92 protein-coding genes and 2 pseudogenes (2 of these 94 running past the window's edge) are annotated in these 115,343 nt (G+C 72.8%); 52 read left to right on the top strand and 42 right to left on the bottom strand.

The window, feature by feature from the left end; all coding sequences use genetic code 11:
- From QF034_RS31505 to QF034_RS31480, 6 genes are all read left to right on the top strand, one after another.
- Window positions 1-315: the final stretch of a nitrate reductase subunit alpha gene (locus tag QF034_RS31505; protein WP_307180017.1), read on the top strand. It extends 3,309 nt beyond the left edge of the window; only the last 315 of its 3,624 coding nucleotides appear in the window; its start codon lies beyond the left edge, outside the window; it ends in the stop codon at window positions 313-315.
- On the top strand, window positions 315-1,913 hold the full coding sequence (gene narH / locus QF034_RS31500; protein WP_307178087.1) for a nitrate reductase subunit beta: 1,599 nt from the start codon (window positions 315-317) through the stop codon (window positions 1,911-1,913). The genes QF034_RS31505 and narH overlap by 1 nt, the downstream gene beginning before the upstream one ends.
- Window positions 1,910-2,533: a nitrate reductase molybdenum cofactor assembly chaperone gene (gene narJ / locus QF034_RS31495; RefSeq protein ID WP_307178086.1), complete on the top strand. Its 624-nt coding sequence runs from the start codon at window positions 1,910-1,912 to the stop codon at window positions 2,531-2,533. Before narH ends, narJ begins: the two co-directional genes overlap by 4 nt.
- Window positions 2,530-3,273 carry a respiratory nitrate reductase subunit gamma gene (narI, locus tag QF034_RS31490; protein WP_307178085.1) on the top strand — a complete coding sequence of 248 codons (744 nt, stop codon included), beginning with the start codon at window positions 2,530-2,532 and terminating at the stop codon, window positions 3,271-3,273. Before narJ ends, narI begins: the two co-directional genes overlap by 4 nt.
- Entirely contained in the window at window positions 3,270-4,283 is a 1,014-nt protein-coding gene (locus tag QF034_RS31485; protein ID WP_307178084.1) for a tellurite resistance/C4-dicarboxylate transporter family protein, read from the top strand. Before narI ends, QF034_RS31485 begins: the two co-directional genes overlap by 4 nt.
- Window positions 4,284-4,391: 108 nt before the next feature.
- The gene (locus QF034_RS31480; protein WP_307178083.1) at window positions 4,392-4,922 is read left to right on the top strand and encodes a DUF488 domain-containing protein; all 531 of its coding nucleotides are present in this window, start codon (window positions 4,392-4,394) and stop codon (window positions 4,920-4,922) included.
- A gap of 14 nt (window positions 4,923-4,936) precedes the next feature.
- Here the strand turns inward: QF034_RS31480 and QF034_RS31475 are convergent, their stop codons facing one another.
- Window positions 4,937-5,566 carry a hypothetical protein gene (locus QF034_RS31475; RefSeq protein WP_307178082.1) on the bottom strand — a complete coding sequence of 210 codons (630 nt, stop codon included), beginning with the start codon at window positions 5,564-5,566 and terminating at the stop codon, window positions 4,937-4,939.
- 288 nt (window positions 5,567-5,854) lie between these two features.
- Between QF034_RS31475 and QF034_RS31470 the strand changes: the two genes are divergently transcribed.
- The 3 genes from QF034_RS31470 to QF034_RS31460 all read left to right on the top strand — a co-directional run bounded on the left by QF034_RS31470 (window position 5,855) and on the right by QF034_RS31460 (window position 9,377).
- Window positions 5,855-7,840, top strand: a complete 1,986-nt coding sequence (locus QF034_RS31470) for a serine/threonine-protein kinase (RefSeq protein ID WP_307178080.1) — start codon at window positions 5,855-5,857, stop codon at window positions 7,838-7,840.
- A gap of 160 nt (window positions 7,841-8,000) precedes the next feature.
- Complete coding sequence (locus tag QF034_RS31465; protein ID WP_307178079.1) at window positions 8,001-8,819, top strand: FHA domain-containing protein; 819 nt, start codon at window positions 8,001-8,003, stop codon at window positions 8,817-8,819.
- 162 nt (window positions 8,820-8,981) lie between these two features.
- Complete coding sequence (locus QF034_RS31460) at window positions 8,982-9,377, top strand: hypothetical protein (RefSeq protein WP_307178078.1); 396 nt, start codon at window positions 8,982-8,984, stop codon at window positions 9,375-9,377.
- On the opposite strand, the gene QF034_RS31455 is transcribed toward QF034_RS31460, so the two are convergent.
- The 5 genes from QF034_RS31455 to QF034_RS31435 are packed head-to-tail and all read right to left on the bottom strand — an operon-like array spanning window position 9,374 to window position 15,691.
- Window positions 9,374-10,276 (bottom strand): tetratricopeptide repeat protein, encoded by a 903-nt coding sequence (locus QF034_RS31455; RefSeq protein ID WP_307180016.1) that lies wholly within the window; start codon window positions 10,274-10,276, stop codon window positions 9,374-9,376. The genes QF034_RS31460 and QF034_RS31455 overlap by 4 nt on opposite strands.
- A 5-nt stretch (window positions 10,277-10,281) precedes the next feature.
- Window positions 10,282-12,786: an Hsp70 family protein gene (locus QF034_RS31450; protein WP_307178077.1), complete on the bottom strand. Its 2,505-nt coding sequence runs from the start codon at window positions 12,784-12,786 to the stop codon at window positions 10,282-10,284.
- A gap of 21 nt (window positions 12,787-12,807) precedes the next feature.
- Window positions 12,808-13,338 (bottom strand): hypothetical protein, encoded by a 531-nt coding sequence (locus QF034_RS31445; RefSeq protein ID WP_307178076.1) that lies wholly within the window; start codon window positions 13,336-13,338, stop codon window positions 12,808-12,810.
- Window positions 13,335-14,606: a hypothetical protein gene (locus tag QF034_RS31440; protein ID WP_307178075.1), complete on the bottom strand. Its 1,272-nt coding sequence runs from the start codon at window positions 14,604-14,606 to the stop codon at window positions 13,335-13,337. The genes QF034_RS31445 and QF034_RS31440 overlap by 4 nt, the downstream gene beginning before the upstream one ends.
- Window positions 14,603-15,691 (bottom strand): serine/threonine-protein kinase, encoded by a 1,089-nt coding sequence (locus QF034_RS31435; RefSeq protein WP_307178074.1) that lies wholly within the window; start codon window positions 15,689-15,691, stop codon window positions 14,603-14,605. The genes QF034_RS31440 and QF034_RS31435 overlap by 4 nt, the downstream gene beginning before the upstream one ends.
- A 488-nt stretch (window positions 15,692-16,179) precedes the next feature.
- Here QF034_RS31435 and QF034_RS31430 point away from each other — a divergent pair, with 488 nt between their 5' ends.
- From QF034_RS31430 to QF034_RS31405, 6 genes are all read left to right on the top strand, one after another.
- Window positions 16,180-17,646: a Y4yA family PLP-dependent enzyme gene (locus QF034_RS31430; RefSeq protein ID WP_307178073.1), complete on the top strand. Its 1,467-nt coding sequence runs from the start codon at window positions 16,180-16,182 to the stop codon at window positions 17,644-17,646.
- Window positions 17,643-18,962, top strand: a complete 1,320-nt coding sequence (locus QF034_RS31425; RefSeq protein ID WP_307178072.1) for a pyridoxal-phosphate dependent enzyme — start codon at window positions 17,643-17,645, stop codon at window positions 18,960-18,962. Before QF034_RS31430 ends, QF034_RS31425 begins: the two co-directional genes overlap by 4 nt.
- Window positions 18,963-18,967: 5 nt before the next feature.
- Window positions 18,968-20,164 carry an aminotransferase class V-fold PLP-dependent enzyme gene (locus tag QF034_RS31420; protein ID WP_307178071.1) on the top strand — a complete coding sequence of 399 codons (1,197 nt, stop codon included), beginning with the start codon at window positions 18,968-18,970 and terminating at the stop codon, window positions 20,162-20,164.
- Between the two features lie 181 nt (window positions 20,165-20,345).
- Window positions 20,346-21,110 carry a class I SAM-dependent methyltransferase gene (locus QF034_RS31415; protein WP_307178070.1) on the top strand — a complete coding sequence of 255 codons (765 nt, stop codon included), beginning with the start codon at window positions 20,346-20,348 and terminating at the stop codon, window positions 21,108-21,110.
- Between the two features lie 147 nt (window positions 21,111-21,257).
- Window positions 21,258-21,557, top strand: a complete 300-nt coding sequence (locus QF034_RS31410) for a hypothetical protein (RefSeq protein WP_307178069.1) — start codon at window positions 21,258-21,260, stop codon at window positions 21,555-21,557.
- Window positions 21,558-21,607: 50 nt separating this feature from the next.
- Window positions 21,608-21,919, top strand: a complete 312-nt coding sequence (locus QF034_RS31405) for an ArsR/SmtB family transcription factor (protein WP_307178068.1) — start codon at window positions 21,608-21,610, stop codon at window positions 21,917-21,919.
- Window positions 21,920-22,006: 87 nt separating this feature from the next.
- Here QF034_RS31405 and QF034_RS31400 read toward each other — a convergent pair whose 3' ends face one another.
- The 3 genes from QF034_RS31400 to QF034_RS31390 form a co-directional block, all read right to left on the bottom strand.
- A complete protein-coding gene (locus QF034_RS31400; RefSeq protein WP_307178066.1) occupies window positions 22,007-22,444 on the bottom strand; it encodes a DUF6299 family protein in 438 nt (145 codons plus the stop codon).
- Window positions 22,445-22,723: 279 nt separating this feature from the next.
- A complete protein-coding gene (locus QF034_RS31395) occupies window positions 22,724-23,122 on the bottom strand; it encodes a RidA family protein (RefSeq protein ID WP_307178065.1) in 399 nt (132 codons plus the stop codon).
- Window positions 23,119-24,249 (bottom strand): acyl-CoA dehydrogenase family protein, encoded by a 1,131-nt coding sequence (locus QF034_RS31390; protein ID WP_307178064.1) that lies wholly within the window; start codon window positions 24,247-24,249, stop codon window positions 23,119-23,121. The genes QF034_RS31395 and QF034_RS31390 overlap by 4 nt, the downstream gene beginning before the upstream one ends.
- Before the next feature lie 128 nt (window positions 24,250-24,377).
- Between QF034_RS31390 and QF034_RS31385 the strand changes: the two genes are divergently transcribed.
- Complete coding sequence (locus QF034_RS31385) at window positions 24,378-26,003, top strand: AMP-binding protein (RefSeq protein WP_307178063.1); 1,626 nt, start codon at window positions 24,378-24,380, stop codon at window positions 26,001-26,003.
- A 15-nt stretch (window positions 26,004-26,018) separates the two neighbouring features.
- The gene (locus QF034_RS31380; protein ID WP_307178062.1) at window positions 26,019-26,846 is read left to right on the top strand and encodes a PaaX family transcriptional regulator; all 828 of its coding nucleotides are present in this window, start codon (window positions 26,019-26,021) and stop codon (window positions 26,844-26,846) included.
- Here QF034_RS31380 and QF034_RS31375 read toward each other — a convergent pair.
- Both QF034_RS31375 and QF034_RS31370 read right to left on the bottom strand, forming a co-directional pair.
- A complete protein-coding gene (locus tag QF034_RS31375; RefSeq protein ID WP_307178061.1) occupies window positions 26,830-29,265 on the bottom strand; it encodes a bifunctional salicylyl-CoA 5-hydroxylase/oxidoreductase in 2,436 nt (811 codons plus the stop codon). The two genes, QF034_RS31380 and QF034_RS31375, sit on opposite strands and share 17 nt — an antisense overlap.
- Entirely contained in the window at window positions 29,250-30,077 is an 828-nt protein-coding gene (locus QF034_RS31370; RefSeq protein WP_307178060.1) for an enoyl-CoA hydratase family protein, read from the bottom strand. The genes QF034_RS31375 and QF034_RS31370 overlap by 16 nt, the downstream gene beginning before the upstream one ends.
- A gap of 320 nt (window positions 30,078-30,397) precedes the next feature.
- Between QF034_RS31370 and QF034_RS31365 the strand changes: the two genes are divergently transcribed.
- On the top strand, window positions 30,398-30,853 hold the full coding sequence (locus QF034_RS31365; protein ID WP_307178059.1) for an ATP-binding protein: 456 nt from the start codon (window positions 30,398-30,400) through the stop codon (window positions 30,851-30,853).
- 6 nt (window positions 30,854-30,859) lie between these two features.
- Here the strand turns inward: QF034_RS31365 and argF are convergent, their stop codons facing one another.
- From argF to QF034_RS31340, 5 genes are all read right to left on the bottom strand, one after another.
- Window positions 30,860-31,867 carry an ornithine carbamoyltransferase gene (argF, locus tag QF034_RS31360; RefSeq protein WP_307178058.1) on the bottom strand — a complete coding sequence of 336 codons (1,008 nt, stop codon included), beginning with the start codon at window positions 31,865-31,867 and terminating at the stop codon, window positions 30,860-30,862.
- A gap of 92 nt (window positions 31,868-31,959) precedes the next feature.
- Window positions 31,960-33,183, bottom strand: coding sequence for an arginine deiminase (locus QF034_RS31355; protein ID WP_307178057.1), 1,224 nt, complete (start codon window positions 33,181-33,183; stop codon window positions 31,960-31,962).
- 127 nt (window positions 33,184-33,310) lie between these two features.
- The gene (locus QF034_RS31350) at window positions 33,311-35,017 is read right to left on the bottom strand and encodes an HEXXH motif domain-containing protein (protein WP_307178056.1); all 1,707 of its coding nucleotides are present in this window, start codon (window positions 35,015-35,017) and stop codon (window positions 33,311-33,313) included.
- A gap of 420 nt (window positions 35,018-35,437) precedes the next feature.
- Window positions 35,438-36,544, bottom strand: a complete 1,107-nt coding sequence (locus tag QF034_RS31345) for an effector-associated domain 2-containing protein (RefSeq protein ID WP_307178055.1) — start codon at window positions 36,542-36,544, stop codon at window positions 35,438-35,440.
- Window positions 36,541-37,674, bottom strand: coding sequence for a hypothetical protein (locus tag QF034_RS31340; RefSeq protein WP_307178054.1), 1,134 nt, complete (start codon window positions 37,672-37,674; stop codon window positions 36,541-36,543). The genes QF034_RS31345 and QF034_RS31340 overlap by 4 nt, the downstream gene beginning before the upstream one ends.
- 185 nt (window positions 37,675-37,859) lie before the next feature.
- Between QF034_RS31340 and QF034_RS31335 the strand changes: the two genes are divergently transcribed.
- Window positions 37,860-39,221: a cation:proton antiporter gene (locus QF034_RS31335; protein WP_307178053.1), complete on the top strand. Its 1,362-nt coding sequence runs from the start codon at window positions 37,860-37,862 to the stop codon at window positions 39,219-39,221.
- A gap of 50 nt (window positions 39,222-39,271) precedes the next feature.
- Here QF034_RS31335 and fxsT read toward each other — a convergent pair whose 3' ends face one another.
- From fxsT to QF034_RS31310, 5 genes are all read right to left on the bottom strand, one after another.
- Window positions 39,272-43,834 (bottom strand): FxSxx-COOH system tetratricopeptide repeat protein, encoded by a 4,563-nt coding sequence (gene fxsT, locus QF034_RS31330; RefSeq protein ID WP_307178052.1) that lies wholly within the window; start codon window positions 43,832-43,834, stop codon window positions 39,272-39,274.
- Window positions 43,835-44,950 carry a MoxR family ATPase gene (locus QF034_RS31325; protein WP_307178051.1) on the bottom strand — a complete coding sequence of 372 codons (1,116 nt, stop codon included), beginning with the start codon at window positions 44,948-44,950 and terminating at the stop codon, window positions 43,835-43,837.
- Window positions 44,947-46,425, bottom strand: coding sequence for a VMAP-C domain-containing protein (locus QF034_RS31320; RefSeq protein WP_307178050.1), 1,479 nt, complete (start codon window positions 46,423-46,425; stop codon window positions 44,947-44,949). The genes QF034_RS31325 and QF034_RS31320 overlap by 4 nt, the downstream gene beginning before the upstream one ends.
- Before the next feature lie 231 nt (window positions 46,426-46,656).
- Window positions 46,657-49,233, bottom strand: a complete 2,577-nt coding sequence (locus QF034_RS31315; protein WP_307178049.1) for a polynucleotide kinase-phosphatase — start codon at window positions 49,231-49,233, stop codon at window positions 46,657-46,659.
- Window positions 49,230-50,693: a 3' terminal RNA ribose 2'-O-methyltransferase Hen1 gene (locus QF034_RS31310; RefSeq protein ID WP_307178048.1), complete on the bottom strand. Its 1,464-nt coding sequence runs from the start codon at window positions 50,691-50,693 to the stop codon at window positions 49,230-49,232. Before QF034_RS31310 ends, QF034_RS31315 begins: the two co-directional genes overlap by 4 nt.
- A gap of 158 nt (window positions 50,694-50,851) precedes the next feature.
- On the opposite strand from QF034_RS31310, the gene QF034_RS31305 reads away from it, so the two are divergent.
- Window positions 50,852-51,664 carry an SAM-dependent methyltransferase gene (locus QF034_RS31305; RefSeq protein WP_307178047.1) on the top strand — a complete coding sequence of 271 codons (813 nt, stop codon included), beginning with the start codon at window positions 50,852-50,854 and terminating at the stop codon, window positions 51,662-51,664.
- A gap of 94 nt (window positions 51,665-51,758) precedes the next feature.
- Here the strand turns inward: QF034_RS31305 and QF034_RS31300 are convergent, their stop codons facing one another.
- Window positions 51,759-52,682: an LLM class F420-dependent oxidoreductase gene (locus tag QF034_RS31300; protein WP_307178046.1), complete on the bottom strand. Its 924-nt coding sequence runs from the start codon at window positions 52,680-52,682 to the stop codon at window positions 51,759-51,761.
- Between the two features lie 238 nt (window positions 52,683-52,920).
- Here QF034_RS31300 and QF034_RS31295 point away from each other — a divergent pair, with 238 nt between their 5' ends.
- Window positions 52,921-53,094, top strand: a complete 174-nt coding sequence (locus tag QF034_RS31295) for a hypothetical protein (protein WP_010033808.1) — start codon at window positions 52,921-52,923, stop codon at window positions 53,092-53,094.
- A 43-nt stretch (window positions 53,095-53,137) separates the two neighbouring features.
- Here QF034_RS31295 and QF034_RS31290 read toward each other — a convergent pair whose 3' ends face one another.
- From QF034_RS31290 to QF034_RS31275, 4 genes are all read right to left on the bottom strand, one after another.
- The gene (locus QF034_RS31290; protein WP_307178045.1) at window positions 53,138-53,608 is read right to left on the bottom strand and encodes a DUF6099 family protein; all 471 of its coding nucleotides are present in this window, start codon (window positions 53,606-53,608) and stop codon (window positions 53,138-53,140) included.
- Between the two features lie 177 nt (window positions 53,609-53,785).
- Window positions 53,786-54,109, bottom strand: coding sequence for a nucleotide pyrophosphohydrolase (locus tag QF034_RS31285; RefSeq protein WP_307178044.1), 324 nt, complete (start codon window positions 54,107-54,109; stop codon window positions 53,786-53,788).
- The gene (locus QF034_RS31280) at window positions 54,106-55,263 is read right to left on the bottom strand and encodes an AAA family ATPase (RefSeq protein ID WP_307178043.1); all 1,158 of its coding nucleotides are present in this window, start codon (window positions 55,261-55,263) and stop codon (window positions 54,106-54,108) included. The genes QF034_RS31285 and QF034_RS31280 overlap by 4 nt, the downstream gene beginning before the upstream one ends.
- Window positions 55,264-55,350: 87 nt before the next feature.
- Window positions 55,351-55,746: a cell division protein SepF gene (locus QF034_RS31275; RefSeq protein WP_307178042.1), complete on the bottom strand. Its 396-nt coding sequence runs from the start codon at window positions 55,744-55,746 to the stop codon at window positions 55,351-55,353.
- Window positions 55,747-55,940: 194 nt separating this feature from the next.
- Here QF034_RS31275 and QF034_RS31270 point away from each other — a divergent pair.
- Together QF034_RS31270 and QF034_RS31265 are read left to right on the top strand one after the other, a co-directional pair.
- A pseudogene (locus tag QF034_RS31270) lies at window positions 55,941-60,060 on the top strand (bifunctional nitrate reductase/sulfite reductase flavoprotein subunit alpha).
- 170 nt (window positions 60,061-60,230) lie between these two features.
- Window positions 60,231-61,907 (top strand): hypothetical protein, encoded by a 1,677-nt coding sequence (locus tag QF034_RS31265; RefSeq protein WP_370880973.1) that lies wholly within the window; start codon window positions 60,231-60,233, stop codon window positions 61,905-61,907.
- An 18-nt stretch (window positions 61,908-61,925) separates the two neighbouring features.
- Here QF034_RS31265 and QF034_RS31260 read toward each other — a convergent pair whose 3' ends face one another.
- Complete coding sequence (locus QF034_RS31260) at window positions 61,926-62,441, bottom strand: YceI family protein (protein ID WP_307178040.1); 516 nt, start codon at window positions 62,439-62,441, stop codon at window positions 61,926-61,928.
- 108 nt (window positions 62,442-62,549) lie between these two features.
- Here QF034_RS31260 and QF034_RS31255 point away from each other — a divergent pair, with 108 nt between their 5' ends.
- The 5 genes from QF034_RS31255 (at window position 62,550) to QF034_RS31235 (ending at window position 66,594) form a co-directional block, all read left to right on the top strand.
- The gene (locus tag QF034_RS31255) at window positions 62,550-63,065 is read left to right on the top strand and encodes a MarR family winged helix-turn-helix transcriptional regulator (protein WP_307178038.1); all 516 of its coding nucleotides are present in this window, start codon (window positions 62,550-62,552) and stop codon (window positions 63,063-63,065) included.
- 181 nt (window positions 63,066-63,246) lie between these two features.
- Window positions 63,247-64,590, top strand: a complete 1,344-nt coding sequence (locus tag QF034_RS31250) for a hemolysin family protein (protein ID WP_307178037.1) — start codon at window positions 63,247-63,249, stop codon at window positions 64,588-64,590.
- Window positions 64,587-65,609 (top strand): hemolysin family protein, encoded by a 1,023-nt coding sequence (locus QF034_RS31245; RefSeq protein ID WP_307178036.1) that lies wholly within the window; start codon window positions 64,587-64,589, stop codon window positions 65,607-65,609. The genes QF034_RS31250 and QF034_RS31245 overlap by 4 nt, the downstream gene beginning before the upstream one ends.
- A gap of 385 nt (window positions 65,610-65,994) precedes the next feature.
- Window positions 65,995-66,219 carry a hypothetical protein gene (locus QF034_RS31240; protein ID WP_307178035.1) on the top strand — a complete coding sequence of 75 codons (225 nt, stop codon included), beginning with the start codon at window positions 65,995-65,997 and terminating at the stop codon, window positions 66,217-66,219.
- A gap of 204 nt (window positions 66,220-66,423) precedes the next feature.
- Window positions 66,424-66,594 carry a hypothetical protein gene (locus tag QF034_RS31235; protein WP_307178034.1) on the top strand — a complete coding sequence of 57 codons (171 nt, stop codon included), beginning with the start codon at window positions 66,424-66,426 and terminating at the stop codon, window positions 66,592-66,594.
- Between the two features lie 12 nt (window positions 66,595-66,606).
- Here QF034_RS31235 and QF034_RS31230 read toward each other — a convergent pair whose 3' ends face one another.
- The 12 genes from QF034_RS31230 to QF034_RS31175 all read right to left on the bottom strand — a co-directional run bounded on the left by QF034_RS31230 (window position 66,607) and on the right by QF034_RS31175 (window position 79,449).
- Window positions 66,607-66,882, bottom strand: a complete 276-nt coding sequence (locus tag QF034_RS31230) for a DUF3140 domain-containing protein (RefSeq protein WP_307178033.1) — start codon at window positions 66,880-66,882, stop codon at window positions 66,607-66,609.
- Window positions 66,883-66,888: 6 nt separating this feature from the next.
- Complete coding sequence (locus tag QF034_RS31225; protein ID WP_370880881.1) at window positions 66,889-68,175, bottom strand: HVA1 family protein; 1,287 nt, start codon at window positions 68,173-68,175, stop codon at window positions 66,889-66,891.
- A gap of 141 nt (window positions 68,176-68,316) precedes the next feature.
- Window positions 68,317-69,879, bottom strand: coding sequence for an ABC transporter ATP-binding protein (locus QF034_RS31220; RefSeq protein ID WP_307178032.1), 1,563 nt, complete (start codon window positions 69,877-69,879; stop codon window positions 68,317-68,319).
- Window positions 69,876-70,682, bottom strand: a complete 807-nt coding sequence (locus tag QF034_RS31215) for an ABC transporter permease subunit (RefSeq protein ID WP_307178031.1) — start codon at window positions 70,680-70,682, stop codon at window positions 69,876-69,878. Before QF034_RS31215 ends, QF034_RS31220 begins: the two co-directional genes overlap by 4 nt.
- Complete coding sequence (locus QF034_RS31210; protein WP_307178030.1) at window positions 70,679-71,638, bottom strand: ABC transporter permease; 960 nt, start codon at window positions 71,636-71,638, stop codon at window positions 70,679-70,681. The genes QF034_RS31215 and QF034_RS31210 overlap by 4 nt, the downstream gene beginning before the upstream one ends.
- On the bottom strand, window positions 71,635-73,209 hold the full coding sequence (locus QF034_RS31205) for an ABC transporter substrate-binding protein (RefSeq protein WP_307178029.1): 1,575 nt from the start codon (window positions 73,207-73,209) through the stop codon (window positions 71,635-71,637). Before QF034_RS31205 ends, QF034_RS31210 begins: the two co-directional genes overlap by 4 nt.
- A gap of 15 nt (window positions 73,210-73,224) precedes the next feature.
- Window positions 73,225-74,007, bottom strand: a complete 783-nt coding sequence (locus QF034_RS31200; protein WP_307178028.1) for a class I SAM-dependent DNA methyltransferase — start codon at window positions 74,005-74,007, stop codon at window positions 73,225-73,227.
- Entirely contained in the window at window positions 74,004-75,242 is a 1,239-nt protein-coding gene (locus QF034_RS31195) for an MFS transporter (RefSeq protein ID WP_307178027.1), read from the bottom strand. The genes QF034_RS31200 and QF034_RS31195 overlap by 4 nt, the downstream gene beginning before the upstream one ends.
- Entirely contained in the window at window positions 75,226-76,278 is a 1,053-nt protein-coding gene (locus tag QF034_RS31190) for a mandelate racemase/muconate lactonizing enzyme family protein (RefSeq protein ID WP_307178026.1), read from the bottom strand. Before QF034_RS31190 ends, QF034_RS31195 begins: the two co-directional genes overlap by 17 nt.
- Entirely contained in the window at window positions 76,275-77,363 is a 1,089-nt protein-coding gene (locus QF034_RS31185) for a PLP-dependent cysteine synthase family protein (RefSeq protein ID WP_307178025.1), read from the bottom strand. The genes QF034_RS31190 and QF034_RS31185 overlap by 4 nt, the downstream gene beginning before the upstream one ends.
- Entirely contained in the window at window positions 77,360-78,196 is an 837-nt protein-coding gene (locus QF034_RS31180; protein WP_307178024.1) for a Rossmann-like domain-containing protein, read from the bottom strand. Before QF034_RS31180 ends, QF034_RS31185 begins: the two co-directional genes overlap by 4 nt.
- Complete coding sequence (locus tag QF034_RS31175) at window positions 78,193-79,449, bottom strand: ATP-grasp domain-containing protein (RefSeq protein ID WP_307178023.1); 1,257 nt, start codon at window positions 79,447-79,449, stop codon at window positions 78,193-78,195. The genes QF034_RS31180 and QF034_RS31175 overlap by 4 nt, the downstream gene beginning before the upstream one ends.
- Window positions 79,450-79,596: 147 nt before the next feature.
- Between QF034_RS31175 and QF034_RS31170 the strand changes: the two genes are divergently transcribed.
- Window positions 79,597-81,087, top strand: a complete 1,491-nt coding sequence (locus tag QF034_RS31170) for an alpha/beta hydrolase (RefSeq protein WP_307178022.1) — start codon at window positions 79,597-79,599, stop codon at window positions 81,085-81,087.
- A gap of 39 nt (window positions 81,088-81,126) precedes the next feature.
- Here the strand turns inward: QF034_RS31170 and QF034_RS31165 are convergent, their stop codons facing one another.
- Entirely contained in the window at window positions 81,127-82,188 is a 1,062-nt protein-coding gene (locus tag QF034_RS31165; protein WP_307178021.1) for a peptidoglycan recognition protein family protein, read from the bottom strand.
- Window positions 82,189-82,459: 271 nt separating this feature from the next.
- Here QF034_RS31165 and QF034_RS31160 point away from each other — a divergent pair, with 271 nt between their 5' ends.
- The gene (locus QF034_RS31160; protein ID WP_307178020.1) at window positions 82,460-84,184 is read left to right on the top strand and encodes a hypothetical protein; all 1,725 of its coding nucleotides are present in this window, start codon (window positions 82,460-82,462) and stop codon (window positions 84,182-84,184) included.
- Window positions 84,185-84,198: 14 nt separating this feature from the next.
- Here the strand turns inward: QF034_RS31160 and QF034_RS31155 are convergent, their stop codons facing one another.
- Window positions 84,199-84,768, bottom strand: a complete 570-nt coding sequence (locus tag QF034_RS31155; protein ID WP_307178019.1) for a GNAT family N-acetyltransferase — start codon at window positions 84,766-84,768, stop codon at window positions 84,199-84,201.
- Window positions 84,769-84,906: 138 nt separating this feature from the next.
- Between QF034_RS31155 and QF034_RS31150 the strand changes: the two genes are divergently transcribed.
- The 3 genes from QF034_RS31150 to QF034_RS31140 all read left to right on the top strand — a co-directional run bounded on the left by QF034_RS31150 (window position 84,907) and on the right by QF034_RS31140 (window position 87,692).
- Window positions 84,907-85,401, top strand: coding sequence for an NUDIX hydrolase (locus QF034_RS31150; protein WP_307178018.1), 495 nt, complete (start codon window positions 84,907-84,909; stop codon window positions 85,399-85,401).
- A gap of 207 nt (window positions 85,402-85,608) precedes the next feature.
- Window positions 85,609-87,321 (top strand): aa3-type cytochrome oxidase subunit I, encoded by a 1,713-nt coding sequence (ctaD, locus tag QF034_RS31145; RefSeq protein ID WP_307178017.1) that lies wholly within the window; start codon window positions 85,609-85,611, stop codon window positions 87,319-87,321.
- Window positions 87,318-87,692 carry a hypothetical protein gene (locus tag QF034_RS31140; protein ID WP_307178016.1) on the top strand — a complete coding sequence of 125 codons (375 nt, stop codon included), beginning with the start codon at window positions 87,318-87,320 and terminating at the stop codon, window positions 87,690-87,692. The genes ctaD and QF034_RS31140 overlap by 4 nt, the downstream gene beginning before the upstream one ends.
- On the opposite strand, the gene QF034_RS31135 is transcribed toward QF034_RS31140, so the two are convergent.
- Window positions 87,682-88,989 (bottom strand): phosphatase PAP2 family protein, encoded by a 1,308-nt coding sequence (locus QF034_RS31135; protein ID WP_307178015.1) that lies wholly within the window; start codon window positions 88,987-88,989, stop codon window positions 87,682-87,684. The two genes, QF034_RS31140 and QF034_RS31135, sit on opposite strands and share 11 nt — an antisense overlap.
- A 747-nt stretch (window positions 88,990-89,736) precedes the next feature.
- Between QF034_RS31135 and QF034_RS31130 the strand changes: the two genes are divergently transcribed.
- The 19 genes and pseudogenes from QF034_RS31130 to QF034_RS31040 form a co-directional block, all read left to right on the top strand.
- Window positions 89,737-91,215 (top strand): sugar transferase, encoded by a 1,479-nt coding sequence (locus tag QF034_RS31130; RefSeq protein ID WP_307178014.1) that lies wholly within the window; start codon window positions 89,737-89,739, stop codon window positions 91,213-91,215.
- Window positions 91,216-91,327: 112 nt separating this feature from the next.
- Window positions 91,328-92,644: a nucleotide sugar dehydrogenase gene (locus QF034_RS31125; RefSeq protein ID WP_307178013.1), complete on the top strand. Its 1,317-nt coding sequence runs from the start codon at window positions 91,328-91,330 to the stop codon at window positions 92,642-92,644.
- A complete protein-coding gene (locus tag QF034_RS31120; protein ID WP_307178012.1) occupies window positions 92,634-93,914 on the top strand; it encodes a glycosyltransferase family 4 protein in 1,281 nt (426 codons plus the stop codon). Before QF034_RS31125 ends, QF034_RS31120 begins: the two co-directional genes overlap by 11 nt.
- Complete coding sequence (locus tag QF034_RS31115; RefSeq protein ID WP_307178011.1) at window positions 93,911-95,311, top strand: Wzz/FepE/Etk N-terminal domain-containing protein; 1,401 nt, start codon at window positions 93,911-93,913, stop codon at window positions 95,309-95,311. Before QF034_RS31120 ends, QF034_RS31115 begins: the two co-directional genes overlap by 4 nt.
- Window positions 95,308-96,867: a Wzz/FepE/Etk N-terminal domain-containing protein gene (locus QF034_RS31110; RefSeq protein WP_307178010.1), complete on the top strand. Its 1,560-nt coding sequence runs from the start codon at window positions 95,308-95,310 to the stop codon at window positions 96,865-96,867. The genes QF034_RS31115 and QF034_RS31110 overlap by 4 nt, the downstream gene beginning before the upstream one ends.
- Window positions 96,868-96,870: 3 nt before the next feature.
- Window positions 96,871-98,772 carry an asparagine synthase (glutamine-hydrolyzing) gene (gene asnB / locus QF034_RS31105; RefSeq protein WP_307178009.1) on the top strand — a complete coding sequence of 634 codons (1,902 nt, stop codon included), beginning with the start codon at window positions 96,871-96,873 and terminating at the stop codon, window positions 98,770-98,772.
- Between the two features lie 49 nt (window positions 98,773-98,821).
- A complete protein-coding gene (locus tag QF034_RS31100; RefSeq protein ID WP_307178008.1) occupies window positions 98,822-101,005 on the top strand; it encodes a bi-domain-containing oxidoreductase in 2,184 nt (727 codons plus the stop codon).
- Entirely contained in the window at window positions 101,005-102,948 is a 1,944-nt protein-coding gene (locus QF034_RS31095) for an alginate lyase family protein (RefSeq protein WP_307180014.1), read from the top strand. Before QF034_RS31100 ends, QF034_RS31095 begins: the two co-directional genes overlap by 1 nt.
- Before the next feature lie 181 nt (window positions 102,949-103,129).
- Window positions 103,130-104,635, top strand: coding sequence for a right-handed parallel beta-helix repeat-containing protein (locus QF034_RS31090; protein WP_307180013.1), 1,506 nt, complete (start codon window positions 103,130-103,132; stop codon window positions 104,633-104,635).
- Between the two features lies 1 nt (window position 104,636).
- Window positions 104,637-105,869, top strand: coding sequence for an O-antigen ligase domain-containing protein (locus QF034_RS31085; protein ID WP_307178007.1), 1,233 nt, complete (start codon window positions 104,637-104,639; stop codon window positions 105,867-105,869).
- A gap of 2 nt (window positions 105,870-105,871) precedes the next feature.
- Window positions 105,872-107,092 (top strand): glycosyltransferase, encoded by a 1,221-nt coding sequence (locus QF034_RS31080; protein ID WP_307178006.1) that lies wholly within the window; start codon window positions 105,872-105,874, stop codon window positions 107,090-107,092.
- Complete coding sequence (locus QF034_RS31075; protein ID WP_307178005.1) at window positions 107,093-108,328, top strand: class I SAM-dependent methyltransferase; 1,236 nt, start codon at window positions 107,093-107,095, stop codon at window positions 108,326-108,328.
- Window positions 108,325-109,119, top strand: a complete 795-nt coding sequence (locus QF034_RS31070) for a glycosyltransferase family protein (protein WP_307178004.1) — start codon at window positions 108,325-108,327, stop codon at window positions 109,117-109,119. Before QF034_RS31075 ends, QF034_RS31070 begins: the two co-directional genes overlap by 4 nt.
- Window positions 109,116-109,764, top strand: a pseudogene (locus QF034_RS31065) (PIG-L deacetylase family protein). Before QF034_RS31070 ends, QF034_RS31065 begins: the two are co-directional and overlap by 4 nt.
- Window positions 109,765-109,767: 3 nt before the next feature.
- Complete coding sequence (locus QF034_RS31060) at window positions 109,768-110,793, top strand: NAD-dependent epimerase/dehydratase family protein (RefSeq protein WP_307178003.1); 1,026 nt, start codon at window positions 109,768-109,770, stop codon at window positions 110,791-110,793.
- Window positions 110,781-112,064, top strand: coding sequence for a DUF4910 domain-containing protein (locus tag QF034_RS31055; RefSeq protein ID WP_307178002.1), 1,284 nt, complete (start codon window positions 110,781-110,783; stop codon window positions 112,062-112,064). The genes QF034_RS31060 and QF034_RS31055 overlap by 13 nt, the downstream gene beginning before the upstream one ends.
- A 5-nt stretch (window positions 112,065-112,069) precedes the next feature.
- The gene (locus QF034_RS31050; RefSeq protein ID WP_307178001.1) at window positions 112,070-113,356 is read left to right on the top strand and encodes an MATE family efflux transporter; all 1,287 of its coding nucleotides are present in this window, start codon (window positions 112,070-112,072) and stop codon (window positions 113,354-113,356) included.
- A complete protein-coding gene (locus QF034_RS31045) occupies window positions 113,353-114,300 on the top strand; it encodes a glycosyltransferase family 2 protein (protein WP_307178000.1) in 948 nt (315 codons plus the stop codon). Before QF034_RS31050 ends, QF034_RS31045 begins: the two co-directional genes overlap by 4 nt.
- Window positions 114,297-115,343, top strand: partial view of a polysaccharide pyruvyl transferase family protein gene (locus tag QF034_RS31040; protein ID WP_307177999.1) — the 5' portion only. The gene runs 171 nt beyond the window's last position; only the first 1,047 of its 1,218 coding nucleotides appear in the window; it begins with the start codon at window positions 114,297-114,299; its stop codon lies beyond the right edge, outside the window. The genes QF034_RS31045 and QF034_RS31040 overlap by 4 nt, the downstream gene beginning before the upstream one ends.

Genomic DNA, 115,343 nt, shown 5'->3' with positions numbered 1-115,343 from the left:
GCCGACAACGACTGGATCGAGGCGGTCAACCGCAACGGCGTCGTCGTGGCCCGCGCGGTCGTCTCCCACCGCATGCCGCCCGGCACCGTGTTCATGTACCACGTCCAGGAACGCCTCGTGAACGTCCCCAAGTCCGAGGCCACCGGCCGGCGCGGCGGCGTCCACAACGCCCTCACCCGGCTCCTGATCAAGCCGACCCATCTCATCGGCGGCCACGCGCAGTTGTCCTTCGCCCCCAACTACTACGGCCCCACCGGCAACCAGCGCGACGCCGTCACCGTCATCCGCCGCCGCTCCCAGGAGGTCGACTACTGATGAGGATCATGGCCCAAGTGGCGATGGTGATGAACCTCGACAAGTGCATCGGCTGCCACACCTGCTCGGTCACCTGCAAGCAGACCTGGACCAACCGGTCGGGCACCGAGTACGTGTGGTTCAACAACGTCGAGACGCGCCCCGGCCAGGGCTATCCCCGAGGCTACGAGGACCAGGAGAGGTGGCAGGGCGGCTGGCGGCTCACACGCGGCCGCCTGGTGCCGCGCAGCGGCGGCCGGGCCCGGCGCCTGGCCCGTCTGTTCGCCAACCCCGACCTGCCCTCGCTCGACGACTACTACGAGCCGTGGACCTACGACTACGACAACCTGATCAGCGCGCCGCTCGGCGACGACGTCCCCACCGCCCCGCCCCGCTCCCTGATCGACGGCACGCCCACCCGCGTGACCTGGGGCCCCAACTGGGACGACGACCTGGGCGGCGGACCCGAGCACATCGCGGGCGACCCGGTCCTGAAACAGATGAACGAGCGGGTGCGGCTGGAGTACGAGCAGGCGTTCATGTTCTACCTCCCGCGCATCTGCGAGCACTGCCTCAACCCCTCGTGCGTCGCGGTGTGTCCCTCCGGGGCGCTCTACAAGCGGATCGAGGACGGCATCGTCCTCGTCGACCAGGACCGCTGCCGCGGCTGGCGCATGTGCGTGACCGGATGCCCGTACAAGAAGGTGTACTTCAACCACGCCACCGGCAAGGCCGAGAAGTGCACGCTGTGCTACCCGCGCATCGAGGCCGGGCAGCCCACCGTCTGCTCCGAGACCTGCGTGGGCCGCCTGCGCTACCTAGGCGTCATCCTCTACGACGCCGACAAGGTGGGCGAGGCCGCCGCCACCGCCGATGAACAGGACCTTTACGAGGCGCAGTTGCGGTGCTTCCTCGACCCCGGCGACCCCGCGGTGCGGCAGGCCGCCGAGGACGCCGGCATCCCGCACGACTGGGTCACCGCGGCCCGGCGCTCACCCGTCCACGCCCTCATCAGCCGTTACAAGGTCGCGCTGCCCCTGCATCCCGAGTACCGCACGATGCCCATGGTCTGGTACGTCCCGCCCCTGTCGCCGGTCGTGGAGTCCCTCACCGCCACCGGTCACGACGGGGAGGATCCCGCGAAACTGTTCGCGGCGATCGACTCCCTGCGCATCCCCCTGGAATACCTCGCCGGGCTCTTCACCGCGGGCGACGTGGCCCCCGTGGAGGCGGCGCTGTGCCGGCTCGCCGCGATGCGCTCCCACATGCGACGCGTCAACCTCGGCGAGGGGCAGGACCCGGCCATCGCCGGCGCCGTCGGCATGGACACCGAGGACATCGAGGCCATGTACCGGCTGCTCGCCCTCGCCAAGTACGACGAGCGCTACGTGATCCCCACCAGCTACACCGCCGGCACTCCCCAGGACGAGCTGGGCGGCTGCGGTCTCGACGGCCCCGGCGGCCCGGGCATGTACGCCCCGGACACCTTTCACGCCACGCCGGCCCCCGAGCCGGAGCGCGCGCAGGCGTCGCTGCGCGGCCGCGTCAACCTTCTGAACTGGAACGGGCGCGGGCGTCCCGACGGCCTCTTCCCGCGCGGCGAGGGGAGGCGGGCGTGAGCACGGCACTGATCCACCAGGCGGCCTCGCTGCTCCTGCTCCACCCCGACCGGGACTGGACCCGCCGTCTGCAGCTGGTCACCGATGCCCTGGGCGGCGTGCCCCGCGCGCAGGCCGAGCCGCTGGCCCGGTTCTGCGCGGCCGTCACGGGCGTATCCGCCCTGGAGCTGTCGGCCCGCTACGTGACGACGTTCGACCGCAGCCGGCGGCGCACCCTGCACCTGACCTACTACACGGACGGTGACACCCGCCGCCGCGGTCAGTCCCTGCTGAACTGGCGCGAGCTGTACCGCGCGCACGGCTGGCAGCCGCCCGCCGACGAACTGCCCGACTTCCTGCCGCTCGCCCTGGAGTTCGCCGCCCGCTGCCCCGAACCCGGCCGCAGGGCCCTGCGGGATCACCGCGCGGCTCTGGAACTCCTTCGCCTCGCGCTGCAGGAGCACCGCAGCCCCTACGCCGACGTCCTGGAAGCGGTCTGTGGCACCCTGCCCGGCCCTTCCCCCGCCGATCGCGCCGCCGCCCTGCGCCTGGCCCGTTCCGGGCCGCCCACCGAGTCCGTCGGCCTGCCGCCCTTCCCCGGGCGCCCGACGATCCCGCACGTGGAGGAGATCTCCCGGTGACCCGTCTGCACATCGCCCTGTGGGGCGTACTGCCCTATCTCGTTCTCACCGTCCTGGTCGCCGGCACCGCCTGGCGCTACCGCTACGACCGGTTCGGCTTCACCACCCGCTCCAGTCAGCTGCACGAACACCGCCTGCTGAGCATCGGCGGCCCGCTGTTCCACTACGGGCTGCTGTTCGTGGCGGCCGGGCACGTCATCGGCCTGCTCGTACCCGAGTCGTTCACCGAACGCGTCCACGTGCACGAGTGGCTGTACCACGCCAACGCCCTGATCGTCGGCGGCACCGCGGGCCTCGCCACCCTCGCCGGCCTGGCGATCCTGCTCCACCGGCGGCTGCGCGTGCCCGCCGTCCGGGCCGCGACCAGCCGCAGCGACCGCGCCGTCTACCCGGTCCTGGTCTGCGTCCTGCTGGCGGGGCTCACCGCCACGGCCACCACCCTCCAACCGCACCCCTACGACTACCGGCTCGGCGTCTCGCTGTGGTTCCGCTCCCTGTTCACCCTCGACCCGAACGTGCCCGCAATGGCCCACGCACCGCTCGCTTACCAGGTCCACGCCCTGCTCGCCATGACCCTGTTCGCGCTGTGGCCCTTCAGCCGCCTCGTCCACGCCTTCACCGCACCCCTCGGCTACCTGGCCCGCCCCTATGTCGTCTACCGCTCCCGCGGCACGCGACGCGCCCCGACCGCGCATCGGCCGGGTCAGCAGCCGGCACCGCCCGCCGCCGCACGCCGGTGACGCGGCCGGCGCTCCTCGACCGGTGCCGACGGCTTCCCCCGGCCTGCTTCGCGCCCGTGATGGCCACGGGCGCCGTCTCCCGTGCCCTGGCGCAGTCCGGCGCCCGTACGCCGTCCGCCCTGCTGCTCGGCCTCGCGGTGGCCGCCTACGTGACCCTCCTGGCCGCCATCGTCCTCAAGGCCCTCCGCCACCGGGACGCCCTCAGGGCGGAACTGCGCGACCCCGCCCGTCTCTTCGGCCATTTCACGTTCGTCGCCGCCAGCGGGGTCCTCGCCACCCGCCTCGCCCACGGCCTCACACGAGGCGCCGCCTACGCCCTGCTCTCCGTCGCGGCCGTCGTGTGGACGGCCTTGGCCACCGCGGCCGTCGCCCTCGCGCGCTCGGCCGGACGCACCATGCTGCGGTACGCCGACGGCACCTGGTTCCTGGCCACCGTCGGCCTGCAGGCCCTCGTCCTCACCGTCGTCGGCCTCCACCCCGGTCGTGCCGTCATCACGGCCACACTCGCGCTCTGGGCGACCGCGGTCCTCATGTACGCGGTCACCCTCGCCTCGGTCGTCCTTCGGCTGCTGCGCGATCCGCCCGAGGCGACGCACCTGGCGCCCCCCTACTGGATCACCATGGGTGCCGCCGCCATCAGCACCCTCGCGGGCGCCCAACTGGCCACATCTGAAGGGCTCTTACCTCGCCCGGTCCGAGTCCCCCTCGACACCGCGGTCACCGTCCTGTGGGCCTGGGCCACGGTGCTGATCGTCCCGCTGCTGGCCGCAGGCGTGTGGCGCCACCTGTACCACCGCGTTCCCCTCCCCCACGACCTCACCCTCTGGTGCATCGTCTTCCCTCTGGGCATGTACACCACAGCCACCGCCCAACTCGCCACCGACCGAGGAACGACCGCCCTGACGGCCATGGAGCGCCCGCTCGTGTGCATCGCCGCGGTGGCGTGGCTGGCCGTCGGCGCGCGTGTCCTCACAGCTCCTGACGGGCGGGCTCGGCCTCGGTCTTCTTGACGTAACCGTCGCTGCGGGAGTGGCGTTTTTCGCGCCGCGCGACCATACCGTCACGGGATGCCCGCCGGGGGCACGTGTGGATCCGTGAGAACCGGGAAGTCCGGCGCTGTGGACGTGCCTCTGCTGACCTTCGGGCACAGCACCGCCGACCGGGACCGGATCGCCGATCTGCTGCGTCACGCCGGCGTGACGGCCGTCGTGGACGTGCGGACCGCTCCCGGCAGCCGCCGCGACCCCGATCTGTCGCGGCGGCGGCTCGCCGAGTGGATGCCGGGCCGCGGCATCGCCTACCGGTGGGAACCCGCCCTCGGCGGGTTCCGCACCCCTCCCGTGGACAGCCCGGACATCGTCTGGCGCAACGCCTCCTTCCGCGGCTACGCCGCCCACACCCGCGCCCCCGAGTTCGTCACCGCGATGGACCGGGTGCTGCGGGAAGCCGCGGACGTCCGCACCGCCGTGATGTGCAGCGAGGCGGTCTGGTGGCGCTGCCACCGCCGGCTGATCGCCGACTTCGCGGTACTCGCCCGCGGCGTCCCGGTCCACCACCTCATGCACGACGGGCGCCTCAGCGCCCATGCGCCGACGCCCGGCGCACGACTGCGCGACGACGGGCTTCTCGTGTACGACGGTCGCGACTGAGCCCGTCAGTACCGTCAGTACAGCTTGTTGACCGCCGTGACGGTGGTGGCCTTGAAGTCGGACACCTGGGCGTGCTGGAAGGTGCCCATCTGGCCCCACCGGACGACCGTCACGGTCGTGCCGTCGCGGCCGACCGAGAACAGGTTGATGTCGGAGGAACCCCACGCCGATGCGGTGTGGAGGCCGTAGACATGGGCGCCCTCCTCGACGTCCAGCCGGCCGTAGTTCTTCTGCGTCGCCGTGATGTCGGGGTCCTGCTGCATCAGCTTCTTCGCGCAGCCGGCGAGGTCCTTGCGCAGCAGCGCCGCGAAGTCCTTGGCCCGCTGTTCACTGCGCTCCACGACCGTGATCTGCTGCGCGTTGGTGTCGTACTCGGTCCAGTACGAGCGGTGGGAGGCGATGGACGGCAGGGCATCGCCCACGCAGGCCGGCAGCGGGTCCGGCTGACCGGCGGTGACCGGACCGGCGTACCAGGGCGAGGTCGGGTGCGGCGGCAGTTCGGCCGGCTCCAGGAACCGGGGTGTGCCGGAAGCCGGTGCGGTGGCGGCAGCGGCCGGGAGGGCTGCCGCGGTGACACCGGCCACGGCCGACAGCGCGGCCAGCGCCGCCACGGTGGTACGGATGCCTCGGTTACGGACCTGCATGTTTCCCCCATGGGTCTTCGTGTGAATGCGCGGGCTTCAGCCCTTGCACCCACTACGACCCGTCACCCCCCTCATACGTTGCCCTGCCCACCTGCTACAGGATCGTTCCGAATGTCACCGGCCCGCCACAGGCAGTCGGGGACGTGGCCCGGGAGGGAGTCGCGCGTGCGTGCGGCTGATGGAGGCTCTGGGGATACTGTGAGTAACGTCCCCTGTACGCAGTAGATTCGCTCTACGCGCGCATGGGTGGCGGCGCGCGGTCTGGGCCGATGCGAGGGGGAGAACGACGTGCGTCCCGGAGACGAGTTCGCCGGCCGCTATGTCCTCAAGGAGGTCATCGGCGCAGGGCGCGGCGGCGACGTGTGGCTGGCCCACGACACGGTGGTGGGCCAGGACGTCGCGCTGAAGCCGGAGCGGGTCGAGGGCGACCGCGACACCGCGGTGCGGCGGCTGCTGGGCGAGCCGCGCGCCCTGGCCAAGTTCCGCGATCACCCCCATGTCGTGACGCTGTTCGACGTCGTCACGGTGCTGTCGGAGGGAGACACGGGCGGGGACACCGGCGGGGGCGGCGAGACGTACTGGTTCGTCATGGAGTACGTGCCCGGCGGCGGCCTCGACCGGCAGCCGCCCATGAGCCCCGGGCGCGTGGCGCGGATCGGTGCCCAGCTCGCCGACGCGCTCGCCGCGTTGCACGAGGCGGGCATCGTCCACTGCGACGTCAAGCCCGCCAACGTCGGCCTCACCCGGCGCGGGGCCGCGAAGCTGATGGACTTCGGTGCCGCCTATCGGGCCGGCGGCAGCGAGACCATCACGGCCAACGGGCCGTACAGCTTCACCCCGGACTACGCCGCCCCCGAGCTGGCCCGGGGAAACGTCCCCCGGCCGGCCTCCGACGTGTTCTGCCTGGCCGCCACCCTCCACGCCCTGGTCACCGGTTCCCCGCCGCGCGGCGGCGAGCCCTCGGCGGACGGTGACGGGGCGGGGGCCGCCGGGGAGGACCAGGACCGTCTGACGTACTGGAAGGCCGAGCAGGGCGTCGTCGAGATGGACGCCGATGCGCTGGGCCCCCTCCACCCCGTGCTCGGCGCCATGCTGCGGCGCGACCCGCGGCAGCGCCCGGATGCGGCCGAGGCCGGGCGGCTGCTGGCGGCCGTGGCGGAACACCGGGCGCCGGACCCGGACGGCGCGCCCGCCCCGCCCGGCGGCGGGCGCCCGCGGCGGCGGCGCCGGGCCCTCATCGCGGCGGCCCTCGGCGTCGGCGCCGCGATCGTCCTGAGTCTCGTCGCCCTTCCCGGGGACGGCGACAAGGCGGGCGACGGCGGGAACGGCACCCGTGGGTCCGCCGGGAGACAGCTGCCGAAGGACCCCTCGAACGGCGGGACGCGGGCCCTGATCGGTGATCCGCGCACCGCCGACGTGTGCGCCCTGGCCGACGCCGACGCGCTCGACCGGTTCGGGGAGAGCGAAGTCGACGTCGACTACGGCAACTTCGACCGCTGCGACGTGCTCGTCCACCCGGACGACAAATCCCGTATCGACGTGTCGGTCCAGTTGCGCCGGGGCTCGCCGCCCGAGGCGTCGGACCCCGTCAGGACCATCGGGGGCATCGCCGTACGGGAGGCGCCGCCGAAGGAGGGCGAGTGCGGGCTGCTGCTGTCCCGGGACGACGCGGCCGGCGGCAGCGACAGCCCCCGCAGCACCGGCGGTGACATGTTCGTAGGGGTCCGTGTCGACGTGGGGCACGGCACGGTGGCGGGCGCTGCCGCGGCGCTGTGCGCGGTCGCCGACACCGCCGCCCGCAGCGCGGCCGAGGTCCTGAACCGCGGCCCGCTCCCCCGCCGTTCCTCGCCCTACCCGGCCGCCTCGCTGGCCTGGAGGAGCGCCTGCGCTCTGCTCGACGCCGAGGCGCTGTCCGTCGTCCCCGGCATCAGGTCAGACGTGCCGGAGGCCGGTGTCGCGGACTGGGACTGCGAGTGGTTCAGCGACGTCGACGACCTGGAGGCGGAGATCGCCTTCTTCCGCGACGAACCCAAGTCCGCGCGGGACGGCCGCATCGTCCGGCTCAGCGGCTACGACGCCGTCGTCGAACCGGAGGGCAACGGCGAGGGCACCTGCACGGTGTTCGTCCCGTACCGCGAGTACGGGGGCCGGGACGCCGAGACGGCCGTCGAGATGCTGCGGCTGCACGTCGGCGGGCAGCGGCCCAGCGGCGAACTGTGCCATCTGGCCACGGAGCTCGCCGCCCCCGCGGCCGCGAAGCTGCGAACGCCCTGAGTCCCGAAGCCACGGGGAGGGGTCCCGAGCGGGTCGGGCCACGCTGACAGGTACGTCCGGCGGGGCCCGCCCGCGCCGGGGCCGCATCGTGCCGATTCCGTACGAGTCGCAGGACGAGTCGCAGGACAAGTTGCACGCCCACGCACCGAGGAGACCAGCGATGACCTTCTCCGCCAGCCTCGCACGCGGTGTCGCGCCCACCGCGCCCGGAACCCTGCACGCGCGCACGGTCACCGGCGACCTGTGTGCCCCGCCGCGTCCGGGACTGACCGTCCGGTTCGGGCGGGGCGAGCGGCCGGACGTGGACCTGGAGGTCGGCGTGGACGACCTGCGGGTGAGCCGCCGGCACGGGGAACTGACGTACCTGCGGGGGCAGTGGTGGCTGCGCAACACCGGGCGGCAGCTGGTGCGGCTGCCGCGCGGCCGGATGATGCACACCACCACCGAGCCGGTCCCCCTCGCCACCGGTTACACCCCGCTGTTCGTGAAGGGCTCCGGCTACCGCGAGCACCTGATCGAGCTGTACGTGGCCGATCACGACGACCGGGGGCCGGTGTCGCGCCGCCGGGCCGCGACGCTACGGCCGGAGACCTGGGCGCTCGACGACGACGAACGGCTGCTGCTGGTCGTCCTCGGCCAGCGGTACCTGCTGTACGAGGAGGACCCGCGCCCCCTGACGTACTCCATGGCCGCCCGGCAGCTGGTCCATCTGCGTCCGGACGGCAACTGGACGGAACGCAGGATCGAGCACCGCATCGAGGTGGTACGCCACCGCCTGCACGGCACCGGCTTCAAGTACCCGCTGGTGCACGACAAGACGGAGGAGCGGCGGCCCTACGACAACACGCTGCTGCACAACCTGCTCAAGGGCCTGGTCGAGTCGACGACACTGGTGCCGCCGGACCTCAACCTGATGGACACCCCCGACGGCCCCGACACCCCCGGCCTGCAGGACGGGTCGCCCGCGGGGCAGCCCTAGCCATGGGCGGTGACGCGCCCGTCGTCCGGGAGCGGCTGCGGGAGCTGAGCGGCCCGGACCTCTACCGCCGCAACGCCTTCCGGGTGACCGGGGCGAGCACCTGCGCGGCCCGCCGTACGATCGGCCGGCACGCTGGAGGCCACCGCGCCGCTGCTGTACGAGTTGCGCGGCCTGAGCCGGGGCGCCTTCGCCGGGCTCCCCGGCGTCCCGGAGGCCGTTGACCGGCTCAGCGACTCCGCAGCGGTCCTGTTCAACAACTGTGCGATCGCCCTGGCGCCCGGGGACGGTGACCGCGGTCTCCGGCTGCTGGAGCGTGCCGAGGAGTTCTGCACGGCCCGGGAGACACGGGTGCGCATCGGCACCAACCGGCTGCTGCTCGACCGGATGCGGGGCTCGGGGCTGCCGTACGGGACCTCGTACGGCCCGCGTCCGCCGGGCAAGAGCGTGCGGACACACCTGGAGGAGATCTACTACGGGACCTCCCCCATCGCCGCGAAGGTGTGGACGTCGGTGGTGGTGCTGCTGATCATCGGGCTGGTCGTGGTGGTCTCCGGCTAGAGCCCTCTCTCGGGTGCGATCACGAGGGTGACCGTGCGGTTGCGTGCCGGGTCCGGGTAGGGGGCGTCGCGCTGATCCGCGCTGTCCGTGGTGAACGCCGTGAGGGGTTGGCCGCTCGCGGCGCCGAGTTCGCGGGCGGCGACCAGGGCGCGCCACAGCGCGACGACGGAACCGCCGCTGCGCGGGGCGCCGGGGACGGTGGCCGCGTGGCCGTGCACGGTGACGGACAGGTGCCGCCCGGCCAGCCGTTCACCGAGCAGGGCCAGGTGACGGGCTCCCGCCGGGGTGAGCTGGGCGCCTTCGGAGAACAGCCCCTGGGTGAAGACGACTTCGACGGACTCGCCGTGTGCGGTGACGCGCAGACCGGGTGCGCGCAGGTCATCGGCGAGCGCGGCGGCCCGACGGGCGTCGGCCTGGTCCTCGTCCTGCCCGCCACCCGCCCTGGCGCTCGCACCGGGGCTCTGCCGGCCGCCCGCCGCCCGGTCGGTGCCGGCCCGGGCCGGGCGTGGACCGTCCAGGGCGGTGAGCACGCCGGCCACGACGGCGGTCACGCACGCCGCCGCGACCAGGGCCGTACGGGCGCGGTGCCGGCCGAGCGCCGCCACCGGCCCCGTGCGGCCGAGCCGGGTGAGTCCCGCTCCGGCCGCCGGGTCGTCCGGGTGCCGGGCCAGGACCCGTCGCCAGCACTCCGCCGCCTCGGCCGTCTCCCCGCGCTGTGCGTGCACCCGCGCCCGCAGGTCGAGCACGTCCCGATGGCCGCCGAGTTCGGTGGCCTCGGCCTCCCGCAACAGACGTAGGGCGCCCTCCAGTTCGCCCGCCCGGGCGAGTCCCCGGGCCCGCGACACGAGCAGGACGACGTCGGGCGCGGCGGAGCCCTCCGCGCCGGCCTGGTCGCTCATGTGGCTCACCGGCTCTCCTGCACCCCGCCGATCCGCCGCTCCTCCGAGACCCCCGGAGGCAGCAGGCGGCGCAGGCGCTGGTTGACGGCGGACAGGGCCGTGCGGTCGCCCGCGGCGACGGCTCGGCGGCCGTCGGCGATCGCGGCGTCCGCCTGCGCGCGGGAGGTCATTTCGTCGCGGAGTTCGACGAGGGAGTGGAAGACGAGGAAGTCCCACTGGTCGCTGCGGCGCAGGAGGTCGACCTGGAAGTCGCGCACCCGGTCGGCGAGCCGGCGCAGTCCGGCCGGGCTGCCGTCCTCGCCGGCGCTGGTCGCGCGGGTGCGGAGATTCTCCAGTTCGCGGCGTTCGGCCGGCCCGCCGCCGGTCTGTTCGATGAGGTCCTCGCAGTTGTTGAGGAGGTCCCACAGTTCGTGCTGGAGGCCGGGGATGTCGATGGCCTCCTCGACGTCGTCGAGCTGGGCCTCCAGGTCGCGGATGCGCCGGTCGCTCGTCCCGGCCGCCCCCGTGTCGACGGCCGCCGCGTCGACCTCCTTGCGCAGGTGGACGAAGGCCTTCTCGTCGGACAGGCCGTCGAGCCGGGTGAGGGCCTGCTCGGAGTGCACCTCCTCGGCGCGTTCCCGCAGGGCGTGCGTGCGCTGCTCCAGGTCGTGCAGCCGGTCGACCAATTCGTCGTGCGTGGGCGCCACCAGCTGGGAGCGGTCGATGGTCGCCTCGAACTGGGCGTCGGCGACGGGGATGTCGGCGGTGACGGTGACTTCCCGGTTCGTCGCGTTGATCTCGAAGGTCACCTCGACGGGCGTCTGCGCGGGCAGGTCGAAGCGGACGTCCCGGGGCCGGATCTCCAGCAGCCCGACCCGGGTGTTGCGGTCGGCGCGCCGGCGTTCGCCCTCCAGCAGCGGGATGCGGATGACGGCGTCCGGCTGGGAGCGGCGCAGCGGGATGGACGTCTCGAACGTCTTCGTGATCGAGGTCGGCAGGGCGGTGCCCTTGCGCAGCATCGGCGCGAAGGAGCCGTCGGCCTTTCCGATGCCGAGCGTGCTGGTGAGCACGGCGTCGCCGGGCAGCACCTGGGCATGCGTGATCGACAGGGTGTCCGGGGCGAGCCGCTGCCGGGTGCCGGTGCCGTCGGAGAGTTCCACGGTGAACCGGGACCGGGTGCCGGAGTCGATGGTCACCTCGGTGTAGAAGGCGCCGTCGGGGGTGAGGGTGGTCTGCGGTCCCCGGAAGGGCGGGTGGCCATCGGGGTTGGTGAGGGTGACGGTGTAGCGGGTCCAGTCGGGCACGGCCGTGCCGCCCCTGATCCGGCCGGAGACGGGGATGCCGGTGGTCTCCAGCGACTGTGGCTCGTAGTGGAGTTCCACGGTGAACTCGCCCGGCGCCGCCGTGCGAGGCTTGCTCGGCATCCGCACCGTACGGGCGAAGACGGCGGCGCCGCGCGCCACCACGGTGGTCGGGTCCTGGCTGTGGTCGAGCTGGATGCCCAGGCCTTCCACGGGATCGGCCAGGAGGTCGCGCAGCCCCGGGGCGAGGGTCGCCCCGCCGACGAGCAGCAGCCGGTCGATGTGGTCGGGCCGCAGCGAGCTCTCCGCGAGGGCGTCCCGGCAGAGCTTGATCGCGCGGGCGTAGAAGGGCTGGGCGAGGTCGTCGAGGGCGCCGCGGGTGAGGGTGTACTCGAAGAGGGTCGTGCCGCCTTCGCCGTCGGAGAGGTCGAGGACGATGTCGTGGGCGCCGCGCCGGGACAGCTCGATCTTGGCGTCCTCGGCGGCCAGTTTGAGTTTGGCGAAGTCGGCCCGCCAGCGGGGGCTGCGGCGGGCGAAGTCGGGCAGCCCGAGGTCGCGCCGGACGGCGGGGACGAGCAGGTCCTCCACGATGGCCCAGTCGATCAGTTTGCCGCCCAGGCGCGGGTCACCTGCGTGCTGGAGCAGCTGCAGTTCACCGTCGCGCTTGCTCATCACGGCCGCGTCGAAGGTGCCGCCGCCCAGGTCGAACACCATCCAGTGGGTGGACTCCGAGGCGTCCTGCACGCCGTACGCGATGGCGGCGGCCGTCGGTTCCTGGACCAGGGGGCAGTGCTCGCCGAGCCCGGCGAGGGCCGCGGCGGCGGACGTGGCGCTGTTCTGGTGCAGCGCGAAGGAGGCGGGCACGGTGATCACGGCCGCCTCCGGCGGGCTGCCGGTGTCGTGTGCGGCGTCCTGGCGCAGGGACTTGAGCACCTCGGCGGAGAGCTGCTCGGGGGTGAGGGACGCCTGGGCGCGGCCGAACCGCCGGTGGTATCCGGCCACGCCCATCTCCAGCTTGAACTCGGCGTGGGCGTCGTCGGGCTGGGTGTCGGTGCGCTCGCGGGCGCGGCGGCCCACGTGGATCACGTCCGGCTTGGGCATCCACACGGCGGACGGGGTGCAGTCCCAGCCGTCGTTGTTCTTGATGACGCGTACGCCGTCGTCGTCCGCCACCGCGATGGCGCTGTTGGTGGTGCCGAGGTCGATGCCGAAGTCGATGGTCTCGCGCATTGCGGTCGTCTCCTTGGTCGTTCACATGCCGTGGGTGGGGCCGGGCGCGGGCCGGCCGACGACGACCTGCCCCATCTGGATCCGCTCGCCGCGGTAGTAGACGCTGGGCCGGAGGGTCTCCAGCACCACCTCGTGGGTCAGGCCGGGTTCGTCCTGGAAGGCGAGGACTTCGAGGGACTGGCCCGGGTCGAAGGGGGCGCCGTCGTGCTCCTGGATCTCCAGTCCGCCGTCGGCGAGTGCCTGCCGGCCGGCCTGGACGTAGCGGCGCACCTGCCTGAGGTCCGCGGCCGAGAGTTCGCCGGCGCGCTGGTTCAGCTTGCGCTGGGCGCGCCAGAGGCCGGTGGCGGCGGCGAGCAGCGTGCCGGCGTCCGCGCCGGCCGGAGCGGGCTCGTCCGTGGCGGTCCCGACATCAGCGAGTACGTCCGCGACCCAGTCGGCCTGGCCGGTGTCGAGGAACGGCGGGGGGACGCGGAACTCGGGCGGGTGCCGCAACTGGCCGAGGGCGGCGCGCACCCGGCTGCCTCGGCCGGTCCGGCGTGAGGGGATGCTCATTTTCTCCTCCGTACGCTGCGTACGCCGTCGGCGAGGGACACCACGATCTGCACGAGGTAGCCGAGTACGCCGATGCCGCCGAGCCCGATGATGAGCACGGGGACGATGCCGTAGATCCGGATCAGGGCGGAGAGCGAGCCGCCGATGACGGCGAGCACCAGCAGGAACCAGAACCAGGGGAACGGCCGCCCGGCCCGCGCGGGGCGGCGGCCGGTGCCCGTGAGGTGGTCGTAGATGAACTCCCAGTTCTCCTTCAGCCCGTCCGAGTCGCGGTCCGGGCCGATCTCGTACGCCTTCTCCGCGAGCCACAGCATCTCCTCGCGCCGGGAGGCGCTCGGCGGGCGGTGCACGGACACGCCGAGGAGTTCCACCGCGAGGTTGTTCAGCCCGACGGCGACGATGTGGGCGGTCTCGTCGTAGCGCCAGTCGGAGGCGAACGGTCGGAGCGGCGCCATGTCCTCGAAGGCGGGCACCACTTGGTCGCGCAGCAGCAGGAACGCCTCGCGGTAGTGGGCGGCCTCACGCTCCCGCTCCGCCGTCAGCAGGTCGCCGTGGATCTTCTCGTACGCCTCTTCCACCGCGCCCTCGAACAACTCGGAGAACAGGCCTGCGAAGGGCGGGAAACCTGCCCAGGCCGAGCAGACAGGCGTCAGCCGGGTCGCGTCGGCCTGGTCGGCGAAGAGCTGGGGGAAGGGAGAGACGAGCAGTCGCGGCAGCCCGGCCAGGAGGTCGTCGGCCGCGTCCTCGTCGAGCCGGGGGTCGCCGAGCGCCCTGATCCGGTGCCGGACGTGCTGCCGCAGTGCCCCGTCCGCCAGCAGGTGGCCCCAGGCGGACACCGCGCCCTCCCACAGGGACGCCCGCTGCTCGACGGGCAGCGGGGACCGCCCGGTCTCCGCCTCCAGCACCCGGGCGTGCAGCAGCACGGCGGCGTCGTGCCGTTCGTGCACGTCCGGGGCGCAGTCGCAGCCGGAGTCCGGGGTGTCCCACAGCCACAGCAGCTCGTCGACCATGCGCCGGCGCGGGTCCTGGAGGCCCTCGAAGGCGGCCCGCACCTCGTCCTTGCCGTAGCCGCCGGCCGGGGCCAGGTCCGGGGCTCCGGGCCAGCTGTCCTCGACGGCCAGCCGCGCCTCCGCCTTCTGCCGGTGCCGCCGCACGGCCGGTCCGCTCGCGCGGGTGGGCAGGCCGGTCACGGCGAAGACGTTCCTGCGGTACAGCTGTGTGCCCGCCAGTTCCTCGAAACGGTCGAACTCCCGCACCGGCGTGGTCACATGATCACCCCTCGGCGCCAGGTCATGAGCCGTGTCAGATGCCGCTCGCGCAGCAGCGGGTAGCGGCTGATGGTCTCCTCCAGCAGGTCGGCGGCTTCGCCGAGCTTGCCGGGCACCCGGGAGAGCGCGGTGGCCTCCTTCACCAGCGCGTCGGCGGACTCGGCCGGCTCGGGCGGCTCGGCGGCCCCGGGGCCGGGTGCCGGGCGCAGACCGGCCGCGCGGTCGGCGACGGCCCGGGCGGTGGCGGGCCGCTCGGCCGGGTCGATCCGCAGCATGTCGGTGACCAGCCGGTCCAGTTCGGGGCCCACGTCGTCGTTGAAGGCGCGGGGCGGCTGCAACGGCCGGGTGAACCGCTCCAGGGAGAAGGACTGCACCGGGTCCCCGCCGTCGTACGGGAAGTGCCCGGTGAGCAGGAAGTACACGATGGTGCCCAGCGCCCAGACGTCCCCCGGGCACCCGTAGCCCTTGCCGCGCCGCAGCACCTCGGGCGGCATGTAGGCGACGGTGCCCTGGGCGCTGGCCGCCATGGTGCCCGGGTCGGTCTCCTTGGCCAGGCCGAAGTCGCTGACCTTCACGCGCAGTCCGGTCTCGTCGTAGGTGATGAGCACGTTGGCCAGGGACAGGTCGCGGTGGACGATGGGGTGCGGCCGCTCGTGGGCGACGGCGAGTCCCTCGGCGGCCTGCCGGAGCACGGCCGTCACCTCGCCGACCGGCACCACGCCCGAGTGGGACTCCATCAGCCGCTCCAGGCTGCCGCCCGCCACGTACTCCATGGTGATGTAGCCGCGCACGCCCTCGGAGGTCTGCACGGTGCCGGCGTCGAACACCCGGATGATGTTGGGGTGCCCGAGGGTGGACAGGATCCGGGCCTCGTCGAGCATCCGGGACGTCGCCTCCAGCGAGGCCACGTGCTTGAACAGTTTGAGCGCCTGCCAGCCGAGGATGTGGTGCCGCACCCGGTAGACCTCGGCGAAGGCGCCCTCGCCCAGCCGGCGGTCCACGACGAGCGCCGAGTTGATCCGCTGCCCCTGCCGGAGCAGGGCGCTGCCCACGCCCGTCGCCGTGTCCTGCGTGCGGTCGAGCACGTGCTCACGCACCTTCCCCACCGGTGAATCCACCCGCGACGTCGCCGGTCCCCCTACGCCCGCCCGCCGACGCGGCGGCGCGGGACGTCAGGGTAGGGAGCCCCCGCCGGGACCCCTCCCGGACTGCTGGGGAGGGTGCGGGGAACGGCGTCAGGACAGGCTGAAGAAGAACATGGGGGTGTCCCTGCTGTCCGGCCCGACGGCCGTGGAACACGTCGTCCCCCTGCGTGAACGTCCAGAGGCCCTCGGCGAGTTGGCCGGGCATCTCGCGCGGGACGTGGTCCACCACGTCGTACAGATGCCGCGGCCCCGCGCCGGGCGCGCGCCGCCCGGCCCGACCGGATCCGCTTCACACCGGCGCGGGGACAGGCCCGGGTCTTACAGGGCGTAAAGCGACCGAAGAATGGATAGGGGCTATACGGCGAAACGCGGGGAGTGTCGGACGTGCCCGGATGCCGGGCGCAGCGGCTTCAGGGGAGGGAGCGCGCATGGGGGGCCGGCCCTTGTACCTCGAACCGCGGCTGGAACCACGGCTCAGGTCGCTCCTGGCGGCGACCGGGACATTGCACTCGCTCACCGACGCGCTCGGCTCGCCCCTGCACGTCGTGGTGCCGGACCAGATCGCCGAGAACCTGGAGCGGTTCCGCGCCGTGTACCGCGGGCATCACCTGTCCGGCCAGGTCTACTACGCCCACAAGGCGAACCGGTCCAGCGCGCTGCTGCGCCAGCTCGCCGCCACGGACGCGGGCGTGGACGTCGCGTCGCTGGGCGAGTTGCAGCATGCGCTGGGCGCCGGTTTCACCGCCGACCGGATCACGGCCACGGGGCCGAAGGACCCCGAGTTCCTGTGGCTCGCGGCCCTCACGGGCGTCACGGTCGCCGTCGACGGCATCTCCGAGCTGGACCAGCTCGCCGCGCTGGTGCGTCAGCACGCGCTCGCCCCGGTGCGGGTGCTGACGCGGCTGTCGGGGTTCGAGACGTCGGGGGTGAAGGTGCTGAGCCGGCGCAGCCGGTTCGGCACGCCCGTACGGGAGTTGAAGCCACTGCTGGAGGCGGTCGAGCGGCACGGCGACACGGTCGAGCTGACGGGCGTGGCCTACCACCTGGACACCACGAGCGTCGCCGAGAAGGCGACCGCCCTCGAAGGGGCCCTGGCGGCCCTGGAGACGTGCCGGAGCCGGGGGCTGCGGCCGCGGGCCGTAGACGTCGGCGGCGGGTTCGGCGTCAGTTACCTCGCCGATCGGGAGCAGTGGGAGGCGTACACGAGTGCGCTCACGGCCGCCGTCCTGGGCCGCCGCCCGCCCCTGACCTGGGGCGGGCACGGCTACGGGCTGCGCGGCGAGTCCGGCACCCTGCGCGGCGCGCTCGGCCTCTACCCCGCCCACCGGTCCGTCGCCGGCCCGGCCTATCTGGACGAGCTGCTGGCCCAGCCCGCCGCCTCGCTGGGCGGCCGCCCGCTGGCCGCGCTGCTGCTGGAGCACCTGTACGACCTGCACAGCGAACCCGGCCGGGCGCTGCTGGACCAGTGCGGGCTGACGCTGGCGAGGGTGCTGGAGGTCCGCTCCCCGGAGGCGGGCGGCGCACTGCTCGTACGGCTGGCCGCGAAGGCGGACGACATCGCCCTGGAGGACCACGGAGTGCTGGTGGACCCGGTCGTCATCCCCAGAAGCGGAGCCGGGCCGGGCGAGGGGCCCGTCGCCGTGCACCTCTTCGGCGGCCTGTGCCTGGAGACCGATCTGATCACCCGGCGTACGGTCTTCCTGCCGCGCCGTCCGGCCCCCGGCGACCTGCTGGCCTTTGCCAACACCGCCGGCTACGCCATGGACTTCCACGCCACCCGTGCCCAGCACCAGCCCGCCGCCCGCAAGGTCGCCGCCTGGCAGGACGGCGACGCCTGGCGCTGGTGCCTCGACGACCAGTTCTGGCCGATCACGCCCTCGGGGGGAGCCCAGTGAGGTACGACAGCATCACCGAGGCCATAGGCAACACCCCGCTGGTGCGGATCGACCCGGCCGTGCACGGCCTGCGCACCATCGACCTGTACGCCAAGCTGGAGATGCTCAACCCCTTCGGCTCGGTCAAGGACCGGGCGGCCTGGAACATGGCGCGTCCGCTGCTGGCCGAGGCCGTCGAACACGGCAGCCAGGTCGTGGAGTTGTCCAGCGGCAACACGGCGAAGGCACTGGCCGTCCTCGCGGGCATGCACGGCCTGGGCTTCAAGAGCGTCACCAACCGGATGCGGGTGCCGGAGATCAAGGACCTCCTTTTGCTGCTCGGCGCTCAGATCGAGGAGTTGCCGGGACAGAGCGAGTGTCTGGACCCGACCGCGACGGACGATCCGCTGACCCTCTTCCACCGCACGCTGTCCGCCTCCGGCAGCGCCTACCTCCACACGGACCAGTACTTCAACCCGCGCAACACCGAGGCGCATCTCACCGGCACCGGCCCGGAGATCGTCAAGGACCTGGACGGCCGGGTGCCGGACTGGTTCGTCGCCTGTGTGGGCACGGCCGGTTCCTCCACGGGCGTGGCCCGCGCGCTGCGGGAGGAGGATCCCTCGGTACGGGTGGTCGGGCTGGTCGCGGCGAAGTCCGACTTCATCCCCGGGATCCGCACCATCGACGAGGTGCAGGAGGTCGGCCTGTTCGACCCGGAGACGTACGACACGATGGAGTCGGTCAGCTCCGACGAGGCGATCGAGGGGATGCTGACCCTGAACCGTCGCTGCGGCATCCTGGGCGGACCCACCGGCGGCGCCGCCTACCACGGGGCCGTCCGCCATCTGCGCGCCGTGGACGAGGAGTTGACCGAGCGCCGGACGGCGGTGTTCATCGTCTGCGACCGCGTGGAGAGCTATCTGAGCTACGTCCGGCAGCGGCGGCCCGACCTGCTGGGCCGGCCGCCCCGGAAGAACTCGCCGGCCGATCTGACCGAGGCGGAGGTCGGCGGGGCGCCCTCGGTCACGGTGGCCGAGGCCCGCCGGTGGATCGACAGCGACCGGCCGCTCGTGGTCGACCTGCGCAGCCCGTTCGCGTACGCGGCGCTGCACATCGACGGGTCGGTCAACATCGTCGACGAGATGTTCGCCGAACTCCTCCAGGGCGGCCTGCCGTTCAGCCGGAGCCGGCCGGTGCTGCTGGCGTGCCCGGTGGGCGAGCAGTCCGCCCGGTACGCGGCGCTGCTGACCCGGATGGGCCATCCCGACGTCCGCAGCCTGGCCGGCGGCATCATCGCCTGGCGGGACGCGGGCGCACCCCTGGTGCGGGACTGACCGCCATGACCGCACCCGCGATCCACGACGACCTGTGCTCGTGGCAGCAGGCGCTGCGCGCCCAGTTCCCCATCGTCACCGGGCACCCGGAGCTGGCGTACCTGGACAGCGCGGCGACGGCGCAGAAGCCGCAGGCCGTGCTGGACGCCGTGCAGAGGTACCTCACCACCAGCAACGCCAACGCGGCACGCGGTACCTACACGTGGGCCAACCGGACGACGGAGCTGGTCGAGCGCACCCGCGAGCGCGTCACCCGGTTCCTCGGAGACCGGCAACCGGAGCGCTCCGCCGTCCACTTCACGAGCGGCACGACCGAGGGGCTGCGCACGATCGCCCGCGACTGGCTGCCGGGGTTCCTGCGCGACGGCGACGAGATCGTCGTGCCGGACGCCGACCACCAGGCCAACATCGCGCCCTGGCGGGAGGCCCAGCGGCTGCTCGCCCGCGAGGGCACGCACGTCCGGGTGGTGCCGATGCCGTACCAGAGCGGCTCGGGGGACTACGACCACCGCGCGCTGGCCGAACGGGCCGGGCCGCGCACCCGGTTCGTCGCCACGACCCATGTGCACCACGTCTACGGCGGCGACATGAACGTGCAGCGCATCCGCCGGGCGGTCGGCCCGGACGCGGTGATCTGCCTGGACGCGGCGCAGAGCGTCGGGCATCTGCCGGTGTCCGTGGCCGAGCTGGACGTCGACTTCGTCGTCTTCTCCGGGCACAAGGCGCTGGCCCTGCCCGGCTCCGGGGCGGTGTGGGCCCGGCAGGCGCGCGGCCCGGCGTTCACGCCCGGCGGGTGGAGCGGCACCCCGAACACGGTCGGCATCGCCTCCCTGGAAGCGGCGCTGGACTGGCTGGACGCGGCCGGTGTGGAGCGCGTCGAGCAGTGGACGGTCGCCCTGGCGGCCCGGCTCACCGAGGGGCTGCGCCATCTGGACGCCTACGAGATCCTCGGCTGCCCGCTGAGCCTGGCCGCCGACTCGGCCGTGCAGCGGCGCCAGGGCATCGTCACCCTGCGGCATCGCGCCATCGACTCGGGCGACCTGGGGTTCATCCTCTTCAGTCACGGTTTCATGGTCCGCTCGGACCACCACTGCCAGGGCGACGCGGGCGAGAAGACCCGTTCGGTCCGGGTGAGTCTGCATGTGTACAACACCGTTGAGGAGATCGACCGGTTGCTGTCCGTCCTCGCTTCACTCCAGTGACTCCTCCGACCAGGCGTAAGCGACTCCCCCGACCAGGCGTAAGCGACTCCCCCGACCAGGCGTAGGCGACTCCCCCGACCAGGCGTAGGCGACTCCCCGACTAGGCGTAATGGGAACCGTTTCCACCTGTAGGCTCGGACCGGCAAGGATCAGGTGCGAGACGGCAAGGTGGCGCGACCGGATGGGGCTGAGTCTGGCAACGGCGGAGCGATGGGTGGAGCGCTGGGAGCTCCAGCAGCAGCGGTACGCGGTCGACCGCGAGGAGCGGTTCACGGTGATCGCCGACGTCGTCGAGCACGTGACGGCCGGGCAGGGCTCCCGGCCCCTGGTCGTCGACCTGGGCTGCGGGCCCGGCTCCCTGGCGGCCCGGCTGGTCCGGCGGCTGCCGGACGCGGAGATCGTCGCCGTGGACCGCGATCCCGTGCTGCTGGAGCTGGGCCGGACGCACCACCCGGACGCGGCCCGCTACGTCGACGCCGAGATCGGCGCACCAGGCTGGACCTGGGCCCTGGACCTGGACCGGCCCCTGGACGCGGCCGTCTCCACGACGGCCCTGCACTACCTCGACCGCGACACCCTGCTGCGCGTCTACCGGCAGCTCGCCGCGCTGCTGCGGCCCGGCGGTGTCCTCGTCAACGGTGACCATCTCCCCCAGGACCACACGGGCCCGGCCGGGATCGCCACCCATGTCGGGCGGTGCCGGGCCGACCGGCAGCGGGCGTTCGCGCACGAGGACTGGAGCTCCTGGTGGGCCGCCGTCGCCGACGACCCCGAGCTGACGGACCTGCTCGCCGAGCGCCGCCGCCGCGAGGCGCCTCTCGGCACCGGCCGCCCCGCCGAACTGTCCCCCTCCGCCCATCTGGAGCTGCTGCGGCAGGCGGGCTTCGCCACGGCGGGCCCGGTCTGGCAGTACGGCGACAGCTGCGTGGTCGTCGCGGTTCGCTGACCCCGGCGCCCCCCTGTGCAGCCCTCGGCTCGCGGGCGGCGCCGGTCGCCCGGACGATACATGCATGAATCGCTATATGTTAATGTCGCCATGACAGCCCCGGCCGACGCGTCGTGGGCAGCACGCGCACACGCAGGGAGCCACCCCATGACCACCGCCGAACACCTCACCCACGACAACCACGCGCACGCCCACGGCGACGACTGCGGTCATGTCGCCTTCACGCACGGCGACCACACGGACTACGCCCACGACGGCCACATCCACCGGATGCACGAGGGCCACGTCGACGAGTGCACGAACGGCGACCACGCGGTGCACCAGAACCACGACCACCAGCACGGCGACAACTGCGGCCATCTGGCCGTGCGGCACGACGACCACACCGACTACGTGCACGACGGCCACCGGCACGCCGCCCACGAGGGGCACTGGGACGACCACTGAGACGCCCGCCCGACATACTGGAAACCGTTGTCATATGCTAATGTGTGCATATGACAACGACGCCCTCCCCTCCGACGGACGAGCCGGATCAGACCCTGCAGGCGGCCAGCGAGCTGCTGCGCGCGCTGGCCTCCCCCGTACGGCTGGGGATCGTGCGCGAACTGTCCGGCGGCGGGAAGTACGTCCATGAGCTGGTGACCGCGCTGGGTGTGAGCCAGCCGCTGGTCTCCCAGCATCTGCGGGTACTGCGCACGTCCCGGATCGTCGCCGCCCGGCGTCAGGCCCGCGAGACGCGGTACACCCTCACCGACGACCATGTGGCGCACATCGTGCTGGACGCCATCCGGCACGCGCAGGAGTAACGCACACCGGCGCAGCGCAGGGCCGGTACGCCGCGGCGGCCGCCCGGCACCGGGGCCGGGCGGCCGTCGAAGAGGGGAACCTTGCGCTCAGCCCCGGGTCAGGGTGATGGCCTGCCTGTGCACCGCGTGGAAGTAGGGCAGCGGCAGGCCGCTGAAGGTGCGCAGTTCCATGATGGTGGCCTCGACGTGGGCCGCGCCGGGCACGAGCGCGACGGGCATGGGGCGGCCCGTGTTCACCCAGCGGTGCTTCGCGCCGTCGCACACGGCCCTGGTGCCGCCGATGCCGTAGCGGGTGGTGGAGGAGCCCTGGCTCACGGAGGAGCTGACGAAGACCGGGCCACTGGAGCTCTGGCAGCGGTAGGTGCCGGAGAGGGTGACGGTGCCGTCGGCGGCGATCCGGCCGACCGAGTCGACGGTCAGGGCCCCGGACGGGGTGGGCGCGGCGGTGGCGGGTGTCGCGGCGGCACCGGTGAGCAGGAGCAGCGCGGCACCGGCCGCCGCACCGAGAAGGGGACGTAGACGCATGGGGGAACCTCCCGAAAGCAGTGGAATTGCGGCTTCCACTCGTACCGGGCCTTCGGCCCGGCGCCCGTGACCCTCACCCCTTCGGTGGCGAGTCCGCCCCGCCTCTAGGTCCTGTCGTCAAATTCCCGTCGTCGCCCGGAGGGCGGCCTCGCGGCGTCAGGTGCGTGCTCTCGACGTGCCGGGCGGAAGCCCTCGTACTGGACGTACTTGGGCTTTCGCCCGGTTCGGCGAGAGTGCCTGCATGGCGTCGCGAGGCAGACGGGAATTTGACGACAGGACCTAGGGCAGCACCGCGAAGCCGTCCAGTTCCACCAGCGCCTCCTCGTCCCACAGCCGGACGACTTCGACGACCGCCATGGCCGGGTAGTCGCGGCCCGCCAGTTTCCGCCAGAGGCGGCCCAGTTCGCGGGCGTGGGCGCGGTACGCGGCGACGTCCGTGGCGTAGACGGTGACGCGGGCCAGGTCGGAGGGTGTGCCGCCGGCCGCCGCGAGGGCGGTCAGCAGGTTGGTGAGGGCCCTCTCGAACTGTTCCGGCAGGGTCGCGCCGGTCACCTTGCCGTCGCCGTCGAGGGCGGTCTGCCCCGCCAGGAACACCACCCGGGACCCGGAGGCCACGACGGCGTGCGAGAAACCCGCCGGCGGGCAGAGACCGGGCGGATCGACGCGTTCGGTGGTCACCGGGCCTCCTGGTGGGCTGCGTACAACTCCTTGGCGATGATGCCGCGTTGGACCTCGCTGGCCCCCTCGTAGATGCGGGGGGCGCGCACCTCCCGGTAGAGGTGTTCGAGCAGGTGACCGCGTTGCAGCGCGCGGGCGCCGTGCAGCTGGACGGCCGTGTCGACGACGTACTGCGCGGTCTCGGTGGCGAGCAGTTTCGCCATGGCGGCGCGCTGGGGCACGTCCGGGGCGCCCTCGTCGTACGCCGTCGCCGCCGCGTAGACCATCAGCCGGGCCGCCTCCGTGCGCAGGGCCATCTCGGCGACCTGGTGGGAGACGGCCTGAAGGTCCCGCAGCTTGCCGCCGAAGGCCTCTCGGGCGGCGGTGTGGGCGAGGGTCGCGTCGAGGGCCGCCTGTGCCATGCCCACCGCGAAGGCGCCGACGCTGGGCCGGAACAGGTTGAGCGTTCCCATGGCGACCCGGAACCCCCGGTCGACCTCGCCGAGCACGTCGTCGGCCGTCACCGGCACGGCGTCGAAGTCGAGCGTGCCGATGGGATGCGGGGAGAGCATGTCGAGCCCGGCACCGGCCAGGCCCGGCCGATCGCCCGGGACGAGAAACGCCGTGATGCCACGCGCGCCCGCCCCCGGGGTGGTCCGGGCGAAGACGGTGCAGAAGTCGGCCTCGGGGGCGTTGGAGATCCAGCACTTCTCGCCGGAGAGGCGCCAGCCGGCGGGACCGTCGGGGGTGGCGGTCAGGTCCAGCGCCGCCGCGTCCGACCCCGCCCCCGGCTCGCTCAGGGCGAAGGCCGCGATCGCCGTGCCGTCGGCCACCCGGGGGAGCCAGCGCGCCCGTTGGGCCTCCGTGCCGTGGGCGTGGACCGGGTGGGCGCCCAGGCCCTGGAGAGCCAGGGCCGTTTCGGCTTCCGTACAGGCGTAGGCGAGGGACTCGCGCATCAGGCACAGGTCGAGCGCGCCGGAGGTGAAGAGGCGGCCGAGCAGGCCGAGGCCGCCGAGTTCGGCGACCAGGGCCCGGTTGACGCGGCCCGGTTCGCCCTTCTCCGCCAGCGGGCGGAGCCGCTCCGCGGCGAGGGCGCGCAGCTCGGCGCACCAGGCGAGTTGTGCCGGTTCGAGCGAGAATGCGGTCATCGCCGGTCCCTTCTGCGCCACCCCTGCCTCCCGGCCGGGCCACTCCGAGGCTATCGCGGACCGTTGACTGTCGTCACCAACACGATACGCTCCTGGAGCGAGCCCACCACGCCAAGGGGGCGAATCGTATGAATCCACGGGGTACGGCCCACGTCGACACTTTCGCCCGTGACCATCTGCCACCCCCGGACCAATGGCCAGAGCTCCGTTTCGACCTGCCGGAGCTGCGCTACCCCGAACGGCTCAACTGCGCCGCCGAACTGCTCAGCGGCCCGCCCGACGACCGCCCGGCGTTCCTCACCGCCACCGGCGAGCCGTGGACGTACGGCGATCTGCGCGCCCGCGTCGACCGCATCGCGCACCTGCTCACCGGCGAACTCGGTGTCGTCCCCGGCAACCGCGTGCTGCTGCGCGGCCCCACCACACCGTGGCTCGCGGCCTGCTGGCTGGCGGTGCTGAAGGCGGGAGCCGTCGCGGTCACCGTGCTCGCCCAGCAGCGCCCGCACGAGCTGAGCACGATGTGCGAGATCGCCCGGGTCCGGCACGCGCTGTGCGACATCCGGGCCGTCGACGACCTCGCCAAGGCCGAGATCCCGGACCTGCGCATCACGGCCTACGGCGGTGACGCCCCGGACGACCTCCTCAACCGCCCGGCGCCCGGCACCCCGTACGAGCCCGTCGACACGGCGGCCGACGACGTCGCGCTGATCGCCTTCACCTCCGGCACCACCGGCCGCCCCAAGGGCTGCATGCACCTCCACCGGGACGTCCTGGCCATCGCCGACACCTTCTCCCGGCACGTGCTGCGCCCGCGCGCCGACGACGTGTTCACGGGCAGCCCCCCGCTCGGCTTCACCTTCGGGCTCGGCGGGCTGGTGGTCTTCCCGCTGCGGGCCGGCGCGAGTGCCCTGCTGCTCGAACAGGCCGGTCCGAAGCAACTCCTGCCAGCCATCGCCCGGCACCGGGTGTCCGTGCTGTTCACGGCCCCCACGGCGTACCGCGCGATGCTCGACGAACTCGACGGGTACGACGTCTCGTCCCTGCGCCGCTGCGTCTCCGCCGGCGAGAACCTGCCGGCGGCCACCTGGCAGGCCTGGCACGAACGCACCGGCCTGCGTCTGATCAACGGCATCGGCGCCACCGAACTGCTGCACATCTTCATCTCCGCCGCCGACGAACGGATCCGCCCCGGCACGACGGGCGTGCCCGTGCCGGGCTGGCACGCGCGCGTGCAGGACGAGCACGGCGAGCCGGTGCCCGACGGGGAGCCGGGGCTGCTCGCGGTGCGCGGCCCGGTCGGCTGCCGCTACCTCGCCGACCCGCGGCAGCGGGAGTATGTGCGCGGCGGCTGGAACGTCACCGGCGACACCTACGTCCGCGAACCCGACGGCTGCTTCCGGTATGTCGCCCGCGCCGACGACATGATCATCTCGGCCGGGTACAACATCGCCGGACCGGAGGTCGAGGACGCGCTGCTGCGGCACCCGGACGTGGTGGAGGCGGCGGTCGTGGGACGGCCCGACGAGGCCCGCGGGCAGGTCGTGGTGGCCTTCGCGGTCCTCAAGGAGGGCGCCGGCCGGGACGCCGGGGCGCTGCGCGCCTTCGTCAAGGGCGAGCTGGCACCGTACAAGTGCCCGCGCGAGATCGTCTTCCTGGACGCGCTGCCGCGCACGGCCACCGGCAAGCTCCAGCGGTTCAGGCTGCGCACGGGAGAGCTCCTTGCGGACGGCGGCACCGAAGACGACCGGGAGTGACCCGTACGACCTAAGATGATCAACGTGTCCGACCAGCATGCACCACGGTCTCTCATCGTCACGCTCTACGGCGCGTACGGCCGCTTCGCGACGGGTCCCGTGCCCGTCGCCGAACTGATCCGGCTGCTCGCCGCGGTCGGTGTCGACGCCCCGTCCGTACGCTCCTCGGTGTCGCGGCTGAAGAGACGCGGACTGCTCGTACCGGCCCGCACCGCCCAGGGCGCGGCCGGGTACGAACTGTCCCCGGACGCGCGCCAGTTGCTCGACGACGGCGACCGGCGCATCTACACCACGGCGCCGCCCGAGGACGAGGGCTGGGTGCTCGCCGTGTTCTCCGTGCCGGAGTCGGAGCGGCAGAAGCGGCACGTGCTGCGCTCCCGGCTGGCCGGCCTCGGTTTCGGAACCGCCGCGCCGGGCGTGTGGATCGCGCCCGCGCGGCTGTACGAGGAGACCCGGCACACGCTCCAGCGGCTGCGCCTGGACGCGTACGTCGACTTCTTCCGCGGCGACCACCTCGGCTTCGCCCCGACCGCGCAGGCCGTGGCCCGCTGGTGGGACCTCGCCGCCATCGCCAAGGAGCACGAGGCGTTCCTCGACCGCCACGAACGCGTCCTGCGCGACTGGGAGAAGCGCGAGGACACCCCGCCGGAGGAGGCCTACCGCGACTACCTCCTCGCCCTGGACACCTGGCGCCACCTGCCCTACACCGACCCGGGCCTGCCCGCCGACCTCCTGCCCGAGGACTGGCCGGGGGTCCGCTCGTCGGCGGTGTTCCAGGGCCTGCACGAGCGGCTGCGGGACGCGGGGGCCGAGTTCACGGGGCTGCTCAGCGCCCCAGAGTGAGGCGCGGCTTGGGCGCGTCCGTGCGGCCCGTCCGGGGGCGGCGGCTGCCGGCGCGGTACGGGGCCGGCCAGACGGCGCCGGGGCCCGTGTAGCCCTGTTCGGCCGCCGCGTGCAGCGTCCAGTGGGGGTCGTAGAGGTGCGGGCGGGCCAGGGCGCACAGGTCCGTGCGGCCCGCCAGGATCAGGGAGTTGACGTCGTCCCAGGAGGAGATCGCGCCGACCGCGATCACCGGGATGCCGGTGGTGTGGCGGATCCGGTCCGCGAACGGCGTCTGGTACGACCGTCCGAACTCGGGCCGCTCGTCCGCTACGACCTGCCCCGTCGACACGTCGATCGCGTCGGCGCCGTGCGCGGCGAAGGCCCGGGCGATCTCGACGGCGTCCTCGGCCGTGGTCCCGCCCTCGGCCCAGTCGGTGGCGGAGATCCGGACGGTCATGGGCCGCTCCCCCGGCCAGACGTTCCGTACGGCGTCGAACACCTCCAGCGGGAAACGCAGCCGCTTCGCCGTCGAGCCGCCGTAGGCGTCGGTGCGGTGGTTGGTCAGCGGGGAGAGGAAGCCGGAGAGCAGATAGCCGTGCGCGCAGTGCAGTTCGAGCAGGTCGAATCCGGCCCGGGCAGCGCGGCAGGCGGCGGCCGCGAACTGCTCGCGGATGTCGGTGAGCTGGGCGCGGGACAGCTCGCGCGGAGTCTGGCTGAACCGCTTGTACGGGAGCGCGGAGGCGGCCACCAGCGGCCAGTTGCCCTCCTGAAGCGGCTCGTCCATGCCCTCCCACATCACCTTCGTGGAGCCCTTGCGGCCGCTGTGGCCGAGCTGCACGCCGATCGCGGTGCCGGGCGCCCGTTCGTGCACGAAGTCCGTGATCCGCCGCCAGGCCTCGGCCTGCCGGCCGGTGTAGAGGCCGGCGCAGCCGGGCGTGATCCGCCCCTGCTCGCTGACGCACACCATCTCGGTCATCACCAGCCCTGCCCCGCCCATCGCCCGCGCGCCCAGATGGACGAGGTGGAAGTCGCCCGGGACGCCGTCGATCGCCGAGTACATGTCCATGGGCGAGACGACGACCCGGTTGCGCAGGGTCAGGCCGCGCAGCCGGAACGGCGTGAACATCGGGGGCGTGCCGGGCGGGCAGCCGAACTCCCGCTCCACCGCCTCCGTGAAGCGCGCATCGCGCAGCCGCAGGTTGTCGTGGGTGACGCGGCGGCTGCGGGTGAGCAGGTTGAAGGCGAACTGGCGGGGCGGCTGGTCCAGGTACAGGGCGAGGTTCTCGAACCACTCCAGGCTGGCCCGGGCCGCGCGCTGTGTGGAGGCGACGACGGGCCGCCGTTCCGCCTCGTACGCGGTCAGGGCCTCGTCCAGGGTGTCCTGTTCCTCCAGGCAGGCGGCGAGGGCCAGGGCGTCCTCGACGGCGAGCTTGGTGCCGGAGCCGATGGAGAAGTGGGCGGTGTGGGCGGCGTCGCCGAGGAGGACGACGTTGCCGTGCGACCAGCGGTCGTTGACGACCGTGCGGAACGTCGTCCAGGCGGAGTTGTTCGACTTCAGGGGGCGGCCGCGGAGTGCCTCGGCGAAGATCTTGGCGCAGCGTTCGACCGACTCGGCTTCGCCGAGCTCGTCGAAGCCGGCCGCGTGCCAGACCTCCTCGCGCATCTCGATGATCACGGTGGAGGCGCCGAATTGATTCTGCGGCCCGGAGGGCCCCGTTGAGGGGTGGTGGTCGGGCGACGGGCGGGCGTAGGGGTAGCCGTGGAGCTGCATCACGCCGTGTTCGGTTTCGGCGATCTCGAAGCGGAAGGAGTCGAAGGGGAAGTCGGCGGCGAGCCAGATGTAGCGGCAGCGGTGGGTGGTGACGCGGGGGCGGAAGACGTCCGCGTGGGCCTCGCGGGTGGTGCTGTGGATGCCGTCCGCCGCGATGACCAGGTCGTGGGTGCGTGGGAGGTCTTCCGGAGCCTCGGTGCGGAAGCGGAGGTCGACGCCGAGTTCGCGGCAGCGGGTGTGGAGGATCTCCAGGAGGCGTTTTCTGCCGAGTGCGGCGAATCCGTGGCCGCCCGAGGTGTGCCGTACACCTCGGTGGACGATGTCGATGTCGTCCCAGCGGACGAAGTGTCTTTGGAGGGCCTCGTAGACGTGGGGGTCGGCGTGTTGTATGCCGCCGAGGGTTTCGTCGGAGAGGACGACTCCGAAGCCGAAGGTGTCGTCGGGGGCGTTTCGTTCCCAGACGGTGATGTCGCGGGTGGGATCGAGGCGTTTGAGGAGGGCGGCGGCGTAGAGGCCGCCGGGGCCGCCGCCGATGATCGCCACGCGCAGGGGGTGATGGGGCTTGGCTTCAGGGTGCGGGTCGTTCGTGGCTGGTCGCGCCCCGCGGCGGAGCCGCATATCGACACAGCCCCGCGCCCCTGAGGGCATTGCAGTCACCGTCCGCTCCATTTGGGAGGGCGCTTCTCCGTGAATGCCGCGTGGAACTCCGCGTAGTCCTCTCCGGTCATCAGGAGGGCCTGGGTGGAGGCGTCGAGTTCCACCGAGGCTGCGAGGGGCATGTCCAGTTCTGACGTCAGCAACGCCTTCGTCTGGGCGTACGCCAGGGCCGGCCCCTGTGCCAGGCGGTGGGCCAGTTGGTGGGCTGTCTCGTCGGCCCGGCCCTCCTCCGTCAGTTCGCTGATCAGGCCGATGCGCTCAGCCTCGGGGGCCCGGACCGGGTCGCCCAGCATCAACAGGCGGGTGGCGTGGCCGAGGCCCACGATCCTGGGCAGGAGGTAGGCCGCGCCCATGTCGCCGCCGGAGAGGCCCACGCGGGTGAAGAGGAAGGCGAAGCGGGCCGTGGGGTCGGCCACGCGGAAGTCGGCGGCCAGGGCGAGGACCGCTCCGGCGCCGGCCGCCACGCCCTGGACCGCCGCGATCACGGGGAAGGGGCACTCGCGGACGGCGCGGACCACCTGGCCGGTCATCCGGTTGAAGTCGAGGAGCTGGGCGGTGTCCATGGACAGCGTGGCGCCGATGATCTCGTCGACGTCGCCGCCGGAGCAGAAGCCGCGGCCCTCACCGGCCAGCACCAGGGCCCGTACGGACCGCTCCCGGGACAGCTCCGCGAGCAGGTCGCGCAGGTCGGCGTAGGCGCCGAAGGTGAGCGCGTTGAGTTTCTCGGGGCGGGCCAGGGTGACGGTGGCGACGCCGTCGGCGAGGTCGACGCGCAGGTGCTCCCAGCTCGGGGTGCGGGCGGCGGAGCCGGTGAAGGGACTCATGACGTGCGGCCTCCTCGGGCGGGCACTGCCTCACTGAGCTCTACCCCATGAAGTTATCACTCATTCGTGACTGTCGTCAGGAGTGCGCGATAGGCCGTCCGGGTAGCTCTTCCTGGGGAGCCGGGCGTGCACCGGGCCGGTCACATCCGTCACAGATCGTCCACACCGGCGTAACGGCGGGAGCAGCCGTGCGCGGCACCCCGTTCACCTGGGTAAGCCGTGCGGCAAGGGGGCCGCAGGGCCCCCGGCAGTGCCCCTCGGAGGCCACAGAGGAGTGGCCCCGTACCATTCATAAGGTTGAAAGCAGGACGTCCTGCTCCATGAACGGACCCGCCTTGTACGAACTCCCCTCAGCCCCCGCCTCCTGGCGCGTCGCACTGCCGCACACCGCAGCGGCGGTGCCCGTCGCCCGTGCCCTGGTCCGTACGGCGCTGGCCGAGCTGGAGCACGGGGCCGACCGCGACACCGCGGAGCTGCTCACGGCGGAGCTGGTGGCGAACGCCGTGGAGCACACCTCCGGCGAGACGCCGATAGAGCTGGTGGTGGAGCTGAGGCCGTCGGGCTGCCAGGTCGAGGTGCACGACACCGACCCGAAGCCGCCCGGCGATCTGACGTGCCCGTCCGGCGGACTGCCCGACCCCTGGCAGGAGCACGGGCGCGGTCTGCTGCTGATCCGCACCTTGAGCTCCTCGTGCGGGCACCGGCCGACCGAGTCCGGCAAGGCGGTGTGGTTCAGGCTGCCGGTGGTACCGGCCCAGCGCCGCTCGTCGGCCTGACGCGGTTCAGCCGAGCGTCGCGACCAGCACCGCCTTGATGGTGTGCAGACGGTTCTCCGCCTCGTCGAAGACCACGGAGTGCGCCGACTCGAAGACCTCGTCCGACACCTCCAGATGCTCCAGGCCGTGGGCCGCGTGGATCTCCTGGCCGACCTTGGTGCCGAGGTCGTGGAAGGCGGGCAGGCAGTGCAGGAACTTGACGTCCGGGTTGCCGGTGGCACGCAGGACGTCCATGGTCACGGCGTACGGGGCGAGGGCGGTGATGCGCTCGGCCCAGACCTCCTTCGGCTCACCCATGGAGACCCAGACGTCGGTGGCGACGAAGTCGGCGCCCCGGACGCCCTCGTCCACGGCCTCGGTGAGGGTGATGCGGGCGCCGCTGGTCTCGGCGAGCGCGCGGGCCCGGTCGACGACCTCCTCGGCCGGCCAGTACTCCTTCGGGGCGACGAGACGCACGTCCATGCCGAGCAGGGCGCCGGTGATCAGGTAGGAGTTGCCCATGTTGAAGCGGGCGTCGCCCAGGTAGGCGAAGGCGATCCGGGTCAGCGGCTTGGCGCAGTGCTCGGTCATGGTGAGCACGTCGGCGAGCATCTGGGTGGGGTGCCAGTCGTCGGTGAGCCCGTTGTAGACCGGCACACCGGCGTGCGCGGCCAGCTCCTCCACCTTCTGCTGGCTGTCACCCCGGTACTCGATCCCGTCGTACATCCGCCCCAGCACCCGCGCGGTGTCCCGCACCGACTCCTTGTGGCCGATCTGCGAGCCGGACGGGTCGAGGTACGTCGTCGAGGCGCCCTGGTCGGCGGCCGCGACCTCGAAGGCGCAGCGGGTGCGGGTGGAGGTCTTCTCGAAGATCAGCGCGATGTTCCGGCCCCGCAGGTGCTGCGTCTCGACCCCGGCCTTCTTGGCGGCCTTCAGCTCGGCGGCCAGCTCCACCAGACCGCGGAACTCCTCCTCGGTGAAGTCCAGCTCCTTGAGGAAGTGGCGGCCGGCGAGGGCGGTCGGGACTGTCGCCATGGGGCGCTCCAGGGATACGGCGGTACGGGGACGGGCAGGACTACTGGAATACTATACGAAACCCAGCATGCCTATACGTCGCGTGGGTGTGCTTATACAGCCTCCCGTTCGACCGGGCAGCTCATGCACCGCGGCCCGCCCCTGCCCCGCCCCAGCTCGCTGCCCGGGATCTCTATCACTTCGATGCCCTGTTTGCGCAGGTGGGTGTTGGTGGTGGCGTTCCGCTCGTAGGCGACCACGACGCCGGGTTCGACGGCCAGGACGTTGCAGCCGTCGTCCCACTGCTCTCGTTCGGCCGCGTGCACGTCCTGGGTGGCGGTCAGCACCCGGATCTCGTTCAGGCCGAGCGCGGCGGCGATCGCGCGGTGCATGTGCTCCGGCGGATGGTCGGTGACCTTGAGCTCCTTCTCGCCGACGCCCGGTTCGATGGTGTACGAGCGGAGCATGCCGAGCCCCGCGTACTGGGTGAAGGTGTCGCCGTCGACCATCGTCATCACGGTGTCGAGGTGCATGAAGGCACGCCGCTTGGGCATGTCGAGGGCCACGATCGTCTCGGCGGAACCGGCGGCGAACAGCTTGTGCGCGAGCATCTCGACGGCCTGGGGCGTGGTGCGCTCGCTCATGCCGATGAGCACCGCCCCGTTGCCGATGACGAGCACGTCCCCGCCCTCGATGGTGGACGGGTAGTCGGCCTGTCCCTCGGACCAGAGGTGGAAGGTCTCGTCGCGGAACAGCGGGTGGTGCCGGTAGATCGCCTCGAAGTGCACGGTCTCGCGCTGCCGGGCGGGCCAGCGCATCGCGTTGATGGAGACGCCGTCGTAGATCCACGCGGAGGTGTCGCGGGTGAAGAGGTGGTTGGGCAGGGGGTCCAGCAGGAAGTCGTCCAGTTCCATGACGTGGAAGCGCACCGAGGTCGGCTCCGGGTGCACGTCGAGGAACTCGCGCTTGGTCATGCCGCCGACCAGGAGCTCCGCCAGCTCCGCCCCGGGCAGGTTCTCGAAGGCGGCTCTCAGATGGTCGGTGGCCAGCGGGCCGTACTCCTTCTCGTCGAAGACCCGGTCCAGGACGAGGGCCCTGGCCGCCGGGACCTGGAGGGCCTCGGCCAGCAGGTCACCGAAGAGGTGGACGGTGACGCCCCGGTCGCGCAGCACGTCGGCGAACCCGTCGTGCTCGGCGCGGGCCCTGCGTACCCACAGCACGTCGTCGAAGAGCAGCGAGGTCTTGTTGCTGGGGGTGAGCCTTTTGAGCTCGAGATCGGGCCGGTGCAGGATGACGCGGCGCAGCCGCCCGGCCTCGGAGTGGACGTGGTAAGCCATGCCTCCATCCTGACCATCGGAGCGCCTGTTGACGCGCTGCTCGCGCGTTTCGGCGAACTCTTGTTTGCGTCTGCCTGACGACAATCGTCTGTCTGACGACAATCGGCCCGGGCGGGGACGCCGCGGGTCAGCCGCTGGGCAGCGGCTGGAGCAGCTCCGGCCGGGCCAGCATGCGCCGCGTGGCCCGGCCCGGTTCGAGCACGGCCCGGGCGACGATCCAGCCGGCCAGGGCGTGCGGCTCGGCGGGGTCGGCGGCCAGCTGCCCGGCGTACCGGGCGAGTGCGGCGGCCGCGTCCCCGGCGGCCAGGTGCTCGTCGCCGGTGCGCGGGGCGGCGACGCGGGTGGCGAAGGCGTGCGTGCGCACGTCGGGCCAGGAGCTGCGGTCGGGGCGGAAGCGGGGGCCGTCCGACGGTATCTCCACCGCGGGATCGACGTTGCGCAGCCGCCACTCGGTGCGGTGCAGCGCGGCGGCCGTACGGGCACGGGTGAGGGCGGCGTACGGGACCGGTTCGCGCAGCCAGCCGTCGAGGGTGCGGGCGAGGCCCGAGACGAGGGCGCGGCCCTGCGGGGTGAGACGGGCCTCCGTCAGCAGGGTGCGCACGACGAGACGGCTCTGCAGCCGGCGCAGCGCGAAGTGGTAACCGGCCGTGTCGGCCGCCCGGTCGTCCCGCGCCACGGCCAGGCGGTCCCGCCAGAAGCCCGTGACACCGGTGAAGGCGTACGCGCCGTGCAGCAGGCCGGTCAGATGCCGCGGGTCGGGCCGCCAGGGGGCGTAGTAGCGCTCCTCGCGGTCGTCGTCGAGCAGCGGGAAGAGGTGCAGGAGGGCGGCGAGTTTGCTGTGCTGGAACTCGTGCACCAGCGTCTCGGCGAGGGCCAGGGCCGACGAGGGGCGGGCGATCACCATGGCCCCGAAGGAGTCTCCGCTGGAGGCGGAGACCAGGACCGTGGGCGGGGCGGACGGCAGCGTACCGGTACGTCCCCAGGGCACGACGGCCCGGATCGCCCCGGGATCGAACCGGCCGGGCCCGTCGCCGCCCGGCTCGGCGAGCAGCGCGACGGCCTCCTCGAACAGTTCCTGCCACGCCTCGGCCTCATCGGCGTCGAGCCGTGCGGGCGGGAGGGGGTCGTCCAGGTCACGGTAGGGATCGAGATCTTCGAGGGGGATGGCGAGCGGGCCGGCGGGGGCGCGGTGGGTGAGGGTGCGCAGGGGGAGCCAGGTACCCGGGCCGGGGGCCTCCACGGCCCGTGCCGGCAAGGGTTGTGTCGCCGGGCGGACCGTCACCGACACGGTGCCGCCTGTCCGGCCCGGTCCGGACAACGTCAGTTCGCCCTCGCTCGTACGGGCCCGGCCGACCGTCAACCCCCGTTCCGCCTCGGGGAGTCGGGCCAGCCCCAGCCCCGGCAGCCGGAGGCCGCCGTCGGTGAGGGGCACCCGCAGGTCCGCCCGCGTACCGGCCCGTACGGATGCCGCGAGGGCCAGGGCGCACAGGTGCCCGGCCTCCGCCCACAGCGGCGGGCCCGACGCCGTGCCGTGCAGCCGGCGCAGCAGGTGGGCGATCCAGCCGCCGGTCGCCGGGGCGAGCAGCAGCCGGTCGACCGGCCCGGGCGCCACCGCGGCGGCCTCCTTGAGGACGGCCCAGGCCTCGGCGGCCGGGTTCAGCGGCGTAGGCAGCGTGCCGAGCCGGTCCAGCAGGGTCCGCAGGAGCAGCAGCCGCCGCGCCCGCTCGGCCCGTTCGAGGAAGGCGACGGCCTCCACGGAGCCGCCTCCAGCGGCCAGTTCCGCGAAGATCCGCTCGGGCATGCGGAACGGGGCGGGGCGCGGCTCGCTGGGCATGCGGGACCTCCGGTCGCGGGGTGCGGGCATAGGGCCCCGGCGGTCTTCGAGGCCGACAGGGCCGCCTGCCGTCGGGGACTGGAGGGTTATTCGGCCCGGGCGGTCCCCTCGTTGCCCCCTCTGATGCTGTCGCGTGCACGCAGGACCTCGCCCAGAAGACGGGCCGAAGAGGGCAAAGGGGCGAGACGGTCCACCGCGGTCACGGGCAACTCCGCCAGGTCGGCAAGATCCGACTCCCAGACGTCGGTACCAGCGGCGGTGGCCGGCTCAGGAACGGCGGCTTCGGCGTGGCACAGAGCGGGCGGCTGGTCCAAGATGTTCCCCCTTCTCGCACGGTGGCACGCGATGCCCCGTGCCCGTGTCCATGTCCATCATGGCCATTCCTGCCCGGGTCGAAAACCGTACGATCACGCCACCCGATCATTTCTGATCGCGCGAGCGTCCGACGGAGGCCGCGAACTCCCTTAGGGCAGAGCCCAGTTCGTCCTTGAGATCCGGATCGTCGTCGAGCGAGACGACGGCGTCGAACAGCTCCCACAGCATCTCCGGCCGGCCCCGGGCCAGCCTGTTGAGGATGCCGACGACATCCGTGCGGGCCTTGCTGTGACGAGGCAACGTAGCAGTGACACGGGGGTCCAACGTGGCTACCACGGCCTGCCGTTCGGTGGGATCCCGCATCAGCGGGTAGGCGACGAGAGCGTCGACGGCCCGCTGCAACGGTGAAGCCGGGCGCGCCCCGGCACCCGCCCGAGCCGGCGTCACGATCTCGGTGCGCTCGGGGCTCTGGAGCCGAATCTCCGGATACTGGAGAGTACGTCCCGCTTCCCTGAGGGCCGCGATACGTGCCCTTACGGCCGGAAACAGTCCCTCCGGATCGGGCAGGGCGGGCAGGACTGCGGTCTCCTCGGCCAGCAGCCCGAGCAGGATCTCGGAGAACAGCCCCGTACCGCGCTCGGGGTCGTTGGCGGCGACCCGTCCGCGCCCGGCCGCCCGCAGCAGAGTCTGCCGATGGGCGAGGTTGCGCCGCCCCGCCGGCAGGGCGTCCGGTGGCAGTCGCTCCCGGAAGGCGAGGTCCTCCTCGAAGGTCTCGCAGGCGTCCACGATCCACAGTTGCTCGCCGAAGGCCGGTACGGCGTCCCCCGCGTACCGGTCGAGCGCGGAGTCCAGGTCGATGCCCAGCTTGTCGGCGGTACTGGCGTCGGCACAGAACAACCGCAGATGCCCGGCCAGGTCGAGGACGCCGTGGCCGCCCCACCACACCCACAGGACATCGCCCTGGACCGATGGCAGATCCCGGACGAGGACGCGGCGCAGGGTGGCGTGGTCGGCGGGTCGGTACGGGACCTCCGGTGCGTACGGCGGCAACGGGGCGAGGTGGAGCCGGAGTTGCTCGTCCGGCACCCCGGCCGCCCGCAGCAGCCGATGGAAGGCCACGGCGTCCCGGGCCGGCCCGGGCAGGTCCCAGCCGGATCCGGCGTCGTACCGCTCGACACCGACGATCAGCGCGTGCACCCGGGCGGGGTTCACGGCAGCCGGTCCACGATGTGCCGGTACACCTCGGGGTTCGTCCAATAGGCGCTGTGCGAGGCCGGGAAGGGCTGACGGCTGTCGACCAGGACGTCCGTGACGCGGCCCGGGAACAGGCCCGCACCGAGGTAGGCGAGCAGGTCGCGGGGGTCGTACAGGTTCAGCCAGTCGGGCATGTGCGGCGGGAGCGGGGCGGGGTGTTCGAGGGAGGGCAGGGATCCGGACTCGTACAGGAACGGCCCTTGGGATCCCGCCGTCACCAGGAGCCGGACCTGCGGCAGCGGAGCGGAGACCAGGGTGTCCAGGGCGATGATTCCGCCCAGGCTGTGGCCGACGAGGGTGACCGGCGGTTCCAGGCCCGCGACCAGGTCGCGCAGGCCGGTGCGGGCGGGCTCGCCCCGGCTGAGGTACCGCAGGATGTCGCCGGCGGCCGGATGGGCGGCCTCGGTGAGGGCGCGCCTGCGGCGCACGGCGGCACGGGATGCCGCGGAACCCGCGGCCCGCAGCAGCAGGGAGCGCACTCCGCGTTCCGTGCCCCGGGGCTGTGCCCCCAGTGTGGTGGCGAGCCGGTCGGCGACCGCGTCACGCATGTCGCCGACCGGCACGAGCGGGGCGTCGGAGTCCAGGGCGTCGGCGATGACCCGGGCGGTCAGGCTGCGGGCGGCGAGGGTCGCCAGGTCGTCGGGGGCGAGGGCGCCGGCGGCGGGTCCGAGCAGTGGGTGAGCCGCCAGGTCCGTGGCTGCGCGGGCCAGGCCCGGCCCCAACCCCGCGGCTGGCTCGTCCCCTTGGACCGCCAGGCCGGTGAGGCGTGCCCGCATCGCGTGGTCGGGCGGCAGGGATCCGGGCGCCCTCTCGGTGACCTGCGGCGCACCGGCCGCGGCGAGGGCGAGTTCGGCGTACGGGTCGGCGTAGAGGGCGGCCCAGGTGGCGGCCGTCTCGTCTTCGGGGGACCGCTCGGCCGGCCCACGGGACGTGCCGCCCGGCTCCGCCGGCAGACTGGCCCCGCCGGCGGCGAGCGTGGCGCCGTGTGTGCCTCCCCAGTAGTACGGCACGATGCGAAGTCCGTCGCGCAGGGCGGTCAGTCCGGCCGCCACGCGCCCCGCAAGCTTCGAGAAGCCTGGTTCGCGCACCCCTGTTCCATGAATGAAGACGACTGTCGCCATGTGCCCCCCGTGACACCCGCGCAGAGTTGTGTACGACCGCCGATATGGCGTCAAGTTATCAGTACCATAAGGAAGTTGGGGTCGAGCACACATGCGAGGACTCCACCCACGGCCCGACCGACGGCCACGACAACTGGACACAGGGGGACGTAGTGGGCGCTGAAGCGGTGGTCACGCATTTCCTGTTCGCCTCGGCCCTGATCCTGGCGATCGGCCATGGCGCCGGCTGGGTGGCACAGCGCCTGAAGCAGCCGTACATCGTGGGCCAGTTGACGGCGGGTATCGCCCTCGGTCCCTCGCTGCTCGGCAGCACGGCGCCGGGTGCCTACAAGCTGCTGTTCCCCCAGGAGATCGGCATCGCGCTGAACGGGCTCGCCCAGTTCGCCCTGGTGGTCTTCCTGTTCGCGGTGGGATACGAGCTGGATCTGAAGATCCTGGGCGACCGGGCGCGTACGGCGGTGACGGTGGCGCTGGCGGCCTTCCTGGTGCCGATGGTCGTGGGGAGCGGCTGCGCGCTGCTGTTCCGGGAGCAGTTGCGGGCCCTGGACATGCCCGTGCTCACGGTCGGCATGGTGCTGTTCGCCGGCGTCGCCCTGTCGATAACGGCCGTACCGGTGCTGACGGCCATCGTGCGGGAGAACGGTCTGGCCGACACGGTGCCGGGAATCCTCGCGGTGTCCGCCGCCGGACTGCTGGACGTGATCGGGTGGACGGTGCTGGCCGGGACGATGCTGGACGGCGACAGCGGGGAGCACGCGCTGGGCTGGCCGTGGCGGGTGCTCATCGCGGCCGGTTTCGCCGTGCTGATGCTGGTGGCGGCCCGGCCGGCGCTGCGCAGGCTGCTGTGGCGGACCCGGATGGAGCCGTCCCTGCGGCTGGCGCTGCTGATCGGCTTCGCCTGCGCGTCGGCGTCCGTGACGCAGTTCCTCGGGCTGCACGCCATCTGCGGCGCCCTGCTCGCGGGGATCGTCTGCCCGCGTCAGGACGACGGCACGCTCGACCCGGACCTGCTGCGGCCCCTGCACATCGTCAGCTCGCTTCTGGTGCCCTACTTCTTCGTCGTCTCCGGGCAGTCCGTCACCCTCAACACCATGAACGCCACCGGGTGGATCACGCTGCTGGTGGTGACGGTGCTGGCGGTCACCACGAAGGTCGGCAGTGGCGTGGCGGCGGCCCGCATGGGAGGACTGGACCGGGACGACGCACGGACCGTCGGTGTCCTGCTGAGCGCCCGCGGCCTCACGGAGCTGATCGCCCTCAACGCCGGTCTCCAGGCGGGGCTGGTGAGCAAACCCCTCTACACGGTGCTGGTCTTCATGGCCCTCGCCACGACACTGCTGACCCAGCCCCTGCTGATCCTGGTCCGCCGGCTGTCGGACCACGAGCCGATGCGCGCGCCGGGCAGGCCCGAGAGCGCGACCGTCCTGCCGCTCCAGGACCACATCGCCGACGCCCCGGTGTCCCCTCGCCCCTCGGACGGCACGCCCACCACGCCGGTGGCGGACGCGGGCTGACCTGCCCGGGGTGGCACGCACACCGACGCCACCCCGGACGAGGCCGCCGCCTACAGCGGCATCGGCGCCATGTCGCAGTCGATACGGCGGCCCTGGCGGGCCGCCAGAAGCCACGGGTGCTCGCCCCGGACTACACGAGCGAAGCCGTCCGTCGCCTTGCGCTTGAGCTCGTCCGCCTCCGCCCTGCGGCCCAGACCGAGCAGGTCGAGACCCAGGTTCGCCATGCAGGACAGCGTCAGCGGGTGCTCCTCGCCGGCGATCTCGGCGAGGAGCGGCAGATTGGCCTGGTCGATCTCGTGCGCCCGCTCGAAGTCGACGCGTGCGTAGGCCGTGTTGGCCTGGCCGATGGCGACGGTGAGCGCGGTGACATGCCGGGGCCCCACTCCTGCGGCCAGCCGGCGCGCCGCGTCGTCCTCCAGCTCCTGAGCCTGGTCCAGCGCACCGAGCTGGCGCAGGGTGGCGGCCAGGTTCGCCTTGGTCAGCAGGGTGTACGCGTGGTTTTCGCCGAGACGCTGCTCGAATCGCCGCAGAGTCACCTCCGCCAGGTCCCGGGAGCCGTCGACGTCACCGGTCAGGCGGCGGTCGACGGCCACGTTGGTCGCCGTCGACATGGCGTCGAAGTGGTCGTGTCCGTAACGGGCGATGAAGCGCCGCAGCGTCTCCTCCGAGAGCTTGGCCGCCTCGTCGTGCGCCCCGTCACGACGCAGGCAGACCGCGAGATTCCGGGCGATGCGCAGCGTGAGCGGATGTTCCTCACCGAGTTCGGTGCGCGCTCGGCGATACGCGTCGTCCTGGAAGTCGCGGGCGCCGGGATAGTCCCCGCTCTCTCGCATGTCGATGGAGAGGGCGTTGAGCGTGTTGAGGGTGAAGAAGCTGGCCGGACCGAAGAGCAGCTCACGCTGCTGGGCGTTCTCCCGGTCCAGCGGCAGCGCCTCCCTGAACCGGCCGCACAACCGCAGGGCGACTCCCCAGGCGTGGGTGGCACGCAGCGTCATCGGATCGTCCGGACCGAACAGGGTCCGGGCCAGCTCGGTGGCCTCCTGCGTCAGAGCCCGCGCTTCGTCGAACCTGCCCTGGTAGCCGCGGGCGTCCGCCATCTCGCACAGCGAGTCGATCAGGTTCTCCGGGTCGATGTCCGTACGGCGGGAGATCTCCAGGGCCTTCTCGGTGAGCGGGATGGACTCGGGAACCTGGCCGTTCTGCCGCAGCAGGAATCCGAGGCTCTTGGTCATCCGGAGGACGTTGATGTCGTCCTCGCCCGAGGATCCGATCCAGGCGCTCCAGGCCTGGCGGGCGAAGTCGGCGGCGTTCACGTGGTCGCCCCAGTAGTAGAGGAACCACACCGTGTCGAAGACCAGCTCCCGCACATAGGTGTCGGTGCTCGTCACGGCCTGGGACGTGAGCACGTGGGGCAACAGCGCCTGGTACGCGCGCCATTCCAGTGAGGAGCCGGAGGGCCCGGGCTTGGCGGCCGACAGCAGCTGGTGCGCGGCGTCGCGCATCCGCTCCCGTTCGTCGGCGTTCAGCTTGGCCAGGAGCACGGTCTGCAGAAGGCGGTGCATCTGCAGGGTGTCGGAACGGGGGTCCACCCGGACCAGGGAGAACTGGCTGAGGTCGCGGACGGCGCGGTTGAGTTTGATCGACTCCCGCAGCAGGGGGTCGACCTCGGGCGTGACGTTCACACCGCGGCTGCCGCGCAGCATCGCCCTGGGGATGGGCTCGGGGGCCATGCTGGCGCAGATGTCGAGCAGCTGCCGGGCGCCGGGGTTGTTCTCCTTGATCCGCTCCAGCGAGATGTCCCACGCGGCGGCGACGGAGACCGGGTAGTCGGGAGCCGGGTCGAGCTCGAGGATCTCGGGACTGCGCTGCGCGAGCAGATCGAGGTATTCGTCGACCTGCATGCCGGTCACCGCACGCCAGGCTCCCGCCTGCTCGACCGCGAGCGGCAGGTCGCCCAGCGCCTCGGCGAGCCGGCCGGCTTCCTCCGTGGACAGGTCGGGCGAGCGCTTCTGGAGCAGCTCGATCGACTCCTCGCGCTCGAACACGTTGACCGGCAGCGACGTGGCCACCCGTTCCCAGGCCCGGTTCCGGGAGGTGACGATGACCTTCCCGGGGCCGTTGGTGGGGAAGTAGGCGCGCACCGCATCGACGTCCTCGGCGTTGTCGAAGACGAGCAGCCAGCTGTCGTACGGCTTTCCGGAGCTCAGTGCGTCCAGTACGGCCGGCACGGCCGTGTTGGCGGCCGGGGCGCCGAGGCTGTCCTGGCCGGTCGGGGCGACGCCCAGCTGTGCCGCCAGCTGGGCCAGCGCGGCGAGAATGAGGCTCTCCCGCTCGGCGGGGATCCAGCAGATCACCCGGTAGTCGTGCTGGTGGGTGTAGACGTACTCGAGTGCCAGCTGGGACTTGCCGACGCCGCCGAGGCCGTGCAGGGCGTTGGGCAGCACCGCGGCCGTGTCCTGCGAGCCCAGCTGCTCCTCCACGGCCCTCAGCAGCGCCTGCCGGCCGACGAATGACGTGTTCCGCAGAGGCACGTTCACCAGAAGGGCGGCGGGCGTTCCGGTCGCGGTGGTCGGCATGGGGGGCTCAGCCTCCGAGGGATCTTGTGGGGTGGCGTCGGTTACCAGGGGTGGCACGGGAGGTTCTCCAGGTTCGTTGGGGCCGTTCGACGGTGGCAGACTTCCCGTTCCGTCGGACATTCCCCCACGAGCCGCACTGTTCACCTCAGAGGATGTAACTCCGGACATCCCCGGACTCACTCGTTCGGCGGCACCGGGTCCGCGGGCCCTGGAGAGTCCCGGCTCGATACGGCGGGCCCGCTCGGAGTACGGCCCCGAGAGCGCCCGCATCACGGCGAGCTCGCTCCGCATCCAGCTCCGCTCGGACGGGTCGGGCAGCGTGGCGCCCATCGGATCGCGCAGGGCGGCGCGCAGCGCGATTCCCCGGGCGCCCGCGGCGGGCAGCTCGCCCACCACGCTGACGGTGTGGGCGAGTTGGCTGCGGGTGGTGGTGGCGAGCAGTTCCTCGCGGACCCCGTCGGCGAACTCGGGGCGCCCCTCGCCGCCGCTGTCCCAGTCGATCAGCCCGCCCATGAGGATCTCGGCGAGGTGGTCCGGGCCGGTCTCGGGCATGGTGCGCCGCCGCAGCTGCTCGACGAGGTCGAACTCGAAGGGAACGGCGGCGAGTTGGGTGGCGAGCCGGCGCGCGGCCGGGGTGGCGAGCGTGAAGAAGCGGCGCACGGCGGCCTTGGCGGCGCGCGGGAAGCGGGGGGCGCGCAGGCCGGGCGCCGGTGATCCCTTGGTGAGCGTGCCGGCCAGGACGACCGGCAGGGCGCGGCGCACTCCGCGCTCCCCCGTGACGAGGTCGGCCCAGGCGGCGAGGGAGCCGGGCTTCAGGGAGAGCACCGGCACGGGCACGGAGCCGTCACCCGCGTCGGGCAGCGGTCGCAGGGGGTCGGGGCCGCCGGGGGGCGCCCAGTGTTCGAGCCCGTCGTTGGCCGCGCCGAATCCGCCGGCCTCCAGGACGGCCGGGTAGGGGTAGAGCGAGGTGCGGTGGCGCAGATGCGGCGACAGCAGATGCAGCAGGGCCGTGGGGCCGGCGTGGGCGAGGCGGCCGAGCAGGTCGTCGGCGGCGGGTGAGGCCCACCCGTGCGCGAGTCCGTCGGTGACCACGAGGAAGACGCGGTCGCCGCGTCCGTCGAGGAGTTCGGCGGGGTCGGCGGCCGCCCGGGCGGCGGTCCAGCGCAGGGTGGCGGTCCCGGTGCGCGGCACGTTCACCCGGGCCGTGCGCACGGCCCGGAAGGCGCCGCTGTGCTCGGCGGCCCGGGCGAGACGGGCGGTGGACTCCTCCCAGATCCGCAGGGTGGGCGCGTCGTCGACGAGCAGGACCAGGTCGAAGGCCGCCGTACGGGCGGGACGCAGGAAGGGCATCCACAAGCCGTCCGCGACTCCCTGTTCGGCGGTGGTCTCCTCGTCGAGTTCCAGGGTGTCGCGCGAGGGCACCCGGCGGGCCATCTGGTGCAGGGCGCGGGCGAACCGGGCGGTGGTGCGCCCCGGCGCGTGCCGCGGGCGGTCGTCGGCGGGCAGCAGCGGCTGCCCGAGGCGCAGGGTGAAGCGGCCCTCGGCGTCGGGTAACAGGCGGGCCTCGGCGGCCGCTTCACCGGGCAGCGCCGGGGCGACCCGCGGCCGCGGGCGGTCGCCGGGGTCCTCCGAAGCGTCCGGGGCGGCGGGCGCATCGGGCTGCCGCGGGGGGCTTACGGGGTCGGGGGCGGTGCCGGCCGGGCGGGGCTCGTCGGCCGGGGGTGTCTCCGGCTGGTTCGCCTCCTCCGTGTCCCGTGGCCGGACGGGAGGCGCGGCCAGGGGCGCGGCCGCACGGTCCGGCACGGCCTCCGGGCCGGAGGTGCCCGGGCCTCCGTGGTGGCTCCAGTACGCGGCGAGCCAGACGGCGTCGGCGACGTCCTGCCAGCGTGGGGCGGGCTGTTCCAGGGCGGCGGGGACCGGCGCTCCGTGCTCTGCCGCCTCGTCGGCGGACTCGGCGAACGCCGAAGGAGGCGACGACCCCGACACGGGGAATCCGTCGCCGGGCCCGGATGCGTGCTCCCTGGGATAGCCCTTCATTCAGCGGCCCTTCGCGAGGTCGCGTAGGAGCATTTCCACGAGCTTACGCCCGTCACCATCGGCCTGGAAACCACCCGCGGTAGTCATCTGGACGGCGTTCAGTAACTGGTCCAGGGAGTGGGTGCCGCCGGCCTGGACGCGCTGGACGAACAGGTCGACCAGGTCTTCCGTGCCCTGCGGGCGGGTTCCGAGGTGGCCTTCGACCATGGCCAGGAGTTGCTCCCGGGTGGGCGTGCGCATCTCCAGCGGCAGGCAGCGGCGGCGGAAGGCCGCGGGGAATTCGCGTTCTCCGTTGCTGGTGATCACCACGACCGGGAACTCCCGGCACTCGACCCGCCCGCCGCGCACCTCGGCGCGGCCCCCCGGGTCGCTGGTGTGGACGCTCGCGGTGTCCGCGGCGTCGCGCACCAGCTCGGGGACGTCATAGCTTCCGTTCTCCAGGACGTGCAACAGGTCGTTCGGCAGGTCGATGTCGCTCTTGTCGAGTTCGTCGACGAGAAGCACACGCGGACGATCGTAGGGCAGCAGGGCGGTCCCCAGGGGGCCCAAGGTGATGAAGTCACCGAGAACTGGAGGAAGTTGACGAGGTTTTTGAGTAAGCGCCGTGTTGACGTCCGCCGCCGGCCCCGCGTCTTCGGCCGGTCCCGCGCCCCCGGCCGGCCCCGGCTCCCGTGCCGGACCCGGGGCGTCGGCCCGCCAGGCGGCGATGGCCTGGGCGCGGCCCATGGCGTCATGGGCGTAGAGGCCGTCCCGCAGGGCTGTGCGGCTGACGACGTTCCACTCCAGGACCCGGCCCAGGCCGAGCTCACGCGAGATGAGATAGGCGAGGGTGGACTTGCCGACTCCGGGCGGGCCGGTGATCAGCAGGGGCCGGCGCAGCAGCAGCGCGGCGTTGACGATGTCGATCTCTTCCTCACCCAGCTGCGGGGTGACGTCGCCGGGGCCCAGGCGGCGCCGCGCGGCCTGCGCGTCGGCCGGGGGCACGGGGCACGGCGGACCGCCGCCGAACCGGCGCCAGGGCGGTGGTGCGGGCAGTTCGGGCGGGACGGCGGGGGCACTGCCCGTGCCGTGGAAGAGCCGCCAGCCGTTCGGAACCGTCTGCTCCTGCGCGGTCATGCCGATGCCTCCTCGCTGGCGAGATCGCCTGGGTGGTCGGTGGGCTGAACATCCACGGGACGTGTTGGATCGTCCCAGAAAAAGCCGATATGCCTGCCCAGCAGCTCGCCGGGTCCGCGCCCCTCGCTCTCGGCGTTCCTGCGCAGGAGGTGAACGGCCACCGGGATCCTCGCCGGTGTGGACGCCGCGGCGAACAGGGCGGTCACGACCTCCCGGCGCTCTTCGCGGAAGGTCCCTCTGCGGTCCCAGATCGCGAGTCCTATCCCTTCCGCTATGGCGGCCTTGAGGGCCTCCAGGGCCATGACGTCGGCCGGCGCGTCGAGCACCACCGCCGTGTGTCTGGGTTCCCCGGCGAGCCCGGCCTGCCACTCGCCGAGCCGGCCGCCGTCCGGTTCGCGCCAGCCGTGCACCAGGACGCCGTGTTCGCGCAGGGTGTGCCAGCGCTCCCGCCACTGGTCCAGGACCAGGGCGTCGTCCGTGCGCATCCGCTCGAGACTGCGCAGGTGCACCCCGTATTTCAGGCTGAGCGGCAGCGGCTGCCCGTCGCCGATCCGGAAGGTCAGGCCCGCCACATCGTGGTTGAGGAGGTCGTACGGAAGGACGAACTCGATGTACGGCGGCGGCTGCCGGCGTCCACTCGGATCGGGGTCGCGGGGGGCCGCCCAGAGGCGGGCGCCCTGCCGTAACGCGCGCTGGACGGCCGTGCCGAGCTCGTCCAGGGTGGTCGTGGCGGGCTCGCCCGGCTGGGGGTTCCAGCGGCCGGGGACGGTGTTGAGCCAGGGGCGGACGACGATGTCACCGGTGCCGTCCCGTGCGGGTTCGACGGCGACGACCAGGCAGCGCGGGATGTCCGGATCGCTCGTCACCGCGCCGCGCGCCCGCCGCCGTGCCTCCAGCGCGCCGGTCAGGCCGTGCTGTGCGGCCCAGTCGTCGGCCCAGCCGGACAGGGCGGTGCGGTGCTCCGCGGCGGCGGCGAGCCGGGCGGCGTGGTCGATCAGGAGGACGGCCGGGGGCAGTCCGTCCGGCTGCACGTTCCAGTCCAGGACGTGGGCGAGGAGTTGTTCCGGGATGAGTCCGGTGGGCAGGTCGAGCCCGTTGAGCTCCTCGACCAGGGCGTCGCGCAGCCGGGTCGCGGGGAGTTCACCGAGGGCGAGGACGGAGCGGGCCCGGGTCGTTTCGGCGCGGGTGAGGGGGCCCTGGAGGGCAGGCGGCGGGGCGGGCGCGAGCCACTGGTCGAGCAGCAGGTCGAGTTCGTCGCCCGCCAGGTCTCCTTCGAGGATCCGGACCACCTCGACGAGTAGGCGCTCGCCGCCCGGCATGTTCAGCGCGGCGCGCACCAGCAGCACCACGTCCTCGCGCAACTTGACCCCGCGCAGATCGATCTGACGGCCCAGCAGATCACCCAGCACGACCCCGAAGTGCAGCCGCCCCTGCGCGTCCTCCATGCAGCTGAGGCCGCACAGGGCGTTGGTCATCCGTAACAGCAGCCGTAAGCCGTCCGCGCGCCCCGAATCACCCTCGGGTTCGCCGAACCCCGCGTGTGTCTCCACCGACTTTCCCCCTGAGCCGGTACACCTGCCTGACCGACCAGCGAAGTTAGCACGGCAACCAGCGGTTAACCAGGGACGAATGGGATCAGAAGGACGACGTCCGGCCAGGATCGTCCCAAGCGGGACGGGCCTGGCCGGAGGAGAGCGGCAGCCGGCTCACAGACGCGGGTCCACCGGTTCCGACTCCAGCGCCAGCACTCCGAACACCGCCTCGTGCACGCGCCACAGCGGCTCGCCCTCGGCCAGCCGGTCCAGGGCCTCCAGGCCGAGCGCGTACTCGCGGATCGCCAGGGACCGCTTGTGGTTGAGGAACCGCGAGCGCAGGCGGGCCAGGTTCTCCGGGCGCGTGTACTCGGGGCCGTAGATGATCCGCAGGTACTCGCGGCCCCGGCACTTGATGCCGGGCTGCACCAGGCGGCCCTGGCTGTCGCGCACGAGTGCGCCGACGGGCTTGACGACCATGCCCTCGCCGCCGCGGCCGGTCATCTCCAGCCACCAGTCGACCCCGGCCCGCACGGACTCCGGGTCGGCGGTGTCGACGTAGAGCCGCCGGGTGGTCTGGAGCAGGCCGCTGCCGTCGTGCTCGACGAGCCGGTCGAGCAGGGCGAGCTGCTCGTCGTGCGGCAGTCCGGCGAGGCTGCGGCCCTGGACCGCGAGGATCTGGAACGGTGCCAGGCGGACGCCGTCCAGGCCGTCCGTGGTCCAGCAGTAGCGGCGGTACGCCTCGGTGAACGCGGCGGCGTCGGCGGACCGTTCGCGGGTGCGGGACAGCAGTCCGGTCACGTCGACGCCCCGCGCCGCCGCTCCCTCCAGTGCGGCCAGCGCGCCCGGGAGCACCGCGCCGGACGCGGCGCCCACGGCGGCGTACTGCGACCGCAGCAGCCCGGACGCCTTCAGCGACCAGGGCATCAGCTCGGCGTCCAGCAGCAGCCAGTCCGTCTCCAACTGGTCCCAGAGCCCGGCCTCGCCGATCGCGGTGCGCACCCGGGTGAGGATCTCCTCGGTGAGGGCGTCGTCGTCTAGGAACGGGCGGCCGGTGCGGGTGTAGAGGGAGCCGGTCGGGCCTCCCCCACTCTCGGCTTCGCTCGAGCGGGAGGTACCCCCAACACCGAAACGCTTGCGGGCCGCCTCGGCGTCCCGGCACACCAGGGCCACCGCACGCGAGCCCATGTGCTTCTCCTCGCAGACGACCCGGGCGACACCGTCCTGCGCGTACTGGGCGAACGCCTCGGCCGGGTGTTCCAGGTAGCCGTCGGCGTGCGAGGTCGCGGTCGGGGCCATCGTCGGCGGGAGGTACGGCAGCAACCGCGGGTCCACCGCGAAGCGGCTCATGACCTCCAGGGCCGCCGCCGCGTTCTCCTCGCGGATCGAGATCCGGCCCTGGTGCCGGGTCTCCACGACCCGGCGGCCCCGCACGTCCGCCAGGTCCAGCGGGCGGCCGTCCTGCCCGCCGGGGGCCTCGGAGCGCAGCGGCTTGGCCGGCTCGTACCAGACCCGCTCGGCAGGGACGTCGACCAGTTCGCGCTCCGGCCAGCGCAGCGCGGTGAGCTTGCCGCCGAAGACGGCGCCGGTGTCCAGGCAGATGGTGTTGTTGAGCCAGGTGGCCTCCGGGACCGGAGTGTGGCCGTAGACGACGGCCGCCCGGCCCCGGTACTCCTCCGCCCACGGGTAGCGCACCGGCAGGCCGAACTCGTCGGTCTCCCCGGTCGTGTCGCCGTACAGTGCGTGGCTGCGGACCCGGCCGGAGGTGCGGCCGTGGTACCTCTCGGGCAGCCCGGCGTGGCAGACGACCAGGCGGCCGCCGTCGAGGACGTAGTGGCTCACGAGGCCGTCGATGAACTGCCGTACCTCGGCGGCGAACTCCTCGCTCTCGCCCGCCATCTGCTCGATGGTCTCGGCGAGGCCGTGGGTGTGCTGGACCTTGCGGCCCTTGAGGTACCGGCCGTACTTGTTCTCGTGGTTGCCCGGCACGCACAGGGCGTTGCCCGACTTCACCATCGCCATCACGCGGCGCAGGACGCCCGGGCTGTCGGGGCCCCGGTCGACCAGGTCGCCGACGAAGACGGCGGTCCGGCCCTCGGGGTGGACGCCGTCGGTGTAGCCCAGCTTGCCCAGCAGCGACTCCAGCTCGGCCGAGCAGCCGTGGATGTCGCCGATGATGTCGAAGGGGCCGGTGAGGTGCGTCAGGTCGTTGAAGCGCTTCTCGGTGACGACGGTGGCGGTCTCGACGTCCTCCACGCCGCGCAGGACGTGCACCTTGCGGAAGCCCTCGCGCTCCAGGTGCCTGAGGGAGCGGCGCAGTTCACGGGTGTGCCGCTGGATGACCCGGCGGGGCATGTCCGCGCGGTCGGTGCGGGCCGCGTTGCGCTCGGCGCACACGTCCTCGGGCACGTCGAGCACGATGGCTATCGGCAGCACGTCGTACCGCCTGGCCAGCTCGACGAGCTGACGGCGGGCGTCGGGCTGCACGCTGGTCGCGTCCACGACGGTGCGGCGGCCCGCGGCGAGGCGCTTGCCCGCGATGTAGTGCAGGACGTCGAAGGCGTCCTTGGTGGCACCCTGGTCGTTCTCGTCGTCCGAGACGAGACCGCGGCAGAAGTCCGACGAGATGATCTCGGTCGGCTTGAAGTGCCTGCGCGCGAACGTGGACTTGCCGGAGCCGGAGGCGCCGACGAGCACCACCAGGGAGAGGTCGGTGACGGGCAGGACGCGCCCCTCGCGTACGTCGGTCATGCCGCCTTCGCCTCCTTCGGGGTGGTCAGGGTGAACACGGCCATCTGGGTGGGCGGCCCCACCTCCGGGTCGTCCGGGCCGACGGGTACGAACTCGACCGCGTATCCGTGCCGTTCGGCCAGCGCCTGCGCCCAGGCCCGGAACTCCGCGCGGGTCCACTCGAAGCGGTGGTCGCCGTGCCGGACGTGGCCGGCCGGGAGGCTCTCCCAGCGCACGTTGTACTCGACGTTCGGGGTCGTCACGAGGACGGTCCTGGGCCGTGCGGCGCCGAACACGGCGTACTCCAGGGCGGGCAGCCGGGGCAGGTCGAGGTGCTCGATCACCTCGCTGAGCACGGCGGCGTCGTACCCCTTGAGCCGGCTGTCGGTGTAGGCGAGCGAGCCCTGGAGGAGCTTGACGCGCGCGGCCTGCCGCTCCCCCATGCGGTCCAGCTTCAGCCGCCGGGACGCGATGGTGAGCGCGCGCATCGACACGTCCAGGCCCACGATCTCCGTGAACGCCGGGTCCTTGAGCAGCGCCTGCACCAACTGGCCCTGGCCGCAGCCGAGATCGAGCACCCGGGCGGCCCCGGACGCCTTGAGCGCGGCCGTGATCGCCTCCCGGCGCTGCACGGCCAGCGGGGTCGGCCGCTCCTCGGTCTCGGTCTCCGCCTCGACCGCGTTGTCGATCTCCTCGACCTCGCTGTCGTCCGCCTCCGCCAGCCGTACCAGCTCCAGCCGCTCCGTCGCCTGCCGGGTCAGCGACCAGCGGCGCGACAGGTAGCGGCTGGTGATCAGCTTCTGCTCCGGGTGGCCGGGCAGCCAGCCCTCGCCGGCGCGCAGCAGCTTGTCGACCTCGTCGGAGGCGACCCAGTAGTGCTTGGCGTCGTCCAGGACCGGGAGCAGGACGTAGAGGTGGCGCAGGGCCTCGGCGAGCGTGCGGTCCGCGGACTCCAGTTCGAGCCGGACGTAGCGCGAGTCGCCCCACTGCGGGAATTCGGTGTCCAGCGGCACGGGCTCGGCGGTGACCGTCCAGCCCAGCGGCTCGAAGAGCCGTCGTACCAGCGCGGGGCCGCCCCGGGCGGGCAGCGCCGGCACCTCGATGCGCAACGGCCGGGGCACGGCGGGCAGTTCGGGCCGGGCGTTGCAGACGCCCTTCATCGCGCTGGAGAACACGCCGCTCAGCGCCACGGCGAGGAGGGAGGAGGCGGCGTACGGGCGGTCGTTGACGTACTGCGCGAGTGCCGCGTCCGGGGCGCCGCCCCGGCCCTTGCCCTTGCCGCGCCGGACCAGGGCCACCGCGTCGACCTCCAGCAGCAGCGCCGCCGTGCAGCGCTGGTCGTCGGCCTCGGGGTAGAGGACGTGGGCCGTGCCGTAGGAGGTGGAGAACGCCTGCGCTTTCTCGGGATGCTTGTGCAGCAGGAAGCCGAGATCGGTGGCGGGGCGCTCCGAAGTGCCGGTGGTCGTGATGGTCAGAAACACGGTGGGTCGACCTTTGATCAGTGGTCTGAACTGCGGATACGCCCCACCGTACAGAGCGGGCACCGGCGGCACCCGGGAATTTTCGCTAGCCTCCTGATCGACCGGGCGTTCGAGGGGGAATTCGGGAGGGCGCCCACGCAAAGATGCGGAGGCCTCACGTGACAGACGCCGGGACCAGCGGGGGACACATCGACACCGGCAAACCCCACTCGGCACGCATGTACGACTACTACCTCGGCGGGAAGGACAACTACCCGGTCGACGCGGAGGCGGCCGAGCAGGTGATATCCCTCTTCCCCGCCGCCAGGGAAATGGCGCGGACCAACCGCCTGTTCATGCACCGCGCATCCCGGCTGCTGGCCGGGCGAGGCGTCCGGCAGTTCCTCGACATCGGAACCGGCATTCCGACCGAGCCGAACCTCCACCAGATCGTCCAGGCGATCGTCCCGCAGGCCCGGGTGGTGTACGCGGACAATGATCCGATCGTCCTCCGGCACGCCCAGGCCCTGCTGCACAGCACGCCGGAGGGAAGGACCGCCTACGTCCACGGCGACGTACGGGACCCGGCAAAGATCATCGCGGCGGCACGGGAGACCCTCGACTTCACTCAGCCGATCGCGCTGTCCCTCGTCGCCCTGCTGCACCTGGTCGGGGACGAGGACGAGCCCGCCCGGATCGTCCGCGAGCTTCTCGAACCCCTGCCGTCCGGAAGCTACGTGACGCTCTCGCACGCGACCGGCGACTTCGACCCGGAGACCTGGGAGCGGGTCGTCGAGGTGTACCGCAAGGGCGGGACGGCGGCGCAGGTGCGCTCCCGTGCCGAGTTCTCGGCGTTCTTCACGGGACTTGAGCTGGTGGAGCCGGGGGTGGTACTGGCCGCTCGGTGGCATCCCGAGCTCGGGGAACAGACCGGCGGCGAGGGCGGGGGCGAGGAGATGCCCCTCTACGTGGCGATCGGCCGCAAGCCCTGACGGGCGGCGCAGGCCTCGACGGACGGCTGTCCGGCGGATCGCACTCCACGCCCGATCCGCCGGACGGTCGTCCCGCTGTCCTGCCGTACCGGCCTTACGACAGCTGGGACTGCACCTGCGAGGAGATCAGCTCCAGGTGGTCGAGGTCGTCCAGGTCGAGGATCTGGAGGTAGATGCGGCTCGCGCCGATCTCGGCGTAGCGGCCGATCTTGTCGACGACCTCGGCCGGAGTGCCCGCGAGGCCGTTGAGCCTCAGTTCGCCGGGCTCGCGGCCGATCGCATCGGCCCGGCGGGCGACCTCCTGGTCGTCCCGGCCGACGCAGACGACGAGGGCGTTGGAGTAGACGAGGTCGTCACCGCTGCGGCCGGCCTCCTGGGCGGCGGCACGGACCCGGCCGAACTGGCGCTCGCTGTCCTCGACCGAGGCGAAGGGGATGTTGAACTCGTCGGCGTACTTCGCGGCCAGCCGCGGGGTGCGGGTGGCGCCGTGGCCGCCGACGAGCACGGGGATCTTCTCCTGCGCGGGCTTGGGCAGCGCGGGAGAGTCCGTGAGGTCGTAGTAGGTGCCGTGGAAGTCGTAGGTCTTGCCGAGATCCGTCGACCACAGGCCGGTGACGATCTCCAGCTGTTCCTCGAGGCGGGCGAACTTCTCCTTGGGGAAGGGGATGCCGTAGGCCTTGTGCTCCTCCTCGAACCAGCCCGCGCCGAGGCCGAGTTCGACCCGGCCGCCGGACATCTGGTCGACCTGCGCGACCTGGATGGCGAGCACGCCGGGCAGGCGGAAGGTGCCGGCGGTCATCAGGGTGCCGAGCCGGATGCGCTTGGTCTCGCGGGCGAGTCCGGCCAGTGTGATCCAGGCGTCGGTGGGGCCGGGCAGGCCGTCCACGGAGCCCATGCGGAGATAGTGGTCGGAACGGAAAAATGCGTCGAAGCCGAGCTCTTCCGTGGCCTTGGCCACGGTGAGCAGAGTGTCGTAGGTGGCCCCCTGCTGGGGCTCGGTGAAGATGCGAAGATCCATGCTTCCATCCTGCACGCCGGTCCGTGGGACGACGCGATCGGACCCCCGTCCCGCCCGGTCCCCGGTCGGGTGAAATTACGTCCATACCGCGGGTCCCGCGTGACCGGGCCAGTGACCGGCCCCGTTGATGATCGTTGGCTCGGGCGGAGCCGGAGCCCCCGGCTTCCGCACCGGCCGGTGAGCGCCGGGGCGTCACCCGCGTCGGCCTCCCCGGGGGCCAGGGGCCGAGGAGGCCGTCATGTCCGAAGAGACCGTGCCGCAGCAGGGCGGGACCGGGCAGCCGAAAGGGCTGTTGCAGCAGATGGAGGAGCTGATGGCGGCGTTGAACGCGGACCTGTCGGCGCTGGACGCGGACCTTCAGGCGGCGGGGGACGCCGACCGGAGGTCGGGCGAGGAGGAGCAGGTCGGCTGAGGTCCGCTCCGGCGGGGCGGCCGGGGCCGGTCTGCGGCGGCCGCTACCCCGCCTCCTTCTCCGGCAACACCTGTTCCCGGTCCGCGAGTCTGCGGAGCATTTCCAGGACGCGGTCCCGGGACTCGTCCGCCGCGTCGATGGCCTCCATGCACTGCCAGTACGTGCCCTCGTCGTCCGCGGCGCAGGCGAGGCCCACGAGGGCGATGCCGACCTCGCCGAGGAGGCCGCCGAGGCACATCAGGGTGTGGCGGGCGTCGCCCAACTCGGTGAGCTGGCCCGCCCGCAGCTCACCGGGGGCCAGTTCGGGCGGGTCGAGGACACCGCAGCCGCGGCCCGCCAGCTCCGTCAACCCCAGTGCCTCGCCGCGCAGTTCGGGCGGGCCGGCGACCGCGAGGCGGCTTCCTATCGCCTGCGCGAGGGCCTGCGCCTGCCACACCTCGGCCAGGATCCCCGGCACGTCGCCGCCCGCGGCCAGGGACCGCCTGCTCGTCATGATGAGCCGCACCGCGTCCATACGCTGCCCCCGTCCTGTCCGACGCGCTCCGCGCGTCCGTCCGCCCGACTCCCTTGTTCACTACCCAGAGTGAAGGGGTGTGAGACGAAAAGCCAGAGGAAGACGGAAATCTGCGGACAACAATTCGGATTCGGGCCGCGTTTTGGTTACGCAGTGTACAAGTGGACTGTGTGGCTCCTAGATCGGGAACCTCCGTTCGTTCCGGTCGATCTTCGCGTCCAGTGCGGCCAGCGGGTCGATGCCGAGCACCTCGCACAGCTGGAGCAGATAGGCGAGCACGTCGGCGACCTCGTCCGTGACCCGGTGCGCGGTGTCCGGATCGCTCATGACTCGGGCCGACTCCTCGGGCGTCAGCCACTGGAAGATCTCGACCAGTTCGGACGCCTCCACGCTGAGCGCGGCGACCAGGTTCTTGGGGGTGTGGTAGGGCTGCCAGTTCCGTGCGGCCGCGAACTCGGCCAGCCGGCGTTGCAGTTTCGCCACGTCGAGGGGTTCTGTCACGGCTTCAGGTGTACCACCGTGACCCCGTCGGTCCCGGCGGCCCACGACGCGTCGCTCACCGCGCCGACCAGCCGGATGTGGCCGCGTTCGCACATCCGGGCCGCGAGCCGCAGCAGTTCGCCCCGCTGGCCGGGGTCGAGTCCCCGGTCGAAGCCGTCGGCGAGGACGGTGAGCGTCTGGAGTGCGGCGGGCACCTCGCTGGCCGGGTCGACCTCCAGCACGCCGGGGCCGGTGAGCAGTACCAACGCCAGGGCGGTGTACCGCAGTTCACCGTCACCGAGCCGCCGCAGCCCGGTCCGGACGCCGTCGCCGCGATCGAGCGCCGCCCGCACCGTCCCGTCGTCCAGTGGCTCGGCGAGCACGTCCGCCACCGGCCCCGCGCAGCCGGCCCGTACCGCGGCGACGAACTGCGTGTGCCGGTGTCCGCACTCGGCGCGCGTGCGCGACAGGACGTCGGCGAGGTTGCCGCAGTCACGAAGGAGCCGCCCGGAGCCGGCCGGTACGGGGCCGCGCATCCGGCCGGGGTCGGGATCGCAGGCGAAGGCGGAGCGCAGGGCGACGACCATCTGCTCGGCGGCGGCCAGTACCCTGCGCTGCCCGGGCGTCCGGCCTGCCACGCGCAGCGGCAGCAGGGCGGTGCCGAGCCGGTCGTCCGGCAGCGGGCCACGGGTCACCGGCGTCGGCCCGGCCGTGTGCCAGGCGGCCTGCACGGCCCGCTTCCCGGGGTCGCGCAGCGCCGTCTCCAGCAGCACCAGCCCGTCGGCCGTCAACCGCTCGCCGACGACGCGCAATTGAGGCTCCGCCTGCACGGCGACATCGAGCCGGACCGGGCCGGCGGGCCCGTCGGCCGTACAGCCGATACGGAAGCCGCGGCGGCGCTGTGCGTCGGGCCGGGCCCGCTCCGGCACGCAGGCGACGGGGTCCGGGAACGCCTCGCCGAGCGCCGCGCCTGCCCCGAGCCGGGCGAGCGCCTCGTACGCCCGCAGCGCACTGGACTTGCCGCAGCCGCTGGGACCGGCGAGGAGGGTGAGCGGCCCGAGCGGGAGTGCGGCGCGGCGGTGGCCGGCGAAGGCGGAGAGCCGCAGTTCGGTGATGCGCGGCCGTACGAGGGGGGCCGGAGAAGTGGGAGGCGTGGGAGTGGGGGGCTGGGTCATGTCCGGACCGTAGGACTCCGCCCGCGGGACGAACCGTTCCGTCTCCCAGGGCTTCCTACGATCGGGCGACCCGGCCCCCGACGTGCGTCACACCCCGGGAACCCCGACCCCCTCCATCAGTCCCGTCACCTCGGTCCCCGCCGGCGTCAGCAGGAACACGTTGCGGTCCACCCGGTGCATTCCGCTCGCCAGGCCGAAGACGACACCGGTACTGAAGTCGAGGACGCGCTTGGCGACCTCCGTCTCCGCGCCGGTCAGGTCGAGCAGCACCGGCACGCCCGCCATCAGGGTCTCTGCGACGTCACGGGCGTCGGCGAAGACGTTCACCCGCAACAGGACGAAGCGGCGTCGCGCCTCCGTCTCGGCCTCGGGTATGGACCGGTGGCCGACGGACGACGGCCAGGCGTCCCGGCCTCGCAGCGGCACGACCTGGGCGAGCCCCTCCCACTGTTCGTCGGTGACATCGTGGCTGTTCACCGGCATGCTCCGTCCTGGCTCGCGCTGGCTGTCTCCATCGGCCAATTCTTGCGCACGGTCACCCGTTCGGCCCAACTGCGACACGCTCCGCCACCTCGATGCACCTCACAACGGCCGGAAGACGGCTGTGTGACGGGCGTAACTCCTCGTGATCAAGCGATGTGACACCTGCGTAACGGGGCGTTCGTACCGTCGACGGCATGACCACGACCCCCCGGCCACAGCAGGAGACGCAAGCGGTGCGCACCGTCTGCTCGTACTGCGGGGTGGGCTGCGGTCTCGTGCTCGATGTCGCCCTGGGGCCGGACGGGCGGCGCACGGTCCTGAAGGCGTCCGGTGACAAGGCTCACCCGGCGAACGCGGGCCGGCTGTGCACCAAGGGCGCGACCACGGCCGACCTGCTCGCGGCCCCCGGGCGGCTCACCACCGCGCTGGTCCGGGACGACCGGGGCGAGGAGCCGGTGCCCTCGCCCGTCGCCGACGCGATCGCCGAGACCGCCGCGCGGCTGCGGGCGATCGTCGACGCGCACGGCCCGGACGCGGTCGCCTTCTACGTGTCCGGGCAGATGAGCCTGGAGGCGCAGTACCTCGCGAACAAGCTGGCCAAGGGGTTCGTGGGGACGAACGCGATCGAGTCGAACTCGCGGCTGTGCATGGCGAGCGCGGGCACCGGCTACAAGCTGTCGCTGGGCGCGGACGGGCCGCCCGGCTCGTACGAGGACTTCGATCAGGCGGACGTCTTCCTCGTCATCGGCTCGAACATGGCCGACTGCCATCCGATCCTCTTCCTGCGGATGATGGAGCGGGTCAAGGCGGGAGCCAAGCTGATCGTCGTCGATCCGCGACGGACCGCGACCGCCGCCAAGGCCGATCTGTTCCTCCAGGTCCGGCCGGGGACCGACCTCGCGCTGCTGAACGGCCTGCTGCACCTGCTGCACGAGGACGGGCACACCGATCAGGAGTTCGTCGCGGCCCACACCGAGGGCTGGGAGGACCTGCCCGGGTTCCTCGCCGACTACGCCCCGGCGGCGGTCGCGGAGATCACCGGGCTCGCCGAGGACGACATCCGCCGGGCCGCCCGGCTGATCGGCGAGGCCGGCCGGCAGTGGATGAGCTGCTGGACGATGGGGCTGAACCAGTCCACGCACGGCACCTGGAACACCAACGCCCTGGTCAACCTGCATCTGGCGACGGGCGCGATCTGCCGTCCGGGCGCCGGGCCGTTCTCGCTCACCGGGCAGCCCAACGCCATGGGCGGGCGCGAGATGGGCTACATGGGCCCGGGGCTGCCGGGACAGCGGTCGGTGCTCGTGGCGGAGGAGCGGGCGTTCGTCGAGGACGTGTGGGAGCTGCCGCCGGGGACGCTGCGGGCCGACGGGGTCGGGCAGGGCACCGTCGAGATGTTCCGGAAGATGGCCGACGGGGAGATCAAGGCCTGCTGGATCATCTGCACCAACCCCGTCGCCTCGGTCGCCAACCGCCGCACGGTCATCGAGGGCCTGGAGGCCGCCGAGTTCGTCGTCACGCAGGACGTGTTCGCGGACACCGAGACGAACGCGTACGCCGATGTGGTCCTGCCCGGCGCGATGTGGACCGAGGCGGAGGGCGTCTTCGTCAACAGCGAGCGCAACCTCACGCTGACCCGGGCCGCCGCGGATCCGCCCGGGGAGGCGATGGCCGACTGGCGGATCATCGCGGAGGTCGCGTGCGCGATGGGGTACGAGAAGGGGTTCTCGTACGACAGCGCCGAGCAGGTCTTCGAGGAGATCCGGCGGTTTTACAACCCGAAGACGCAGTGGGATCTGCGCGGTGTCTCCTACGAGCGGTTGCGCCGGACGCCCGTGCAGTGGCCGGCGGCGCGGGAGGACGGGCCGGAGCGCAATCCCGTCCGGTACGTGGGTGACGAGGGGCTGCGGTTCCCGACGGCGAGCGGTCGTGCCGTCTTCTTCGCCCGGCCGCATCTGCCCGCCGCCGAGCTGCCGGACGACGACTATCCCTTCGTGCTCAACACCGGGCGGGTGCAGCACCAGTGGCACACGCTCACCAAGACCGGGAAGGTCGCCAAGCTCAACAAGCTGAACCCCGGGCCGTTCGTGGAGCTCCACCCGTGGGACGCGGACGCGCTCGGGGTCGCGGAGGGCGATCTGGTCGAGGTCGCCTCGCGGCGCGGGCGGGCCGTGCTGCCGGCGGTGGTGACGGACCGGGTGCGGCCGGGCTGCTGTTTCGCGCCCTTCCACTGGAACGACCTGTTCGGCGAGTACCTGAGCATCAACGCGGTGACGAGCGACGCGGTGGATCCGCTGTCGTTCCAGCCGGAGTTCAAGGTGTGCGCGGTGTCGCTGGCGAAGGTGGCGACGCCCGTGCGAGAGGCGTCCGGGCCAGAGGCGGCGGGCTCGGTACGCGAGGAACCGGCCGGGGCTCTGCTGCCCACGACCGTCACCCCCGCCGGGACCGACCCGTTCGGCCTCCAGCCCTCCCCTCCCCCGGTCCTGTCCGCCCAGGAACGCCAGTACCTCACCGGTTTCCTCGCCGGGCTCGGCTCGGGCGCCCCCGGCGTTCCGGTGCTCCCGCCCGACGCGCCCTTCACCCCCGAGCACGCCCTGTGGGTCAACGGGGTCCTCGCCGGCATGTACTCGCGCTCGGCGCCACCGGCCGCCCCCGCGCGGGAGCCGGCCGGCCGTGAGGTGGTGGTGCTGTGGGCCTCGCAGACGGGGAACGCCGAGGAGTTCGCCGCCGCCACGGCCGAGCGGCTGACCGCGACCGGGCACCGTACGAGCCTCGTCGGCATGGACGAGGCGGACGTCGTCGCGCTCGCCCGCACGGCGGATCTGCTCTTCATCACCAGCACCTTCGGGGACGGTGACGCGCCCGACAACGGCACCGGCTTCTGGGACACGCTCTTCCGGCGAAGAGGCCCCGCGGCTGGAGGGGGTGCGGTACGCCGTGCTCGCCTTCGGCGACTCCTCCTACGACGACTTCTGCGGGCACGGGCGGCGGCTGGACGCGCGGCTCGACGAGCTGGGCGGGGTGCGGCTGGCCCCGCGTACGGACTGCGAGCCGGACTACGGGACCTCCGCCGGGGCGTGGCTCGACCAGGTGCTCTCGGCGCTGGGCGGTCCTGCCGCCGCTCCGGCCGACTCCCCGCCCGGCTCTCCGGCCTCGCGACCCGAACCGCAAGCGAAGCCCAAGACCACGCCCAAGCCGAAGCCCGCCGCCGCGATCGCCCGGCTGGTCGGCAACCGGCTGCTCAGCGGGTCCGGCGCGGGCAAGGAGGTCCGGCGGTTCACCTTCGACACCAGCGGGACGGACCTGGCGTACGAGGCCGGGGACGCGCTCGGCGTGCGGCCGGTCAACGCGCCCGCCCTCGTGGCGGAGTGGCTGGCGGTGACCGGGCTGGACGCCGGGGCGGCCGTCGAGGTGGCCGGGGTGGGCGAGGTGCCGTTCGCCGAGGCGCTCGGCCGGCACCTCGACATCACGAGGATCACCCCCGGCCTGCTGCGGTTCGTCGCCGAACGCGCCCGGGACAAGCACGAGTTGCGCAGGCTGCTGCGGCCCGACAACAAGGACGGGCTGGCGCAGTGGTGCTGGGGGCGGCAGGCCGTGGACGTGATCGCCGAGTACGCGGTGCGGGCGAGCGCCGAGGAGTGGGCCGGGGTGCTGCGGGGGCTCCAGCCTCGGCTGTACTCCATATCGTCCAGCCCGCTGGTCGACCCGCACCAGGTGTCACTGACGGTGTCCGTGGTGCGGTACGAGAACCTGCGGGGGCGTCAGCGCGGCGGGGTGTGCTCGCCGTTCCTCGCCGACGCCGGTGCGGACACCGAGGTGCCGGTGTTCGTGCAGCGCTCGCCGCACTTCCGGCCCCCGGCCGACGCGTCGACGCCGATGGTCATGGTCGGCCCCGGCACCGGCGTCGCGCCGTTCATCGGTTTCCTCCAGGAGCGGCGGGCCCTCGGGCACCGGGCCCCCAACTGGCTGTTCTTCGGCGAGCAGCACCGCGCGACGGACTTCTACTACGAGGACGAGCTGACGGCCCTGCTCGACGAGGGCACCCTCAGCCGTCTCGACACCGCCTTCTCCCGCGACCAGCGCAACAAGGTGTACGTGCAGGACCGGATGCGCGAGCACGGGCCGGAGCTGTGGCACTGGCTGCGCGACGGCGCCCGCTTCTACGTCTGCGGCGACGCCTCCCGCATGGCCAAGGACGTGGACCGGGCCCTGCGGGACATCGCGGTGGCCCACGGCGGGCTGAGCGAGGCGGAGGCCGCCGCGTACGTGAAACAACTCGCGGCGGACAAGCGGTACGTACGGGACGTGTACTGAGCGGTCGGCGGTGGCTCGGCGGTTGCTGAGCGCCCGTCGGGTCCTTACTCGCCTCACACCCGCCTCTTCACCGCTGCCCGGGCCCCGCTCACCGGCGGCGGTTAGCGTCCTGCGGCGTGTACTCGGCAGAAACCACGCTTCTGGTGCCCGGCTCGCGCACGCAGTCGGCGGTGGCCGTGCCGCCGCCCCCGGCCCAGTGGCACCGCGTCCTGACCCTGCTCGCCGACATCAGTCTGCTGATCGGCACCCGTGCGGTGTGGGCGACGGCGGCCGGTCACCGGCCGGCCGTGGCCGCGGTGATCTCGGTCTGCTACGCCTCGATCCTGGCGTGCGGGGTGCTGGCCCTGACCGTCCGCCGGGAGCGGTCGCTGGCGCGGGTGGACCTGTGCGTGCTGGTGACGGGCGTGACACTCGCCCTGTGCGCGTGGATCACGCTCCACCACGGCTCCGACGAGGCGCTGCTCACCACACAGGCGGCGCGGGAAGCGGCCGCGGGGCACTCGGTGTACGGGCAGGCGTGGCCCTGGCTCTTCGGCCACGGCGTGGCCCTCACGCCGACGGTGACCGGCGGCTACGACCTCACCTACGGCTATCCGCCGCTGGCCCCGCTGCTGGCCGTGCCGCTGCTGTGGCTGGGGCACGGCGGTGCTCCGGCGACGGCGGTGAGCACGGGCGCGCTGGTCGCCGGCACGGTGGCGCTGTGGCGGATGCTGCCGGCGCCGTGGCGGTCGGCGGCGACCATGGTGTGCCTGGGCTTCGGGATGCTGCCGTCGTACGGGCGGCTCGGCTACCCGGCGATCGTGGCCCTGGCCCTGCTGGTGCCGGTGGTGGTGCGCTGGCCGCGCATCGGTGCGGGCGGGCGGCTCGGGGCCGCCGGTCTGGCGCGGGCCGCGTGTCTGGGGGCGGCCTGCGCGGCACAGCAACTCCCCTGGTTCCTGGCGCCGTTCCTGCTGGCCGGGCTCTACGCCGTGCGGCGCGGCGAGCTGGGCGGCCGGGCCGCGGCGCTGGTGGTGCTGCGGTTCGCCGGGGCCGCGGCGACCCTGTGGCTGCTGATCAATACCTACTTCGTCGTCAGCGAGCCGGGCCCCTGGCTGACGGGGATCGCCCTGCCGCTGACGCAGGGCGCGGTGCTGCACGGGCAGGGCGTGGTCGACATCTCGCTGTACCTGACGAACGGCAGCGACCGGCTCGACTGGTACTCCCGTGCGAGCCTGCTGCTGCTCGCCGGCCTGCTCGTGCTGTTCGTGCTGTTCGTACGGCGGCTGGGGCCGGCCGCGACCGTCCTGCCCTGGTGCGCCTTCTATCTGGCGACCCGCTCACAGGACGGCTACTACCTGTTGATGACGCCGCTGTGGCTGGCGGCGGCCGTCACCGCTCCCGCGTCGGCGTTCGCCGGGGCATGGCAGCCCCGCCTGCGCCTGCTGTCCGGGCCGCGGCGCCGCCCGGCCCGGATCGCCCTGGCGGCGCTGCTGCTCCTGCCCGCGCCGGTCGGCGCTGCCGTGGCGGCGACGGGCACGCCGCCCCTGCGCATGCGGGTCGTCGCGGCCCGACGTCCCACCGCGGCGACCGTCTCCCGCCTCGCCCTCCAGGTCACCAACACGGACGACACGGCCCTCGCCCCGCACTTCACCCTGACCATGGGCCAGGGCATGGACCCGTACTGGCGGATCGTCCGGGGCCCGGGCACCCTGCCCGCGCATGCCACCGCCCGGTATGAACTCCGGCCGCCCTCGGGCCGGTTCACCCTGCCCCGGCCGGGTGCCCGGATCCGCCTGCGCGCGTTCACGGCGTCGCCGCAGACCCTGTCGAGCGCGGATGTGCAGGACGCGGTGCGCCGGTCGCACTGACGCCGCTCGGGGGCCGTGTCAGCCGGTGGTCCGGACGAAGCGCAGGCCGGCGGTGACCGTGGTCCGGCCGCGGATCATGCCCAGTTGGTTCCAGCCCATGCCGAACTGGTCCCGGTCCACGGTGAACTCCGTCTCCAGCGTGAGCCCCGTGGCGTTCCCGTCCGTCAGGCGGGCGGTGAGGGACAGCGGCCTGCTGACGCCGCGCACGGTGAGCTGGCCGACGACGTGCACCTGGTCGCCGTCGCGCAGCTCGGCGCTGCGGGCCACGAAGGTGATCTCGGGGTGGTGGTCGGCGTCGAAGAAGTCGGCGGACCTCAGGTGGGTGTCGCGCTTGGCGTTCTTGGTGTCGAGGGAGGCGACCTCGAAGGTCAGGGTGCCGACGGCGGACCCGTCGGGCCGGACCTCGCCCGAGCCGCCGATCGCGCCGAAGGTGCCCTTCACGGTGACCAGGCCCCACATGGTCTTGTGCCGGATGCCGACGGTCGAGGCGGTCGTGTCGAGCTGCCACAGTCCGGTTTCCACGGCGACGGTCATGATCCTTCTCCACTCTGATCGTTCAAATTTGGATGACTGCACGCTAGCCGCTCGTCCAAAATTGAACAACCCCCTGTTTCAAATTTGGACAACAGGTAGGCTGGATGCATGGCCGACCCCCAGGAGCACCCCGCCGACCTGCCTGAATGCCCGTTCGCCGAGGGCAGCGGGCTGCTGCCGGCCGAGCTGCGCGCCTGGATGCTGGTGCTCGCCGCGACCGGGGCGGTGGAGCAGCGGCTGCGCTCGGCCGTGAAGGAGAAGCTGGACGTCTCGCACGACGAGTTCCTGATCCTGTGCCTGCTCGCGGAGCAGCCCGAGGGCGGCCTGCGCATGACGCGCGTCGCGGAGCTCCTGGGCCGCCCGAAGACCCGCCTCACCTACCAGATCGCCTGCCTCCAGCACGCCGGCCTCGTCACCCGCAGATCGGTGTGCGGCGACAAGCGCGGTGTCGAGGTCACCCTCACCGACAAGGCCCGCCGCCTCCTGACCGAGGCCGCCGGCCCGCTCGCCGGGACGGTGACGCAGTCCCTCGCCCGCTTCATCGGCCCGGACCAGCGGGAAGCGCTGCGCGCGCTGGTGCCGGACCTCGCCGAGGAGCCCCGCACGGCGTCCCGCACGGACTGAGGCGTTCTCTACAGCGCCGTAGAATCCGGGAACACGGGTGCGACGACGAACGTTGACCCCGATACACACCACACATGAGGAGCCACTTCTTGTCCGCCAGACCGACGGACCCCCCGGGGCACAGTCCCCGACCATCCCGCCACGACATCAATGATCGCGGCACACGGCGGGATGGTGTTCGATGAGTGCCGTGAACGCCCTGCTGGGCCTGCTCGCCGTGTTCGTGCTGACCGCCGGCACCGGCTACTTCGTCGCCCAGGAGTTCGCCTACGTCTCCGCGGACCGGCTCACGCTCGCGCGTGAGGCCGAAGCCGGGGACAAGAAGGCCGCCCGCGCCCTGCGGGTGCTGGAGCGGCTGTCGTTCATGCTGTCGGGCGCGCAGCTCGGCATCACCGTCACCGGCCTGGTCGTCGGCTTCATCGCCGAGCCCTCGGTGTCCGCGCTGCTCAGGCCCGCCCTGTCCGGGCTCGGTCTGCCCGACGCGGCCGTGAGCGGTGTCTCCGTGACGCTGGCCTTCGTCCTGGCCACGGTCGTGCAGATGGTGCTGGGCGAGCTGGCCCCGAAGAACCTCGCGATCGCCGTGCCGGAGCGGCTGGCGAAGGCGCTGGCCCCGTCGACTCTGGCGTATCTGAAGGTCGTGGGCCCTGTCGTACGCGTCTTCGACAGCGCGGCGAACAAGCTGCTGCGCAAGGCCGGCATCGAGCCGGTCGAGGAGCTGCATCACGGCGCCACGCTGGAGGAGCTGGGTCATCTGATCGGCGAGTCGCACGAGCGGGGCGCCCTGCCCAAGGACACCGCCGCGCTCCTGGACCACGCGCTGGAGTTCTCCGAGCGGACCCTCGACGAGGTGATGGTGCCGCGCGCCGACGCCGTCTTCGTCCGCACGGACGCCGGCGCCGACGAGGCGGTCGGTCTGATCGCCGAGCACGGCCACTCCAACTACCCCGTCCTCGGCGACCACCCGGACGACATCGTGGGCGTGCTGGGCGTGCGCGAGCTGACGGCGCTGCCCGCCGCGCGCCTCTCCGGCGCGCGTGCCGGTGAGGTGGCCCGGCGGCCGCTGCTGCTGCCGGACACCCTCGGCCTGCCGGACGCGGTGACGCGGATGCGGGAGCAGGACGACGAGTTCGCGGTCGTCCTCGACGAGCACGGCGGCGTGGCGGGCATCGTCACGTACGAGGACATCGCCGAGGAGCTGGTCGGCGACATCGCCGACGAGTCCGACCGGGTCACCGTGCTCGCCGTCGCGGACGGCGACGGCTGGCTGGTGGACGCCGGCCGCCGGCTGGACGAGGTGGCCGAGGCCACCGGTGTCCGGCTGCCGGAGGACGACGACTACGACACCGTGGCCGGCCTGGTCGTGGACCGGCTCGGCCGCTTCCCGACGGTCGGCGACCGGGTCACGGTCGAGCTGCCCGACGGCGCCCGTGCCGTGATCGACGTCCGCACGCTCGACCGGCACGTGGCCGACCGGGTCCGGATCAGCCCGGTCGTGCAGGCCGTGGAAGCCGAGGAGATGGCGTGAGTTTCCCGATGGCGGTCTTCGTGACCGGGCTGCTGCTGATCGGCAGCGGCTTCTTCGTGGCGGCCGAGTTCGCGCTGGTCGCCGCCAAGCGGCACCGCATGGAGAAGGCGGCGGCCGAGGGGCGGCGCGGCGCCGGGGCGGCCCTGGACGGTATGCGCGAGCTGTCGCTGATGCTGGCCGGCGCCCAGCTGGGCATCACCGTGTGCACGCTGGGCCTGGGCTCGGTGTCCAAGCCGGCGATCTCGCACGAGCTCGACCCGCTGCTGCACACCCTGGGCCTGCCCAGTGCCGTGAGCTACGGCGTGGCGTTCGCCGTGGCGATGGTCGTGGTGGTGTTCCTGCACATGGTGGTCGGTGAGATGGCCCCCAAGTCGTGGGCGATCGCCCACCCCGAGCGTTCGGCGATGCTGCTCTCCCCGCCGTTCCGGGCCGTGGTGCGGGCCGTACGGCCGCTGATCCGGCTGCTCAACGCCGTGAGCAACGCGCTGGTACGACTGTGCCGGGTGGCCCCGCGCGACGAGCTGGCCTCGGTGCACAACCGGGAGCAGCTGACGCACCTGGTGGCGGAGTCCGAGCGGCTGGGCCTGATCAGCGCGACCGACTCGGAGCTGCTGACCCGCTCGCTGACCGAGCCCGAGACGCCGGTGGCGGCGCTGTGGATCCCGGCCGCGGAGATCACCTGGGTCGAGGGCGGCACGGACGTCGAGGCACTGCTGCGACTGGCCGCCGCGCACGACCGCACCCGGCTGCTGGTCCGCGAGAACGGCACCGTCCTCGGCTCGGTCCACGCCCGTGACGCCCTGGTCGCCCGGGCCCGGGGACGGGCCACGACCGCCCGGGAACTGGCCCGCCCGGTGCCCGAGCTGACGGAGGACACCACGGTCGCCGACGCGATCGAGGTGCTGCGCCGCCGCCGGTCCTCCCTGGCCGTGGTCCGTGACCCCGCGGGCCGGCTCACCGGCCTGGTCACCCTGGACGATCTGCTGGCCCGGCTGATGCAGCCGGCCGCGGCGGCCTGACGAAGCGGAATCCGAACCTCCAGCCAATCTGCACACCGTTCGCAAGGACGCCGTGGAACGGCAGGCCGGGCGCCGAGTCCCTGACATGGCGCGGGGACTTGGGACCGAAGTGCCCGCTTCGGAATTCGGGGCGCAATACCCGTACGTGCCGCAGGACGACGGGATGTGTGAAGGAGTGGGCACATTTCGGTGCCCCCGTGATCATGTCGGTGAAGGCGGTCGCCGCAGCGTCCGCTTCGAAGTCGTCGAGCGGTTGGCCGTCTGCTCCGCGGGATGCTTTGATCCTGCGCACGGCGGAGCCGTCGGCGCGGAATCTCGATTCTGAATCCGGCGACCCCCCACGCGCGCCGCCATTGCAAGACATTCACGTGAAGGGAAACACCCCATGAACCTCACCCCTCAGGTCGACAGCGCCGAGCTCTCCGACGCCGACCTGGACAACGTCTCCGGCGGTATGGCGGGCGGCGCCTCCGTGGGCCTCGTGGGCAGCCTCTCCGGCGGCCTGGTCGAGCCCCTGACCGCGGGCGTCTGCGCCGACCTCCAGGGGGCCCTGTCGACGGAGGGCGCCGCGGCCGGCGGCAGCGCGGGCGTTCACACGACGTCGCTCTGACGACAACCGCGTAAGGGGCCCCGGGACACCATTCCCGGGGCCCTTCGCCGTGCCCGGGTGTTTTCCCACGGTCGCAAAGATGGGGAATTCGCGAAGCTCGTGACGGAATTCTGGACACCACGGGGGTGGGTAACACCCCGGCACGGCATGGCGCAGACTTACACGGGCCCCTCAGACCCGGCTGTAAAGCGTTAGGACAACCCTGTGAAACCCGACTCGCCCCGGAACGAAGAACTGCCGATCTACGAAAGCCTCATACGCGAACGCGGTGACGTCGTCGAGGAGGCTCGCGTCGTCGCCGAGGAGACGCAGCACCAGATGACGCAGGCCCTGAACGGCGTCGCCGCGACCCCGCACGAGACCGGCGCGCCCTGATCCCGGGGGCCGTCATCCGCCGAGCGGGTCGTGTCCCCAGTTCATCAGGGAGTGCCGCCACCGTGAGTCCCGTACGTCCCCGGAGGGCCGCTGGGCCAGGTGGCGGCGGACATAGCCGACGACCTTGCGCATGTGCTGGTAGTCGTCGTCCGTGAGGTCGCCCTTCTCGGCCCGCAGGATCGCCATGATCCGTCGGCCGGAGGCGTGTCCGGTGGACTCGCCCCCGTCCTGGTGCTGACCGGCGCTCTGCGAGTCGCTCCAGGTCTCTTCGCGCTCAACGCCGTCCACGCCGCCTCACTTCTTCTTCTTGAGCGCGGACGGTTTGTGCACCGCGGTCCTGCCGGACTTGTCGCTGCGCACCTCGTACTGCGGGTCGTCCGGCGAGGCGTCGACCGTGCGGCCCTTCGCCATGCCGGTGCTCCCTCGTGGAGAGGTGTGCTGTTCTCTCCGGCCTGCGGGCTGAGCGGTCAGGGCGCAGCTCGACGGACAGCGCGGGCCAGGGGTGCCGAAGGCCCACGCCATCCCGGGTTCCGTGACCCAGCGGAAGGTGCGCCGGACGGTGGGTGTGCACAGCGCGGTCATCACCAGGGCGGCCACCAGCGTGGCGGCGATCACACCGGCGGGCCCGCGGACCCAGGCCGGCTCGTACCAGCCCCAGTGCTTCGCGGCCTGCGCGGCGAAGCCGTGCAGCAGATAGCCGGACAGGGTGCCGGTGCCCAGCACGGTGAACCAGGTCCGGCGCCCGGGCACCCAGGCGAGGAAGCAGCCGACCAGGACGAGGGAGCAGCCGAAGGCGGCGAGGGTCATCAGGGGCCCGTACCAGAGGGGGACGCCCAGTTCCGGGGCGCTGTCGGCGTGGAAGAACCAGGCGTAGTCCATCCGCGGCACCGCCCAGTACGCCACGCCCAGCGCACAGACGGCCACCGGCACGGCGAGGATCCGCACCGCGCGCCGGCGCACCAGCCGGAAGTGCTCCGGCCGCAGCAGCAGGCCGAGCACGAAGTACGGCAGGAACTGCAGGGTGCGCTGGAGGTCGAGGTCGTGGCCGATGGACGGCGAGAGCGTGGCCAGCATCGCGATGACGAGGGCCGTCGGCAGCGGCCACCGCACATGCCGCCACAGCGGCGTCGTCAGCCGCCAGACGAACAACGCCGCCAGGAACCAGGTCAGATACAGCGGGTCCAGCAGGCTGACCGGGCGGTCGGGGTCCTGGCTGGTCCACCGGGTGAACAGGGTGTACGCCGTCTCGAACACCACGTACGGGACGACGACACCGGTGACCAGGCGCTTGAGGCGGGCCGGGCTGCCGTCGAAGGTGCGCGAGAAGTAGCCGGAGATGATGATGAACGCCGGCATGTGGAAGGCGTAGACGAGCATGTACAGGGCGGTGACGATTCTGCTGCCGGGGCGCAGTGGCTCCCAGGCGTGCCCCACGGCCACCAGCACGATCGCGAGGTACTTGGCGTTGTCGAAGAACGCGTCCCGCTGCCGCGCCGGGCGGGCCGCCACGCCCTGTTCCGTCCCCCGCGACGCCCCGGTCTCCTCGGCCACCGGCCGGGCCGTGGTCACTGTGTCACTCACGGGCCCTCCCGAGGAAGCTCGAAGCGGCTGTGCCTCGTCTTACGCGGGATAAGGGGGTGGGGTCTGCGCAGAACATCGCCCGCACCCTAATCACAGGGCCGTGCCAGGGTTCAACTCGTAACGGAAGTGACTCGCTTCGGTTCATGCCCGGGTATACGTGTCCAGACGGGCGATCGTCTCCGTGAGGGAGACGGTGAAGGGGTGCCGTGGCTCGGTCAGGACCCGTCGGGACGGGCCCTGTTCGACGATCTCTCCGGCGTCCACCACGGCGACGCGGTGGGCGACCGCGGCCGCGTCCAGGTCGTGGGTGATGAGCACGAGGGCGAGGTCGTCGCGGTCGCGGACCAGGCCGGTGAGCAGGTCGAGGATGTCCCGGCGGGTGACGGTGTCGAGGCCGGAGGTGATCTCGTCGCAGACCAGGACGCGGGGGTGGGCGAGGAGGGCGCGGGCGAGGGCGGCGCGCTGGAGTTCGCCGCCGGAGAGTTCGCCGGGGCGGCGGAGCGCCAGTTCCGCCGGCAGGCCGAGGCGGTCCAGGGTGGCCGACGCCTCGTCGGTCGCCGCCCGTTCGCCGGCACCCCGCAGCCGTACCGCCGTACGGGCCACCTGGTACAGGACGGGCCGGTGCTCGTCGAAGGCGGCGCGGGCGTCCTGGAAGACGTACTGCACGGCGGCGAGTTGGGCGCGGCTGCGGTGGCGCAGGCTGCGCGGGAGCGGGGCGCCGTCGAGCAGGATGTCGCCGTCCCGGTCGCGGTGGAGGCCGGCGAGGCAGCGGGCGAGCGTGGTCTTGCCGCTGCCGGAGCGGCCGACGACGGCCAGGCATGCGCCGGGGTGGAGCGCGAGGTGCGGGACGCGCAGGACGGTGTTCCCGCGGCCGTGCACGGCGGTCAGGTCCCGTACCTCCAGGGCGGGTGGCCGGGCGTCGCCGCTCGGCCCGTCCAGTGGTGCCGCCCGCTGTGAGTCGAGCAGCCGGCGGGTCCACGCGTGGCGGGGCGCCGCCCACAGCCGCGCCGCGGGCCCCGACTCCACGACCCGTCCCGCGCGCAGGACGAGGACCTCGTCGGCGAGGGCACGGACGACGTCCAGGTCATGGCTGAGCAGGACGACCGCGATGCCGCGGGCCGCGACCGCCGCGAGCTGGTCGACGATCCGGCTCTTGGTGAGCGCGTCCTGGCCGGTGGTGGGTTCGTCGGCGACGATGACGCGGGCGCCGAGCAGCAGCGCCTGGGCGAGCACGACGCGTTGCTGCTGACCACCGGAGAGCTGGTGCGGATGGCGGCGCAGCAGGGCTTCGGCGTCGGGGAGTTGGGCGTCGGACAGGGCCCGCAGGACCAGTTCGCGGGCCGCGCTGCGGCGTTCGCGGCGGGGCAGGTGGCGTACCCGGGGGCGGGCGATGTCGTCGAGCAGGGCGCTGACGCGGCGGGCCGGGTTGAGGACGGCGGCGGGATGCTGCGGCACGTACCCGACCGGGCCGTCCGCGGACCGGCGCACCTCCCCGGTGACCCGGGCACCGGCCGGGTGCTCCCCCAGCAGCGCCAGGCCGGTGGTGGTCTTGCCGCTGCCGGAGGCGCCGACCAGGGCGGTCACACGGCCGGGGAGCACGCGCAGGCGGACTCCGTCGACGATCGCGCGGCCGTCGATCTCGACGCGCAGGTCGCGGATCTCGGCCACGGGCTCCGGCGTCGGGGGCAGGTCCGTTTCGGTCACAGCCGCCGTCCCTTCGTTCTCGGGCTCTTCTCCAGGGCGGCGTCGAAGAGCAGGTTCGTGCCCGTCGTCAGGGCGACGATCAGCAGCGCGGGGACGACCACGGCCCAGGGCTGTACGAAGAGCCCGGTGCGGTTGCGGTCGACCATGACCGCCCAGTCGGCGGCGTCCGGGGCGACTCCCACGCCGAGGAACGCGGCCGTCGACACCAGGTACAGCACGCCGGTCAGCCGGATGCCGGCGTCGGCGGCCAGGGTGCGCAGGGCCGAGCGGCCGACGTAGCCGACGGCGACACGCCACCATGTCTCGCCCTGCATGCGCAGCGCCTCCACCGCGGGCCGGGCCGCCGCCTCGGCCGCCGCGGCCCGTACGATCCGGGCGGCGTCGGGCACGTTCACCAGCGCGACGAGCAGCGCGAGCCCGGGGGCACCCGGCGAGAACACGGACGCCACCAGCAGGACGAGCAGCAGCGACGGTACGGCGAGCAGGACGTCGAGCGGCCGCATCAGCAGCTCCTCCAGCCGCCGTGCGTGGGTCACCGCGCTGAGAAGTCCGACCGGCAGCGCGACCAGGTAGGCGAGGGCCGTCGCGGCGAGCGCGGTCAGCACGACCGTACGGCCGCCGTGCAGCACCTGCCGCCAGACGTCCCGGCCCACGAAGTCGGTGCCGAGCCAGTGGCCGTCGCCGAGGGTGAAGGAGGGGGCGCGGGGCCCGGGTGCACCGGCGAACAGGGGGCCCAGGAGGGCCAGGAGCAGCGGGACGGCGACGATCGCGAGGCCGAGGAGGAACCGGCGCGTGGCTGTCACGCCGCCACCCCCGCCCGGGGCGTGAGCCGGTACGCCACCACGTCCGCGCCCAGATTCAGTACGACGGTCAGCACGCCGAACACCACGGCCAGCCCCTGCACCACCGGCACGTCCCGCTCGGCGACGGCGTTGAGGAGGACCGTCCCGAGGCCGGGGATCACGAACAGCGCCTCCACGACGATGACCCCGCACAGCAGCCAGTCGACGGTGCGGGCGAGTTGCTGGACGGCCGGGGCGAGGGCGTTCGGCAGCGCGTGGGCGTAGCGGACGCGGGCGCCGGGGACGCCGTAGCGGCGGGCGTGGGCGGCGTACGGCGAGGCGAGCGCGTCGACCATGCCGGCGCGGACCAGACGGGACAGGGAGCACACCGGCCGGGACAGCAGGACCAGCACCGGGAGGACGAGCACGGCCGGGTGGGCGAGCAGGTCCGTGCCGTGGCCCACCGCGGTCGGCGGCAGCCAGGCCAGTTTCAGCGCGAACACCGTGACCAGCAGCACCCCGAGGGCGAACTCGGGGACCGCGTACACGGCGAGGGTCACGGAGCTGACCAGCCGGTCGGTCAGCCGCCCCTCGTGGCGGGCGGCGAGCACGCCGAGACCGAAGCCGAGCGGGACGAGCAGGGCCAGGGTGAGCGCGGCCAGCAGCAGGCTCGGGCCGAACCCGTCGGCGATGTACCGGGCCACCGGGCGGCCGGAGGTGAGGGAGGTGCCGAAGTCGCCGTGCAGCAGGCCGGTCGCCCAGTCCGCGAGACGTTCGTACGCGGGCCGGTCCAGATCCATGGCCGCGCGGATCGCGGCGATGCGCGCGGGGTCGGGCTGGTCGCCCGCGAGGGCCACCGCGGCGTCGCCCGGCAGCGCCTCGGTGAGCGCGAAGACCAGCAGCACGACGGCCACGGTCTGCACGGCTCCCAGAAGCAGCCGCCGGGCGACGAACGAGCGCAGACCGCTCTGCTTCACGCCAGCCACACCTTGTCGAAGCGGGCCCAGTCGAGGGTGTTGGCGGGGGCTTTGGTCTCGACTCCCCTGACCTTGCGGGCCGTTCCGAGGATCCAGTCGGCGAAGCCCCAGATCAGGAAGCCGCCCTCGGCGTACAGGCGGCGCTGCATCCGCTGGTAGACGGCGGCCCGCTCGGTCTTGTCGCGGGTGGACTGCGCCTGCTGGTAGAGGGCGTCGAAATCCTTGTGCTGCCACTTGGTGGCGTTGGTGGTGGAGTCGGTGAGCAGCCGCTGGGAGATGTGCGCCTCGATGGGCATGGCGCCGGAGCGGTAGCAGCACAGGGTGCCGCCGTCGAGGATGTCGCTCCAGTAGGAGTCCTTGCTGCCCATCTTCACGTCGATGGTGACACCGGCCTTGGCGGCCTGGTCGCGGAAGATGCTCGCGGCCTCGGTGAAACCGGCGGCGACGGCCGAGGTGTCCAGGGTGACCTTCAGCTTCTCGGCACCGGCCCGCTTCAGCAGGGCGCGGGCGCGGTCGAGGTCCTGCTCGCGCTGCGGCAGGCCGTCGGCGTAGTACTCGTAGCCCTTGCCGAACAGGTCGTTGCCGACCTCGCCGGCGCCGGACACGGCTCCGTCGACGAGTTCCTTCCGGTCGGCGATGAGGAAGAACGCCTCGCGCACCCGCTTGTCGTCGAAGGGCGGCCGGTCGGTCTTCATGCAGAACGCCTGCATGGCGCTGCCCCGCAGCCGGACGATCTCGATCTGGCCCCGGCCCTCGTGGGCACGGGCGGTGGTGGGGTTGAGCTCGTGGGCGTACTCGACCTGGCCGGCGAGGATGGCGTTGACGCGCGCGGATTCCTCGTTGGCGACGACGAACTCGAGCTCGTCGAGGTGCGGGGCGCCGTCCCAGTAGTCCTCGTGGCGGCGGAAGACGGCGGAGCGGCCGGGCGCGAAGGAGACGAAGCGGAAGGGGCCGGAGCCGATCGGCTTCTTGTCGAAGTCGGTGCCGGTGGCGTTCTCGGGGACGATGTACGCCCCGAACGCGGCGAGCACATTGGGGAATTCGGCCGTGGGGCGCTTGAGGACGAACTCGACGGTCCGCTCGCCGGTGGCGCGGCTGGCGTCGAGGTCGATGGGCTCCAGAGACGCCTTGGCGCGGAACGCCTGCTGGGGGTCGGCGATGCGGCGGTAGCTGTAGAGGACGTCCTTGGCGGTGACCCGGCTGCCGTCGTGGAAGGTGGCCTCTCGCAGGGTGACCTGCCAGCGGTCGAGAGACTTGTTCGGCTCCCACTTCGCGGCGAGGCGGGGCTGGGCGGAGAGGTCGGCGCCGTAGTCGGCGAGCTTGTCGTAGAGGGCCTTGGCGCGGGCGACGTCGGCGAACAGGTTGGCCAGGTGCGGGTCGAGGGTCTCGCCGGCCCCGCCTCCGGCGAAGGCGGCGCGCAGCCGTCCGCCGCGCTTCGGCGTTCCGCCGCTGCCGCCGTCCGCTGTGCCGTCGGTGCCGCCACCGCAGCCTGCGAGGGCGAGGGCCGCTGCGCCGGTGCCGGCGGCGAGGAAGCCGCGGCGGCGCAGGCCGGGGAAACGTTCGTCGTTCATGACTGGTCCTTCGGTTCAGAGGGAGCGGAGGCGCGCGACGACGTGCAGCCGGTCGGCGTCCGTGGTGGTGCCGGGCAACCGGCCCTGCCGCCACGGGGGTTCGGTGCGCGGGCCGGGGCCGTCGTGGAGTTCGAGCACGTCGAAGCCGTGCACGGCGAGGAAGTGCCGCAGCTCCTGCGGGAACAGCAGCCGCCAGGCGGAGCGCTGTTCGACGGGCGGGGATCCGTCGCCGGTGGTCCAGACGCGGGTACGGCGCAGGAGCTGGGCCGTACGGTCCACCGTCAGCGTGGTGGTGGACCGGTAGGTCCTGCCCTGCCAGGTGAACTCGGCGACGGCGGACCGGTGGAGCAGGTCGGTGCGGCCCAGGAAGTACGCGCCGTTGCGCATCTCCGCGACCAGCAGGCCGCCCAGCGTGAGCGCCTTGCGGCAGGAGGCGAGGAAGCCGTCGAGCTGGTCGTTGGTGTGGCAGTACAGCAGGGAGCTGTCCAGGCACACGACGGCGTCGAAGGAGCCGAGGTCGAAGCCGCGCAGGTCGGCCCGGACGTACGCGGGACCGGGATGGTGCTTGCGGGCGTGGGTGAGCATCGCCTCGGAGAGGTCGGCCCCGGTCACGGTCCGGCCGGCCGCGTGCAGGGCGGCGGCGTCGCGGCCCGTGCCGCAGCCCATGTCCAGGACGCGCGGCCCGGCGCCGTGGCGGCGCAGGCAGTCCTGCGTCCACCGTGCGGCCAGGCGCTCGGTGTCGGGGAAACGAGCCTCGTACAGGGCGGGGGTGTCGGTGAGGAGGTTGCCGCTCGTCACGCCTTGCTCCTCTCCCGCACCGCAGCGGGGGCGTCCGGCGCCGGGCTCGCGGGCAGCGCGCCGAGCCGGTGCAGCCAGGCCACACCGAGCGCGGAGGCGAGGCCGAAGCAGGCGCAGCACGCCCAGGGCAGCCATCCGGCGACGGTGCGGTCGCCGGTGTCCATGGCCCAGCCGACCGCTGCGTTGCCGACGGCCGCCGCGATGCCGGAGACGACGTAGAAGATCCCGAAGTACGTGCCGGTCAGCTCGGGGCGGCCGAAGCCGGGGATCAGCTCCATCACGAACGGCTGGGCGACCATGAGGCCGACGTAGAGCAGCAGCGCCCCGGCCAGGACGGGCACGACGCCCGGCAGGAAGGCCGGCGGCAGGAAGGCCAGCCCCGTCACCGTGAGTCCGAGGGCGATCCAGCGCCCTCTGGTGCCATGGGCCTTGAGGCTTCTGGTGATCCTCAGTTGCAGCGTCAGGTTGGCCACCGTGCCGACGAGGAAGACGATGCCCGCCGCCCCGTCCCAGCCGGTGGCTTCCCTCGCCCCGTCCGGCAACAGCAGATACAGCTGGTTCTCCAGGGTGAACATGCCGACCATGGCGAGCGCGAAGGCCAGGAACGCCCGGTTGCCGAGCACCTCCCGCCAGTCCCCGAGGACACCGCTGCCGCTGGGCTCGGCCTTGCGCGCGGGCAGGACGAGGGCCTGCGCCACGGTGAGCACCGCGAAGATCCCGGCCGCGGTCAGCGCGGAGGTACGGAAGTCGACGAGGAGCAGCACGCTGCCCAGCAGCGGCCCGATGAGCGCGCCGGTCGTGGCGAAGACGTTGAACAGCGCGAACGCCTCCGCCTTGCGCTCCCCCGATTCCTGCGCGAGATACGCCCGCACGGCCGGGTTGAACAGGGCCCCGGCGACTCCGCTGAGCACGGACGCGGCGAGCAGCACCGCCAGCCCGTCGCCGAGCGCGAACAGCGCGAACCCGAGGGTGCGCAGGGCGCATCCGGCGATGATGACGCCGCGCGCGCCCAGCCGGTCGGAGGCGGAGCCGCCGATGATGAACAGGCCCTGCTGGCTGAGGTTGCGCACGCCGAGGACGATGCCGACGACCGCCGCCGACAGGCCCAGGTTGTCCGTGAGGTGGGTGGCGAGGTAGGGGATGAGCAGGTAGAAGCCGGTATTGACGCCGAGCTGGTTGACCAGCAGGAGCCGCACGGCGAGGGGGAAGCGCCGCATCTCATGCCACGTCTGCACGGACCGCCACCTCCTCGACGCCCAGGCCGGGACGGTCGCTCGCGCGTACGACGCCGTCCGTGCCGCCGATGCCGGTCCACGGGTCGTGGGCGAGCAGCAGGTGCCCGTCGAGGTCGGCCCAGCGGGCCCGGTCGGCCAGGTGGACGGCGGGGGCGAGGCCGAGACTGCCGGCGGTGAGGCAGCCCAGCATCAGGGCGGTGCCGCTGCCCTCGACGGCCTCGGCGATGCGCAGGGCCGCGTACACGCCGCCGCACTTGGCGAGCTTGACGTTGACACCGTGGATCCGTCCGGCGAGGCGGCGGACGTCGTCCAGGCCGACGGCGTCCTCGTCGGCGATGACCGGCAGCGGTGCGCGTTCCGCGAGGGCGGCCAGGGCGTCCGGGTCGCCGGGTGCGACGGGCTGCTCGACGGCCTCCACGCCGAGGTCGGCGAAGCGCGGCAGGAGGGCGTTCGCCTGCGCCACGGACCAGGCGCCGTTGGGGTCGAGGAGCAGCCTGGCCCGGGGCGCGGCGTCGCGGATGACGCGAACACGCTCGATGTCGTCCTCGGGGTCGGAGGCGCCCGCCTTGACCTTGAGGACCGCGAAACCGCTCGCGGTGAGCCGCCGGGCCTCGGCGGCCGCATGGCCGGGGTGGGTGATGCCGATGGTGCGGGCGGTGGCGGCAACGGGCGGTGCGGCGGCGCCGAGGAGGCGGTACACGGGGACGCCCGCGCGCTTGCCGGCCAGGTCGAGCAGCGCCGACTCCACGGCGGCGGTGACCGCGGGCGGCACGTCACCGAGAGGCGACTCCCCCGCCCGCAGGGCCTGAAGAGCACTCTCCGGATCGGGAAAGCGGCTCAGGTCCACGGCGGTGAGCAGCCGTACGAGCGTCTGGGTGTCAAGTCCGTAGTACACGCTGGTGACGGCCTCGCCGTGACCGCGCAGCCCGCCGTGCTCGACGGTCAGCCACACGGCGTCGCGTGCGGCCATGGTGGAACGGGAGATGCGCAGCGGCTCGGCGAGTTCGAGGCGTACGGTGCGCAGGCTGGACTTCACGGGCTCTCTTCCTGGAGGGCGGGGGCGGTGAGCGGGTCGCTGACGCGGGTGCAGCGGGCCCAGCCGGCGGCCTCCGCCGCGTGCGGGTGCGGTATTTCGACGGGCCGGGTGGCGGCGGTGGCCGGGTCGAGGCCGTGGGCGGTGGTGAAGTCGTCGTCGTAGACCGTGCCGAGGTAGCGGTGCGGGCCGTCGGGGAAGACGGTGGCGACGACCGCCCCGGGGTGGACGCGGGCGGCCCACGCGGCGACCCGGGCGGCGGCGCCGGTGCTCCAGCCGCCGCTGACGAAAGCGCCGCGTGCCAGTCGGCGGCAGCTGTCCACGGCCTCGGCGGGGCCGACCCAGTGGACCTCGTCGAAGGCGTCGTAGGCGACGTTGCGCGGGTGGATGCTGCTGCCCAGGCCGCGCATCAGCCGGGGCCGGGCGGGCTGGCCGAAGATGGTGGAGCCGGTGGCGTCGACGCCGATGAGCCGCAGGGCGGGCCAGTGCCGGCGCAGCGGTCCGATGATGCCGGCGCTGTGGCCGCCGGTGCCGACGCTGCACACCAGGATGTCGAGGTGGTCGAGCTGGACGGCGAGTTCGGCGGCCAGGGAGGCGTAACCGGCGGTGTTGTCGGGGTTGTTGTACTGGTCGGGCCAGTAGGCGCCGGGCAGTTCGGCGAGCAGGTCCCGCAGCCGGGCGAGGCGTGCGGCCTGCCAGCCTCCCTGCCGTGCCGGCCGGTCCACGACCTCCAGCCGCACTCCGTGGGCGCGCAGCAACTGCCGTACGGACGGCTCCAGTTCGCTGTCGCCGACCAGTACGACGGGATGGCCGAGGGCCTGTCCGGCGAAGGCGAGGCCGATGCCGAGCGTGCCGGAGGTGGACTCCACGACCGGGGCGCCGGGCAGCAGTTCGCCGCGCTCGCGGGCGCCCAGCAGCATGGACACGGCGGCGCGTGCCTTCATACCGCCCGCCGCGAGCCCTTCGAGCTTGGCCCAGAAGCCGGGGTGCGGGCCCGGCAGGTCAGGGGTGATACGGGCCAGGGGGGTGCGGCCGAGCAGGGCGAGCAGTTCCGGTCGCGCGGCCGTCCGGAGCGCGGTGGCGGTCATCGCACGCCTCCCGGGCAGGAGCCGTCGTAGCGGTGCAGGACGCCGGGACCGCCGTCGAGCCAGAAGAACGGGTACGGTTCCGCGCACACCGCGCTGACGCCGTGTCCGAGGAGGCGGGGCAGGACGGCGCTCCCGGTCTGGGCGAACATCACCAGCTGCTTGCCGTGCGCGAGTGCGTGCCGCCGCAGCGGTTCGAAGGTGCCGTTGCCGAGGGTCATGCCGGAGACGAGCAGCGCGTCACAGCGGCCGGCGGCGGCGAGGGCGTCGTCGACGACCGGCTCGCCCCATTCGGTCTCGCCGCCCTTCAGATCGCAGGGGACGTAGCGGAGGCCGCGCGAACGCAGCGCTTCCAGAAGAGAGTTGACCACGCCTACGACGAGCACCGTGGCGCCCGGCGGCAGGTCCAGCAGGTCGACGACGGCCTTCGCCCGGGCCCGGGACTTCTCCAGCGACGACCCGGCGGCCAGCGGGAGGGTCCTGGCCCCCTGGGCGGGAGTGTGCGGCAGGACGTGCATCAGGTAGGCGTCGAGGGCCGCCACGCGCACCGGTGGCAGCGGGTGCTCCAGCAGGCGTGCCACGTCCGCGCCGACGCAGTCCTCGACGGCGCTGTCCGGCAGCGCCCCGGGCTCGACGGCGCAGGAGCCGACGGCCTCGGCCATGCGCAGGCTGAGCACCTCGTTGCGGTAGCCGGTGCCGCGCCCGTCGTGCCGTACGGCCTGCCGGGTGGTGAAGGCGACGGCGATGCGCTGAGTGGCCGGATCGGGCCCGAGCGCGCCCGCGCGCACCCGGTCCACGAGGTCGTCGTACGACACCGCGTGGGTGGCGGTGATCATCGGATCACCAGCCCGGCGCGCAGCCCGTCCAGCAGGCTCTCGACGCGCTCGCGGGCCCCGAGACCGTCGGCGTCGCCGGCCATCACGTGACCCAGGTACTCGTTGTTGCTGCCCGCCGCCTTCACGGCCTTGCCGGGCGAGGCGAGTTGCGTCTCCAGCACACCGGGGATGTCCCGTACGCCGCTGTCGTCCAGCGCTTCGAGGGTGCCCGAGGCCTCCGGCACCAGGAAGCCGATCGCGGCGCTGCGCAGCCCGGTGTCGACGCGCCGCAGGTCGGGGGCGCGGCCCAGGGCGACGTCCACGAAGGCGGCGGCGAGGTCGATTCCGGTGACGTGGCGTACGAGTTCGGTGATGCGGTTCCCGGCGGGCCGGGGGTTGACCTCGACCACGCGCGGACCGGCCGAGGTCAGCTTGATCTCCGTGTGGGCCACGACCCCGTCGGTCAGGCCGAGGGCCTTGAGCGCGGCCAGGGCGGTGTGTTCGGCGGCCTCGGTGTCGCCGGGCGGCAGAGCGGCGGGGTACATGTGGCCGGTCTCCACGAAGGCGGGTGCGCCGCCGACGCTCTTGTCGGTCACGCCCACCACCTGGACCGCGCCCGCGTGCGACACCGTCTCGACGCTGACCTCGGGACCGTCCAGCATCTCCTCCAGCAGCACGACGGGCGTTCGCCGCTGTCCTCGGGCGTTGACCGGGAAGTCGGCCAGGTCCCGGCAGGCGGCGGCGAGTTGGGCCTCGTCGTCCACCCGGCGCACGTACATGCCCGCGCACAGGTCGACGGGCTTGACGACGAGCGGGTAGCCGATGTCCCGCGCGGCCCGGGCGATGTCGGCCCACTCCTCCCGCACGGCGAAGCGCGGCCCCGGCACCCCGGCGTCGTCGAGGACGCGGCGGGTGGCGTCCTTGCGGCAGGCGTTCTCCACGGCCTCGGGCCCGGGGCCGGGCAGCCCCAGGCGCCCGGCGATCCGGGCCACCGTCGGCAGGTAGTAGTCGCAGGAGGTGACGACCCCGTCGAAGGCGAGCACCCCGTGCAGCCGCTCGACCTCGGGCAGCAGCGCCTCGATGTCATTGGTGTCGGCGGTGATGACGTTGCGGGCGCCCAGCAGCGGATGGGCCGTCCCCTCCGGCGCGGAGCGCAGGTAGTGGTGCAGGTCGCGGGTGAGGAACGTGAACGCGTGCCCGTTCTCCCGGATCGCCCGCGGCAGCAGTCTGCTCATGGACCCGACCCAGCTCTCGACCACCAACAGATGAGCCACAACTCCCCTTTCTTCCACTTGAGTTCGAGGCGTGCGGGCAGCCCGGCAAGCCCTCCGGAGGGAGGGCGCCGGGTGTTGCCGCCGAAGACGTTATCGATAATCATTTTCATTGTCACCTGGTTGGGCGAATATCTTCTGGAGACCCCCTTGACCCGTCCCGCACGCCGCACCGCACTCCTGTGCGCCCTCGCGGCCGCCACCGCCCTGCTCCCCGCCGCACCGGTCCAGGCGGCCGGGCGACCCTCCCCGCTCCGCTTCACCGCCTGCCCCGACTCCGTCCCCCGGCCGGCCGCACCGGAACGCGTCGAGTGCGGGCGGCTCGCCGTACCGCTCGACCGGCACCGCCCGTCGGGGCCGCACATCGAGGTGGCGGTCTCCCGGGTCCGCGCCTCGGGCACCCCCGCCGAACGGCGCGGCATCCTCCTGGTCAACCCGGGCGGCCCGGGCGGCTCCGGCCTGCCCTACGCGGTCACCAAGCGGGCCAAACTCCCTCAGAGCGTGCGGCGGGCGTACGACGTGGTCGGCTTCGACCCGCGTGGCGTCGGACAGAGCACCCCCGTCACATGCGGCCCGATGGGCGGACTCTTCGACAGCCCGGGCAGCGAACCGGTACCGGCCGGAGCCCGGTCGGAGCGCGCGTACCTGGCGTCCCTGCGCGCCCTGGCCGACGACTGCGCCACGCACGCGGGCCGTCTGCTGCCGTATCTGTCCACCGAGCAGACGGCATACGACATGGACGCGATACGCGCGGCCCTCGGCGAACCGCGGACGAGCTTCCTCGGCGTCTCCTACGGCAGCTACCTCGGCGCGGCCTACACCGCCCGCTTCCCGCACCGCGTCGACCGGATGGTGCTCGACAGCGTGGTCGGCCCCGGCGACTGGTACGACTTCGACGTGCTCCAGAGCCGGGCCCTGCTGCGGCAGCGCGACACCTTCTTCGCATGGACGGCCGCCCACGCCGGGCGCTTCGGCCTGGGCGGGACGCCGGCCGCGGTGCGGGACGCGTATCTGCGCGTGCGCCGGGACCTCGCCGCGCGGCCGGTGGCGGGCTTCGGTCCGGCGGAGTTCGACCGGGCCGTGTACCGCGCCCTGGGCCGCACGGAACGCTGGGCGGGCCTCGCGGACGGGCTGCGCGGCCGGTTGACCGACGGCGACCTTGGCGGCCTGCGCCCGGACAGTGCCTTCGACAGCCCCGGCTCCCGCAACTACGAGGCGGCCAACCGCGTCGTCAAGTGCGCCGACGGGCCCGCCCCCGGCCCCCGCGACGTCCTCGCGGACATCCGCCGCCCCCGCCGCCTCGACCCGCAGCCGGTGCTGACGGGCATGGAGGCGAGCACCTGCGCCTACTGGCACCACCGGCCCGGCCACCGCACCCCGCTCGGCAGCCCGGACGCGCCGCCGGTCCTCCTCGTCGCCTCCACGCACGACCCCGTCACGCCGGTCGAGGGCGCCCACCGCCTCCAGCGCCTGCTGCCCGGCTCACGCCTGGTCACCCTCGACGACGACTACTCCCACGGCGTGTTCGCGAGCCGCGGCAACACGTGCGTGGACGACACCGTGGCGGCCTATCTGGTGCGCGGAGACGTGCCCTCGGCGAACGCGCGCTGCACGGGTCCCGGGCTGCCGACGGCCCGGTAGCGCGCTGGGCCAGGGGGCTGTCCGAGCCCCCTCGTCCCCCTAGGTCTCCTTCCACACCAGCACGGTCAGCACCGCGCTCGCGACGGTGACCGGGGCCGCGGCCTGGTTCAGCAGCCGTACCCGCATGCTCCGGCCGGACGGGAGCCGCTTCGTCAGGGGCACGACCGCGAACGTGCCGCCGCCGGTCCCGACGATCTCGTGGATCGGGTGGTCGACGCGGTGCCGGTCGCCCTCGTACTCCGACATGCGCGCCTGGACGACCGCGCCCGCCGGCAGCCCGTCGATGTGCAGGCTGACGCTCCCGCTGAAACGGGCCGGGCCACGGGCGAAGACGCTCCCGCCACTGGCGTGGTCGCCGGTCTCGTCGGCCCACTCCGTGGTGAACTCGACCGAGTCCCAGGCACCGGGCGCGAGCCGATAACCCCCGGGGACACCGAGGTTGACGTACTGGGGCATGGGGTCCTCTCCTTCCCACAGGCCCGCCGGGTGGGCCAGGGCGTCGGCGACGTCACGGCGGAAGTCGGCCATGTCGAATCCGCGCGGGTCGACCTTCCAGTCGCTCCACTCCAGGTGACCGATCGCGCTCTTGGGGCCCCAGCCGTGCGCGCGGCAGATCGCGGCGGTGGCCTTGACGATGGCTTTGTACTGGACACTCGGCCACGGGTCCTTGCCGTCGCCCTTGTTCTCGCATTCCCAGCCGTAGAAGCGCGCGTTGCCGTCGACCGCGCCGGCCGAGCCGTCGTGCTCGTGCGTCGCGGGCGGGTACGTGCCGTACGACTCGCCGATGACGGCGTTCAGCACGTCACCGTCGCCGCCGCCGGCGTGGTTGGCCCGGCCGTTGCCGGTCAGGTGGACGACGCCGTCCTTGGTGATGCATCCGGTGGCGAGCGGACCGGGCAGGGCGCTGTGGCCGTGGTAGATCAGGTCGACGACGTCCGTGCCGGGTCCGGTGACGGTGTGATGGATCATCACACCGTGCACGGGGCCCCACGGGCCCTTGTGGTTGCGGTTGTTGGTGCGCCATCCGCCGACCTCGTGAACGGCGCAGCCCTCGGCCTTCAGCGCGGCGACGAGCCGGGCGGCGGTGAGCGGTGTGGCCATGAGTCGGTCCTCCGTTTCGGCGCGCTCGTGCCGGTCCGAAGACACTCGTGCCGGTCCGAAGACAGTGGTCGCGGTTGCGGAGCGGGTCCGGCGGCTCGTTTCCGTCCGAACCTGCCCCGGGACCCCGCCAGGCCCTCCCCCATCATTCTTCCGCCGCTTGCCTCATCGCTCACCTCGCCGTACCCACGCACACAAATTCGGCGGGATTACGACGCTGCCCCAGCAGGAAGAGCGGGGGCGCTGTCAGTGGCCCGGCGTAGGGTCCGCTGCCATGAGCATCCCCGCCGTCGAGGAGTCCTGGGCCCGCGTCGACGCCTGGCTGGCCCGGCACGCTCCCCTCTCCCACGCCATGCTGCGTCCACCCGCGGCGCAGACCGGGATCGAGGACGCGCAGCGCACGCTCGGCGTATCGTTCCACCCGGATCTGGTGGCCTCGCTGCGGTGCCACGACGGGGCGGAACCCGACGACGGCACAGTTCAGTTGTCGTTCTACGGCCCGTTGTGCGGTGTCGCGGACATCGTGCGGAACACGACCTTCCTGCGGAGCCTCGGGGTGGAGGAGGCCGGGCTGCCCCTCACCCTGGGCATCGGCCGGCGGGCCTCGGACGGCCTGTTCCTCGCCTGCCGCCCCGGGCCCCCCTACGGACAGGTGGGCCGCCGTTTCGACGAGGACATGCCCTCCTTCGCGCACTGGCCGTCACTGCGTCATCTTCTGGCCGACCTCGCGGACGCCCTGGAGGGCGGTCGCACGTTCCTCGACCGCGTCCCCGTGGCCGTGGCCGGAAAGCTGGGGTGGGAGGAGGAGCGGACCGTGCCCGCCGAGGCGGTCTCCGCGCTGGCGTGGGCCGCCGCGCTCGCCGAGCCGGAGTCGGACCCTCCGGCCCTCCGACGCCCGGTCTTCCCGGACGTCGCCGGGAGTCCCCCGCCGCCGCCCCGGCAGGAAGGGACGCAGCGGCTCTTCTTCGTCCGCACCTACCGGCCGCGCCCCGCCCCGCTGCCGGACCAGCCGGACGTCGCGTTCGCCGCCGGCCTGACGCCGGCCGAGATGCTGCGCCGGCTGGGCGCGATCCCCGCCACCGTACGGCCGCGCGACCGCCCGCAGGCCCAGCGGGCGGCGAAGTCCGCGTGGGCCGCGCACCGGCCCCTGGCCCGGGCGGGCGACGCCGGCGGCTGGGGGTACGCCACGCTGGAGGGCGGCGCCGCGCAGTTCGCCCGGCCGGAGGTGCTGCGCGCCCTGTCCGCCGGCACGCGCGTGGCGGTGCTGACCCGGCACGGCCCGGAGGTCGTGCTCACCTTCGCCGAGGACGGCGTGCCGTGTCCTCAGGAGGACGTCCGGCGCGTCATGTCGCCGCGCGAGGGCAACAGGGCCGGCGGACCGGACGCGCGGCGCCTCGGAGTGGACCTCTGGCCCGGCTCGACCGCCGCGTACACCCGCTTCCTGGCCGTACTGCGACAGGACTTCGGCATCGCCTACGACCCGGACGAGGAGGGCCCGGCGGAGCTGACCAGTGCCCTGCTGCTGCCCCTCCTGGACGACCTCCCGGCCGAGGACTGCGGATTCCCTTCCCAGGTACGGCACTTGGATCTGGCCGGCCTCGTGGAGCGCACACCCCCGCGGCGCCTGCGCGCCGCCATCGCGGCCCAACTGTCGCGCCTGTCATCGGAGACACATCTCGACACGTACCCGGAGGTGGCCGAGGCCCTCGACCGAATCCACCGCGGCCTGCCCGTCGCCTGCGACCGGGACGGTCCCCTGGACGCGCGCATGCGCACCCTGGCCGCGGAGGCCCATGCGGCCCGGCAGCTGCTCCAGGACGACGACACCGCTCCCGTGTCCCACAAGGACCTCACCGCGTGGGACGCACGCGCCACGGCGGCCCACGCACTGCGCGAGTTCCTCCGACTCCCCCTCCCGGCCGCCGCCGCGACGATCCTCGACCAACGGGTCTCCGTCCACTGGCACGAGGAACTGGCCGCCGACCTGGACAGCGCGTGACGCCCGGGGCGTGCTCAGAGGTTACGGACCCGGGCGTGCAGGTGCGCTTCCAGGGGGAACGCCGGTGGCGCCGCGGCCACGAGCGAGGACAGTTCATAACCGCACTTCCGCGCGACGCGGCACGAAGCCGTGTTGTCCACCTGGTGCAGGAGCTCCAGACGGGTCAGACCGTGGTCGGCGAAGGCGGTGAAGGCCCAGTCCGTCAGCGCCTCCACGGCCCGGGGAGCCACGCCCCGGCCGCGAGCGTGCGCCGCGGTCCAGTAGCCGACCTCTGCCGACGAGGCGCCGGGCGTGACGTTCTTGAGAACCGCGTGCCCCACCAACTCGCCTTCGTCGGCGTCCGCCTGGACCTCCGATATGGCGAACGCGAAACGGTGCCCTGCTTCCCGGCCGCGTTGCTGATCCTCGATCCACCGTGCCGCACTGGCACGGTCGTGCACGCCCGCACTCACCCAGCGACGCATGGCCTCGTCCCGGTGAAGGCCGACGAGGTCCGCGGCGTAGGCCGGCCTCCAGGGACGCAGGAGGAGAGCAGGGGCCGACGCCGTGGCCGCGGCGGTCAACCGCGTGATGATCCCGTCCATCGGATGAGAGTACGTGGGCCGATTCGGCACAACGGCCGTTCCGGCCACGCGGGCCGGTCGGCCGTGAAGCCGTACAGCTCCCTTTGACCGTCCCCGCGTCGGGAAGCGCGGCCAACGGGAGCCGGGCATCATGCGGAGATGTCTGATGCCACCGTCCGACCGCTCGCCGTCGATCACCGCGGCAACGCACTGACCGCTTTCATCCGCCGGGCGGAGGACCGACCGCCCGGTGACGCGCCCCTGCCGCTCGCCCTGGTGGCCCTCTGGTGCGGCGATCGCGTCCTGATGGTGTTCGACCGGTTCCGGCAGGGCTGGGAGCTGCCCGGCGGGCTGATCGAGCCGGGTGAGTCTCCGCGCCAGGGGGCCGTGCGTGAACTGCTGGAGGAATCGGGGCAGACGCCCCTGGGGCCGCTCCGGTTCGTCGGATACCCGCGCTTCACGCTTGTGCCGGACCAGCGTGTCGAATACGGCGCGCTGTTCTCCGGGCGCTGCGCCGAGGTCGCGGCATTCCAGCCGAACGAGGAGATCGAGGCCATCCGCTGGTGGGACCTGCACGAGGTCCTGCCGGGGCGCGTGCACGCCCTGGACGCCTGCCTCGCCCGGCTCGCACACGGGCCCCGCCTCCCCCTGTAACGCTTCTCGCGCCCGGGCCCAAGAACACAGGTGCCGAGCCGGGCGTGGGGCCAGACGGCGGCACGCCGTCCCGGCATCAGCGCGGCACCACTCGTTCGCATGGATCGCTGGGCCGTTCGGCCCAGTGAACCCCCACGTCAGACGGTTCTTCCTCGCCAGCGGGACTAGTTTCCGCCGGGTCGAACCCGCACTGCGATCGAGGAGCTCATGGCGACACACACCGAACCGGTCGCTCCGGTACCGGCGGCGGAGCGCCGCAGCCGGGGCCAGGTGATCGTCTCCTGGATGACGACGACGGACCACAAGAAGATCGGGCACCTGTACCTGATCACGTCGTTCGTCTTCTTCCTCGTCGCCGGGGCGCTGGCGATGGCCATCCGGGCCGAGCTCGCCCGGCCGGGGATCCAGTTGCTGTCCCACGAGCAGTACAACCAGGCGTTCACCTTGCACGGCACGATCATGCTGCTGCTGTTCGCGACGCCGACGTTCGCCGGGTTCGCCAACGCGGTGATGCCGTTGCAGATCGGCTCCCCGGACGTGGCCTTCCCGCGGCTGAACATGTTCTCGTACTGGCTGTTCCTCTTCGGCGGGCTGATCGTGCTCGGCAGTCTGCTCACCCCGCAGGGCGCCGCGGACTTCGGCTGGACCGCCTACACCCCGCTCAGCGGCGGGGAGCGCACTCCCCAGGTCGGCGGGGACCTGTGGCTCATGGGTCTGGCCCTGTCCGGGTTCGGCACCATCCTCGGCGCCGTCAACTTCATCACCACGATCATCTGCATGCGCGCCCCCGGCATGACCATGTTCCGCATGCCGATCTTCACCTGGAACGTGCTGCTCACCTCGGTGCTGGTGCTGATGGCGTTCCCGGTGCTGGCCGCCGCGCTGCTGGTGCTGGAGGCCGACCGCCAGTTCGGGGCGCAGGTGTTCAACGCGGAGAACGGCGGCGCGATCCTCTGGCAGCATCTGTTCTGGTTCTTCGGCCATCCCGAGGTGTACATCCTGGCCCTGCCGTTCTTCGGCGTGATCAGCGAGATCATCCCCGTCTTCGCCCGTAAGCCGATCTTCGGTTACACGGGGCTGATCGGTGCCACGATCGCCATCGCCGGGCTGTCCGTGACGGTGTGGGCGCACCATATGTTCGCCACCGGCGCGGTGCTGCTGCCGTTCTTCTCCTTCATGACGTATCTGATCGCCGTGCCGACGGGAGTGAAGTTCTTCAACTGGATCGGCACCATGTGGAAGGGCTCGCTGTCCTTCGAGGCGCCGATGCTGTGGGCGGCCGGCTTCCTGGTCACGTTCCTCTTCGGCGGTCTGACCGGGGTCATCCTCGGCTCGCCGCCCCTGGACTGGCACGTGACCGACTCCTACTTCGTGGTCGCGCACTTCCACTACGTGCTCTTCGGCACGATCGTGTTCGCGATGTTCGGCGGCTTCAGCTTCTGGTGGCCGAAGATGACCGGCACGATGCTGGACAACCGCATCGAGAAGGTCCACTTCTGGACGCTGTTCACCGGCTTCCACACCACGTTCCTGGTGCAGCACTGGCTGGGCGCCGAGGGCATGCCCCGCCGGTACGCCGACTACCTGGCCGCGGACGGCTTCACCTGGCTGAACACCGTCTCGTCGATCGGCGCGTTCCTGCTGGGCCTGTCCACGCTGCCGTTCCTGTACAACGTGTGGAAGACCTCCCAGCAGGGCAAGCGGGTCGAGGTCAACGACCCCTGGGGCTACGGGCGTTCCCTGGAGTGGGCGACCTCGTGCCCGCCCCCGCGGCACAACTTCGTCACCCTGCCGCGCATCCGCTCCGAATCCCCCGCCTTCGACCTGCACCATCCCGACGTGGCCCAGCTGGACCAGGCGGAGAACACCGGCCGACGCGATGTCGTCGAGGCCGAGGGGCACAAGGGCGAGCGGCCGTGAGACGCGGCGGTCACGAGGCGCCGTACGACGACCCGCGGCACGCGCTGGCCGCCGAGGCCGAGGGCTATCTCCTCGCGCACGTCCATCGCGACCAGGCACGGCGCGAGGCGGAAGAGCTCTGCGCACGGATGCCGTGGCTGACCATCACCCAGGCCGAGGAACTCACCGGCTACTACGTCCGCCGGCGCCTCGACGTCACCCGTCAGCTGCTGCGCGGCACGGTCCGGCGGGCCGAGGAGCTGCGGCAGGAGTACGAGAGCCGCTACGCCGCCCTCCGGCACGCTCTGCTCCGCCGCCACGCCGCGTGCGCCTGCGCCCTCCTCGCCTGCGCGGGCACTGTGAGCGCCCTGGCGGTCCTGTTCAGCCGCTGACCAGTTGGTGTTCCGGTGCCGGCTGCCGCGCCGGAACGGCCTTCGTCTCCCACTGGCCGGTTATCCGTACGTAGCCGTAGATCACCGAGACCATCGCCAGAATGAGCAGCGGGCCGAACAGCCACGGACGCTCGGCCATCTCCATCGGCAGATAGCGATAGGACAGCAACAGGGCCGCGAAGACGGCCACTCCATAAGCGACCAGTTGAATTCCAGACCGGCCCCAGCCGCGTTCGAGTGAGCGCAGGGCCGCCTCGATCGTGAGGGTGAACACCACGCCGGCCACGAGATCCACGCCGTAGTGGTAGCCGAATCCGAGCGTCGCGGTGAGCGTGGCGATCAGCCAGAACGTGCCCGCGTAGCGCAGCACGCGTGGACCCCTGCGGGAATGGATGAAAATCGCGGTGGCCCACGCCGTGTGCAGGCTGGGCATGCAGTTGCGGGGGGTGATCTCGTCGAACGGCATCTCGTGCGGGGCGGCGCCGATCGGCGGTGGCAGGTCCGGCCACAGGTTGGCCACCGCCCAGTGCACGCCGCCGGTGCCGTAGGCGCCCGGGCCGTAGGCGAAGACCGGGCCGACGACCGGGAAGATCATGTAGATGCCCGGCCCGAGGAGGCCGATGACCAGGAACGTGCGCACCAGATGATGGCGCGGGAAGCGGCGCTCGGCCGCCACGTTGCGCAGCTGGTAGAGCGCGATGACGACCGCGGCCACCGCCAGTTGGGCGTAGACGAAGTCGAGGGCGCGAGCACCGACCGGGCCGGTGGCCGTGACGATCCGGCCGATGAGCCACGACGGGTTGCCCAGCGCGTGGTCGGCGGTGGCCAGGTACGGGTCGAGCACCATCGGGCGGGTCTTCGAGGTGATGAGCAGCCAGGTGTCACCGGTCTTGCGGCCGGCCACCAGCAGCAGGCCCAGCCCGACGCCCTTCAGCAGCAGGACCCGTTCCGGGCCGGTGCGGCGTGTCACCGCGATGACCGCGCAGCCCAGGATCACCCACAACGCGCCGTTGCCGAAGGGATGGCCCGCCATCAGATCGACGCCGGCCGCCCATCGCACCACGAGGAGGACGGCGTCGATACCGAGCGCGACGCCGACGGCGATGAACCGTTGCCGCCGGGTGAGGACCACCATCGTCAGCGCCATACCGGCGTACAGCAGGAAGCCCGACTTGGGGGCGACGATCACCTCCTGCACCTGGGTGGTGATCGGCCCGGGCAGCCCGTAGCGGCGCGCGGCGATTTCCAGCGCGATGAGAAACCCGAGGGCCACCACACCTGCTGTGGCCCACAGCATCGTCCGGGGTTGAGGCCGTGCGGCGAACGTGATTCCGCGTCTTATTCGCGAGAAAATCCGCGTTGCTGTAGATATCAATTGTTTTATTCGATTTGTTAGTTGTCAGGAGAGGGAATGAGGAGGATCGTCACCCGATCGAACATGCTATCGGAGCAATGCGCCCCGGACTGGTCGTCATGAAGACAGGCGAGCATGAGGCTACTGCCGGCCTACCGGTGGACCGGGCCGGCGATCCTGGTCAGCGGTCGGTGACGAGGGCGACCTGGCGCCGCTCCGGGCCACGATCCGGCCCCCGCGGGAAGGGCCGAGGACGGCGAGGGCGATCAGGGGCAGCAGCGTGAGGGCGGCGATGACGGCCGACCGCCTCGGCGGAACGAGTCTCAAAGCTTGCGCACAAATTGCACACATCCCCTCTACATACTGATCCCGATGGTCTAGATTGACCATGCTTCAGCGGTTCAGGCACCAGGCGACCGCTAATGATCTATTGGTCCGGCTCACGGAGAGCCAGCAGTCGCACCCCCGCCGCCAGGCGTGGTGGTGATCAATTCTTGGAGCCCGGGAGAGGGCTTCGGGTGCGGGGAGCACCCGAGGTTCGGGTTGTTCAAGTAGCGCTGAATCAGTCGGATGTCATGCGCGGGGGCCTCGCGCGGGGAGGAACAGCGCGGGCGGGGGGCGGGGGCCTCCCGAGGCGAGAACCAGTGTGGGGCGAACACGTCGAACTACTCGGCGATTTGGGGGGGTTCTGTGCAGCAGGGTGAACTTGTCGACCCTTTTCCGTCCGCGCGGGGGCATCTGGCGAACGGGGCGATCAGCCAGCCGGCGATCGACTGGGAGCAGCGATACCGGCGTAACGTGATCATCAGCGACACTGCGGCCACCGCCTTCGTGGTGGCGGCGATCGGCAACTTCTTCGGGGCCAGGGACGCGGCCAACTGGCATGAGAAGTGGGGCATACTCGCGTTCGGCACCGAGCTGCTGGTGCTGGGGGCGCTCGCGGTGAGCCGGTCGTGGGCTCCGGCCGTGCTCGGCCAGGGCGCCGAGGAATTCCGCCGGCTCGGACGCGCACTGTTCACGGCGACCGTCGTCCTGGCACTCGGCGGGATCGCCCTCACCTCGCGCAACATCAAGCTCTGGATCTTCGTCGCGATCCCCGCGATCGCGCTGGTCACCATGACCGCGCGGTATCTGCTGCGCCTCTCGCTGCACAAGCAGCGCAAGGAGGGGCGGTGCCTGAGACCGGTGCTCGCTGCCGGGAGCCCGGCCACCGTGCGCGACCTGATCACCCGGACCCGCAAGTTCCCGCACCTGGGCTGGCGGGTGGACGCGGTGTGCACGACGGACGGTCTCGGGCTCGACGGTGACCACCTGGACGGAGTGCCGGTCGTCGGCCGGCTGGCGGACGTCGCCGGCCATGTCCGCCGCGACGGCTACCGGGTCGTCGCGGTCACACCGGACCCGCACTGGACCCCGGACCGGCTGCAACGGCTGGCCTGGAACCTCGAAGGCTGCGACGCCGAAATGGTCGTGGCCCCCGTGCTGATGGAGGTGGCCGGCCCGCGGCTGCACGTCGACGCGGTGCTCGGGATACCTCTGCTGCGGGTCAGCATGCCGGCCTTCACCGGGGGCCGCCGGGTGGTCAAAGGGGTCGTCGACCGGGTAGGCGCAACGATTCTGCTGGTGCTGTTCGCGCCGCTGATGGTGCTCGTCGGGCTGCTCGTGGCGGTGGACAGCCGGGGCGGGGTGTTCTACCGCCAGCGCAGGGTCGGCAAGCACGGCGACGAGTTCACCATTCTCAAGTTCCGCACCATGGTCGCCGGGGCCCACGGGGCACGTGCCGAGCTGGCCGGCCGCAACGAGGGCGCCGGCCTGCTGTTCAAGCTCCGCCGGGACCCGCGGGTGACCCGGGTGGGAGCGGTACTGCGCCGCTATTCGCTCGACGAGCTCCCGCAGCTCTTCAACGTGCTCACCGGATCGATGTCGCTCGTCGGCCCGCGGCCTCCGCTGCCGGAGGAGTGCGCCGCGTACGACCCGGACATCCGGCGCCGGCTGCTGGTCAAACCCGGCCTCACCGGTCTGTGGCAGATCAGCGGACGCAGCGACCTGTCGTGGGAGGAGGCGGTGCGGCTGGACCTGCGGTACGTGGAGGACTGGTCGCTCGCCCTGGACACAGTGATCTTGTGGAAGACGCTGCGTGCGGTGCTTCACGGTCAGGGCGCCTACTGATGCGCCGGGGGCCGCAATTCAACGGGCCCGGCGGCGCGCGGACCGCAGGCCGGAAGGGCCTGCTCGGGGGGATCGCAGGCCACAAGGGTCTGCCTGGGGGGAGGGACGGGTCATGAGAGTCAGCGTTTTCGGGCTCGGCTACGTGGGCTGTGTGTCGGCCGCGTGCCTGGCCAGCATGGGTCACGAGGTCGTCGGGGTGGACGTGAACCAGGTGAAAGTCGACCTGGTCAACGACGGCAAGGCCCCGGTGGTCGAGGAGCGGATCGGCGAGGTCATCGCCGAGGTCGTGCGCAGCGGAGCGTTGCGCGCCACCGGCGACGTCCGCGAGGCGATCATGGACAGCGAGGTGTCGCTGGTCTGCGTGGGCACGCCGTCGGAGCCCAACGGCAGCCTGTGCACGACGTACTTGGAGCGGGTCACCGAGGAGATCGGCGCCGCGCTGGCCGAGCGGGGCGGGCGGCACACGGTCGTGTTCCGCAGCACCATGCTTCCCGGCACGTGCCTGAACCTGCTGGTACCGATCCTGGAGAAGTCCGTCGGCGGCACGGCCGGGGTGGACATCGGGGTCGCGGTCAATCCGGAGTTCCTGCGCGAGGGCACGAGCGTGCGGGACTTCTTCGACCCGCCCAAGACCGTGATCGGCGAGCTCGATCCGGCCAGCGGCGATGCGGTGCTGGCGCTGTACGAGGGCCTGCCCGGCGAGGTGTTCCGGGTACCGGTCCCGACGGCCGAGGCGATCAAGTACGCGGACAACGCGTTCCACGGCCTCAAGATCGGCTTCGCGAACGAGCTGGGCGCGGTGTGCCAGGCGCTCGGAGTGGACTCGCACCAGATGATGGACGTGTTCCTGGCCGACCGCAAGCTGAACATCAGCCCCGCCTATCTGCGGCCGGGCTTCGCCTTCGGCGGCTCCTGCCTGCCGAAGGACCTGCGCAGCCTGGTCCACGCGGCGCAGCGGGCCGACGTCTCTGTGCCGATCCTCGCCCATGTGCTGCCCTCCAACTCGGACCATCTGCAGCGCGCGGTGGACTTGGTCGAGCGCACCGGCAAGCGCCGAATAGGCATGTTCGGGCTGTCCTTCAAGCCCGGCACCGACGACCTGCGCGAGAGCCCGCTCGTCGAGCTGGCGGAGAGGCTCTTCGGCAAGGGGTACGACCTGCGGATCTACGACGCCAACGTGAACCTCTCCCGGCTGATCGGCGCGAACCGCGAGTACATCGAGAACCGGCTGCCGCACCTCGCGCAACTGCTCGCGCAGTCCGTCGACGAGGTGCTCGAACACGCCGAAGTGTGCCTCGTCGGGACCAGGGACCCGGCCGTGCTGGCGGCGCTGCCCCACAGCGAGGGCCCGGTGCTCGTCGACCTCGTCCACCTTCCCGACGCCGATGCGCGCCGGACCGAACCGGGGTACGTGGGCCTTGCTTGGTGACAGATCGTTCGATGACACAGCCGGCGGCGGCCGGCCGGACCGGCGCGCGCTGATCCTGGTGGAGAACCTGTCGGTGCCGTTCGACCGGCGGGTGTGGCAGGAGTGCACGACGCTGCGCGACGCGGGCTGGACGGTGCACGTCATCTGTCCCCAGGGGAGCAAGCGCGACACGGAGCCGGAGGCGGTGATCGACGGGGTGCGGATCCACCGCTACCCGTTGCGCGCGGCCACCGGAGGACCGGCCGGCTACCTGCGGGAGTACGGATCGGCGTTGTGGCACACGGCCCGGCTGGCGCGCAAGGTCGGCCCGGTCGACGTGGTGCACGCCTGCAACCCGCCCGACCTGCTGTTCCTGCCGGCGCTGTGGCTGAAGCGGCGCGGGGCGCGGTTCGTCTTCGACCAGCACGACCTGGTACCCGAGTTGTACCTCTCCCGGTTCGACCGCGGCGAGGACCTGCTCTACCGCGCCGTGTGCGCGCTGGAGCGGCGGACCTACCGGGCCGCGGACGTCGTGCTCGCCACGAACGAGTCCTACCGGGACGTCGCGATACGCCGTGGCGGCCGGCGGCCGGAGGACGTCTTCGTGGTGCGCAGCGCGCCCGCGATCGACCGGTTCCAGCCGGTGCCGCCCGAGCCGGAGTTGAAGCGCGGCAAGCCCCATCTGCTGTGCTACCTCGGCGTGATGGGTCCGCAGGACGGCGTCGACTACGCCCTGCGCTCCCTCGCGAAGCTGCGCGACGAGCTCGGGCGGACCGACTGGCACGCGGTGTTCGTCGGCTCCGGTGACGCCTTCGACGCGATGGTGGAGCTGTCGCGGCGGCTGGGGCTGTCCGAACAGGTGCAGTTCACCGGGCGCATACCGGACGCCGACCTCGTGCGCTACCTGTCCACCGCGGACGTGTGCCTCTCCCCCGACCCGCGCAATCCGCTCAACGACGTGTCGACCATGAACAAGGTCCTGGAGTACATGGCGATGGGCCGGCCGATCGTCTCGTTCGACCTGAAGGAGGCGCGGGTCTCCGCCGGTGACGCCGCCGTCTACGCGCCCGCGAGCGACGAGGCGGAGTTCGCCCGGCTCATCGCGCTGCTGCTGGACGATCCGGAGAAGCGGGCCGGGATGGGCAAGACCGGCCAGGAGCGGATCAGCGGGCCGCTCTCCTGGCGGAACTCGCAGGCGTCGCTGCTCGCCGCCTACACCGCTGCCTGCCGGGACCGCACCGCGGTGTCGTCGGGCGCCCCGGTCCGCACAGGGAAGAGGCAGCGCCGTTGAGCGATGACACGATACGCCTGGTCACGATCGGGCGGATTCTCCGCCGGCGCCGACGGCTTCTCGCCGTCCTCGCCGTGGTGGGCGCGCTCGTCGGGTACGGCGCCTCCGTGCTGTTTCCGCCGCGGTACACGACGTCGGCGTCGGTACTGCTCCCGGGCCAGTGGGAGGAGCGCGAGCTGCTGACCCAGGCGGAGATCGCCACCAGTTCGGTGGTGCTCGACCGCGCGGCCGCCGCACTCGGCCGGCCCAGGGTCAGCGGCAGCGAGCTGCGGGACCGGGTGAGCGCCAAGGCCGCCGACGGGAACATCATCAAGATCTCGGGTACGGCCGACACCCCCGAGCGCGCGCAGCGGCTCTCCGACCAGGTGGCCGGGCAGTTCGTCACCTTCGCCGCGCGACTCGCGGGCGACAACCCCGACGCCGGGGCGGCGGACGCGCCCGAGGAACTGCGCAAGACGGTGGTGCAGACCGACCGCCGCATCACCGACCTGGCCGAGGCGGCCGATCCGGGGCGGACCGTGGAGAGTGTCCAGGGCCGCGCCGAGCTGGAGAAGCTGCGTGCCGCGCTGCTCGACGCCATGAAGAAGCTGGACGAGGCCGACCCGGCGACCAGTAAGGCCGGCATGGTGGTCATGGGGCCGGCGGCCCGGCCGACCGGCGAGGCGGCGCCGACGAGGATGCAGCTCATCGTCGCCGGGGCGCTGCTGTTCTTCCTGCTCGCGGTCATCGGCCATCTCACCGCCGCACGCATGAGCCGACGGCTGCGCACCGCGCCGGAGATCGCCGCGGCGCTGGGCTCCGCACTGCTGGGTACCGTCGACGTGCCCGGTGAACGGCCCGCGCACCGGCCGGAGGACCGTGGCCCGCGGGCCCGGATCCGCCGGCTGCTGGGCGTCGACACCCCGTGGGACGTACCGCCGCCGCAGCCGTCCGGCGGCGAGGCCGGCAGGCGGATCCGCTACCGGCGGGTGTGCGCTCGCCTGCGGGACGAGCTGCCGGCCTCCCGGCGGCTGCTGGTGGTCGTCCCGGACGGCGACGAGGTCGCCGGCCGGGCCGCCGGGCAGCTCGTCGCCGAGGCCGGGAGCGATCCTTCGCCCGGCTCTTCGAGCCGGGGGTATCCCGTGCTGCGGGTGGTGGGGGTTTCGGTGTCGGGGCCGCTGGTGCCGGACCGCGACACCGAGTCCGGTGCCCTGGTGGTGCTCAGCGCGGGCAGCTGGACTGCGGGGGAACTCGCCGGCATCGCCGAGGCGTGTGCGGACGCGGGGCACGAGGTCGTCGGCGTCGTCGTCGCCGGCACGACCCGGGGCCGACCGACGCGGACTGCCGGCCGTCCTCCCCGTGAGGCCGCTCCCGAGTTCGCGGTGCACGGCCACGCGACGGGAGGCTCAGTGCGATGACGAGCGAGACTCCGGAGCCGTCGGCCTCCGCTCCGCTGCTGGATCTGCAGGCGCTGGTGGTGGCGGTACGCAGGCGCCGCCGCCTGTGGTGCTCCTTGGCGCTGCTGGGGCTGCTGGCCGGCGTGGCGGTGGCGGTTCTGCTGCCGCCGCCGCCGACCGCGGTGGCCAAGGTGCTGGTCGCGCACAAGGAGGACCAGCCGAACGACACCGGAACGCTGATCCGCACCGACGTGGAGCTGCTGCGGACCACGCGCATCGCCGGCGAGGCCCTGAAGTCCCTCAAGTCCCCCGAGAACCCGGATGACTTCATGCGGGACTACCGGGGTACCGGCCTGTCCAACAACCTGCTGCAGATCGATGTGACGGGTGACAGCGACGCGGAGGCGGTGGCCCGGGCCAAGGCGCTGGCCGACGCGTTCGTCGCGGACCACGTGCGGCGGATGCGGGAGACCGCGAAGGCCGAGTCCAAGGCCCTTCTCGACCAGCGCGACCGCATGCGGAAGGAACTCGCCGACGTCAACAAGGCGATCGGGGACGGACCGCCGGACAGCGGCCCGAAGGCGTCGGCGAGCATGGAGTCGCTCTTCGCCCGCCGGGCCGAACTCACCTCGCGGATCGCCGACTTCGACCAGCGTGCCGAGGAGGCACGCATCGGCACGCCCCAGCTCGTCGCCGGCACCCAGATCGTGGACGCCCCGCGCGCGGTGCGGCACTCGCTGCCCAGGGCCGCTGCCACCAACGCCGCGATCGGGCTCGTCCTCGGGCTCGTCCTGGGGCTCGCGGTGGCCGCGGTCGGCTCGGTGGTGGCGGACCGCCCCGTGCTGCGCCGGGACATCGCGGCGCACCTGGGTGCCTCGGTCATCGCGGAGCTGCCCCGCGCGCCTCGCCGGCCGGCGAGGCTGTGGCAGCGCCGGAGGACCCGGGCGGCACGCGAACGGCTCACCGCCTTCCTGGCCCGCGCCGTGCGCCGCTCCGCGGAACCGGTGTCGCTGCTGGAACTGGGCTGTGCGCGCACCACGAGCGTGATCGCCGTGGACCTCGCCAGGGCGCTGACGGCACAGGGGCCGGTGGTCGTCGTCGACGGCCTGCCCGGCCCGCAGCTCGCCGGCCGCCGCCCGAAGCCGGGTGACCCGGCCGTGGTCGGCGGCGAGCGTGCCGAGGCCGTGCCGGACCAGGAGCGCCTGCTCGGTGTCGGCTCGGTGGCGCCCGGCACGGCGTGGACCGACCTCCAGTACCTCGGCACCCGGACCGTGCTCGTCGTGCGGGCCGGGCACGGCAGCGCCGCATGGCTGCACACCGTGGCGCGGCAGCTCGCGGACCAGCGCATCGAGGTGATCGGTGTGGTGCTGATCGACCCCGATCCGCGGGACCGGACCGACGGCACGCTGTGGGACGGGCCGCACACCGCGCTGCGGGGCCGCAGCGAGCGGCCGGTCCGGCAGAACGGTGGGGGTACCTCCCACGCCGTTCAGGCAGTGGGGGAGGGCCGGCGGCGGACGGAGCGGCTGCCGATGTGGGCGGCACGGGTCCCGGACAGCAACCAGGAGGCGCGGTAGCACATGTGTGGCATCGCAGGCACGTACCGATGGCCGGACGGGAAGGTCGTGACCGACCGGCTCACCCATGCCCTCGCCCACCGCGGTCCGGACGGGGCGGGCCGCTACGGCCATCCCGCCGGTGACGGCGACGTCCAGCTAGGGCACCGCCGGCTGGCCATCATCGACCTGTCCGAGACCGGCGCCCAGCCGATGGTCTCGGACGGCCTCGCCCTGACGTACAACGGCGAGCTGTACAACGCGCCCGAGCTGCGCGCCGAGCTGACGTCCGCCGGGGTGCGCTTCCGCGGTACCTCCGACACCGAGGTGCTGCTGGAGGCGTGGCGGCGGTGGGGCACGGACTGCCTGCCCCGGCTGCGCGGCATGTTCGCGTTCGGGGTCTTCGACGAGCGCACGGGTGAGCTGGTGCTCGCCCGCGACCAGCTCGGCATCAAGCCGTTGTTCCTGCTCCGGCGCGGCGAGGGCCTGGTGTTCGCCTCCGAGCTCAAGGCGCTCGCCGCCGCGACCGGCGGGAAGCTGGAGGTGGACCATGCGGCACTGGTGGCCTCGCTGCTGTACTACTGGGTGCCGGACTCACGGTGCGCGTTCCGCGAGGCGGAGAAGCTGCCGCCGGGGAGCTGGCTGCGGTGCCGGCCCGACGGCCGGGTGGAGCGCGGCCGGTTCTGGCACCTCAAGGACGTCGCCGCCGAGGGCCGGGAGCGGGCGCTGGCCGGCGAGCAGCCGGACCTGGCCGCCGTCGTCGAGGAGTCGACCCGGCGCCATCTGCTCTCCGACGTACCCGTGGCGACCTTCCTCTCCGGCGGGCTGGACTCCAGCTACCTGACCGCGCTGGCGGCCCGCGACCGGCCCGGGATCTCCGCGTACACGATCGGATTCCGCGCCGAGGACGCCAAGTTCGAGGCGATGCCGGACGACCTGCGCTATGCCCGGCAGGTGGCCGAGCGGTTCGGCGTCGACCTCCGGGAGATCGAGATCGCTCCGAACGTGCTCGACCTGCTGCCGGAGATGACGTACCACCTGGACGAGCCGATCGGTGACCCAGCGGCGATCAACACGTTCCTGATCTGCTCGGCCGCCCGGGAGGCCGGGGTCAAGGTGATGCTCTCGGGAATGGGCGCCGACGAGCTGTTCGCCGGGTACCGCAAGCACCTGGCCAACCTGCTCGCGCTGCGCTACCAGCGCGTCCCCCGGCCCCTGCGGCGCGGGGTGTCCGCGGCCGTGGACCGGCTGCCGGTCGCCACGTCCCGCCGGGGGTACCGGTCGGTGCGCTTCGCGAAGCGGTTCCTGTCCTTCGCCGATCTGCCGGAGGAGACCGCGTTCCGGCGCAGCTACACCATGTACGACCAGGACGAGCTCCTCGCCCTGCTGAATCCGGACCTGGCCGGGACGGTCGAGGACGTGCTGACCGAGCATGCGGACGTCTACGAGGACAACGACCTCGACGACTTCGTCAACCGCATGTGCCTGACCGACGCCCGGATGTTCCTGCCGGGCCTGAACCTCGCGTACACGGACCGCTCCAGCATGGCCGCGTCGACCGAGGTGCGGGTGCCGTACGTGGACGTCGAGGTGGTGAAGGCGGCGTTCGCCGTGCCCGGCGACCGCAAGATCGTCGGACGGCAGGGCAAGGCCGTGCTCAAGGAGGCGGCCTCCTCGGTCCTGCCCCGGGAGATCGTGTACCGGCCCAAGGGGCTGTTCAGCGCCCCGCTGCGCGCCTGGATGAGCCGGGATCTGGCGCCGCTGGTGCGCGAGGTGGTGAACGACGGCGAGCTCGTCCGTTCCGGGTTCCTGCGCCGCGATGCGCTGGCGCGGATGGTCGCCGAGGACGCGGCCGGGCAGCGGGACTTCTCCAAGCATCTGTGGCATGTGCTGACCCTCGAGTACTGGTATCGCGGCGCGACCTGAGGGGCCGGCCGGAACTCTCCCTGACGGCGTAGAGACAAGAGGACATCGGGTGAAACAGGTTGTGCAGAACTACAAGAGCGGCGAACTGGCGCTGCTCGACGTGCCGGCGCCGGGGTGCAAGCCGGGCGGTGTGCTGGTGCGCAGTGCCTTCTCGCTGATCTCGACCGGGACTGAGCTCATGAAGGTGTCCGAGGCCGGCATGTCGATGCTGGGCAAGGCCCGCTCCCGGCCGGACCAGGTGGCCAAGGTCGTGCAGAGCGTGGCCACCAACGGGGTGCCCGCCACCTACCGCAAGGTGATGGGCAAGCTGGACTCCTACACGCCGCTGGGCTACTCGCTGTGCGGGGTGGTCGAGCAGGTCGGCGCCGGCATCGACGACGTGAAGGCCGGCGACCTCGTGGCCTGCGCCGGCAACGAGCACGCGCTGCACGCCGAGCTGAACTGGGTGCCGAAGAACCTCTACGCCCCGGTGCCGGACGGCCTCGCGGCGCGGCACGCGGCCTTCGGCACCGTCGGGTCGATCGCGCTGCAGGGCGTCCGCCGAGGCGAGTCACAGCTCGGTGAGGTGGCACTGGTCATCGGCCTCGGGCTGATCGGGCAGCTGGTGGTGCAGTTGCTGGCGGCCTCGGGAGTCCGCGTCATCGGGGCCGACCCCGACCCGGCGCGCTGCGAACTCGCCGAGCGCCTCGGCGCGGCGGCCTGCGGCGATCCCGCTTCCGCGGCCGTGGAGATCGCCGTCGCCGAACTCACCGGCGGCCTGGGCGTGGATCAGGTGTACCTGGCCGCCGGCGGCGGCAGCAACCAGCCCGTCGAGCTGGCCGCCCGGCTGAGCCGGGACCGCGGCCGGGTCGTCGACATCGGCAAGTGCCGCCTGGAGCTGCCGTGGAACGCGTACTACGAGAAGGAGCTCGACGTCCGGTTCTCCCGCAGTTACGGCCCCGGGCGCTACGACCCGGAGTACGAGCTGGAGGGGCGGGACTACCCGGTCGGCTATGTGCGCTGGACCGAGCGCCGCAACCTGGCGTGCTTCCTCGATCTCCTCGCCCGCGGCCGCGTCGACGTGGAGCCCCTGGTCTCCCACATCGCCGACTTCGACGACGCCGTCGAGACGTACCAGAGCCTGAAGGACGGCGAACTGAAAGCCGTCGCGGTCCTGTTCCGGTATCCCGGACAGGCACCGCAGGCGCCGGCCCCTGCGGTGGCCGTGCCCGCGGTGGCTGTGTCCACTGAAAGCGTGAAGCCGAGTCCGGCCCGGGCCGCCAGGACGCCGGTGCGCCTCGCGTTCGTCGGCGCGGGCAACTACGCGACGTCGATGCTGCTGCCGCACCTGGCCCAGCGCGACGGTGTCGAGCTGTCGACCGTCGTCACCACGACGGCGCTGTCCGGGGCCAACGCGCAGCGGAAGTTCGGCTTCGCCGCGGCGACCACCGACCTCGACGCCGTGCTCGGCGACCCGTCCGTCGACGCGGTGTTCGTGGTCACCCGGCACAGCTCGCACGCCGAACTGACCCGGAGAGCACTGCTGGCCGGCAAGGCGGTGTTCGTGGAGAAGCCCCTGGCCCTCACCGAGGACGAGCTGGCCGGCGTGCTCGCGGCGGTGGAGGAGTCCGGCAACGACCGGCTGCAGGTGGGCTTCAACCGCCGGTTCGCGCCTCTGCTGCAGGAGGCCAGGCAGCGGTTCGGCGCCCGGACCGGTCCGGCGAGCCTGCGCTACCTGGTCAACGCGGGCCGCCTCGACCACGGCAGCTGGTACCTGCGGCAAGGGACCGAGGGCACGCGGTTCGCCGGTGAGGGCGGGCACTTCATCGACACGGCGAGCTGGCTGCTGGAGGCCGACCCGGTCTCGGTGTACGCGGTCGCCTCGCCCGGCAACGAGGACCTGCAGGTCGTGCTGCGTTACCCGGACGGGTCCACCGCCACCATCAGCTACGTCACCACCGGCTCTCCCGGCTTCCCCAAGGAGACGCTGGACCTGGTCGCGGACGGCAAGGTGCTGCGGCTCGACGACTTCGTCCGTGCCTCGGTGTACGACCGTAAGCGATGGGTCAGTTCGCGGCTGCCGAAGGCCCGGGACAAGGGCCAGAACGCCGAACTGGCCGCGTTCGTGAAGGCCGTGCGGACCGGCGGGCCGATGCCGGTGCCGCTCCAGTCGCTGGTCGCCACCACGGCGGCCACCCTCGCCGTGCAGGCCGGCCTGGCCGGCGGCGCGCCGGTGACGCTGGAGAGAACATGATGACCATGAGCGCGGGCTGGTACCTGCGGCGGCTGTCCCGGATGGGGCCGCGGGAGGTCGGCGGCCGGGTGGGCGACGCGGTGCGCAGGCGGCGGTGGCGGTCGGCGCGGCCCGACTGCCCCCGCGTGACCGGCGCCCGGTTCACCGCGGTCCTGCCCGCCGGGGCGATCGCCGCGGTGCCGCCGGACGCCGCGAAGCGCCTCATCGCCGAGGCGGACCGGCTGATGGCCGGGCACGCCGAGTTCTTCGGGGTGGACCGCGACGACCTGGTCGACCCGGACTGGTGGTACGACCCGAAGACCGGGCGCCGGGCGCCGTCGGGCTACGCCTTCGACGTGCCGTACCGGGACGAGGACGCGGTCGGGGACATCAAGCAGATCTGGGAGCTGTCCCGGCATCAGTACCTCACCGTGCTCGCCGCCGCGTACGCGGTGACCGGCAACGAGCGGTACGCCGAGCGTGTGGCCGAGCACCTGCGGTCGTGGTGGGCGGGCAACGCGCCGCTGCGCGGAGTGCACTGGACGAGCGGCATCGAGCTGGGGATCCGGCTGCTGTCCTGGGTGTGGATCCGCCGGCTGCTCGACGGCTGGCCGGGGGCGGCCGGGCTGTTCGAGGGCAACCCGGAGGCGCTGCACCAGATCTGGCACCACCAGCGCTGGCTGGCCGCCTTCCCCAGCCGGGGGTCCTCGGCGAACAACCACGTCATCGCCGAGGCCGCCGGGCAGTTCGCCGCGGCCTGCGCGTTCGGGTGGTTCCCCGCCTCGGGGCGCTGGCGGTCCGACGCGCTGCGGTCGCTGGAGCGGCAGCTGCGCGGCAACACCTTCCCCTCCGGCCTCAACCGCGAGCTGGCCACGGAGTATCACGGACTGGTGCTGGAGCTCGGCCTGGCCGCGGTGGCCGAGGCGGATGCCGCGGGTGTGCCGGTCCCCGCCACGGTCCGCCTGGTGCTGCTGCGGATGACCGACGCGCTCGCGGCCGTCGTGGACAACCGGCTGCGCCCGCCGCGCCAGGGGGACGCCGACGACGGGCACGGTCTGGTCGTGGACGGCGCGGGTACCGACCGCTGGGGCTCGCTGCTGGCCACCGGGGACGCGGTGTTCGGCCGGCTCGCCTGGTGGCCGGCGGTGACCGGCACCGATGTGCGCACCCCGCTGCTGGCCGGGCTCGTCAGGCCCACGGAACCGTCCGTGACCCGCCCGGCGAGCCGACCGGGCCACTTCGCGGACGCGGGGCTCACCATCCTGCGCGGTCCGGGAGAGATCTGGTGCCGCTGCGACGGTGGTCCGCACGGGTTCCTGTCCATCGCCGCGCACGCCCACGCGGACGCGCTGTCCGTGGAGGTCCGGCACGACGGGGTCGACGTGCTCGCCGACCCGGGGACGTACTGCTACCACGGGCAGCCCGAGTGGCGGCGGTACTTCCGGTCCACCCTCGGCCACAACACCCTGCGGTTGGACGGCGGTGACCAGTCCGTCTCCGGCGGCCCGTTCCTGTGGACCCGGCATGCCGAGAGCCGCGTCCTGGTCGCGGACACGTCCGGTGAGGGGGTGGCCCGCTGGTGCGCCGAGCACGACGGTTACCGGCCCTCCGTGCACCGCCGCCGGGTGGAGCTGACGGCCGCGAGCCGGGAGCTGAGGGTGGTCGACGAGGTGCGCGGCCCGCGCCGGGCCGTGCACCTGGCGTTCCACCTCGGCCCGGCGATCGCCGCGGACCTGGTGGGGAACCGGGCACAGCTCACCTGGACCCGGGACGGCGAGGACCGCTCCGCGGTGCTCGACCTGCCCGGGCAGCTGTCCTGGCGGGCGCATCGCGGCGAGACGGACCCGCCGCTCGGCTGGTACTCCCCCGGCTTCGGACGCAAGGAGCCCTCCACCACGCTGGTCGGCACCGGCTTCGCCGACGGCGCGCAGGACTTCACCACCGTGCTCGGGTTCTGCGGCTAGGGGGCTTCTGATGGATCTCCGTGGAAGAAGGAGCGGCGTTCGGTGCGTGCTCTCGGCGTGCCGGGCGGAAGGCCTCGTAGCGGAGCTACTAGGCCTTTTGTCCGGTGCGGCGAGAGTGCGTGCCGGGCGTCGCGACGCCGCGGAGGTCCATCAGAAGCCCCCTAGGGGCGGGCGCGTGGGGATGAAGAAGCTGCAATGGGCGCTGGCGCTGGCTGTGCTGTCCGCGACCGGCTGTACGAGCACGCCGAGCGCCGGGGCGGAGCCGACCGTTGCGCCCTCCACGTCCGTGGCCGTGGCCCGGGTGTGTGCCAAGCCCGCGGCCGGGCCGGCGAAGGCGCCGGCGGGCGCGGTGACGGTCGACCCCGCGAAGGCCGGTGACCTGGCCGCGAAGACCAAGAGCAGCCCCGCGCACACCACGTTCTGGCTACGGCCGGGCACGCACAGGCTCGACCCGGACCGCTACGCCCAGGTCATCCCCAAGGAGGGGAACCGCTACCTCGGTGCGCCGGGCGCGGTGCTCGACGGCGGGAAGAAGAACCAGTACGCGTTCGGCGGCAGCGCCCGCGACGTCACCATCCGCTACCTGACCGTCCAGGGGTTCGTCGCGCCGCACGACGAGGGCGTGGTCAACCACGACTCGGCCGACGGCTGGGTGATCGAGCACGCGACGATCCAGCACAACTCCGGCGCCGGGCTGATGGCCGGTGCCCGCCAGCAGGTCCGTGCCAGCTGCCTGCGCGGCAACGGCCAGTACGGCATGAACGCGTACAAGGGCAAGGGCCGGATCACCGGCCTGGTGGTCGAGGGCAACGAGATCGCGGGCAACAACACCGGCGACTGGGAGCGGCGGCGGCCGGGCTGCGGCTGCACCGGGGGCGTCAAGTTCTGGGCCGTCGACGGTGCCGACGTACGCGGCAACTGGGTGCACGACAACCGCGGAGCCGGGTTGTGGGCGGACACCAACAACAACGACTTCCGCATCGAGGACAACGTGCTGGAGGCCAACGACGGCGCCGCGCTGATCTACGAGACCAGCTACAACGCGGTCATCCGGAACAACACGATCCGGCGGAACAACTGGGTCGAGGGCCGCAAGGCGGCCGACCGCGGCGACACCTTCCCCTTCGCCACCGTCTACCTGTCCGAGTCCGGCGGCGAACCACGGGTCCGGGCCCGCACGGACAGGATCGAGATCTCCCGGAACGTGCTGGAGAACAACTGGTCCGGGATCACCCTGTGGGAGAACGCCGACCGGTTCTGCAACAGCCCGGCGAACACCTCGTCCGGTGACTGCACGTTGCTGGTGCGGGACACCGATCGCTGTGCGCGGCCGGCGATCGCCACCGCGCCGCTCTACGCCGACTGCCGCTGGAAGACTCAGCGGGTGGACATCCACCACAACCGCTTCGTGCTGGACACGTCCGTCGTGAAGTGCGCGGCGAAGTGCGGCCGCATGGCGCTGCTGGCCAACTACGGCACCTATCCGGACTGGTCGCCGTACCAGGGCGAGCGGGTGGCCGAGGCGATCACCCGCAAGCAGCACAACCGCTGGCACGACAACGTCTACGCCGGGCCCTGGACCTTCGTCGCCCACGACCCGAGCCAGGAGCTCGACCCGGCGCAGTGGCAGGGCCCGCCGTACCAGCAGGACGCGGGCAGCACCTTCCGCGCAGGGGACGGTGGTTGAGATGGCCGCGGATCACACGCCGAAGATCGTCGGGGCGGTCTGGGGGCTGCTGGTCCTCAACACGCTCGGCTCGGCCGGGGCGAAGACCATCGTCCCGCTGCCCCGCTCCCTCATCCAGATGGTCACCATGGGCGCGCTGGTCGCCGCCTTCGCGCTGGCGCTCGCCGTCAATCTCCGGCTGCGCATCCGGGCCAGCGCCTTCGTGTTCCTGCTCACCCTGCTGCTGGTGCCGAGCGTGATCTCCAGCGCGGACCTGGAGTCCGGGTTCGGCGCGCTGTTCCGCTGCGCCCGGCTGGCTCTCTTCGTCGGCACGCTGTGGCTGCTCAGCCGCTGGTGGGACGGCGGCCTGACGTTCGTCCGGCACCACATCCGGATGTACTTCGCGGTGCTCGGCTCGGTGGCCGCCGGCCTGGCCATCTCACCGGGCGCGGCCCTGCCCGAGCTCTACGGCGGGCGGCTGGTCGGCGCGTTGTGGCCGCTCACCCCGCCGCAGATCGGGCAGTACGCAGCGGTGATCATCGGGCTCACCGTGCTGCTCGTCCTGGGCCGCCGGACCGACCGGGGCAGCGCGGCGGTGGTCATCGTGCCGTCACTCGTCCTGCTCGCGCTGACCCATACCCGGACGGCCACGATCGGCCTGCTCGTAGGGCTGGCGCTGGCGATCGGCTCGCTCGTCCTGACCAGCGCCGCCGCCCGCCGGTTCTTCGCCTGGGCGGTGGTGTGCGCCACGGTGGCCGCGGTGGCGTTCAGCTCCGCGCTGCGGGCGTGGTTCCTGCGCGGGCAGAGCCAGGAGAACTTCTCCAACCTCACCGGCCGGGCCAAGGTCTGGGACGCCCTGCTGGCAGCGCCCCGGACGACCTCGGAGTACGTGTTCGGCGCGGGCCTGGGTGACAAGTCGTTCGGCGGGCTGCCGATCGACAACAGCTGGCTGGCCGTCTACCAGGAGCAGGGGATGACCGGCGTCGCGCTCGTGGCGGCGGTCATCGTCGTGCTGGGCGGCGTCGCGTTGCTGCGGCCCCCGTCGCTGTCGAGGGCCTGCGCGATCTTCCTGATCAGCTACTGCGCGATCGCGTCGTACACCGAGGCGGGGCTGGGCGACGCCTCGCCGTATCTGCTGCATCTGGGCGTGGCCGCCTCGCTGCTGGCGGCACCTGCCGCGGCCCCTGCCCTCTCCACGCCCGAAACCCCTCGACGAGGTATCCCGCGACGAGCCCGGAGAACGGAGGTGACCTGAGCATGCATGTCCTCGTGGTGCACAACCGCTACGCCTCGGCCCAGCCGAGCGGCGAGAACATGGTCGTCGACCAGGAGGTGGCGCTGCTGCGCGAAGCCGGCCACCGGGTCGGGGTGTTCGAGCGGCGCAGCGACGACATCGCCGGTCTGTCCCTGCCGCGCAAGGCCGCCCTGCCGCTGCTGGTGCCGTGGAACCCGGCGGTCCGCGCGGAACTCGCCGCCCGGCTGCGCTCCGAGCGGCCGGACGTGGTCCACATCCACAACGTCTTCCCGCTCCTGTCGCCCGCGGTGCTGGCCGCCTGCGCCGACGCCGGTGTGCCCGCTGTCGCCACGCTGCACAACTACACCCAGGTCTGCCCGCCCGGCACGCTGCAGCGGGACGGCCGGCCGTGCACCGAGTGCGTCGGGGCGACACCGCTGCCCGCCGTCCGGCACGGCTGCTACCGCGGCTCCCGCCTGGCGACGGTGCCGCTCGCGGTCAGCCTGTCGGTCAACCGGCGGCGGTGGTGGTCCGGCGTGGAGCGGTTCTTCTGCATCTCCGCGGCGCAGCGTGACGTCCTGGTGCGGGCCGGCATGCCGGCCGAACGGCTGGCGGTCAAGCACAACTTCGTGCCCGACCCGGACGCCCGCCGATCCGGCGCCGGCGAGCATCTGCTCTATCTCGGCCGGCTCGCGGAAGCCAAGGGCGTGCGGCTGCTCATGGCCGCGTGGGACGAGATCGCCGCGGACGGCGGAGTGGGCGTGCCGCTCGTGATCGCCGGCACGGGGCCGCTGGAGCGCGAGGTGACCGCCTGGGCGGCGGGCCGGGACGACGTGCGCTACGTCGGCCTGCTGAACCCGGCCGAATGCCGGAAGGCCGTCGCGCGGTCGGTCGCCGTGGTGGCTCCCTCGACGTGGCTGGAGGCGTTCGGCCTGGTGGTCGTGGAGGCGATGGCGGCCGGGGTCCCGGTCGTCGCCGCCGGTCACGGCGCCTTCGTCGAACTCGTCGAGGACGGTGTGACCGGGCTGCTGCACCAGCCGGGCGAGCCGGCCTCGCTCGCGTCCCGCATACGCCGGATCGCGGCCGACGAGGCCCTGGGCCGGGAGATGGGCCAGGCGGCCCGGCGCCGATACGAGCGGGGTTTCAGCCCGGCCGTCGGCCTGGAGCGCCTGGTGGACGAGTACCGCACCGCGATCGCGGGGCGGACGGAATCAACGGGGGACGGAATCAATGGGGGGCAGTAGATGACACGATGCCGACTCTGCGGCTCGGCGGCGCTGGCGAGCGTCGTCGACCTGGGGGCGACCCCGCCGTGTGAGAGCTTTCTCGCCGCGGACCAACTGGACCGGCCGGAGCCCGCGTACCCGCTGCACCTGCGGGTCTGCACCGACTGCTGGCTGGCGCAGATCCCGCCGCTGATCACGCCGGAGGAGACGTTCAAGGAGTACGCCTACTTCTCCTCGTACTCGACGTCCTGGGTGGAGCACGCGCGCACGTTCGTCGCCGACGCCGTACAGCGGGTGGGTCTCGGCGCCGACGCCTTCGTGGTCGAGGTCGCGAGCAACGACGGGTACCTGCTGAAGCACGTGGTGGACCGGGGGATCCGCTGCCTCGGCATCGAGCCGTCGGTGAACGTCGGCGCCGCGGCGCGCGAGGCGGGCGTGCCCACGCTCACGGAGTTCCTGAGCCCGGACACCGGCTCGGCCGTCCGCGCCGAACACGGCCCGGCGGACCTGGTCGTGGCGAACAACGTGTACGCGCACATCCCCGACGTGGTCGGGTTCACCCAGGGCCTGCGCGCCCTGGTCGCCGACGACGGCTGGGTCTCCGTCGAGGTGCAGCACCTGCTGACCCTGATCGAGGAGAACCAGTACGACACGATCTATCACGAGCACTTCCAGTACTACACGGTCGCGTCCGCGACCCGGGCGCTGGCGAGCGGCGGACTCACCCTCGTGGACGTCGAGTTGCTGCCCACGCACGGCGGCTCCATCCGGCTGTGGGCCCGGCCGGCCGAGGTCGCCGGCGAGCCGAGCCGGCGGGTGGCCGACGTGCTGGCCCGGGAGAAGGCCGCCGGGCTGCAGGAGCTGTCCGGTTACACCGAGTTCTCCGCCCGGGTGGCCAAGGTGCGCCGGGACCTCCTCAAGTTCCTCATCGAGGCCGCCGAGCGCGGCGAGACGGTCGTCGGCTACGGCGCCCCGGGCAAGGGCAACACCCTGCTCAACCACTGCGGCATCCGGCCCGACCTGCTCGCGTACACGGTCGACCGCAACCCCTACAAGCACGGCAGGTACACCCCCGGCACCCGCGTCCCGATCCTGCCGCCCGAGCAGATCGCCGCCGACAAGCCGGACTACGTCCTCGTCCTGCCGTGGAACCTGCGGGCCGAGCTGGTCGAGCAGCTGTCCTTCGTGCACGACTGGGGCGGCCGGCTGGTCTTTCCCATACCGGAACTGAGCATTGTCGAGGTCAAGGCATGAAGGTCGTTCTGTTCTGCGGCGGTTACGGGATGCGGATGCGGAGCGGTGCCGCAGACGACGTGCCCAAGCCGATGGCGATGGTCGGCCCCAGGCCGCTGATCTGGCACGTCATGCGCTACTACGCGCACTTCGGGCACACGGAGTTCATCCTGTGCCTCGGGTACGGGGCCCACCACATCAAGGACTTCTTCCTCAACTACGAGGAGACGACGTCCAACGACTTCGTGCTGCGAGGCGGGCGGACCGAGCTGCTGTCCACCGACATCTCGGACTGGACGATCACGTTCGCGCAGACCGGCATCGAGTCACCGATCGGGGAGCGGCTGCGCCGGGTGCGGCACCACCTGGACGGCGACGAGATGTTCCTCGCCAACTATGCCGACGTGCTCACCGACGCCCCGCTGCCGGAGATGATCGACCGGTTCGCCCGGCGGGACGCGGGTGCGTCGATGATGGTGGTGCCGCCGCAGTCGTCGTTCCACTGCGTGGAGCTGGGCGAGGACGGCCTGGTGGGGGGCATCACCGCGGTGAGCGAACTGCCGCTGTGGGAGAACGGCGGCTACTTCGTGCTCCGGCAGGAGGTCTTCGACCACATCCCGGAGGGCGGGGACCTGGTCGCCGACGGATGCGCCCAACTGGCCAAGCGCGGCCGGCTGGTGGCGCACCAGCACCGCGGCTTCTGGAAGCCGACCGACACCGTGAAGGAGCGGGCGGCGCTCGACGAGGCCTACGCCCGGGGCGACCGCCCGTGGGCCGTGTGGGAACAGGACAGCGCGGCGGTGAGCGCGTGATCCGGCTCGGGGCCGGGCCCCCTGGACCGCGTCGTCGCGGTGGGCGCGCACTGCGACGACATCGCCATCGGCGCCGGCGGCACGCTGCTGACGCTGTGCCACGCGCGGCCGGGTGTCCGTGTCGACGCGCTGGTGCTCTCCGGCGGCGGCAGCGAGCGCGAGCAGGAGGAGCAGGCGGCGCTCGCCGCGTTCTGCCCGGGCGCCGACCTGCGGCTGACCGTGCACAAGCTGCCGGACGGCCGGCTGCCCGCGCACTGGGAGGAGGCCAAGTCCGCGGTCGAGGAACTGCGCGAGCGGACCGACCCGGACCTGGTCCTCGCCCCGCGCACCGATGACGCGCACCAGGACCACCGTGGCCTGGCGCAGCTGATACCGACCGCGTTCCGGGACCACCTGGTCCTCGGCTACGAGATCGTCAAGTGGGACGGCGATCTCGGCCGTATGGCGGCGTACCAGCCGCTGTCGCCGGAGATCGCCGAGGAGAAGGTGCGGTTGCTGCAGGAGCACTACCCCTCGCAGCGGCACCGCCCCTGGTACGACCGGGAGGCCTTCCTGGGCCTGGCCCGGATCCGCGGCATCGAAAGCCACGCGCGCTACGCCGAAGCGTTCGCCGTCACCAAACTCACGCTCAACCTGGGGGGTTGAACCATGCGCGTACTGCTCACCGGACACCAGGGCTACCTGGGCACCGTGATGGCCCCGGTCCTTGCGGCCGCCGGTCACGAAGTCGTCGGCCTCGACGCCGGCCTGTTCGCCGACTGCGTCCTCGGCCCGGCGCCCGCGGACCCGCAGGGGCACCGGGTCGACCTGCGCGACGTCACGGCCGACCACGTGGCCGGGGTGGACACCGTGATCCACCTGGCCGCGCTCTCCAACGACCCGCTGGGATCGCTGGCGCCGGAGCTCACCTACGACATCAACCACCACGCGTCCGTGCGGCTGGCCCGGCTGGCCCGCGACGCCGGGGTGCGGCGCTTCCTGTACGCGTCGACCTGCTCCGTCTACGGCGCCGCCGGCGGCGACGACCTGGTGGGCGAGGACGCCCCGCTGCGCCCGGTGACGCCGTACGCGGAGTCCAAGGTGCGAGTGGAGGACGACCTGCACGCCCTGGCCGACGGCGACTTCACCCCCGTGTTCATGCGCAACGCCACCGCCTTCGGCTACTCCCCCCGGCTGCGCGCCGACATCGTGCTGAACAACCTGGTGGGCCACGCGCTCCTGTCCGGTGAGGTGCTGGTGCTCTCCGACGGCACGCCCTGGCGCCCGCTGGTGCACGCCGCCGACATCGCGCGGGCGTTCACGGCCGCGCTGACCGCTCCGCGGGAAGCGGTGCACGACCGGGCGTTCAACATCGGCAGCGAGATCAACAACGTCACCGTCGCCGAGATCGCCGGGCAGGTCGCCGAGGCGGTACCCGGCTCGAAGGTGGTGATCACCGGGGAGACCGGCGCCGATCCGCGCTCGTACCGGGTGGACTTCTCCCGGTTCCGCGCCGCGATACCCGGCTTCGACTGCGAGTGGACGGTGAAGCAGGGCGCGCTCGAACTCGCCGACGCCTACCGCAACCACGGGCTGACCCGGGAGGACTTCGAGCGGCGCTTCACGCGCCTTGCCGTGCTGCGCGCGGCATCGGACGCCGGCGCCGTCGACGACACCCTGCGGTGGCGCCCGTGACCGAGATCGGCGAGGAGATGTACGCGCTGGTGGAGCGGCTGTACCCGCTGTGCCGGAGCATCACCGGCGACGGCGTGCGCGCCACCCTGGACATCGTCGCGGAGTACATCCCGCTCCGGACGCACGAGGTACCGACCGGCACGCAGGTGCTCGACTGGACGGTGCCGCAGGAGTGGAACATCCGGGACGCGTACATCGCCGACGCCGACGGCAACCGGGTCGTCGACTTCGCCGCATCGAGCCTGCACGTGCTCGGCTACAGCGTGCCGGTGTCGGCGACCATGCCGCTGGCCGAGCTCCGGCAACACCTGCACACCCTGCCGGACCACCCGAGTTGGGTGCCGTACCGCACCAGCTACTACAAGCCGGAGTGGGGCTTCTGCCTGGCGCAGGACACCCTGGACGCGATGCCCGACGGCGAGTACGAGGTCCGCATCGACTCCACCCTCGCCGACGGCCATCTCACCTACGCCGAGCACGTGGTCCCGGGGCAGGTCCCCGACGAGGTGATCGTCTCCTGCCATGTCTGCCACCCGTCGCTGGCCAACGACAACCTGGCCGGCATCGCGGTGGCGACGTACCTGGCCCGGGAGCTGGCGGAGCGGACGCCGTACTACACCTACCGGTTCCTCTTCGCGCCCGGCACCATCGGGGCGATCACCTGGCTCGCCCGCAACGCGGAGCGGGTGGAGCGGGTCAAGCACGGGCTGGTGCTGGCCTGCGCCGGCGACCCGGGCCGGCTGACGTACAAGCAGAGCAGGCGCGGCGACGCGGAGATCGACCGAGTGATGCGGCACGTGCTGGCCGCCTCCGAACGCCCGCACCGGGTCACCGAGTTCACGCCCTACGGCTACGACGAGCGGCAGTTCTGCTCGCCCGGGTTCGATCTCGGCGTGGGCTCGCTCACCCGGACCCCGTACGCCGGCTACCCCGAGTACCACACCTCGGCGGACAACCTGGACTTCGTCTCCCCTCAGGCGATGGCGGACACGCTCGCCGTCTGCCGCGAGGCGTTCGCCGTCCTCGACCGCAACCGCCAGTACGTCAACCTCAGCCCCTACGGCGAACCGCAGCTGGGCCGGCGCGGGCTGTACGACGCGCTCGGCGGCCGCAGCGACACCAAGCAGGCCCAGATGGCCATGCTCTGGGTGCTCAACCTCTCCGACGGCGAGCACAGTCTGCTGGACGTCGCCGCGCGGTCCGGGCTGCCGTTCGACACCGTCGCCGCCGCGGCCGACGCCCTGCGCGGCGCCGGGCTGATCAAGGCGTGACGCCGATGACCTCCGAGGGGGAGACGACGACACCGGCCGGGTCCGGCCGGCGGGCCCTCGTCGGCCGGCTGTCCTGGGGGCTGGCCGACCAGGCGGCCTCCAGCGTGACCAACTTCGCGGTGGGCATCTACGTGGCCCGCTCCCTCGGGCTGGCCGCGTTCGGCGTGTTCAGCCTGGCCTGGGTGACCTACGGCGTGGTGCTCAGCGTCTCGCGCGGGCTGGCCACCGACCCGCTCGTGGTGCGCTTCAGCGGCGTGCCGGACGCCTCCTGGCGCGGGGCGGTGGCCCGGTCGTCGGGTACCGCGCTCGGCGTCGGTGCCGCCATCGGCGCGGCGTGCCTGGTGGCCGGACCGGGGCTCGGCGGCCGTGTGGGGCCCGCGTTCGCCTGCCTCGGCGTCATGCTGCCGGGGCTGCTGCTGCAGGACGCCTGGCGATACGCGTTCTTCGCCGCCGGCACCGGGCGGAAGGCATTCGTCAACGACCTCGTGTGGGGCGTCGCGCTCGTCCCGGCCATGGTGGTGGCGGCCCGCGTCGGCAGCGTGGCCGCTTTCGTGCTCGCCTGGGGCGCGTCCGCCGCGGTGGCCGCGGTGTACGGCTGCTTCCAGTCCGGCATCCGGCCCCGGCCGGCCGGGGCGCGCGAGTGGCTTCGCGAGCAGCGCGATCTCAGCTACCGGTACCTGGCCGAGAACGTCGGCGTCAGCGGCGCGAGCCAGCTGCGGGCGTACGGGCTCGGCGCGATCGCCGGGGTCGGCGCGGTGGGCGCGATCCGGGGCGCGGAGCTGCTGCTCGGCCCGTTCCTCGCCGTGCTGATGGGTCTCTCGCTGGTCACCGTGGCGGAGGCGGCACGGGTGCTGCGGCGGGCCCCGCACCGGCTGGCCAGGTTCTGCCTCCTGCTCGGCGGCGGGCAGGCCGCCGCCGCACTGCTCTGGGGCACGGCACTGCTGCTGGTGCCGGACCGGCTCGGCGAGCTCGTGCTCGGCGACGTCTGGAGCTCTGCCGCGCAGCTCATCGTGCCGGCCACGCTCGGCGTCGCGGGCGCCGGCCTCGGCACCGGCGCGGCGGCCGGGCTGCGCGCGCTCGGCGCGGCCCGGCGCAGCCTGCGCAGCCAGCTGTTCGCCTCCGCCTGTTACGTCATCGGCGGGCTCGGCGGGGCGGCCGTGGCCGGCACGGTCGGCTCGGCCTGGGGCGTCGCCGCCGCGACCGCCTGCGGCTCGGCCGTGTGGTGGCTGCACCTGCGGTCCGCCCTGCGCGAGCGCCATCAAGACCTTTTCCGTGAAGTGAGGACGCCATGACCGCCCAACCCCGGCTGAGCATCGGCCTGCCCGTCTACAACGGCGAGGAGTACCTCGCCGAGGCGCTCGACGCCCTGCTCGGCCAGACCTACGAGGACTTCGAGCTGGTCATCTCCGACAACGCCTCGACCGACGGCACCCAGGACATCTGCCGCCGGTACGCCGCGAAGGACTCGCGCATCCGGTACCTCCGCCTGTCGCGGAACATCGGCGCCGCGCCGAACCACAACTTCGTCTTCACCGAGTGCCGCGGCGAGCTGTTCAAGTGGGCCTCGCACGACGACCTGTACGCCCGGGACCTGCTGCTCCGCTGCGTCCAGGCGCTGGACGAGCGGCCGGACGTGATCCTCGCGCACAGCGGCCAGGCGGTCATCGACGGCGACGGCCGGGTTAAGGTCCCCTACGAGTACGGGCTCGCCACCGACTCGCCGCACGCGCCGGAACGCTTCCGCAGCCTGCTGTTCGAGCCGGGCGGCGACGACTTCTACGGAGTGATGCGGGCCGACGTGCTGCGCCGGGTGAAGCCGCATGACAGCTACCACCACGCGGACCGCACGTTCGTCGCCGAGATCACCCTGCACGGGCCCTTCCACCAGGTGCCGGAGCTGCTGTACTTCCGCCGCGACCACCCCACCCGCGCCGAGCGGGCGAACCCGTCCAAGCGCTCCCGGTGCGTCAACCTGGACCCGCGCCGGGCCGGCCCGCTGCACCCGACGCCCCGGCTGCTGGCCGAGTACGTCTGGGGCTTCGCCTCGGCGATCCGGCGGGCGCCGTTGTCCCCGGCGGACCGGCGCGCGTGCTACCGCCACCTGGCCGCGTGGATGACCAGCCGGGTCCGGCCGGGCGCCGGCGAGCGGGTCGAGGACCGCGCCCCGGTCGCCCCGGGCCGGCTCACGGTCTCCGTCGACGCCCTGGTCGCCGGCCGTGAGGGGAGGCAGGCGTGACCGCTGCCCGCGTCGGGGTGTTCGGCCTGCTCGGGTCCGGCAACCTCGGCAACGACGGGTCGCTCGAGGCCGTGCTCGGCTACCTCCGTGCCGAGCACCCGGAGGCGGTCGTGGACGCGCTGTGCGGCGGGCCCGAGGTCGTCACGGCCCGGTACGGCATCCCCGCGACGCGGCTGCACTGGTACCGCGGGGAGTACCGGACCGCGTCGCGTGCGGGCGCGATCGCGGCCAAGGGGCTGGGCAAACTCGTCGACGCCGTCCGCACCGCTGCCTGGGTGCGCCGGCACGAGGTGGTGATCGTGCCGGGCATGGGCGTCCTGGAGGCCACGCTGCCGCTGCGGCCGTGGGGCTTCCCCTACTCGCTGTTCCTGCTCTGCGCGAGCGGCCGGCTGCTGCGCACCCGGGTCGCGCTGGTCGGCGTCGGCGCGGACAGGATCAGCGACCGGCCCACCCGGGCCCTGGTGCGCTGGTCGGCACGGCTGGCCGCGTACCGGTCGTACCGGGACGCCCTGTCCCGCGACGCGATGCGGGCGATGGGCGTGGACACCGCGCGCGACGAGGTCTACCCGGACCTCGCCTTCGCCCTGCCGGCACCGCCGGCGAGCCCGCCCTCGGGTACGCCCGGCGGAGTATGCGTGGGCGTCATGGCCTTCCACGGCGGCAACGACGACCGCGCCCGGGCCGAGGAGATCCACCGGCGCTACCTCGACGGGGTGACCCGCTTCGTCCGCGCGCTGGTGGCGGACGGCAGGCCGGTCCGGCTGCTCACCGGCGACGCGTGCGATGCGCCGGTGGTCGCGGCGATCCTCGACGCGGTGAACTCGCCGCTGGTCACGGCTGCCGAGGCGGCCTCGCTGGCCGACCTGCTGAAGGAGACGGCGGCTGCCGACACCGTGGTGGCGACCCGGTACCACAACCTGGTCTGCGCCCTGAAGGCCGGCACACCGGCGCTCGCACTCAGCTACGCGGTGAAGAGCGACGCGCTCATGGCCCGGATGGGGCTGGACGCGTTCTGCCACCCGGCGCGCGAGGTCGACGCCGAC

Origin of the sequence: Streptomyces africanus (assembly GCF_030816955.1) — a bacterium.
GTDB lineage: Bacteria > Actinomycetota > Actinomycetes > Streptomycetales > Streptomycetaceae > Streptomyces > Streptomyces africanus.
This window is presented reverse-complemented; position numbering and strand designations above follow the sequence as displayed.

Excerpts from the sequence above, each read along its gene's own strand:
- narH (WP_307178087.1), top strand. The coding sequence starts at position 315 with ATGAGGATCATGGCCCAAGTGGCGATGGTGATGAACCTCGACAAGTGC.
- QF034_RS31475 (WP_307178082.1), bottom strand. The coding sequence starts at position 5,566 with ATGCAGGTCCGTAACCGAGGCATCCGTACCACCGTGGCGGCGCTGGCC.
- QF034_RS31465 (WP_307178079.1), top strand. The coding sequence starts at position 8,001 with ATGACCTTCTCCGCCAGCCTCGCACGCGGTGTCGCGCCCACCGCGCCC.
- QF034_RS31455 (WP_307180016.1), bottom strand. The coding sequence starts at position 10,276 with ATGAGCGACCAGGCCGGCGCGGAGGGCTCCGCCGCGCCCGACGTCGTC.
- QF034_RS31450 (WP_307178077.1), bottom strand. The coding sequence starts at position 12,786 with ATGCGCGAGACCATCGACTTCGGCATCGACCTCGGCACCACCAACAGC.
- QF034_RS31445 (WP_307178076.1), bottom strand. The coding sequence starts at position 13,338 with ATGAGCATCCCCTCACGCCGGACCGGCCGAGGCAGCCGGGTGCGCGCC.
- QF034_RS31430 (WP_307178073.1), top strand. The coding sequence starts at position 16,180 with ATGGGGGGCCGGCCCTTGTACCTCGAACCGCGGCTGGAACCACGGCTC.
- QF034_RS31420 (WP_307178071.1), top strand. The coding sequence starts at position 18,968 with ATGACCGCACCCGCGATCCACGACGACCTGTGCTCGTGGCAGCAGGCG.
- QF034_RS31415 (WP_307178070.1), top strand. The coding sequence starts at position 20,346 with ATGGGGCTGAGTCTGGCAACGGCGGAGCGATGGGTGGAGCGCTGGGAG.
- QF034_RS31410 (WP_307178069.1), top strand. The coding sequence starts at position 21,258 with ATGACCACCGCCGAACACCTCACCCACGACAACCACGCGCACGCCCAC.
- QF034_RS31405 (WP_307178068.1), top strand. The coding sequence starts at position 21,608 with ATGACAACGACGCCCTCCCCTCCGACGGACGAGCCGGATCAGACCCTG.
- QF034_RS31400 (WP_307178066.1), bottom strand. The coding sequence starts at position 22,444 with ATGCGTCTACGTCCCCTTCTCGGTGCGGCGGCCGGTGCCGCGCTGCTC.
- QF034_RS31390 (WP_307178064.1), bottom strand. The coding sequence starts at position 24,249 with ATGACCGCATTCTCGCTCGAACCGGCACAACTCGCCTGGTGCGCCGAG.
- QF034_RS31385 (WP_307178063.1), top strand. The coding sequence starts at position 24,378 with ATGAATCCACGGGGTACGGCCCACGTCGACACTTTCGCCCGTGACCAT.
- QF034_RS31380 (WP_307178062.1), top strand. The coding sequence starts at position 26,019 with ATGATCAACGTGTCCGACCAGCATGCACCACGGTCTCTCATCGTCACG.
- QF034_RS31375 (WP_307178061.1), bottom strand. The coding sequence starts at position 29,265 with ATGGAGCGGACGGTGACTGCAATGCCCTCAGGGGCGCGGGGCTGTGTC.
- QF034_RS31370 (WP_307178060.1), bottom strand. The coding sequence starts at position 30,077 with ATGAGTCCCTTCACCGGCTCCGCCGCCCGCACCCCGAGCTGGGAGCAC.
- QF034_RS31365 (WP_307178059.1), top strand. The coding sequence starts at position 30,398 with ATGAACGGACCCGCCTTGTACGAACTCCCCTCAGCCCCCGCCTCCTGG.
- argF (WP_307178058.1), bottom strand. The coding sequence starts at position 31,867 with ATGGCGACAGTCCCGACCGCCCTCGCCGGCCGCCACTTCCTCAAGGAG.
- QF034_RS31355 (WP_307178057.1), bottom strand. The coding sequence starts at position 33,183 with ATGGCTTACCACGTCCACTCCGAGGCCGGGCGGCTGCGCCGCGTCATC.
- QF034_RS31350 (WP_307178056.1), bottom strand. The coding sequence starts at position 35,017 with ATGCCCAGCGAGCCGCGCCCCGCCCCGTTCCGCATGCCCGAGCGGATC.
- fxsT (WP_307178052.1), bottom strand. The coding sequence starts at position 43,834 with ATGAAGGGCTATCCCAGGGAGCACGCATCCGGGCCCGGCGACGGATTC.
- QF034_RS31325 (WP_307178051.1), bottom strand. The coding sequence starts at position 44,950 with ATGACCGCGCAGGAGCAGACGGTTCCGAACGGCTGGCGGCTCTTCCAC.
- QF034_RS31320 (WP_307178050.1), bottom strand. The coding sequence starts at position 46,425 with ATGACCAACGCCCTGTGCGGCCTCAGCTGCATGGAGGACGCGCAGGGG.
- QF034_RS31315 (WP_307178049.1), bottom strand. The coding sequence starts at position 49,233 with ATGACCGACGTACGCGAGGGGCGCGTCCTGCCCGTCACCGACCTCTCC.
- QF034_RS31300 (WP_307178046.1), bottom strand. The coding sequence starts at position 52,682 with ATGGATCTTCGCATCTTCACCGAGCCCCAGCAGGGGGCCACCTACGAC.
- QF034_RS31295 (WP_010033808.1), top strand. The coding sequence starts at position 52,921 with ATGTCCGAAGAGACCGTGCCGCAGCAGGGCGGGACCGGGCAGCCGAAA.
- QF034_RS31290 (WP_307178045.1), bottom strand. The coding sequence starts at position 53,608 with ATGGACGCGGTGCGGCTCATCATGACGAGCAGGCGGTCCCTGGCCGCG.
- QF034_RS31280 (WP_307178043.1), bottom strand. The coding sequence starts at position 55,263 with ATGACCCAGCCCCCCACTCCCACGCCTCCCACTTCTCCGGCCCCCCTC.
- QF034_RS31275 (WP_307178042.1), bottom strand. The coding sequence starts at position 55,746 with ATGCCGGTGAACAGCCACGATGTCACCGACGAACAGTGGGAGGGGCTC.
- QF034_RS31260 (WP_307178040.1), bottom strand. The coding sequence starts at position 62,441 with ATGACCGTCGCCGTGGAAACCGGACTGTGGCAGCTCGACACGACCGCC.
- QF034_RS31255 (WP_307178038.1), top strand. The coding sequence starts at position 62,550 with ATGGCCGACCCCCAGGAGCACCCCGCCGACCTGCCTGAATGCCCGTTC.
- QF034_RS31250 (WP_307178037.1), top strand. The coding sequence starts at position 63,247 with ATGAGTGCCGTGAACGCCCTGCTGGGCCTGCTCGCCGTGTTCGTGCTG.
- QF034_RS31240 (WP_307178035.1), top strand. The coding sequence starts at position 65,995 with ATGAACCTCACCCCTCAGGTCGACAGCGCCGAGCTCTCCGACGCCGAC.
- QF034_RS31205 (WP_307178029.1), bottom strand. The coding sequence starts at position 73,209 with ATGAACGACGAACGTTTCCCCGGCCTGCGCCGCCGCGGCTTCCTCGCC.
- QF034_RS31185 (WP_307178025.1), bottom strand. The coding sequence starts at position 77,363 with ATGACCGCCACCGCGCTCCGGACGGCCGCGCGACCGGAACTGCTCGCC.
- QF034_RS31180 (WP_307178024.1), bottom strand. The coding sequence starts at position 78,196 with ATGATCACCGCCACCCACGCGGTGTCGTACGACGACCTCGTGGACCGG.
- QF034_RS31165 (WP_307178021.1), bottom strand. The coding sequence starts at position 82,188 with ATGGCCACACCGCTCACCGCCGCCCGGCTCGTCGCCGCGCTGAAGGCC.
- QF034_RS31160 (WP_307178020.1), top strand. The coding sequence starts at position 82,460 with ATGAGCATCCCCGCCGTCGAGGAGTCCTGGGCCCGCGTCGACGCCTGG.
- QF034_RS31155 (WP_307178019.1), bottom strand. The coding sequence starts at position 84,768 with ATGGACGGGATCATCACGCGGTTGACCGCCGCGGCCACGGCGTCGGCC.
- QF034_RS31150 (WP_307178018.1), top strand. The coding sequence starts at position 84,907 with ATGTCTGATGCCACCGTCCGACCGCTCGCCGTCGATCACCGCGGCAAC.
- ctaD (WP_307178017.1), top strand. The coding sequence starts at position 85,609 with ATGGCGACACACACCGAACCGGTCGCTCCGGTACCGGCGGCGGAGCGC.
- QF034_RS31135 (WP_307178015.1), bottom strand. The coding sequence starts at position 88,989 with ATGCTGTGGGCCACAGCAGGTGTGGTGGCCCTCGGGTTTCTCATCGCG.
- QF034_RS31125 (WP_307178013.1), top strand. The coding sequence starts at position 91,328 with ATGAGAGTCAGCGTTTTCGGGCTCGGCTACGTGGGCTGTGTGTCGGCC.
- QF034_RS31110 (WP_307178010.1), top strand. The coding sequence starts at position 95,308 with ATGACGAGCGAGACTCCGGAGCCGTCGGCCTCCGCTCCGCTGCTGGAT.
- asnB (WP_307178009.1), top strand. The coding sequence starts at position 96,871 with ATGTGTGGCATCGCAGGCACGTACCGATGGCCGGACGGGAAGGTCGTG.
- QF034_RS31095 (WP_307180014.1), top strand. The coding sequence starts at position 101,005 with ATGACCATGAGCGCGGGCTGGTACCTGCGGCGGCTGTCCCGGATGGGG.
- QF034_RS31090 (WP_307180013.1), top strand. The coding sequence starts at position 103,130 with ATGAAGAAGCTGCAATGGGCGCTGGCGCTGGCTGTGCTGTCCGCGACC.
- QF034_RS31085 (WP_307178007.1), top strand. The coding sequence starts at position 104,637 with ATGGCCGCGGATCACACGCCGAAGATCGTCGGGGCGGTCTGGGGGCTG.
- QF034_RS31080 (WP_307178006.1), top strand. The coding sequence starts at position 105,872 with ATGCATGTCCTCGTGGTGCACAACCGCTACGCCTCGGCCCAGCCGAGC.
- QF034_RS31075 (WP_307178005.1), top strand. The coding sequence starts at position 107,093 with ATGACACGATGCCGACTCTGCGGCTCGGCGGCGCTGGCGAGCGTCGTC.
- QF034_RS31070 (WP_307178004.1), top strand. The coding sequence starts at position 108,325 with ATGAAGGTCGTTCTGTTCTGCGGCGGTTACGGGATGCGGATGCGGAGC.
- QF034_RS31060 (WP_307178003.1), top strand. The coding sequence starts at position 109,768 with ATGCGCGTACTGCTCACCGGACACCAGGGCTACCTGGGCACCGTGATG.
- QF034_RS31050 (WP_307178001.1), top strand. The coding sequence starts at position 112,070 with ATGACCTCCGAGGGGGAGACGACGACACCGGCCGGGTCCGGCCGGCGG.
- QF034_RS31045 (WP_307178000.1), top strand. The coding sequence starts at position 113,353 with ATGACCGCCCAACCCCGGCTGAGCATCGGCCTGCCCGTCTACAACGGC.